Origin of the sequence: Acidovorax sp. LjRoot66 (genome assembly GCF_964253305.1) — a bacterium.
Lineage (GTDB): Bacteria > Pseudomonadota > Gammaproteobacteria > Burkholderiales > Burkholderiaceae_C > Acidovorax.
Genome location: NZ_CAXUQU020000001.1, coordinates 6,363,719 through 6,473,378, shown reverse-complemented (window position 1 = coordinate 6,473,378; position 109,660 = coordinate 6,363,719). Strand labels below are relative to the sequence as shown.

The 109,660-nt window shown below is 67.9% G+C and carries 106 protein-coding genes and 1 riboswitch (2 of these 107 cut by a window edge); of the genes, 57 read left to right on the top strand and 49 right to left on the bottom strand.

Annotated elements, in window-relative coordinates; all coding sequences use genetic code 11:
- Both ACSQ3Y_RS30295 and ACSQ3Y_RS30290 read right to left on the bottom strand, forming a co-directional pair.
- Positions 1-625, bottom strand: partial view of an ABC transporter substrate-binding protein gene (locus tag ACSQ3Y_RS30295; RefSeq protein ID WP_436180192.1) — the 5' portion only. Its footprint begins 443 nt before the window's first position; only the first 625 of its 1,068 coding nucleotides appear in the window; the start codon lies at positions 623-625; its stop codon lies off the left edge, out of view.
- Between the two features lie 161 nt (positions 626-786).
- Positions 787-1,905, bottom strand: coding sequence for an ABC transporter substrate-binding protein (locus tag ACSQ3Y_RS30290; RefSeq protein ID WP_436179856.1), 1,119 nt, complete (start codon positions 1,903-1,905; stop codon positions 787-789).
- A gap of 181 nt (positions 1,906-2,086) precedes the next feature.
- Between ACSQ3Y_RS30290 and uvrA the strand changes: the two genes are divergently transcribed.
- The 4 genes from uvrA (at position 2,087) to ACSQ3Y_RS30270 (ending at position 10,108) form a co-directional block, all read left to right on the top strand.
- The gene (uvrA, locus tag ACSQ3Y_RS30285; RefSeq protein ID WP_436179855.1) at positions 2,087-7,963 is read left to right on the top strand and encodes an excinuclease ABC subunit UvrA; all 5,877 of its coding nucleotides are present in this window, start codon (positions 2,087-2,089) and stop codon (positions 7,961-7,963) included.
- A 223-nt stretch (positions 7,964-8,186) separates the two neighbouring features.
- The gene (locus ACSQ3Y_RS30280) at positions 8,187-8,894 is read left to right on the top strand and encodes a hypothetical protein (protein ID WP_436179854.1); all 708 of its coding nucleotides are present in this window, start codon (positions 8,187-8,189) and stop codon (positions 8,892-8,894) included.
- Positions 8,895-9,110: 216 nt separating this feature from the next.
- On the top strand, positions 9,111-9,611 hold the full coding sequence (locus tag ACSQ3Y_RS30275) for a hypothetical protein (protein ID WP_436179853.1): 501 nt from the start codon (positions 9,111-9,113) through the stop codon (positions 9,609-9,611).
- Between the two features lie 149 nt (positions 9,612-9,760).
- The gene (locus ACSQ3Y_RS30270; RefSeq protein ID WP_436179852.1) at positions 9,761-10,108 is read left to right on the top strand and encodes a hypothetical protein; all 348 of its coding nucleotides are present in this window, start codon (positions 9,761-9,763) and stop codon (positions 10,106-10,108) included.
- A 16-nt stretch (positions 10,109-10,124) separates the two neighbouring features.
- Here ACSQ3Y_RS30270 and ACSQ3Y_RS30265 read toward each other — a convergent pair whose 3' ends face one another.
- Both ACSQ3Y_RS30265 and ctlX read right to left on the bottom strand, forming a co-directional pair.
- A complete protein-coding gene (locus ACSQ3Y_RS30265; RefSeq protein ID WP_436179851.1) occupies positions 10,125-11,018 on the bottom strand; it encodes an SMP-30/gluconolactonase/LRE family protein in 894 nt (297 codons plus the stop codon).
- 81 nt (positions 11,019-11,099) lie between these two features.
- Positions 11,100-12,026 carry a citrulline utilization hydrolase CtlX gene (ctlX, locus tag ACSQ3Y_RS30260; RefSeq protein WP_436179850.1) on the bottom strand — a complete coding sequence of 309 codons (927 nt, stop codon included), beginning with the start codon at positions 12,024-12,026 and terminating at the stop codon, positions 11,100-11,102.
- Positions 12,027-12,150: 124 nt separating this feature from the next.
- On the opposite strand from ctlX, the gene ACSQ3Y_RS30255 reads away from it, so the two are divergent.
- Positions 12,151-12,582, top strand: coding sequence for an Lrp/AsnC family transcriptional regulator (locus ACSQ3Y_RS30255; RefSeq protein ID WP_057201577.1), 432 nt, complete (start codon positions 12,151-12,153; stop codon positions 12,580-12,582).
- 110 nt (positions 12,583-12,692) lie between these two features.
- A complete protein-coding gene (locus ACSQ3Y_RS30250) occupies positions 12,693-13,661 on the top strand; it encodes a tripartite tricarboxylate transporter substrate binding protein (RefSeq protein WP_057202438.1) in 969 nt (322 codons plus the stop codon).
- Positions 13,662-13,710: 49 nt separating this feature from the next.
- Here the strand turns inward: ACSQ3Y_RS30250 and ACSQ3Y_RS30245 are convergent, their stop codons facing one another.
- Entirely contained in the window at positions 13,711-14,688 is a 978-nt protein-coding gene (locus tag ACSQ3Y_RS30245) for a magnesium and cobalt transport protein CorA (RefSeq protein ID WP_436179849.1), read from the bottom strand.
- Between the two features lie 184 nt (positions 14,689-14,872).
- Between ACSQ3Y_RS30245 and ACSQ3Y_RS30240 the strand changes: the two genes are divergently transcribed.
- Positions 14,873-15,580 (top strand): TorF family putative porin, encoded by a 708-nt coding sequence (locus tag ACSQ3Y_RS30240; protein WP_436179848.1) that lies wholly within the window; start codon positions 14,873-14,875, stop codon positions 15,578-15,580.
- A gap of 5 nt (positions 15,581-15,585) precedes the next feature.
- Here ACSQ3Y_RS30240 and ACSQ3Y_RS30235 read toward each other — a convergent pair whose 3' ends face one another.
- The 6 genes from ACSQ3Y_RS30235 to ACSQ3Y_RS30210 form a co-directional block, all read right to left on the bottom strand.
- Positions 15,586-16,068, bottom strand: coding sequence for a DUF1566 domain-containing protein (locus ACSQ3Y_RS30235; RefSeq protein ID WP_436179847.1), 483 nt, complete (start codon positions 16,066-16,068; stop codon positions 15,586-15,588).
- 20 nt (positions 16,069-16,088) lie between these two features.
- On the bottom strand, positions 16,089-16,898 hold the full coding sequence (locus tag ACSQ3Y_RS30230) for an HAD-IIB family hydrolase (RefSeq protein WP_436179846.1): 810 nt from the start codon (positions 16,896-16,898) through the stop codon (positions 16,089-16,091).
- A 37-nt stretch (positions 16,899-16,935) separates the two neighbouring features.
- Entirely contained in the window at positions 16,936-18,303 is a 1,368-nt protein-coding gene (locus ACSQ3Y_RS30225; protein WP_436179845.1) for a hypothetical protein, read from the bottom strand.
- A gap of 114 nt (positions 18,304-18,417) precedes the next feature.
- On the bottom strand, positions 18,418-20,046 hold the full coding sequence (locus ACSQ3Y_RS30220; protein ID WP_436179844.1) for a peptide chain release factor 3: 1,629 nt from the start codon (positions 20,044-20,046) through the stop codon (positions 18,418-18,420).
- A gap of 121 nt (positions 20,047-20,167) precedes the next feature.
- Positions 20,168-20,944 (bottom strand): SDR family oxidoreductase, encoded by a 777-nt coding sequence (locus ACSQ3Y_RS30215; protein ID WP_436179843.1) that lies wholly within the window; start codon positions 20,942-20,944, stop codon positions 20,168-20,170.
- Positions 20,945-21,018: 74 nt separating this feature from the next.
- A complete protein-coding gene (locus tag ACSQ3Y_RS30210; protein WP_436179842.1) occupies positions 21,019-21,669 on the bottom strand; it encodes a TetR/AcrR family transcriptional regulator in 651 nt (216 codons plus the stop codon).
- Between the two features lie 78 nt (positions 21,670-21,747).
- On the opposite strand from ACSQ3Y_RS30210, the gene ACSQ3Y_RS30205 reads away from it, so the two are divergent.
- The 6 genes from ACSQ3Y_RS30205 to ACSQ3Y_RS30180 all read left to right on the top strand — a co-directional run bounded on the left by ACSQ3Y_RS30205 (position 21,748) and on the right by ACSQ3Y_RS30180 (position 27,751).
- Complete coding sequence (locus tag ACSQ3Y_RS30205; protein ID WP_436179841.1) at positions 21,748-22,839, top strand: DUF2855 family protein; 1,092 nt, start codon at positions 21,748-21,750, stop codon at positions 22,837-22,839.
- Positions 22,840-22,876: 37 nt separating this feature from the next.
- Positions 22,877-22,954, top strand: a riboswitch (S-adenosyl-L-homocysteine riboswitch).
- Between the two features lie 73 nt (positions 22,955-23,027).
- Complete coding sequence (ahcY, locus tag ACSQ3Y_RS30200) at positions 23,028-24,461, top strand: adenosylhomocysteinase (RefSeq protein ID WP_179683358.1); 1,434 nt, start codon at positions 23,028-23,030, stop codon at positions 24,459-24,461.
- A gap of 112 nt (positions 24,462-24,573) precedes the next feature.
- The gene (locus ACSQ3Y_RS30195; RefSeq protein ID WP_436179840.1) at positions 24,574-25,563 is read left to right on the top strand and encodes a TlyA family RNA methyltransferase; all 990 of its coding nucleotides are present in this window, start codon (positions 24,574-24,576) and stop codon (positions 25,561-25,563) included.
- Positions 25,560-26,411, top strand: a complete 852-nt coding sequence (gene metF, locus ACSQ3Y_RS30190; RefSeq protein WP_436179839.1) for a methylenetetrahydrofolate reductase [NAD(P)H] — start codon at positions 25,560-25,562, stop codon at positions 26,409-26,411. Before ACSQ3Y_RS30195 ends, metF begins: the two co-directional genes overlap by 4 nt.
- Positions 26,412-26,463: 52 nt before the next feature.
- A complete protein-coding gene (locus ACSQ3Y_RS30185) occupies positions 26,464-27,075 on the top strand; it encodes a hypothetical protein (RefSeq protein ID WP_179683361.1) in 612 nt (203 codons plus the stop codon).
- A 199-nt stretch (positions 27,076-27,274) separates the two neighbouring features.
- Positions 27,275-27,751: a septal ring lytic transglycosylase RlpA family protein gene (locus tag ACSQ3Y_RS30180; RefSeq protein ID WP_436179838.1), complete on the top strand. Its 477-nt coding sequence runs from the start codon at positions 27,275-27,277 to the stop codon at positions 27,749-27,751.
- Positions 27,752-27,790: 39 nt separating this feature from the next.
- Here ACSQ3Y_RS30180 and ACSQ3Y_RS30175 read toward each other — a convergent pair whose 3' ends face one another.
- Positions 27,791-28,678, bottom strand: coding sequence for a 23S rRNA (adenine(2030)-N(6))-methyltransferase RlmJ (locus ACSQ3Y_RS30175; RefSeq protein WP_436179837.1), 888 nt, complete (start codon positions 28,676-28,678; stop codon positions 27,791-27,793).
- A gap of 294 nt (positions 28,679-28,972) precedes the next feature.
- Here ACSQ3Y_RS30175 and ACSQ3Y_RS30170 point away from each other — a divergent pair, with 294 nt between their 5' ends.
- The 7 genes from ACSQ3Y_RS30170 (at position 28,973) to mdtD (ending at position 35,190) form a co-directional block, all read left to right on the top strand.
- Positions 28,973-30,862, top strand: coding sequence for a serine/threonine protein kinase (locus ACSQ3Y_RS30170; protein WP_436179836.1), 1,890 nt, complete (start codon positions 28,973-28,975; stop codon positions 30,860-30,862).
- Positions 30,863-31,067: 205 nt separating this feature from the next.
- Positions 31,068-31,499, top strand: a complete 432-nt coding sequence (rplM, locus tag ACSQ3Y_RS30165) for a 50S ribosomal protein L13 (protein ID WP_056414298.1) — start codon at positions 31,068-31,070, stop codon at positions 31,497-31,499.
- Positions 31,500-31,510: 11 nt separating this feature from the next.
- Entirely contained in the window at positions 31,511-31,903 is a 393-nt protein-coding gene (gene rpsI, locus ACSQ3Y_RS30160; RefSeq protein WP_007856955.1) for a 30S ribosomal protein S9, read from the top strand.
- A gap of 89 nt (positions 31,904-31,992) precedes the next feature.
- Entirely contained in the window at positions 31,993-32,706 is a 714-nt protein-coding gene (locus tag ACSQ3Y_RS30155) for a DUF6776 family protein (protein WP_436179835.1), read from the top strand.
- Between the two features lie 138 nt (positions 32,707-32,844).
- Positions 32,845-33,270: a bactofilin family protein gene (locus ACSQ3Y_RS30150; protein WP_179683366.1), complete on the top strand. Its 426-nt coding sequence runs from the start codon at positions 32,845-32,847 to the stop codon at positions 33,268-33,270.
- Positions 33,271-33,304: 34 nt separating this feature from the next.
- On the top strand, positions 33,305-33,670 hold the full coding sequence (gene erpA, locus ACSQ3Y_RS30145; RefSeq protein ID WP_305742368.1) for an iron-sulfur cluster insertion protein ErpA: 366 nt from the start codon (positions 33,305-33,307) through the stop codon (positions 33,668-33,670).
- A gap of 98 nt (positions 33,671-33,768) precedes the next feature.
- Positions 33,769-35,190: a multidrug transporter subunit MdtD gene (mdtD, locus tag ACSQ3Y_RS30140; RefSeq protein ID WP_436179834.1), complete on the top strand. Its 1,422-nt coding sequence runs from the start codon at positions 33,769-33,771 to the stop codon at positions 35,188-35,190.
- A gap of 11 nt (positions 35,191-35,201) precedes the next feature.
- Here mdtD and ACSQ3Y_RS30135 read toward each other — a convergent pair whose 3' ends face one another.
- Positions 35,202-36,311, bottom strand: coding sequence for an anhydro-N-acetylmuramic acid kinase (locus ACSQ3Y_RS30135; protein ID WP_436179833.1), 1,110 nt, complete (start codon positions 36,309-36,311; stop codon positions 35,202-35,204).
- A gap of 27 nt (positions 36,312-36,338) precedes the next feature.
- A complete protein-coding gene (locus ACSQ3Y_RS30130) occupies positions 36,339-37,697 on the bottom strand; it encodes a peptidoglycan DD-metalloendopeptidase family protein (RefSeq protein WP_436179832.1) in 1,359 nt (452 codons plus the stop codon).
- A gap of 201 nt (positions 37,698-37,898) precedes the next feature.
- Here ACSQ3Y_RS30130 and tyrS point away from each other — a divergent pair, with 201 nt between their 5' ends.
- Positions 37,899-39,131, top strand: a complete 1,233-nt coding sequence (tyrS, locus tag ACSQ3Y_RS30125; RefSeq protein ID WP_436179831.1) for a tyrosine--tRNA ligase — start codon at positions 37,899-37,901, stop codon at positions 39,129-39,131.
- Positions 39,132-39,188: 57 nt separating this feature from the next.
- On the opposite strand, the gene ACSQ3Y_RS30120 is transcribed toward tyrS, so the two are convergent.
- On the bottom strand, positions 39,189-40,085 hold the full coding sequence (locus tag ACSQ3Y_RS30120) for a LysR substrate-binding domain-containing protein (RefSeq protein WP_057269127.1): 897 nt from the start codon (positions 40,083-40,085) through the stop codon (positions 39,189-39,191).
- 254 nt (positions 40,086-40,339) lie between these two features.
- Between ACSQ3Y_RS30120 and ACSQ3Y_RS30115 the strand changes: the two genes are divergently transcribed.
- From ACSQ3Y_RS30115 to ACSQ3Y_RS30090, 6 genes are read left to right on the top strand one after another with little or no spacing between them, the layout of a single operon-like run.
- The gene (locus ACSQ3Y_RS30115) at positions 40,340-41,323 is read left to right on the top strand and encodes a porin (RefSeq protein WP_436179830.1); all 984 of its coding nucleotides are present in this window, start codon (positions 40,340-40,342) and stop codon (positions 41,321-41,323) included.
- A 22-nt stretch (positions 41,324-41,345) separates the two neighbouring features.
- Positions 41,346-42,320, top strand: coding sequence for a Bug family tripartite tricarboxylate transporter substrate binding protein (locus ACSQ3Y_RS30110; RefSeq protein ID WP_436179829.1), 975 nt, complete (start codon positions 41,346-41,348; stop codon positions 42,318-42,320).
- 22 nt (positions 42,321-42,342) lie between these two features.
- Complete coding sequence (locus tag ACSQ3Y_RS30105; protein WP_436179828.1) at positions 42,343-43,161, top strand: HpcH/HpaI aldolase family protein; 819 nt, start codon at positions 42,343-42,345, stop codon at positions 43,159-43,161.
- Positions 43,162-43,178: 17 nt separating this feature from the next.
- Positions 43,179-44,063, top strand: a complete 885-nt coding sequence (locus ACSQ3Y_RS30100) for an amidohydrolase family protein (protein WP_436179827.1) — start codon at positions 43,179-43,181, stop codon at positions 44,061-44,063.
- The gene (locus tag ACSQ3Y_RS30095) at positions 44,060-45,175 is read left to right on the top strand and encodes a hypothetical protein (RefSeq protein ID WP_436179826.1); all 1,116 of its coding nucleotides are present in this window, start codon (positions 44,060-44,062) and stop codon (positions 45,173-45,175) included. Before ACSQ3Y_RS30100 ends, ACSQ3Y_RS30095 begins: the two co-directional genes overlap by 4 nt.
- A gap of 39 nt (positions 45,176-45,214) precedes the next feature.
- Entirely contained in the window at positions 45,215-46,354 is a 1,140-nt protein-coding gene (locus tag ACSQ3Y_RS30090) for a DUF5624 domain-containing protein (RefSeq protein WP_436179825.1), read from the top strand.
- Positions 46,355-46,431: 77 nt separating this feature from the next.
- On the opposite strand, the gene ACSQ3Y_RS30085 is transcribed toward ACSQ3Y_RS30090, so the two are convergent.
- Positions 46,432-47,427, bottom strand: coding sequence for a LysR substrate-binding domain-containing protein (locus tag ACSQ3Y_RS30085; RefSeq protein ID WP_436180191.1), 996 nt, complete (start codon positions 47,425-47,427; stop codon positions 46,432-46,434).
- Positions 47,428-47,556: 129 nt separating this feature from the next.
- On the opposite strand from ACSQ3Y_RS30085, the gene ACSQ3Y_RS30080 reads away from it, so the two are divergent.
- From ACSQ3Y_RS30080 to ACSQ3Y_RS30070, 3 genes are all read left to right on the top strand, one after another.
- The gene (locus tag ACSQ3Y_RS30080) at positions 47,557-48,126 is read left to right on the top strand and encodes a DUF2917 domain-containing protein (RefSeq protein WP_436179824.1); all 570 of its coding nucleotides are present in this window, start codon (positions 47,557-47,559) and stop codon (positions 48,124-48,126) included.
- A gap of 374 nt (positions 48,127-48,500) precedes the next feature.
- Positions 48,501-48,890, top strand: coding sequence for a DUF2917 domain-containing protein (locus tag ACSQ3Y_RS30075; RefSeq protein WP_436179823.1), 390 nt, complete (start codon positions 48,501-48,503; stop codon positions 48,888-48,890).
- 204 nt (positions 48,891-49,094) lie between these two features.
- Positions 49,095-50,369: a glycosyltransferase gene (locus ACSQ3Y_RS30070; protein ID WP_436179822.1), complete on the top strand. Its 1,275-nt coding sequence runs from the start codon at positions 49,095-49,097 to the stop codon at positions 50,367-50,369.
- Between the two features lie 29 nt (positions 50,370-50,398).
- On the opposite strand, the gene ACSQ3Y_RS30065 is transcribed toward ACSQ3Y_RS30070, so the two are convergent.
- Positions 50,399-50,797 (bottom strand): BLUF domain-containing protein, encoded by a 399-nt coding sequence (locus ACSQ3Y_RS30065; RefSeq protein WP_057201606.1) that lies wholly within the window; start codon positions 50,795-50,797, stop codon positions 50,399-50,401.
- A gap of 170 nt (positions 50,798-50,967) precedes the next feature.
- On the opposite strand from ACSQ3Y_RS30065, the gene ACSQ3Y_RS30060 reads away from it, so the two are divergent.
- The 7 genes from ACSQ3Y_RS30060 to cobJ all read left to right on the top strand — a co-directional run bounded on the left by ACSQ3Y_RS30060 (position 50,968) and on the right by cobJ (position 57,774).
- Positions 50,968-51,726: a Crp/Fnr family transcriptional regulator gene (locus ACSQ3Y_RS30060; RefSeq protein WP_436179821.1), complete on the top strand. Its 759-nt coding sequence runs from the start codon at positions 50,968-50,970 to the stop codon at positions 51,724-51,726.
- Positions 51,727-51,980: 254 nt separating this feature from the next.
- Positions 51,981-53,405, top strand: a complete 1,425-nt coding sequence (gene glmU, locus ACSQ3Y_RS30055) for a bifunctional UDP-N-acetylglucosamine diphosphorylase/glucosamine-1-phosphate N-acetyltransferase GlmU (protein WP_436179820.1) — start codon at positions 51,981-51,983, stop codon at positions 53,403-53,405.
- A gap of 21 nt (positions 53,406-53,426) precedes the next feature.
- Complete coding sequence (locus ACSQ3Y_RS30050) at positions 53,427-54,209, top strand: sensor histidine kinase (protein WP_436179819.1); 783 nt, start codon at positions 53,427-53,429, stop codon at positions 54,207-54,209.
- Between the two features lie 11 nt (positions 54,210-54,220).
- Positions 54,221-55,564, top strand: coding sequence for a precorrin-3B synthase (gene cobG / locus ACSQ3Y_RS30045; RefSeq protein ID WP_436179818.1), 1,344 nt, complete (start codon positions 54,221-54,223; stop codon positions 55,562-55,564).
- Positions 55,564-56,193: a precorrin-8X methylmutase gene (locus ACSQ3Y_RS30040; protein ID WP_436179817.1), complete on the top strand. Its 630-nt coding sequence runs from the start codon at positions 55,564-55,566 to the stop codon at positions 56,191-56,193. The genes cobG and ACSQ3Y_RS30040 overlap by 1 nt, the downstream gene beginning before the upstream one ends.
- Positions 56,183-56,953, top strand: a complete 771-nt coding sequence (gene cobI, locus ACSQ3Y_RS30035) for a precorrin-2 C(20)-methyltransferase (RefSeq protein WP_436179816.1) — start codon at positions 56,183-56,185, stop codon at positions 56,951-56,953. The genes ACSQ3Y_RS30040 and cobI overlap by 11 nt, the downstream gene beginning before the upstream one ends.
- Positions 56,950-57,774 (top strand): precorrin-3B C(17)-methyltransferase, encoded by an 825-nt coding sequence (gene cobJ / locus ACSQ3Y_RS30030; RefSeq protein ID WP_057269114.1) that lies wholly within the window; start codon positions 56,950-56,952, stop codon positions 57,772-57,774. Before cobI ends, cobJ begins: the two co-directional genes overlap by 4 nt.
- Here the strand turns inward: cobJ and ACSQ3Y_RS30025 are convergent.
- Positions 57,726-58,502: a cobalt-precorrin-6A reductase gene (locus ACSQ3Y_RS30025; protein ID WP_057201613.1), complete on the bottom strand. Its 777-nt coding sequence runs from the start codon at positions 58,500-58,502 to the stop codon at positions 57,726-57,728. The genes cobJ and ACSQ3Y_RS30025 overlap by 49 nt on opposite strands.
- Here ACSQ3Y_RS30025 and ACSQ3Y_RS30020 point away from each other — a divergent pair.
- Genes ACSQ3Y_RS30020 through cobF form a run of 4 tightly spaced genes read left to right on the top strand, consistent with a single transcriptional unit; the run spans position 58,501 to position 61,892 of the window.
- Positions 58,501-59,694: a bifunctional cobalt-precorrin-7 (C(5))-methyltransferase/cobalt-precorrin-6B (C(15))-methyltransferase gene (locus ACSQ3Y_RS30020; protein ID WP_057201614.1), complete on the top strand. Its 1,194-nt coding sequence runs from the start codon at positions 58,501-58,503 to the stop codon at positions 59,692-59,694. The two genes, ACSQ3Y_RS30025 and ACSQ3Y_RS30020, sit on opposite strands and share 2 nt — an antisense overlap.
- Positions 59,676-60,182: a cobalamin biosynthesis protein gene (locus ACSQ3Y_RS30015; protein ID WP_436179815.1), complete on the top strand. Its 507-nt coding sequence runs from the start codon at positions 59,676-59,678 to the stop codon at positions 60,180-60,182. The genes ACSQ3Y_RS30020 and ACSQ3Y_RS30015 overlap by 19 nt, the downstream gene beginning before the upstream one ends.
- A 16-nt stretch (positions 60,183-60,198) precedes the next feature.
- Complete coding sequence (gene cobM / locus ACSQ3Y_RS30010; RefSeq protein ID WP_436179814.1) at positions 60,199-61,044, top strand: precorrin-4 C(11)-methyltransferase; 846 nt, start codon at positions 60,199-60,201, stop codon at positions 61,042-61,044.
- Entirely contained in the window at positions 61,041-61,892 is an 852-nt protein-coding gene (gene cobF / locus ACSQ3Y_RS30005) for a precorrin-6A synthase (deacetylating) (RefSeq protein WP_436179813.1), read from the top strand. Before cobM ends, cobF begins: the two co-directional genes overlap by 4 nt.
- Here the strand turns inward: cobF and ACSQ3Y_RS30000 are convergent.
- Together ACSQ3Y_RS30000 and ACSQ3Y_RS29995 are read right to left on the bottom strand one after the other, a co-directional pair.
- A complete protein-coding gene (locus ACSQ3Y_RS30000; protein WP_428003437.1) occupies positions 61,881-62,957 on the bottom strand; it encodes a diguanylate cyclase in 1,077 nt (358 codons plus the stop codon). The genes cobF and ACSQ3Y_RS30000 overlap by 12 nt on opposite strands.
- 154 nt (positions 62,958-63,111) lie before the next feature.
- Positions 63,112-63,609 (bottom strand): Lrp/AsnC family transcriptional regulator, encoded by a 498-nt coding sequence (locus tag ACSQ3Y_RS29995; RefSeq protein WP_436179812.1) that lies wholly within the window; start codon positions 63,607-63,609, stop codon positions 63,112-63,114.
- A gap of 128 nt (positions 63,610-63,737) precedes the next feature.
- Between ACSQ3Y_RS29995 and glmS the strand changes: the two genes are divergently transcribed.
- Positions 63,738-65,645, top strand: coding sequence for a glutamine--fructose-6-phosphate transaminase (isomerizing) (glmS, locus tag ACSQ3Y_RS29990; RefSeq protein ID WP_436179811.1), 1,908 nt, complete (start codon positions 63,738-63,740; stop codon positions 65,643-65,645).
- Between the two features lie 151 nt (positions 65,646-65,796).
- Here glmS and ACSQ3Y_RS29985 read toward each other — a convergent pair whose 3' ends face one another.
- Genes ACSQ3Y_RS29985 through ACSQ3Y_RS29970 form a run of 4 tightly spaced genes read right to left on the bottom strand, consistent with a single transcriptional unit; the run spans position 65,797 to position 71,124 of the window.
- Positions 65,797-67,542, bottom strand: coding sequence for a carboxylesterase/lipase family protein (locus ACSQ3Y_RS29985; RefSeq protein WP_436179810.1), 1,746 nt, complete (start codon positions 67,540-67,542; stop codon positions 65,797-65,799).
- Between the two features lie 4 nt (positions 67,543-67,546).
- Complete coding sequence (locus ACSQ3Y_RS29980; RefSeq protein ID WP_436179809.1) at positions 67,547-68,566, bottom strand: Bug family tripartite tricarboxylate transporter substrate binding protein; 1,020 nt, start codon at positions 68,564-68,566, stop codon at positions 67,547-67,549.
- Positions 68,567-68,605: 39 nt separating this feature from the next.
- Entirely contained in the window at positions 68,606-69,889 is a 1,284-nt protein-coding gene (locus ACSQ3Y_RS29975; protein ID WP_436179808.1) for a DUF1254 domain-containing protein, read from the bottom strand.
- Positions 69,886-71,124, bottom strand: coding sequence for a CaiB/BaiF CoA transferase family protein (locus tag ACSQ3Y_RS29970; protein ID WP_436179807.1), 1,239 nt, complete (start codon positions 71,122-71,124; stop codon positions 69,886-69,888). Before ACSQ3Y_RS29970 ends, ACSQ3Y_RS29975 begins: the two co-directional genes overlap by 4 nt.
- Before the next feature lie 80 nt (positions 71,125-71,204).
- Here ACSQ3Y_RS29970 and ACSQ3Y_RS29965 point away from each other — a divergent pair, with 80 nt between their 5' ends.
- From ACSQ3Y_RS29965 to ACSQ3Y_RS29950, 4 genes are all read left to right on the top strand, one after another.
- On the top strand, positions 71,205-72,194 hold the full coding sequence (locus ACSQ3Y_RS29965) for a LysR family transcriptional regulator (RefSeq protein ID WP_057269108.1): 990 nt from the start codon (positions 71,205-71,207) through the stop codon (positions 72,192-72,194).
- 608 nt (positions 72,195-72,802) lie between these two features.
- A complete protein-coding gene (locus ACSQ3Y_RS29960) occupies positions 72,803-74,536 on the top strand; it encodes a diguanylate cyclase (protein WP_436179806.1) in 1,734 nt (577 codons plus the stop codon).
- Positions 74,537-74,786: 250 nt separating this feature from the next.
- Complete coding sequence (locus tag ACSQ3Y_RS29955) at positions 74,787-75,770, top strand: Bug family tripartite tricarboxylate transporter substrate binding protein (RefSeq protein ID WP_436179805.1); 984 nt, start codon at positions 74,787-74,789, stop codon at positions 75,768-75,770.
- 8 nt (positions 75,771-75,778) lie between these two features.
- On the top strand, positions 75,779-76,774 hold the full coding sequence (locus ACSQ3Y_RS29950; RefSeq protein WP_057202450.1) for a Bug family tripartite tricarboxylate transporter substrate binding protein: 996 nt from the start codon (positions 75,779-75,781) through the stop codon (positions 76,772-76,774).
- 18 nt (positions 76,775-76,792) lie between these two features.
- Here the strand turns inward: ACSQ3Y_RS29950 and ACSQ3Y_RS29945 are convergent, their stop codons facing one another.
- Both ACSQ3Y_RS29945 and ACSQ3Y_RS29940 read right to left on the bottom strand, forming a co-directional pair.
- Complete coding sequence (locus tag ACSQ3Y_RS29945) at positions 76,793-77,899, bottom strand: NADH:flavin oxidoreductase (RefSeq protein WP_428003445.1); 1,107 nt, start codon at positions 77,897-77,899, stop codon at positions 76,793-76,795.
- Complete coding sequence (locus ACSQ3Y_RS29940) at positions 77,896-78,294, bottom strand: RidA family protein (protein ID WP_436179804.1); 399 nt, start codon at positions 78,292-78,294, stop codon at positions 77,896-77,898. Before ACSQ3Y_RS29940 ends, ACSQ3Y_RS29945 begins: the two co-directional genes overlap by 4 nt.
- A 138-nt stretch (positions 78,295-78,432) precedes the next feature.
- Here ACSQ3Y_RS29940 and ACSQ3Y_RS29935 point away from each other — a divergent pair, with 138 nt between their 5' ends.
- Positions 78,433-79,332, top strand: a complete 900-nt coding sequence (locus tag ACSQ3Y_RS29935; RefSeq protein WP_436179803.1) for a LysR substrate-binding domain-containing protein — start codon at positions 78,433-78,435, stop codon at positions 79,330-79,332.
- A gap of 7 nt (positions 79,333-79,339) precedes the next feature.
- On the opposite strand, the gene ACSQ3Y_RS29930 is transcribed toward ACSQ3Y_RS29935, so the two are convergent.
- Entirely contained in the window at positions 79,340-80,269 is a 930-nt protein-coding gene (locus ACSQ3Y_RS29930) for a LysR family transcriptional regulator (protein ID WP_436179802.1), read from the bottom strand.
- Between the two features lie 110 nt (positions 80,270-80,379).
- On the opposite strand from ACSQ3Y_RS29930, the gene ACSQ3Y_RS29925 reads away from it, so the two are divergent.
- The 4 genes from ACSQ3Y_RS29925 to ACSQ3Y_RS29910 are packed head-to-tail and all read left to right on the top strand — an operon-like array spanning position 80,380 to position 83,668.
- The gene (locus ACSQ3Y_RS29925) at positions 80,380-81,225 is read left to right on the top strand and encodes an intradiol ring-cleavage dioxygenase (protein ID WP_436179801.1); all 846 of its coding nucleotides are present in this window, start codon (positions 80,380-80,382) and stop codon (positions 81,223-81,225) included.
- A complete protein-coding gene (locus ACSQ3Y_RS29920; RefSeq protein ID WP_436179800.1) occupies positions 81,222-81,551 on the top strand; it encodes a Dabb family protein in 330 nt (109 codons plus the stop codon). The genes ACSQ3Y_RS29925 and ACSQ3Y_RS29920 overlap by 4 nt, the downstream gene beginning before the upstream one ends.
- A gap of 23 nt (positions 81,552-81,574) precedes the next feature.
- Positions 81,575-82,651 (top strand): maleylacetate reductase, encoded by a 1,077-nt coding sequence (locus ACSQ3Y_RS29915; protein ID WP_436180190.1) that lies wholly within the window; start codon positions 81,575-81,577, stop codon positions 82,649-82,651.
- A gap of 27 nt (positions 82,652-82,678) precedes the next feature.
- Positions 82,679-83,668, top strand: coding sequence for a Bug family tripartite tricarboxylate transporter substrate binding protein (locus ACSQ3Y_RS29910; RefSeq protein ID WP_436179799.1), 990 nt, complete (start codon positions 82,679-82,681; stop codon positions 83,666-83,668).
- 11 nt (positions 83,669-83,679) lie between these two features.
- Here ACSQ3Y_RS29910 and ACSQ3Y_RS29905 read toward each other — a convergent pair whose 3' ends face one another.
- The 7 genes from ACSQ3Y_RS29905 to gcl form a co-directional block, all read right to left on the bottom strand.
- Positions 83,680-84,168 carry an RrF2 family transcriptional regulator gene (locus ACSQ3Y_RS29905; protein ID WP_436179798.1) on the bottom strand — a complete coding sequence of 163 codons (489 nt, stop codon included), beginning with the start codon at positions 84,166-84,168 and terminating at the stop codon, positions 83,680-83,682.
- Positions 84,169-84,202: 34 nt separating this feature from the next.
- The gene (locus ACSQ3Y_RS29900) at positions 84,203-84,874 is read right to left on the bottom strand and encodes an alternative oxidase (protein ID WP_436179797.1); all 672 of its coding nucleotides are present in this window, start codon (positions 84,872-84,874) and stop codon (positions 84,203-84,205) included.
- A 165-nt stretch (positions 84,875-85,039) separates the two neighbouring features.
- Complete coding sequence (locus ACSQ3Y_RS29895) at positions 85,040-85,954, bottom strand: EamA family transporter (RefSeq protein ID WP_436179796.1); 915 nt, start codon at positions 85,952-85,954, stop codon at positions 85,040-85,042.
- Positions 85,955-86,114: 160 nt separating this feature from the next.
- On the bottom strand, positions 86,115-87,395 hold the full coding sequence (locus ACSQ3Y_RS29890) for a glycerate kinase type-2 family protein (protein WP_436179795.1): 1,281 nt from the start codon (positions 87,393-87,395) through the stop codon (positions 86,115-86,117).
- Positions 87,395-88,303: a 2-hydroxy-3-oxopropionate reductase gene (gene glxR, locus ACSQ3Y_RS29885; RefSeq protein ID WP_436179794.1), complete on the bottom strand. Its 909-nt coding sequence runs from the start codon at positions 88,301-88,303 to the stop codon at positions 87,395-87,397. The genes ACSQ3Y_RS29890 and glxR overlap by 1 nt, the downstream gene beginning before the upstream one ends.
- Positions 88,304-88,322: 19 nt before the next feature.
- Positions 88,323-89,105, bottom strand: coding sequence for a hydroxypyruvate isomerase (hyi, locus tag ACSQ3Y_RS29880; RefSeq protein ID WP_436179793.1), 783 nt, complete (start codon positions 89,103-89,105; stop codon positions 88,323-88,325).
- Positions 89,106-89,128: 23 nt separating this feature from the next.
- The gene (gene gcl / locus ACSQ3Y_RS29875) at positions 89,129-90,925 is read right to left on the bottom strand and encodes a glyoxylate carboligase (RefSeq protein WP_436179792.1); all 1,797 of its coding nucleotides are present in this window, start codon (positions 90,923-90,925) and stop codon (positions 89,129-89,131) included.
- Between the two features lie 143 nt (positions 90,926-91,068).
- Here gcl and ACSQ3Y_RS29870 point away from each other — a divergent pair, with 143 nt between their 5' ends.
- Positions 91,069-91,992, top strand: coding sequence for a LysR substrate-binding domain-containing protein (locus tag ACSQ3Y_RS29870; RefSeq protein ID WP_436179791.1), 924 nt, complete (start codon positions 91,069-91,071; stop codon positions 91,990-91,992).
- 72 nt (positions 91,993-92,064) lie between these two features.
- Positions 92,065-93,228 carry a pyridoxal phosphate-dependent aminotransferase gene (locus tag ACSQ3Y_RS29865; protein WP_436179790.1) on the top strand — a complete coding sequence of 388 codons (1,164 nt, stop codon included), beginning with the start codon at positions 92,065-92,067 and terminating at the stop codon, positions 93,226-93,228.
- An 8-nt stretch (positions 93,229-93,236) separates the two neighbouring features.
- On the opposite strand, the gene maiA is transcribed toward ACSQ3Y_RS29865, so the two are convergent.
- The 6 genes from maiA to ACSQ3Y_RS29835 are packed head-to-tail and all read right to left on the bottom strand — an operon-like array spanning position 93,237 to position 98,108.
- Complete coding sequence (gene maiA, locus ACSQ3Y_RS29860) at positions 93,237-93,887, bottom strand: maleylacetoacetate isomerase (RefSeq protein WP_436179789.1); 651 nt, start codon at positions 93,885-93,887, stop codon at positions 93,237-93,239.
- Positions 93,888-93,903: 16 nt separating this feature from the next.
- Positions 93,904-94,230, bottom strand: a complete 327-nt coding sequence (locus ACSQ3Y_RS29855; RefSeq protein ID WP_436179788.1) for a non-heme iron oxygenase ferredoxin subunit — start codon at positions 94,228-94,230, stop codon at positions 93,904-93,906.
- Between the two features lie 10 nt (positions 94,231-94,240).
- A complete protein-coding gene (locus ACSQ3Y_RS29850) occupies positions 94,241-94,711 on the bottom strand; it encodes an aromatic-ring-hydroxylating dioxygenase subunit beta (protein ID WP_436179787.1) in 471 nt (156 codons plus the stop codon).
- A 1-nt stretch (position 94,712) separates the two neighbouring features.
- Positions 94,713-96,002: an aromatic ring-hydroxylating dioxygenase subunit alpha gene (locus ACSQ3Y_RS29845; protein ID WP_436179786.1), complete on the bottom strand. Its 1,290-nt coding sequence runs from the start codon at positions 96,000-96,002 to the stop codon at positions 94,713-94,715.
- Positions 96,003-96,042: 40 nt separating this feature from the next.
- Positions 96,043-97,095 carry a gentisate 1,2-dioxygenase gene (gene gtdA / locus ACSQ3Y_RS29840; RefSeq protein WP_436179785.1) on the bottom strand — a complete coding sequence of 351 codons (1,053 nt, stop codon included), beginning with the start codon at positions 97,093-97,095 and terminating at the stop codon, positions 96,043-96,045.
- Positions 97,096-97,112: 17 nt separating this feature from the next.
- Positions 97,113-98,108, bottom strand: coding sequence for a 2Fe-2S iron-sulfur cluster-binding protein (locus ACSQ3Y_RS29835; RefSeq protein WP_436179784.1), 996 nt, complete (start codon positions 98,106-98,108; stop codon positions 97,113-97,115).
- Between the two features lie 145 nt (positions 98,109-98,253).
- On the opposite strand from ACSQ3Y_RS29835, the gene ACSQ3Y_RS29830 reads away from it, so the two are divergent.
- The gene (locus ACSQ3Y_RS29830) at positions 98,254-99,180 is read left to right on the top strand and encodes a LysR family transcriptional regulator (RefSeq protein ID WP_436179783.1); all 927 of its coding nucleotides are present in this window, start codon (positions 98,254-98,256) and stop codon (positions 99,178-99,180) included.
- A gap of 154 nt (positions 99,181-99,334) precedes the next feature.
- Here the strand turns inward: ACSQ3Y_RS29830 and ACSQ3Y_RS29825 are convergent, their stop codons facing one another.
- On the bottom strand, positions 99,335-100,153 hold the full coding sequence (locus ACSQ3Y_RS29825) for an IclR family transcriptional regulator (protein WP_057201648.1): 819 nt from the start codon (positions 100,151-100,153) through the stop codon (positions 99,335-99,337).
- A 178-nt stretch (positions 100,154-100,331) separates the two neighbouring features.
- Here ACSQ3Y_RS29825 and ACSQ3Y_RS29820 point away from each other — a divergent pair, with 178 nt between their 5' ends.
- Both ACSQ3Y_RS29820 and ACSQ3Y_RS29815 read left to right on the top strand, forming a co-directional pair.
- Positions 100,332-101,360, top strand: a complete 1,029-nt coding sequence (locus ACSQ3Y_RS29820; RefSeq protein WP_057201649.1) for a TRAP transporter substrate-binding protein — start codon at positions 100,332-100,334, stop codon at positions 101,358-101,360.
- A gap of 9 nt (positions 101,361-101,369) precedes the next feature.
- Positions 101,370-102,053 carry a hypothetical protein gene (locus ACSQ3Y_RS29815; RefSeq protein ID WP_436179782.1) on the top strand — a complete coding sequence of 228 codons (684 nt, stop codon included), beginning with the start codon at positions 101,370-101,372 and terminating at the stop codon, positions 102,051-102,053.
- Here the strand turns inward: ACSQ3Y_RS29815 and ACSQ3Y_RS29810 are convergent.
- Together ACSQ3Y_RS29810 and ACSQ3Y_RS29805 are read right to left on the bottom strand one after the other, a co-directional pair.
- On the bottom strand, positions 102,050-102,496 hold the full coding sequence (locus ACSQ3Y_RS29810) for a hypothetical protein (protein WP_428003467.1): 447 nt from the start codon (positions 102,494-102,496) through the stop codon (positions 102,050-102,052). The genes ACSQ3Y_RS29815 and ACSQ3Y_RS29810 overlap by 4 nt on opposite strands.
- A gap of 30 nt (positions 102,497-102,526) precedes the next feature.
- Positions 102,527-103,318 (bottom strand): fumarylacetoacetate hydrolase family protein, encoded by a 792-nt coding sequence (locus tag ACSQ3Y_RS29805; RefSeq protein ID WP_436179781.1) that lies wholly within the window; start codon positions 103,316-103,318, stop codon positions 102,527-102,529.
- Positions 103,319-103,556: 238 nt separating this feature from the next.
- On the opposite strand from ACSQ3Y_RS29805, the gene ACSQ3Y_RS29800 reads away from it, so the two are divergent.
- A complete protein-coding gene (locus tag ACSQ3Y_RS29800; RefSeq protein WP_436179780.1) occupies positions 103,557-104,477 on the top strand; it encodes an AraC family transcriptional regulator in 921 nt (306 codons plus the stop codon).
- Here the strand turns inward: ACSQ3Y_RS29800 and ACSQ3Y_RS29795 are convergent, their stop codons facing one another.
- From ACSQ3Y_RS29795 to ACSQ3Y_RS29770, 6 genes are all read right to left on the bottom strand, one after another.
- Positions 104,478-105,137 (bottom strand): Ldh family oxidoreductase, encoded by a 660-nt coding sequence (locus ACSQ3Y_RS29795; protein WP_436180189.1) that lies wholly within the window; start codon positions 105,135-105,137, stop codon positions 104,478-104,480.
- Complete coding sequence (locus ACSQ3Y_RS29790) at positions 105,047-105,532, bottom strand: Ldh family oxidoreductase (RefSeq protein WP_436179779.1); 486 nt, start codon at positions 105,530-105,532, stop codon at positions 105,047-105,049. Before ACSQ3Y_RS29790 ends, ACSQ3Y_RS29795 begins: the two co-directional genes overlap by 91 nt.
- Positions 105,516-106,811 (bottom strand): homogentisate 1,2-dioxygenase, encoded by a 1,296-nt coding sequence (gene hmgA / locus ACSQ3Y_RS29785; RefSeq protein WP_436179778.1) that lies wholly within the window; start codon positions 106,809-106,811, stop codon positions 105,516-105,518. Before hmgA ends, ACSQ3Y_RS29790 begins: the two co-directional genes overlap by 17 nt.
- Positions 106,812-106,962: 151 nt before the next feature.
- On the bottom strand, positions 106,963-107,955 hold the full coding sequence (locus ACSQ3Y_RS29780) for a tripartite tricarboxylate transporter substrate binding protein (RefSeq protein ID WP_057201656.1): 993 nt from the start codon (positions 107,953-107,955) through the stop codon (positions 106,963-106,965).
- A gap of 44 nt (positions 107,956-107,999) precedes the next feature.
- Positions 108,000-109,157, bottom strand: a complete 1,158-nt coding sequence (locus tag ACSQ3Y_RS29775) for a CaiB/BaiF CoA transferase family protein (protein ID WP_057201657.1) — start codon at positions 109,155-109,157, stop codon at positions 108,000-108,002.
- 25 nt (positions 109,158-109,182) lie between these two features.
- A protein-coding gene (locus ACSQ3Y_RS29770) for a hydroxymethylglutaryl-CoA lyase (protein ID WP_436179777.1) crosses the window boundary here: on the bottom strand, positions 109,183-109,660 show its 3' portion. 476 nt of this gene lie beyond the right edge of the window; 478 of the gene's 954 nt are visible here — the last part of the coding sequence; its start codon lies off the right edge, out of view — the gene reads right to left on this strand; its stop codon occupies positions 109,183-109,185.

Sequence of the window (109,660 nt, the reverse complement as noted above, 5' to 3'; positions counted from 1 at the left end):
CGGTGCCGACGAAGACCACGGCCTGGGGCTGCTTTTGCTCCACGCGCGGCGCGATGGCGGAGTAGTCGGGCTTGGCGCGGTCGAACTTCTCGATGAACAGGGCCTCGATGCCGTTGGCCTTGAAGCCGGCCTGGGCGCCTGCCAGCCCGTCGGCTCCGAAGGTGTCGTCCACGTGCACCACACCAATCTTCCGGATGCCCAGGGTGTTCAGGTGGGTGATGGCTTTTTCCACCTCGCGCTGGTAGGTGGCGCGCACGTTGAAAACGTACTTGAGCACCGGCTTGTGCAGCACCATGGCGCCGGTGGATGGGCCGATGAGCGGCACGCCGTGCTGCTCCAGCACCGGCACGATGCCCTGGGTGTGGGGCGTGCCGCGCGTCATGAAGAGGCCGATCACCCCCTTCTGCTCGATCAGCGTGCGGGTGTTCTCCAGCGTCAGCTTGGGGTCGAACTTGTCATCGAGCGTGATGACCTCGACCTTCTGCCCTGCCACACCACCGCGTGCGTTGATGTGGTCGATATAAAGTGCCGCGCCTTTCATGGACTCCTGCACGGTGGCCGCGGCCGAGCCGGTCACGCCCACCGTCTGGCCGATCAGGATCTGCGCATGCGCCGCGCCCCCCATGGCCAGCAGGGCAAAGACGGCGCTGGCCGTGAAGGGGTGGATGGCGGCGGCAACATTCTTCATGAGGACCCTGACGGAGGTGCGTGGCAGTGTAGGGTGAAGGTGTGACAAATGGTAGCCAAAATGGCCGGCGGGTGCCACCCCGTCCACAAGACCGGGGCTCAGCGGCGGAACTTGCCGTCCGTGCCGATGATGGACAGGTCGGCAAAGTCCAGACCCGTGTGGTCGTCGGGGCTGTAGCTCAGCTCCAGACCCCCGAGGTCGAACTTGCGGATGCCCTCCAGTGCTGCCTGGATCTTCTCGCGCGTGGGTTTGGGGCCGGCGCGCTTGAGGCCCTCGACCAGCACCTTGGCGGCGGCAAAGCCTTCGAGCATGGCCGGGCTGATGTCGCCCACCCCCTTGGCCTTGGCCAGTTCCTGCGCCTCCTTGACCATGCCGTAAGTGACGGCGCGCTCGTTGGGGTACACCTGGGTCACGATCACGCCGCGTGCATTGGGCCCCAGGCTCTTGATGAAGCCGCCCGAGGCGTTGTTGGACAGGGTCACGATCTGCGCACCCGAGCCCGCGGCGCGCAGCGCGGTGCCGGCATCCACCACGGCCGAACCCGAGGCAACCATCAGCACGGCCTGCGCCTGGGCCTTGGCGACCTTGGCGGCAATCGGGGCAAAGTCCGGCTTGGCGCGGTCGAATTTTTCCAGTACCACGGCGGTCAGCTTGCTGGCTGCCAGGCCTTTCTGGGCACCCGTCACGCCGTCGGCGCCAAAGCTGTCGTCGGCGTACATCACCGCGATGCGGGTGATCCCCATGGAGGCCAGGTGGGTCATGGCCTTTTCGGCCTCGCGCTGGTAGGTGGCACGCACATTGAAGATGTTCTTGCGCACCGGCTGGTGCAGCACCATGGCCCCCGTCGAGGGGCCGACCAGCACGACGCCGTGCTTGTCCAGCAGCGGAATCATGGCCTCGGTATGGGGCGTGCCGCGCGTGAGGAACATGGCCAGCACGTTCTTGTCCTCGATCAGCACGCGGGCGTTCTCGGCGGCCAGCTTGGGGTCGAACTTGTCGTCCATCGAGACCAGCTCGATCTTCTGCCCGTTGACGCCCCCCTTGGCGTTGACGGCATCAATGAACAGCTTCGCGCCGTCCGAGGTTTCTTTCACGCCCGCCGCCACCTGGCCCGAGTAGCCTGCCGTCTGCCCGATCAGGAGCTGGGCATGGCCCATGCCGCACAGCGCCGCAGCGAGGACGGTTGCGGTCCCCCATTGTTTCCATGTGGTGTTCATGGTTGTCTCCTTGAATTATCTGGTCACTCTAAACAGAAGCGCCCCGTTTGCGAACCGGCATAACCCGATGCTGTGACAGGACATGTCAGCAGATGCGCCATCAGGGGCTATTGCGCAGGCGCCGGACGAAGCCCGTGGCGGTGCCTAGAATGTCCCGCCTCACCCTCGAAAGACTGCCTCCATGACCCAGGGACTGATCCGTATCCGCGGCGCACGCCAGCACAACCTCAAGAACCTGGATCTGGACATCCGCACCGGGGAGCTCACGGTGGTCACGGGGCCCAGCGGCTCGGGCAAGTCCAGCCTGGTGTTCGACACCCTGTACGCCGAGGGTCAGCGGCGCTACGTGGAGACCTTCAGTGCCTATGCGCGCCAGTTCCTGGACCGCATGGACAAGCCGGCCGTGGACAAGGTCGAAGGCGTGCCGCCGGCCATCGCCATCGACCAGACCAACCCGGTGCGCAGCTCGCGCTCCACCGTGGGCACGATGACCGAGCTCAACGACCACCTGAAGCTGCTGTTCGCGCGCGCCGGCCAGCTGTTCGACCGCGAGACCGCCCAGCCCGTGCGCCACGACAGCCCCGAAACCATCTACGCCGAGCTGCAGCGCCGCTGCGCCGCAGGCGGTGATCCGCGTGTCGTGCTCACCTTCCCGGTCGAGCTGCCCGCCAACACCTCGGCCGACCAGGTCGAGCAGTGGCTGTCTGCCAGCGGCTTCACCAAGGTGCAGGCCGAGCGCGAGGTGGCCACGCCCACCGGCCCGCGCAAGCTGCTGGACGTGGTGGCCGACCGTTTTCGCCTGGGCAACGCCGAGAAGGCGCGCGTGATCGAGGCCATCGAGGTGGCCTTGAAGCGCGGCACCGGGCGCCTCAATGTCTACCGCCTGGCCGATGCGCCCGAGGCCGAGCCCGAGCTGTGGCGCTTTTCCACCGGGCTGCACTGCCCCGACAGCGACCTGCGCTACAGCGACCCGATCCCGTCGATGTTTTCTTTCAACTCCGCCGTGGGCGCCTGCGAGACCTGCCGCGGCTTCGGCCGCGTGATCGGGGTGGACTACGGCCTGGTGATCCCCAACGACAAGCTCACCTTGCGCGCTGGCGCCATCAAGACCATCCAGACCCCGGCATGGAAAGAGGCGCAGGACGACCTCATGCGCCACGCCGAGGCGGCAGGTGTGCCGCGCGACACGCCCTGGTACAAGCTGACCGAGGACCAGAAGAAGTGGGTCATCGGCGGCACGCCCGGCTACAAGGACGGGCAGTGGAGCAAGCAGTGGTACGGCATCAAGCGCTTCTTCGAATACCTGGAGAGCAAGGCCTACAAGATGCACATCCGGGTGCTGCTGTCCAAGTACCGCAGCTACACCCCATGCCCCACCTGTGCCGGGGCGCGCCTCAAGACCGAGAGCCTGCAGTGGCGCATCGGCAGCAAGGACGCGGCCGATGCGGTGCTCGAGCCCGGCCTGCGCTTCATGCCCGAGGGCGTGCAATGGAGCCGCGCCCAGCTTGAAGCCTTGCCGGGCCTGTGCCTGCACGACCTGATGCTGCTGCCCATCGACCGGCTGCGGCGCTTTTTCGACCGCATCGACTTCGTGGCCGCTGGCGGGCAAGGCAACGAAGGCGATGCCCAAGCGCTCAAGCTGTTGTTCGAGGAGATCACCACGCGCCTCAAATACCTGTGCGACGTGGGCATCGGCTACCTCACGCTCGACCGGCAAAGCCGCACCTTGAGCGGCGGCGAGGTGCAGCGCATCAACCTGACCACCGCGCTGGGTACTTCGCTGGTCAACACCCTGTTCGTGCTCGACGAGCCCAGCATCGGCCTGCACCCGCGCGACATGCACCGCATCACCGAGGCCATGCTGCGCCTGCGCGATGCGGGCAACACCCTGGTGGTGGTCGAGCACGACCCCGCCGTGATGCTCGCCGCCGACCGCATGATCGACATGGGCCCCGGCCCGGGCCGCCTGGGCGGGCAGATCGTGTTCGACGGCACCACGGCCGACCTGCGCCATGCCGACACCCTCACGGGTGCCTACCTGAGCGGGCGCAAGCACGTGGGCTTCGGCTTCAAGCGCATGGTGACCGAGGCCACGCCGCGCCTGGTGCTCGAAGGGGCGCGCGAGCACAACCTGAAGGATGTGTCGGTGGAGTTCCCGCTGCAGCGCCTGGTCACCGTCACCGGCGTCAGCGGCTCGGGCAAGTCGAGCCTGATCCAGGACGTGCTGGCCCCTGCGCTGCTGCGCCACTTCGGCAAGGCCACCGATTCGCCGGGCGCGCACGACCGCATGCTCGGCGCCGACCACCTGTCGGACGTGGTGTTCGTGGACCAGTCGCCCATCGGCAAGACTGCGCGCTCCAACCCCGTGAGCTACGTGGGCGCGTGGGACAGCGTCCGCGAGCTGTTCGCTGTGGCGCCCCTGGCCAGGCAGCGCAGCTACACCGCCGCCAAGTTCAGTTTCAACAGCGGCGATGGGCGCTGCCCGACCTGCGGCGGATCGGGCTTCGAGCATGTGGAGATGCAGTTCCTTTCCGACGTGTACCTGCGCTGCCCCGATTGCGATGGCAAGCGCTACCGCCCCGAGATCCTGGAGATCACCATCGAGCGCGGTGGCCGCGCGCTCAACGTGGCCGACGTGCTGGCCCTCACCGTGGCCGAAGCCGCCGACCTGTTCGCCAGCGACCGCGACGTGATCCGTGCGCTGCAGCCCATTGTCGACGTGGGGCTCGAGTACGTGGCCCTGGGCCAGCCCGTGCCCACGCTGTCGGGTGGCGAGGCACAGCGCCTGAAGCTCGCTGGCTTTCTGGCCGAGGCGGCGCGCACGGCGGCCAAGTCGCGCCAGGCCATTGCGCGCAAGGGCACGCTGTTCCTGTTCGACGAGCCCACCACGGGCCTTCACTTCGACGACATCGCCAAGCTCATGCGCGCCCTGCGCAAGCTCATCGACGCGGGCCACTCGCTGATCGTGATCGAGCACAACCTGGACGTGATCCGCGCCAGCGACTGGCTCATCGACCTGGGCCCCGAAGGCGGCGACGGCGGCGGCCTGGTGGTGGCCGAGGGCACACCCGAGGACGTGCGCCAGCATGCCACCTCGCACACCGGGCAGGCGCTGCGCGACTACGAACTGACCTTGGGCGCCGGCGGCCATTCGGTGCACGAGAAGGCGGCGGTGCTGCGCAACCAGCAGCGCCTGGCCCATACCGGCCAGGCCAACACCGCCAAAAACGCCATCGAGATCATCAACGCCAAGGAGCACAACCTCAAGAACCTGAGCGTGGACATCCCGCGTGGCCGCTTCAACGTGGTGACGGGGGTCAGCGGCTCGGGCAAGTCCACGCTGGCGTTCGACATCCTGTTCAACGAAGGCCAGCGCCGCTACCTCGAATCGCTCAACGCCTATGCGCGCAGCATCGTGCAGCCGGCGGGCCGGCCCGAGGTGGATGCCGTCTACGGCATCCCACCCACCGTGGCCATCGAGCAGCGCCTGTCGCGCGGCGGGCGCAAGTCCACCGTGGGCACCACCACCGAGGTCTGGCACTTTTTGCGCCTTTTGTATGTCAAGCTCGGCACGCAGCACTGCGTGAAGGACGGCGCGGCCGTGCAGCCGCAGACGCCCGAGAGCATTGCCGCGCAGCTGATGCGCACTTTCCGCGGCCAGCATATCGGTCTGCTGGCGCCGCTGGTGATGAACCGCAAGGGCGTGTACACCGAGCTGGCCGACTGGGCGCGCCCGCGTGGCTACACGCACCTGCGGGTGGATGGCAACTTTTTGCCAACCACGGGTTTCCCGCGCATCGACCGCTTCAAGGAGCACACCATCGAACTGCCCGTGGCCAGCATCGACGTGTCGGCCGAGGGCGAGGCGCTGCTGCGCGAATCGCTGGCCCAGGCGCTCACGCACGGCAAAGGCGTGGTGCATGTGCTCAGCAGCCTCGAAGGACTGCGCGAGGCCATGGTCGCCGGCACGCCCACGGCGGCCATCGGCACGTTGCAGGCTTTCTCGACCAAGCGCGCCTGCCCGGTGTGCGCCACCTCGTATGCCGAACTCGACCCGCGCCTGTTCAGCTACAACAGCAAGCACGGCTGGTGCCCCGACTGCGTAGGCACGGGCGTGAAGCTCACCAAGGACCAGCGCAAGGTCTTCGACGACTCGGTGCAGGACGACAAGGAAAAAGGCCGTGAGCAGACCTTTGCCGAGCCCGAGGTCGAAGACCTGGCCGACACCGCCTGCCCCGGCTGCCAGGGCACGCGCCTGAACCCCACAGCGCGCGCCGTGCGCTTTGCGGGCATCGGCATCACCGACATCGCGGCCCTGTCGGTCACCGACGTGCGCCGCTGGGTCGAGACGCTGCAGATCGAAGGCGGCATGAGCCGGCGCGAGGCAGACATTGCGCGCGACCTGGTGCCCGAGATCAAGAGCCGCCTCGAATTCCTCGAAGAGGTGGGCCTGGGCTACCTCACGCTGGACCGCGGCGCCCCCACGCTCTCGGGCGGCGAGGCGCAGCGCATCCGCCTGGCGGCGCAGCTGGGCAGCAACCTGCAGGGCGTGTGCTACGTGCTCGACGAGCCCACCATCGGCCTGCATGCGCGCGACAACCAGATTTTGCTCAACGCGCTGCACAAGCTCGGCGACAAGGGCAACACGCTGGTGGTGGTGGAGCATGACGAAGACACCATCCGCCGTGCCGACCACATCATCGACATCGGCCCGAGCGCGGGCAAGCGCGGCGGCCGCCTGGTGGCGCAGGGCAGCGTGGCCGACATCACGGCCGCCGAAGATTCGCAGACCGGCCGCTACCTGCTGCACGCCATGAAGCACCCGCTGCAGCTGCGCCGCAGCATGCTGCCGAGCGCGCTGAGCGCCGCCGATGCCGCCTTGGGCGATCCCGTGGATACGCCCAAGGGCCGGCAAAGCGCGGCGGTGAAGAAGCGCGCCGCGCAGGCCGCAGCGCTCACTGCACAGGCGCTGGACGATGCCAAGGCGCGTGCCGCCATCCGCTGGCTCACCGTGCATGGCGCGCACCTGCACAACCTGCAGAACGTCACGGCCACCGTGCCGCTGCACCGCCTGGTGGCAGTCACCGGCGTGAGCGGCTCGGGCAAGTCCACGCTGGCGCGCGACGTGCTGCTGACCAATGTGCAGGCCTGGGTGCAGCAGCGCTCGACCAAGGCCGGGCGCGACGCCATGGATGCGGGCAAGGCCCCGGCCCTGGTGGGTTGCACGGGCCTGGCGGGCTTCGAGTCGGTGGACCGGGTGCTGGAAGTGGACCAGACCCCCATCGGCAAGACGCCACGCTCCTGCCCCGCCACCTACATCGGCTTCTGGGACACCATCCGCAAGCTGTTTGCCGAGACGCTGGAGGCCAAGGCGCGCGGCTATGCCGCCGGGCGCTTCAGCTTCAACACCGGCGAGGGCCGCTGCCCGACCTGCGAAGGGCAGGGCATCCGCACCATCGCCATGAGCTTCCTGCCCGACGTGAAGGTGCCTTGCGAGGCCTGCCACGGCGCGCGTTTCAACCCCGAGACGCTGGCCGTGACTTGGCGCGGCAAGAGCATCGGCGACGTGCTGCAGATGGAGGTGGACGAAGCCGTGGACTTCTTCGCCGCCATGCCCAGCATTGCGCACCCGCTGCAACTGCTCAAGGACGTGGGCCTGGGATACCTCACGCTGGGCCAGCCTTCGCCCACGCTCTCGGGCGGCGAGGCGCAGCGCATCAAGCTCGTGACCGAGCTGACCAAGGTGCGCGACGAGGTGGGCCGCCGTGGGCAGAAGGCACCGCACACGCTCTATGTGCTCGACGAACCCACGGTGGGCCTGCACATGGCCGACGTGGACAAGCTCATCCGCGTGCTGCACCGCCTGGTTGATGGCGGGCACAGCGTGGTGGTGATCGAGCACGACCTGGACGTGATCGCCGAGGCCGACTGGATCATCGACCTGGGACCCGAAGGGGGCAAGGAGGGTGGCCGCATCGTGGCCGCCGCGGCGCCTGAAGCGGTGGTGCAAATGGGCACGCACACGGGGGTGGCGCTGGCGCCGGTGCTGGCGCGCTGAGGGGGTTGAGGGGACAGTGCGCGGGCCTCTGACGCAGGGGCTGGGATGGGGACAGGAGACAAGGGCAGGGCCCACGTTTGGGTTGGGTGACGTCCTACGGTAGGCGCGGAACTCGGCGCACGTGGCGAAGAAGGCGGAAAACCTACTCTTCGTTTCATGGGTAACGGCGGATAGGCGCCAAGCCCAAAAGCCCTGATCCACCCCTAACTACCCGCCTACTGCCATGACCTCAAACACCAAAACCCTGACTGCCCTGGCCCTCGTATCCGTACTGCTCACCGCCTGCGGCGGTGGTGGCGGTGGCGGCGGTAGCGGCAGTTTCAGCAGCACCAGCAGCAGCGAAGTCGCCCTCGCCGCCGACCCCGATCCCAGCACCGAGCCCGGCGTTCTGACGGTCACCGATGCAACCGTTCCCAGCCTCAACGGCGTTTACGGCAGCGGGCAACTCACGCTGACCGAGGTGTACTACCAGCAAGCGATGGGTGTGAAGCCTGCCGTGTGTGCCTACCAGTTCAAGGGAGCAGACAAGGTGGACGCTACCGCCACTGCCAGCGCCGCCACGGGGACGACCGGTACCGCGACGGTGGGCACGACCAGCACGCCTGTGTCCATCGTTGCTGCGTCCACCTCGCAGGCCGCTGTGGTGGGCAACATCACCGCACCCGTTTCGCTCACTGACGCGGCCCCAGCCGTTTCCACCGCCTTCGGCAAGATCACCTACCGCCCTTCGGCCACCGGTCTGTATTTCGCCTTCCTGACCTTCAACGGCAAGGAATACGCCAGCGGCGACTCCGTGGACACCCTGGTGGACCGCTCGGGCAACCTGGTGCGTTTCACCAGCAAGACCATGACGGCGACCGACGGATCCACCGATACCCTGAAGCTGACGGCCATCATTCCCCTGCACACCACCCGCAATGCCAATTGCTGACCTGGTGGCGCGGACATCGCCTGCCCGCACCGGGATTCCCGGTTGCCCCCTCTACCGGCTTGTTGGCCCGCCTCCCTATGGGAAGCGGGCTTTTTTGTTGCATGGGTGGCGTGCCTGTAGGCGCAGATCCTACGCAGGGCATGGGCATTGGCGCACGTCGCCGGTGGGAACTCGCTCCTACGATGGCGCTACCAACACTAGACAAAGCTGCCCGCCATGAACACCCTTCTCAAGACCTGTTCTGCGATTGCTGCCGCCAGCGCGCTGCTCGTCGCCTGCGGTGGGGGCAACAGCGACGATCCCACGCCCAGCAACGAACCTGGCGTGCTCACGGTGGGCAACGCCACTCTGCCTGGGCTCAATGGCGTGTATGGCAACGGCGCACTCAACCTGACCGAGGTCGACAAGAAAAACCCCGTGGGCTCAGTACCCGAGCTGTGCACCTTCCGCTTCGATGGTGCGAACAAGGTGGGCTCCAGCGAAACCGCCTTCGGTGACGTGCGCTACCGCCCTGATGCCACCGGCCTGCACCAGATCTTCGTGACATTTGCCGGCAAGGAATACAGCAATGGCGACCCGGTGGACACCGCGGTAGCGCGTGACGCCAACCAGGTGCGCCTGACCAGCAAAACGCTCACGGCCACCGACGCTTCGGGCAACACCCTGCAGGTCAGCGGCGTCATTCCCATGCGCCCCAACCGTCCTTTCGGCTGCTGACCCGCGCACCATCCTCCTCTAATTTGTTTCCCCCCTCGGCCGGCGAGTCCCCTCCCACCGGTCATTGGCCCCGTTTATCCTGGTGGTGGACGGGGTCTCTTTTTTTCGGCAACGCCGTCACAATGGAGTGGCATTCCCTTGTCACCCCCATGCTGCCCTCGCCTCCTTATTCGTCGCCCCAAGTGGTGTGGTTGCACCCCGAGGCGCCGCCCAAGCCGGCACAGGGTGCGCCCTGCAATGGCTGCGGCCTGTGCTGCCTGGCGGAGCCCTGCCCGCTGGGTGTGCTGGTGTCGCGCCGCCGTACCGGCGCGTGCGCAGCGTTGCGCTGGAGCGATGGCGAGGGCCGCTATCTGTGCGGCATGGTGGCCGATCCGGGCGGGGTGACCGGCTTTACCCATCCTTGGCTGGTGCGGGCCATGGCCGCGTGGGCCCGGCGCTCGATTGCCGCCGGGGTGGGCTGTGACGCGCAGCTGCACGCCGAGGCACCGCCGCGCTGAACAGGGCCTGGGCTTGCTACCAGCCTGCGCCGGGTACATCCACCTGGGTGGTCCAGATCGCGGCTTCGCGGGCGGCCTTGCGTGCATGCTCGGCAAAGTCGGGGGCGGTGCACAGGAACAGGGTCTTGCCGTCCGGCCCGCCCAGCGTGCAGGCGTAGACGCCCATGTCACCGGTGGAAATCTCGGCCAGCACCTTGCCGCCTTCAGCCACGCGCAGGACGCGGTGGCCCAGGGCGTCTGCGGCCCAGACGGCGCCTTCGGCGTCGAGCGTTGCGCCATCGGGCGCCACCTTGAGCTGGGCCATCACGGCCGAAAGCTCCTGGCCCTCGGGCGCGGGGGCAAACGTGGCCCAGTCGCGGCGCGGCCCCAGGCTGCCGTCGGCCGCTATGCTGAAGGCGGAGAGCCGGTTGCCCAGCGTCTCCGCCACGATCAGGGTGCCGCCGTCGGGCGTGATCATCGCGCCGTTGGGGAAGAACAGGCCGTCGGCCACCACGCTCACGGTGCCATCGGGCGCCACCCGCGCCAGGCGCGCAGTGCTCACCGTGGCGCCGCTCATCAGGTCGAAGCCGAAATTGCCCACATAGGCATTGCCATGCCGGTCCACCACCATGTCATTGGTGTTGGCCGTGGCAATGGTCGACAGGTCGGCGTGCTGTACCAGCGTGCCGTCGGTCTCCAGGCGCATCAGACGGCGGTCGCGCATGGAGACCACCAGCAACCGCCCATCTGGCAGCCAGCCCAGGCCCGAGGGCTGCCCTGGCACCTCGGTGATCTTTTCCACCTGGCCCGCCATGTCGGTGGCGATCACCTGGTGCGTGTAGAAGTCCGACAGCCAGAGGCGGCCGTCGCGCCAGCGCGGCGCCTCGAGAAAGCTGTAGCCCGATATCAGGGTGGAAAAGGCAGTGGCCATGGTGTCGTGTCTCCTGCGGTCGTTGTGGTTGGGTCGATCCTGCGGCGCCGTTCATCCTAGACCGCATGGAGCGCGAGGCTGTCACCTGCGCGCCAGGTGGATGCCTGCCAGCATGCAGCGCACCGAACCTCCAGCGAGTTCGATGGTGGGAACGGCCAGGGGGAGCAGGGCGGCGCTGCGCTTGATCACGGCTTTCTGCTCGGCGGTGAGGCTGGCCGCTGCGCGCGCCGACAGCGCCAGCACCCGCCCCTGCGCGCCCGAGAGCTCCAGTGCGTTGCCCGCGAAGTCGCCGATCTGCTGCGCGTTCAGCTCCACCAGCGCGCGGCCCGATTCGGCGAGGCGATCCCGTACGGCCTGGCGGCGCGCTGGGTCGCTGATCAGGTGGAAGCCACCCAGCGCAAAGTCGGTGCCGATGCACAGCATCACATTGGTGTGGTAGCAGGGCCGGCCCTGCGCATCGGCCGTGGCGAAGGCCATGGGCTCGTAGTTGAAGTGGGTGCAAAAGCGCTCCAGCGCCACCGGGTTGGCGCGGTTCGACTGCGCGGTGTAGGCCACGCGCGCGATGTGGTCGAGCACCATGGCACCGGTGCCTTCGAGGAACATGCCGTCCTGCTCCAGGCCCGAGTAGTCGATCACATCCTGCACACGGTATTCGGCCTTGAGCATCTCGATCACGTCTGCGCGCCGCTCGCGCCGGCGGCTCTCGGCGAACATGGGGTACAGGGCCACATGCCCGCCAGCGTGGGTGGAAAACCAGTTGTTGGGGAACACCGCGTCCGGCGCATCGCGCTCGCCGGTGTCGTCGAACAGGTGCACGCGCACACCGGCGGCTTGCAGTTGGGCCGAGGCGGCGGTCACCTCGGCGTGGGCGCTGCGGGCGATGGCGTCGCGCGTTTGGGCCGCGCGCGACTGGAAGGCGTTGTCCGCCGCCGTTTCGGGGTTGGGGTGAAAACGGCGCGGACGCACCATCACGGCGGCACACGGGGCTTGGGCGGAGGGATGGGGCATGGAAGTCAGGCGGGTGGATGCAGGGCGGTGCCGGAAATTCTCCAGGGAGCCCGCGCTACACAACAGTCATCAAACTGGTCAAAATGCGCTGAAAATTGGCGTAATGCCACTTCACTGAATCACTATGAGCAATCTCGACGACACCGACCGCGAAATCATCGGCATCCTGCGCACCGACGCCCGCACACCCGTGGCCGTGCTCGCGCAAAAGCTGCGCGTATCGCGCGGCACGGTGCAGAACCGCCTGCGCAAGATGGAGGACAGCGGCGTGATCACCGGTTACACCGTGCGCCTGCGCCCGGATTCGGAGCCCCAGCGCATACGCGCCTGGATGAGCATCGCCGTGGAGGGCAATGCCGCGCCCGAGGTCATCCGCGCGCTGCGCGGCGAGCCCACGGTAGGCACCTTGCACAGCACCAATGGCCGCTGGGACATCGTGGCCGAGGTGCGGGCCGAGAGCCTGGAGGCCTTCGACATGGCGCTGGGGCGCATTCGCCTCACGCCGGGCATCGGCAACACCGAGACCAGCATCCTGCTGTCGACCTACAAGGCCTGAGCCAGACAAGGTGTGCCTCATTGGCGACAGGAGCTAGGGAGTTTCCTGCATGCCCATGCAGGCGGGACTGCAGTCCAATGCAGGGATCTATGTCTTTCAAGGATCCCACCATGCAACGCCGCCGCCAGATCATCCAGTGGGGTGCCGCCGCAGTGGCCGCGCCCGCCTCTTTGCTGGCCCGTGCCCAGAGCTTTCCGAACAAGCCGATCAAGCTCGTGATCGCCTTCCCTGCGGGCGGGCCCACCGACATCACCATGCGCTCCTTGGCCGATAGCGCCGGCAAGATCCTGGGCCAGCCCGTGATCGTGGAAAACAAGCCCGGTGCCGGTGGCACGCTGCCCGCGCAGCAATTGCAAAGCGCGGCGCCCGATGGCTACACCGTGGCGCAGATTCCGCTCGGTGTGTTCCGCCTGCCCTACACCACCAAGATCAACTGGGACCCGGTCAAGGACATCGCCTACGTGCTCAACGTGACGGGTTACGCCTTCGGCCTGGTGGTGCCCGCCGACTCGCAGCTCAAGACCTGGACGCACTTCGTGGCCTGGGCCAAGGCCAATCCCGGCAAGCTCAGCTACGGCTCCACCGGCACCATGACCAGCCCGCACCTGACCATGGAGCTCATTGCCCAGCAACTGGGGCTGGAACTGCTGCATGTGCCCTACAAGGGCAGCGCCGACCTGATGCAGTCCATTCTGGGCGGGCAGATCATGGCCGCGGCCGACTCCACGGGCTTTGCGCCGCAGGTCGAGGCGGGCAAGCTGCGCGTGCTCAACACCTGGGGGGCCGAGCGCCTGGCCAAGTTCCCCGATGCGCCCACGCTCAAGGAGCTTGGACTCAACCTGGTGCAGAACTCGCCGTTCGGCATCGGCGCGCCCAAGGGCACGCCCGACGCCGTGGTCAAGCGCCTGCACGACGCCTTCAAGAAGGCCATGGAGCAGGAAAGCTACCGCACGGCCCTGGCCCGCTACGACATGGTGCCCATGTACATGAGCACCTCGGCCTACCAGAAGTTTGCGCAGGACACCTTCGCACGCGAGAAAGCGCTGGTCGAGAAGCTGGGGCTGGCCAAGCCGTCCTGACCCGAAGGCGGTGGCTCTGACCCTCTCTGCACCTTTGGCGCAGAGAGGGTCAGAGCCAGCCGGCCTTGCGGAACCGGTAGTACAGGAAACCGCACGCAGCGCCGATGGCGGCCAGGGCCGCCGCATAGCCATAGCGCCACTTGAGCTCGGGCATGTGCTCGAAGTTCATGCCCCAGATGCCGGCGAAGGCCGTGCACACCGCGAACAGGCTGGCCCAGGCGGCCAGGCGCTTGACGACCTCGCCGTCCTCGATGGTCACCATCGACAGGTTGACGTGAATGGCCGTGCCGATGGAGTCGCGGATGGAGTCGATGGAGGCGTTGATGCGGCCCAGGTGGTCCACCACGTCGCGAAAATACTCCTGCGAGGCGTTGCACAGTTGCGGTACGCGCCCGCCGTGCAGCCTGCCCGCGCTCTCCAGCAGCGGTGCCACCACATGCTTGAGCACCGTCAGCCGCTGCTTGAGCGCATACAGCCGCTGCACACTGCCGCGCGCCTCGCCCTGGGACGAGAAGATCTGCTGCTCGATGGTCTCCAGCTCGACTTCGAGCGCGTCGATGACGGGGAAATAGCGGTCCACCACCGCATCCATCAGCGCGTAGAGCACGAAGCCCGGCCCGGTGGCCAGCAGTTCGGGCTCGCGCTCGCAGCGCTGGCGCACGTCGGTGAAGCCCTGCTCGCTGCGGTTGCGCACCGAGATCACGTAGTTGCTGCCCACGAAGACATTGAGCTCGCCGATGCGGGCCGGCGTGGCGTTCAGGCCATCGATCTCCAGCAGGTGCAGCACCACGAAGAGCGAGTCGCCGTACTCCTCCACCTTGGGCCGTTGGTGGCCGTGCTGGGCATCCTCGATGGCCAGCGGGTGCAGGTGGAAGGCCTGCTGCAGTTCGGCCAGCTCCTGTTCGGTGGCATCGTGCAGGGCCACCCAGACGAAGCAATTGGGCAAGGCGATGTGCTCGCCGATCTCGCTGACGGGGATGTCGGCAAGCTTGGTTCCGTTTTCATAGACAACGCAGTTGATCAGCATGTCGGCTCCGGGCGCAGGGGGATGGCAACGATCTTGCCATTGCATCGCATGGCGGTGCGTACGCGCGGGTGGCTGGGCGGCATTTCTGGCAAAAGCTTTACGCCAGGTGCCGAAGTCTTTATGCGGTCTTTATGGGCGCCTGCCTACGCTCAAGCCCCTGTCCATCTGCGTTTGATTGCACTCCATGAAATTTCCCCGCACCCTTTTCGCTGTTGCCCTGCTGGCCGCGTTTCCCCTGCTGGCCAGCGCCCAGCTCACCGGCAGCGTAACCCTGACCTCGAACTACAAGTTCCGTGGCCAGGACCAGGATGTCTCCAAGGCCCGGGCCATCAAGCCCGCGATCCAGGGCGGCTTCGACTACGCCTTCGGCGAATCCGGTTTCTACGTCGGCAACTGGAACTCCAGCGTCGACTGGCTGCCCCGCAACTCCATCGAGTCCGACATCTACGGCGGCTACAAGTTCAAGGCCGGCTCCGTCGACCTGGACGTGGGTGCCCTGACCTACATCTACCCCGGCAACAGCAACGGCAACACCACCGAAGTCTATGGCGCCGCCACCTTCGGCCCCGTGACGGCCAAGTACTCGCACACCCTGTCCAAGGATTACTTTGCCTACGCCGGTCCTGGCTTCAAGGGCCGCAACACCGGCTACCTGAATCTGGCGTTCGCCCAGGAAGTGGCGCCCAAGATCACGCTCAAGGCCGCTGTGGGCTACACGCGCTTCGGCGGTGACATCGTGGCCCCCAACTACATCGACTACAGCGTCGGCGGTGCCTATGACTTCGGCTCGGGCCTGTCGCTGGGCGCTGCCGTGGTCGGCGCCAACAAAAAGGACTACTTCGGTCCCGTCAACCAATCGCGCGTGATCGTCACGCTGAGCAAAACCCTGTAAATCTTTCAGGGGCGCACGAGGCGTGCCGGCATGTGGTTCAGCTTAAGCGCCATGTTGGCCCGGCCTTCGCCGAAGTGCACCAGCCAGGCGTGGGTGATGCGGCTGTTGGCCTGGCTTGCGCTCCAGAACCATGTGGGGGGCGTGTCGGGAAACGCCTCGGTGTCGATGGCGGGGTGGCTGCGCGCCTCGTCCACCAGCGTGTGCAGTTCACGCACCGTGGGCAGGCGCCAGCCTGCCTGTTGAGCGGCGTGTTCCGCCGCTTCGATCTGGGTGAGGGCCAGGGGCTCGCCTGCGCAGCCTGCACCGGTCCATGGCATGCCCTCGGCGCAGCGGCGCCAGGTCAGGCCCGTGCTGCGGTCGTGCACCTCCTGGCCACCCGCGCGCACGGAAAAGCGGGCCGGCGTGTACTGCGTCGTGAGCAGGTAGACGCCCAAGGCGCCGACTCCCATGGCGAGCCAACCCAGAGCGAAGGTGTTGCGCCGGGACATGTGCGCAGCGGCCTGGCCCGTCAGGCGGTGGCCGCCATCCGCGTGAGGATGCGTTGCGCCACCTCGGCAAAGCCGGCACCACGCTCGCCCTCCGTCACGTAGCGCGGCAGGTGGGCCAACTGCGGCACGAAGCGCGCGATATTGGCCACGCCCACGCTGTGCGCAAAGTGCTGGAACATGAGCTGGTCATTGGTCGAATCGCCCACGTAGACCCAGCGGTCCATCTCGGCATCAAGGTCGCGGCCGAACAGTTCGCGCACGATCCAGCGGGCGCCTTCGAGCTTGTTGTGTGCGCCAAACCAGCCATTGATGTGGATGCTGCTTACCGTCGCGTTCATGCCGGCAGCGCGCATGCGCTGCACGGCGGCGTCGATGGCGCCCTGTGGCAGCTGGGTGAACTCGCTGTGGTCGATGGCGATGTCGGTCTCGCGGCCCGGGGAGTCGGTGGCACGGTTGGCCCCCGGCACCTCGCGCTCCACCTGTGCCAGTACCTCCTGCATGCGTGCGTAGTTGGCCTTGCGGGTGGGCCCGTCCTGCTGGTAGGTCTTGGCCAGGGTTTGGCCCGCAGGGCCGTCCACGCGGCGCAGGGCGACGGCACCGTTTTCGGCCACGATGGCATCGACGGGCCAGCTCAGCGCAAAGGGTTCGCTCCACCCCACGGGGCGCCCGGTGATAGGGATGACGTGCAGGCCTGCGGCGCGCAACGCGCGCAGCGCTTCAAGCGCATCGGGCGTGATGGCGCCGTCGGTGGTCAGCGTGTCGTCAATGTCGGTGAAGACACCCAGCAAAGGGGGTGTGGCTGCAATGTGCCAGTGGGTCAGGGGATGCATGAAGGCGGAGGCAAAAAATGGGACCGGCGTAGCCCGGTCAGAACAGCAGGTCCAGGATGCGGTTGATCAACGCGAAGGCGAGGACCGTGACCACCACGTAGCCGATCGACAGAAGGGTTCGGCGGCGCTCCTGGCGGTTGGTGGCGGTGCGGTAGATCCAGGCTGCAATGGGCGGCCCCACGAGGGGAACCAGGATGGCCAGGCCCATCATCGGGATCACGACAAAACCGCCCCAGTTGTCGGCCGTGTTCATGGTGCGCGCCGACTGGAAGACATGGTAGGCCGGGATGGCCAGCGCAATGAACAGGGCGACCGAGGCGGCCGCTACGCTGATGTAGCGGGCCATGGCGACATACACCGCAGCACCGGCGAGGAGGGCCCCCCACCATTTCAGGGCGGCCCAGCGATCGCGCTCGCGGGCCTGGCTTGCAGAGGCCGCCTTGGCCGCGCCCGCCCGGGTCTCGCGGGCTTGTGCGGCGCAGTTTCCGCGTTGCTCGCACGACGCATTGGCCGCCAGAAAGCTGCGCAGCGCGTCCTGCCGGGGCTGCGCGAGCGCGGTAACGAGCGCGTCGCGCTCGGATTCCCGGTCTAGCGCGTCGGACCGGATGCGCAGCCGCCCCTGCTGCTGGGCGGCGAAGAGCACCGCGCCCGCATCCTCTGCGGCAGCTTGCAGCGCCGGACCCCGGCACAGGTAGGGCAGGGCCTGGTCGGGCGCCAGGGGGGCTTTGGCCTGGTAGCGGGGAGTCTCGCAGGCCATCGACCAGGCGGGTGTGGCGGCTTGGGCCGCAGCCCGCTCCGGCAGCAGTTCGAGTTCGAACGGGCCCAGGGCCAGCGCCCTGCTGCCGGTGTTGCGCAGTTCCACCAGGGCGAAGACACCGGGTGCGGGCGGTACGCCCGGGGTCGGGCTGGCAGTGGGTGCCCTGGCGTTGTCGCGCAGTACCCAGACGCCGGGGCGCAGGCTCACCAGGCGTTCCCGCAGGCTGCCGATCTCGTCAGGCATGGGCACGCTGGCCTCGGGCAGTGCGATGCGCAGCTGTCGGGCCAGCAGGGCGTTCCACCAGGCCTTGGCATCACGGGCGCGGGCGGTGTTGTCTGGTGAACCGACGGACTCGATGGCCTGGCCCAGGGTTTCGGTCGTCGGAGCGAAGTTGCCGGTCGGCTGCAGGCTGGCCAGCCAGCGCAGCAGCAGTGCCTGGCGCAGGGCGGCGGCCTCGCGGGGACGGCCCAATGCCTCCAGCGCCTGCGGCCAGTGCATGGACTCGACGGGCGGGTCGCCGACCGGCATGTTCAGAATGTCCTGGACGAGCGGGATTTCCGCGCGTGGCCCGGCGGGCTGCCTGGCGCCGCTGCGGGGCGGGTCTGCCACGGCCATGGTGCAGCCCAGTCCCAGTGCGACCACCAGCATGAACCGCTGCAGCAGGCCGGCCGCCCTGCCACGGAGCGCAGGCCGTGCTATCGAGGACTGGGCGTGCCGCATGGAGGGAAGATGGCCGGGAGATGGCTGCTGGGAGGAAGAGGTTCAGCCCGCGCTGCCCAGGCTCAGCCCGGCGTGTTCGCGCAGCGGGTGGAAGTGGATCTTGGGAAAACGCTCCTGTGCCAGCCGCACGTCGTAGGGTGAGGTGCACAGGTAGGCCAATGCATTGGCAGCGTCGTGCGACAGGCGCATGGGGTAGGCGTCGGTGAAGGCGCGCAGATCGGCCGGGCTGTCAGCGGTAATCCAGCGGGCGCCGGTGTACTGGCAGCCTTCCAGGCGCACATCGGCGTCGTACTCGGCGCGCAGGCGGTGCTGCACCACTTCGAACTGCAGCTGGCCCACGGCGCCCAGCAGCATGGGGCCGCCGACGTCGGGCTTGAAGACTTGGATGGCACCTTCCTCACCCAACTGGGCCAGGCCCTGCTGGAGCTGCTTGGTGCGCAGCGGGTTCTTGAGGATCACGGTCATGAACAGCTCGGGCGCGAAGAACGGCAGGCCGGTGAACTGCAGGTTGGCGCCATCGGTGATGGTGTCCCCGAGCTGCACGCCGCCGTGCGTGGTGAAGCCGATGATGTCGCCCGCGTAGGCCTCTTCCACCGCCTCGCGGCGCTGGGACATGAAGGTCACGACCGAGGTCGGGCGCAGCTCCTTGGCGGTGCGCTGCACCTTGAGCTTCATGCCGGGGGTGTACCTGCCCGAGGCCACGCGCACGAAGGCGATGCGGTCGCGGTGGTTGGCGTCCATGTTGGCCTGCACCTTGAACACCACGCCGGCAAAACCCTCGTCCTCGGGCTGGATGGTCTTCACCACGGGCTGCTTGTTCACCTGCAGCGTGCTCACGCGCGGGCCGGGGGGCGGCGCCATGTCCACCAGGGCGTCGAGCACCTCCATCACCCCGAAGTTGTTCACCCCGGAGCCGAAGAACACGGGCGTCAGCTTGCCGGCCAGGAAGGCCTCGTGGTCCCACGCGGGCGAGGCGCCCACGGCCAGCTCCATGCTTTCGAGCGCGGCATCGAACTCGGCGCCGAAGCGCGCGCGCAGGTTCGCCTCGTCCGACAGCGGGATGGCCTCGAAGTCCTGCGGGCGGCGCTCGCTGCCGGACTCGAACACCGTCATGGTCTTGGTGCGCAGGTTGATGATGCCGCCGAAGGCCTTGCCCTGGCCCACGGGCCAGGTCATGGGGCAGCAGGGCATGCCAAGCTCGCGCTCCACTTCGTCCATGATGTCCAGCGGGTCGCGCACTTCGCGGTCCATCTTGTTCACGAAGGTGATGATGGGCGTGTCGCGTTGGCGGCAGACCTCGATCAGGCGGCGCGTCTGCGCTTCCACACCGTTGGCCGCGTCGATCACCATCAGCGCCGAGTCCACGGCGGTGAGCACGCGGTAGGTGTCTTCCGAGAAGTCCTTGTGGCCGGGGGTGTCTAGCAGGTTGATCACGTGCTCGCGGTACAGCATCTGCATGACCGAGGAGGCCACCGAGATGCCGCGCTGCTTTTCGATCTCCATCCAGTCGGAGGTGGCGTGGCGGCTGGCCTTGCGGCCCTTGACGGCGCCGGCGATCTGGATCGCGCCCGAGAACAGCAGCAGCTTTTCGGTCAGCGTGGTCTTGCCCGCGTCGGGGTGGGAAATGATGGCAAAGGTGCGGCGGCGCCGGGTTTCGGGGGCGTAGGACACAGGGGAATTCCAGGAGAGGGGTGGGCAGCGCGCACGCTGCGGCAGTCGGTGGGGCAGCCCATGGGGCGCCCGGATCCTCCGATTTTACCGGGCCGGCGCCCCCGCCTCCTGCGGCCGCCCCTCAGGTCGCCTGTGCCTGGGTGTGGCGCGCATACATCTTCTGCATGCCGCCCAGCCAGCGTTCGTAGTCCTGGCCCTTGTTGCGAAAGTACTGCGCCACCTCGGGGTGGGGCAGCACCAGGAAGCGCCCGTCTTGCATGGCGGCCAGCACGTCGCCTGCCACCTGCTCGGGCGGCAGGATGCCGTCGTGGGAGGCCGAGCCACCGTCACCCGTGACCATGGCGGTCTGCACCGACTGCGGGCACAGGCAGGCGACACCCACGCCCTTGCGGCCGTAGGCGATGCGCAGCCACTCGGCAAAGGCCACGGCCGCATGCTTGGTGACGGCGTAGGGCGCGGATTCAACGATGGTCAGCAGCCCGGCCGCCGAGGCCGTGACGAGGAAGAAGCCCTCGCCGCGCTCCACCATCTCGGGCACCACGGCGCGGGCCGCCCAGACATGGGCCATGCCGTGGATGTTCCACATGGCGTCCCACAGCGGGTCTTCGAGCTCGATGCCGCCCGGGCGGCCCAGGATGCCGGCGTTGGAGATATAGGCGTCCACACGGCCGTAGCGCTCGCGCGTGGTGGCCACCAGGGCCTGGATATCGGCTTCGCGCGCAACGTCGCAGCGAACGGCCAGCCCACCGATCTCGTCGGCCACGGCTTGGGCCGGTTCCAGGTGCAGGTCGGCCACGACCACAGCGCGGGCGCCTTCCTGTGCAAAACGCCGCGCGATGCTGCGGCCGATGCCACTGGCGCCGCCGGTGACGACGATGACCTTGTCCTTCGGGTCCATGGGGTGCTCCTTCTTCTGTGAGGGCGCCAGTGTGGAGTGCCGGGCAAAGCGCAGCAGCCGCGCAGGTGACAGGTTCAGGGTGGCGGATTGGCGGCCTGCCGGATGGCGGCGCAGCACAGCTGTTCCATGCCATCGGCCCATTGCCGCATGGCTGCAGGATCGAGCTGGAGCAACAGCACATAGCGCCGCCCGCCCCAGGCCGACAGGTGCAGGGTGTAGGCTATCTCCGGCCCCGGCGGGTGGGGCAGGTCTGTGCAGGCGGCGAACACATGGCCCCAGGCCGCAGCCAGCTCTTCGTGGGCGCGGCGGTGGTGGTGCGGCTCGGCCATGGCGCCTTCCAGCGCCAGCATGTCGGGGTGGAAGGTCGGCAGCTCGGGCGCATCCACGCCGCAGACCAGGCGCACCAGGTGGTGGATGCGCTCCTCCCAGCGCAGGCCGGCGGGCTGCACGGCCTCGCGGTCGATGGCGGCGAGCAGGGCTTCGATGCAATGGCGCACATAGCCCGAGAGCAGGGCCGTTTTGTTGGGGAAGTAGTCGTAGAGCGTGCCCACGGCGATACCGGTTTCCAGCGCCACGTTGCGTGTGGTGAGCTTGTCCCAGCCGTCGCGCTGCCAAATCCGAACAAAGGCGTCGTAGATGGCCTGCACGGTGAAGCGGGCGCGGGCCTGGCGCGGCCTTTTCAACGGCCTGGCAGCCGCAGCGGCGCTGGGTGGCCGGGCCTTCATCGGTTTCCGAACCCGCTGCAGGGCAGGGCGCCATACAGTGACCGCAGCGCATTTCCACCACCGTACCGGAGACACACCATGACCATGCAGACCCGCCTGTTGACCGACAAGAATGCATTGAATCACACCCGCGCCGTGCAATCGCCCCTGGCGCCACTGCAGCCCGGCGAGGCCCTGCTGCGCGTGGACCGCGTGGCCGTGACGACGAACAACATCACCTACGCCGCCTTCGGCGATGCCATGAAGTACTGGGACTTCTTTCCCACGGGTGAGGAGGGCTGGGGCCATATGCCCGTGTGGGGCTTTGCCGAGGTGGTGGCCTCCGACGTGGAGGGCGTGGCCGCGGGCGAGCGCTTCTACGGCTATTGGCCGATTGCCAGCCACCTGCGCATGCAGCCCGTGCGCGTGACGGCGCGGGGCTTCTACGATGGCGCGGAGCACCGCCAGGGCCTGACCTCGGCCTACAACCAGTACGCGCGCACCAGCGCCGATCCGGCCTACCGGGCCGCCGACGAGAACTGGCAGATGCTGGTGCGGCCGCTGTTCATCACCTCATTCATGCTGGCGGACTTCCTCGCGGACAACGCGTTCTTCGGTGCGCAGCGCCTGGTTTTCTCCAGCGCGTCGAGCAAGACGGCCTTCGGCACCGCGTTCTGCCTGCTGGGTCTGGAGGGCATCGAGCGGGTGGCGCTCACCTCGCCGCGCAACAGCGCCTTCGTGCAGGGCCTGGGGTGCTACGACCGCACCGTGGCCTATGGCGAACTGGAGGCGCTGGATACGGCCGTGCCCACACTGTATGTGGACTTTTCGGGCGACGAGGACCTGCGCGCGCGGGTGCACCACCACCTGGGCGATGCGCTGGTCTACGACTGCTATGCTGGCTCGGCCCAGAACACGCATTTCCTGCGCGATACCGCGCTGCCCGGGCCGGCCCCGGCGTTCTACTTCGCTCCGGTGCAGATCCGAAAGCGCAATGCCGACTGGGGCCCGGAGGTGGTGAACCAGAAGTTCAACGCCGCGCAGCGCGCCTTCATCGACCGCATCAGCGATGCCCGCCAGCCCTGGATGCAGGTGCAGGAGCACCAGGGCTTTGCGGCGGCGCAGGCGCTGGTGCAAGACCTGCATGCCGGACGCATTGATCCGCAGCGGGGCCACGTGGTCATTCTATGAATGGTCTGTGCCCGGGCCTTTTCCTTATAATGCGCGCATCCGAGGAGCGTTGCAGCGTCCCCAGCACTGGCGGGGCGTGAGGCTCGGAGTCATCTAGCAACGACGCTCATCCACTTCTCGTGTGGTGAGCCTTCTGTCTCTCCCCGCGCTGAACGTGGTCTTTCAAACATGCTTTGGAGCACACCATCATGAACGCACGCGTCAACGCCCCGGTCAACACCGACTGCATCATTGCCGACATCGGCCTGGCCGCCTGGGGCCGCAAAGAGATCCGCATCGCCGAAACGGAGATGCCTGGCCTGATGGCCATCCGCGAGGAATTCGCTGCCCAGCAGGCACTCAAGGGCGCCCGCATCACCGGCAGCCTGCACATGACGATCCAGACCGCCGTGCTGATCGAAACCCTGCAGGCCCTGGGCGCCGACGTGCGCTGGGCATCGTGCAACATCTTCTCCACGCAGGACCATGCCGCTGCCGCGATTGCCGCCAACGGCACGCCCGTGTTCGCCATCAAGGGCGAAACCCTGGCCGAATACTGGGACTACACCCACCGCATCTTCGACTTCGGGCCTGCCGGCAGCGAAGGCGAAGGCCCCAACCTGATCCTGGACGACGGTGGGGACGCCACGCTGCTGATGCACCTGGGCCAGCGCGCCGAGAAGGATGCCTCGCTGCTGGAGAACCCCACCAGCGAAGAAGAAACCTGCCTGTACGCCTCCATCAAGGCCAAGCTGGCCGTGGACCCGACCTGGTACACCCGCAAGAGCGCCCAGATCATCGGCGTGACCGAAGAGACCACCACGGGCGTGCACCGCCTCAAGGAAATGTCGGCCAAGGGCACGCTGCTGTTCCGCGCGATCAACGTCAACGACTCGGTGACCAAGAGCAAGTTCGACAACCTGTACGGTTGCCGTGAGTCGCTGGTGGACGGCATCAAGCGCGCCACCGACGTGATGATCGCTGGCAAGGTGGCCTGCGTGGCCGGCTACGGCGACGTGGGCAAGGGCAGTGCCCAGGCCCTGCGCGCGCTGTCGGCCCAGGTCTGGGTGACCGAGATCGACCCCATCAACGCCCTGCAGGCTGCGATGGAAGGCTACAAGGTCGTGACCATGGAGTACGCCGCCGACAAGGCCGACATCTTCGTCACCACCACCGGCAACAAGGACGTGATCACCCATGACCACATGAAGGCCATGAAGGACCAGGCCATCGTCTGCAACATCGGCCACTTCGACAACGAGATCCAGGTCGCGTCGCTCGAGCAGTACGAGTGGGAAGAGATCAAGCCCCAGGTGGACCACGTGATCTTCCCGGACGGCAAGCGCATCATCCTGCTGGCCAAGGGCCGCCTGGTGAACCTGGGCTGCGGCACGGGCCACCCGAGCTTCGTGATGTCCAGCTCGTTTGCCAACCAGACCATCGCCCAGATCGAGCTGTTCATGCACAAGGACCGCTACGAAAACGGCCAGGTCTACGTGCTGCCCAAGCACCTCGACGAAAAGGTTGCCCGCCTGCACCTGAAGAAGGTCGGCGCCATGCTGACCGAGCTGTCCGACGAGCAGGCCGCCTACATCGGCGTGTCCAAGCAAGGCCCTTACAAGCCCGACACCTACCGCTACTGATCGGCTGCTGCCGCCGGTGCCCTTGCCTTCTGGGTAAAGGCACCGGCGGCGGTGAACGCCTTCGTGCCCTCGAGGCCCTGAAATCCATTGCCCTCGGGTGAGAGAGTGACGCATGCGCGCAGATGTTTTTTTGGTGGAATCCGGCCATGCCACCACACGGTCGCAGGCACAGCGCCTGATCGCCGCAGGGGTGGAGTGGCGCCTGTCGCCACTGTCGCCCTGGCAGAAGGTGGGCAAGAACGGTGACGAGATTCCCTCGGTGGCCGAGTTGCGGCTGCTCGACGACGCGGAGGTGAAGTACATCTCGCGCGGCGGGCTCAAGCTCGAAGGCGCGCTCAAGGCGGTGGGCCTGTCCGTCACCGGGCTGCGCTGCCTGGACGTGGGCCAGAGCACCGGCGGCTTCACCGACTGCCTGCTGCAGCAGGGCGCGGTGCAGGTGATCGGCGTGGACGTGGGCCAGGCCCAGTTGCACGAGAGCCTGCGCAGCGACGTGCGCGTGGTCTGCGTGGAAGGGCTGAATGCGCGATCGGTGACCGCGCAGACGCTGAAGGAAGCCTGCGAGCAGGCGATCTCGGACCCGGTGGGCGGCGCGGTGGCAGACGACGTGCAGCCCGAAAACCCGTACCGCTGGATGTCGGGCGATGGCGAGGTCACTGACTACGACGACAGCGACGATGTGAGCGACGACGACATCGAGGCGGACGCTGCCAAGGGTGGCACGCCGGCAGACACGGAGCCCACGCCCCGATCCGGGCTGCGCCGCCGTGCGGGTTACGACAAGGTGGACACCACGCCAAGCTTCGAGCTCATCGTGGGCGACCTGTCGTTCATCTCGCTCACACTGGTGCTGCCGGCGCTGGTGCCGCTGCTGGCGCCCGAGGGCCAGCTGCTGATGCTGGTCAAGCCGCAGTTCGAATTGCAGCCCGGCCAGGTGGGCAAGGGCGGCATCGTGCGTGACGAATCCCTGTACGCGGTGGTCGAGCAGCGCATCCGCGACTGCTGTGCCGGTCTGGGCCTCACGGTGCAGGCCTGGCTGGACAGCCCCATCAGCGGTGGCGACGGCAACCGTGAATTCTTTGTTTTTGCCAGGAGGGCCGCATGAATGCAGCCAAGGCGCAGGCCACCGGCTTTCCGGTAAGCCTCGAGTTCTTTCCCACCAAGACGCCGGCAGGTGCTGACAAGCTGCGCGCCGAGCGCCAGCAGCTGTATGCGCTGAGCCCTGAGTTCTGCTCCGTCACCTATGGTGCGGGCGGCTCCACGCAGGAGGGCACCTTCGGCGCCGTGCGCGAGATCCTGGCCGAAGGCGTGCCTGCGGCCTCGCATTTCTCGTGCATCGGCGCCACGCGCGAATCGGTGCGCCAGGAGCTGGCGCAGCTCAAGGCCATGGGCGTCAAGCGCCTGGTGGCGCTGCGCGGCGACCTGCCCAGCGGCTATGGCGCGGGCGGCGAGTTCCAGTACGCCAGCGACCTCGTGGCCTTCATCCGGGCCGAGACGGGGCGCGACTTCCACATCGAAGTGGCCGCCTACCCCGAGGTGCACCCCCAGGCGCGCTCGCCGGAGGCCGACGTCAAGGCCTACCTGGCCAAGGTGCAGGCGGGTGCCGATGCGGCCATCACCCAGTATTTCTACAACGCGGATGCCTATTTTCGCTTCGTGGACGACGTGCAGCGCCTGGGTGCCAGCATTCCGGTGGTGCCCGGCATCATGCCGATCACCAGCTCCACCCAGCTCATGCGCTTCTCGGATGCCTGTGGCGCCGAGATCCCGCGCTGGATCCGCCTGCGCCTGCAGGCCTTCGGCGACGACACGGCCAGCATCAAGGCCTTTGGCCTCGACGTGGTGACCGATCTGTGTGACAAATTGCGCAGCGAGGGCGTGCCGGCTCTGCACTTCTACACCATGAACCAGAGTGCTGCCACGCTCGAAATTTGCCGCCGGCTGGTGCTGTAACCGGGCCGAAACGGTAATATCCATACCCTTTGTTTCATTTTTCTGGTGCGCCATGAAGGTTGTATTTGCGGTGATGCTGGCCCTTTTGGCTGGGCTTGGTGTGTCCAATGTGGGAGCGCAGACGCGCTACCACTGCCGGGATGGCAATGGGAATGACTACAGCCTGTCGCGCCCGTGCCCGAGTGGCAGCACCACCCGGACGGTGGAGGCGGGACCTGCCCCGTCTTCCTATTCGTACAGCCAGCCTTCCCGTCCCACGGTAGTGCGCACGGCGCCCGACGTGCCGGACCACTACAGCTACATGAGTGGGCGCTGCCGCTCGCTGGACGAAAACATCCGCAACGCCTACTCGCGCAAGATCGCGCCCGACGTGGTGCAGGGCATGCAGCGCGAGTACCGCCGCGACTGCAGCGAGGAGGAGCGCGATGCGTCGCGCCGCATGTACGACGAGCGGCGCTCCGGCGACCGCCAGCGCCGCGACGAGGAGCAGTCTGCCCAGGCGGCGGCCGACGCGGCGCGCCAGCAGGATGCCCGCCAGGTCCAGCAATGTGCGGAATCGCAGCGCATCCTGAACGCCAAGCGCGCCCGGACCGACCTCACCGAGGGCGAGCGGGGCGACCTGAAACGCTTTGAAGAGGCGTTTCTTGCGCGCTGCAAGCGCTGATTTTTTGCGAGGAATCGCCTGCGCGCTGGTGGCCTGCCTGCTGTGGTGGCCATCCGCATGGGGCGAGGAAGCGGGGTTGCGCCTGGATGGTGCAACAGGCAGCGGCCTCAAGGTGCCAGCCGACGCGGCAGAGGTATTGCCGCTTCGCAATGGGGCTGCCGTGCCTTCCTATCCCACCCTGCCGTCTGATACGGCGGAAATGAACGACGACGAAGACGACTCCCCCGATGTAGACGAGAGCCCCCTGGAAACGGGGCTGGCCTCCTGGTATGGCCAGCGTTTCCACCGGCGGCGCACGGCCAGTGGCGAGCTGTTCGACATGAACGCCATGACGGCGGCGCACCGCACGCTGGCATTCGGTACCCGCATCTGCGTTCGCAGCCGGGAGACGGGCAAGGGCGTGGTGGTGCGGGTCAACGACCGGGGCCCGCACGTGGCCAATCGCATCGTGGACCTGAGCCGTGGCGCGGCGATGGCACTGGGGGTGCAAAGCCTGGGGCTCAAGGCCGTGGACGTCTTCCCTTTGGGCGCAGATGCGGTCACATGCCCGCCCGCTCCCCTGGACAACCTCTTGCAGCGTTTGGCCTCCCCTGAGGCCGATGAAGCGGGCGCACCAGCTGCCAGCAACGGTCGCCGCACACGTGCCGTGCCGCCGCGCTTGCGGCGTTCTCCCTGAGCGGGCGCCGCTGCGCTAAGCGGGGCCGTTCTCTTCTCTCTACCCGCCGGATTCCAGCGTGTGGGTGGCGTTCTTGTCCTGCGCCAGCAGCTCGGTCATCTGGGGCAGGGCTTCCTTGAGCGCGGCCTTGAGCGTGAAGGGGGGGTTGATCAGGAACATGCCGCTGGCCGGCAGGCCGGGGCGCTTGACGTCACCGGCGGCATTTTCGGTGATCTTGCTGGACTTGACGGTCAGCGTGGCATGCAACCAGCTTTTGCCCGCCTTGGTGGCCAGGGTCTTCAAGCGGCGTGGCAGGTCATGGGCTTCCGGGCGCGGGATGATCGGGTACCAGAACGCATAGGTGCCGGTGGCAAAGCGCTTGAGCGAATCCGCCGCCATGTCGAGCACCTTGGCGTAGTCGTTCTTCATCTCGTAGCTGGGGTCGCACAGCACCAGCGCGCGCCGGGCCGGCGGGGGCAGGAATTTCTTGATACCCTCGAACCCGTCCTCGTGCAGCACGGCCACCTGGCGGCCGGCTTCGAGTTGGGCCACGTTGCCCGCCAGCGCGCGCAGGTCGGTCGGGTGCAGCTCGAACAGCTTGAGCTTGTCGCGCTCGCGCAGCAGGCGCTGGATGATGAAGGGCGAGCCGGGGTAGACCCGCGTGGCCGCCCCCTGGTTGAAGGCGCGCACCATGTCCAGATAGGCCTGCAGGGCCGGCTGTAGCGCGGGAACGCCCGGAGCGATCAGCCGGGCGATGCCGTCGGCCGACTCGGCGCTGGTGTTGGCATAGTCGCCGTCCAGCCGGTACAGGCCTGCGCCCGCATGGGTGTCCAGCACGGTCAGGGCCGCATCTTTCTCGACAAGGTGTTGCAGGGCAGCAATCAGCACCGTGTGCTTGAGCACATCGGCGTGGTTGCCTGCATGGAAGGCGTGGCGGTAACTGAACATGCCCCAATGGTAACGAGGTCAGCGCCTGGGCCGATATTTCCGAGGCTGCAACCTCATCAGCGCGCACAACATTCGTCAATCGGGGCTTTCAGCCGCCACCGGTGGCACGGACAATGCAGGACAGGCAGAATTGCGTGCGGGGAGGTTCCTGCGTGACGTTTTTGGCAGATCGGTGGCTTTTTGTTTCAATGCCCCGTCTGTGATGCATCATGATCGCTGGTGCCGCGTGGCGGCTCCTTGCAGCAGTTTCCTGACCGCCGTCCCGGCTGCCTTTCCGCCCAGCTTTTTCGCACAATGATCGAAACCTCTGCTCCTGCTCCTGTCAGTGCCGTCAGCCATGTCGATGCGCTGCCGCCTGGAACGCGGCTGGCCGAGTTCGAAATCCTGGCGCTGCTGGGGGTGGGCGGGTTCGGCATGGTCTACAAGGCGTTCGACCATTCCCTGCACCGCGCGGTGGCCATCAAGGAGTACATGCCGTCGGCACTGGCCGGGCGTGCCCAGGGGCAATCGCTGTGGGTGCGCTCGTCATCGGACCAGCAGACCTTTCACGCCGGCCTCGAATCGTTCGTGGGCGAGGCCCGCCTGCTGGCGCAGTTCGACCACCCCTCCCTGGTCAAGGTGTTCCGCTTCTGGGAGGCCAATAACACCGCCTACATGGTCATGCCGCTGTATTCGGGCATGACCTTCAAGCAGGCGCGCGCCCAGATGCGCACGCCGCCCCCCGAGGAGTGGCTGCGCAAGCTGCTGTGGTCTGTGCTGGGAGCGCTGCGCGTGCTGCACGACGGCAAGACCCTGCACCGCGACATCTCGCCCGACAACATCTTCCTGCAGGACAGCGGCCCGCCGGTGCTGCTGGACCTGGGCGCAGCGCGCCATGCGATCAACGACAAGGACCACAAGCACACAGCCGTGCTCAAGGTGAATTACGCGCCCATCGAGCAGTATTCCGAAGGCGACGAGGATCTGCGCCAGGGCCCCTGGAGCGACCTGTATTCGCTGGGTGCGGTGGTGCATGGCTGCCTGTGCAACGACACGCCCCTGCCGGCCACCCTGCGCTCCATCAAGGACCGCATGGTGCCGTTCTCGCGGGTGGCCAAGACCGTCAAGAAGCAACTGGGCGTCGAATATTCGCCTGCCTTCGTGGCGGCGGTCTCGCAGGCGCTGTCGCTCAAGCCGGAAGACCGGCCGCAGAGCATCGATGCCTTCCTGCAGCTCATGGAGATGACCGCACCCCCGGAAGGCGTTGACCATTTCGACTTTCGCGCCGACCTGGGCGACATCTGGGTGGAGCCCGCGGACCAGCCCGGCCCCGGCCTCCTCACCCCGACGGTGGATGTGACGGCAGCCCCCGCCATCGTGGCCAACATCGCAGCCCAGGCGAACAAGGCGATGGAGGCGGCGGGCGAAGACCCTGCTGCCGATGGCTACCCCGATACCGTCCAGCGCGGAGGGGCCGACACCGTCTTCATGGACCCTGCGGACACCCAGGTCCTGGTGACGGCCGACCACGACCGCAAGGCAACGCGCCATGGCCGGGGCGAGGCCAGTGGTGCCGCAGGCCGGGTGCGCGCGGCACTGACGGAGTCCGAGCGTGCCGCTGCAGCCCTGGCTGCGCGTGCCGACCACCGGCCGGGCCGGATGCCGGTGTGGCTGGTGCTCGGCGCAGCCGGGCTGGCCGTGGCCGCCGCCGGGGTCTGGTGGTCGCAAGGCCGCAGCCCGAAGGCCGCACCCGCAGACGACATCATCACCGAGATGGCCGAGCCGGCGCCCGCTGCGTCCGAGGCGGTGGCCGTTCTGTTGCCGGCCTCGGAACCCGCGTTCGTGGTGGCCAGCGCGCCTGCGGACGCTACGCCCGGCGTTACCGATGCCGCCTCGGCGGCGGTGGTGGCCAAGCCCGCGCCCAAGCCCAAGCGCGCCGTGGCCTCCGAGCCGGCACCTGCGCCCGTCGTGGTCCATGAGGAGCCGCCACCACCGCCACCACCACCGCCTCCGGTGGAGCGCCCCCGTCCAGCGCCGGTGCGCGTGCCATCGCCCCAGGAGGCGTGCGCCGACGCCAGCTTCCTGGCGCGGCCCATGTGCATCCACAACGAATGCCAGAAGCCCTCCCAGGCGAATTCCGCCATTTGTGTGGAGAACAAGCGCCGCTACGACGCCGAAGAGGCGCGCCGCCGCCAGTCGCCCTGAGCCGGCTTGGTGCGCAATCGCGAGCCTTGCGTTGTTTTCGCCAGGCATGGCTTGCGCCGCATGCCCGGTAATTCGTATAATCGAGGGCTTCGCAGCGCTTTTGTGGTCCCGCGGCGAGGAATTACATGCCACCTAAGAGGCTTCCTTCAGAGAAGCACCGACCGTGGAAAAGGACCCGCCAAACCCTCTTTTGAAGAGAAAACTCATGACTACTACTTTCAGCGCCAAGCCCGCTGAGGTCGTGCACGAGTGGTTTGTGATTGACGCGACCGACAAGGTCCTCGGACGAGTAGCCAGCGAAGTTGCTCTCCGTTTGCGCGGCAAACACAAGGCCATTTACACGCCTCACGTCGACACCGGTGACTTCATCGTCATCATCAACGCCGCCCAGCTCAAGGTCACCGGCACCAAGTCCCTGGACAAGGTGTACTACCGCCACTCGGGTTACCCCGGCGGTATCACGGCCACGAACTTCCGCGACATGCAAGCCAAGCACCCTGGCCGTGCGCTGGAAAAGGCTGTCAAGGGCATGCTGCCCAAGGGTCCCCTTGGCTACGCAATGATCAAGAAACTCAAGGTGTATGGCGGTGCAGAGCATCCCCACACCGCCCAGCAGCCCAAGGCTCTGGAAATCTAAGGAGCCTTGAGATGATTGGTGAATGGAACAATGGCACCGGCCGTCGCAAGTCCAGCGTCGCCCGCGTGTTTCTGAAAAAAGGCACTGGCAAGATCACGGTGAACGGCAAGGACATCCAGTCCTATTTCGGCCGCGAAACCTCGATCATGATCGCCAAGCAGCCGCTCGCACTGACCAACCATGTCGAAACCTTCGACATCCAGATCAATGTGCACGGTGGTGGTGAGTCCGGCCAGGCCGGCGCTGCCCGCCACGGCATCACCCGCGCCCTGATCGACTACGACGCGACGCTCAAGCCCGCACTGAGCCAGGCCGGCTTCGTGACGCGCGATGCCCGCGAAGTGGAACGCAAGAAGGTCGGTCTGCACTCCGCACGCCGCGCCAAGCAGTTCTCCAAGCGTTAAGCCTGGACTGCCCTGCAAAAAAACCGCCTTCGGGCGGTTTTTTCGTTTAAGGTGCGCTCTTCGTTTTCGAGCACCTGTTTCCGCCTCCCATGCGTTTTCGCCTTCTTCGCCGCCGGCTGACCATCAGCGCCCCTCGGGTGGCCATTCGCAGCGCCATGCCCTGGCCCGTGCGCTGGCTGTTGCTGGCAGTGGTCTTCGGGCTGTGCGCCGCTGTGGCGCTGTGGGCCTTCGAGTTCGGCAAGTCCATCGCCGGGCTCGAATCCGGCGCCCGAGAGGAATTGGTGCGGCTGCGCGGCGAGGTGGCGCGGCTGGTGGAAGAGACCCAGCGCCAGCATGCCGTCTCGCAGACGGCCGAGAGCATCCTTACGGCCGACCGGGCCACCTTGCAGACCCTGATGACGCAGGTGCGGCAACTCGAGGCCGAGAACCGCACGCTGCGCGAGGACCTGGGCTTTTTCGAGCGCCTCATTCCTGCTGGCGGCGCCGAAGGCGTGGCCATCCGCGGCCTGCATGCCGAAATCGTGGGCGGCATGCAGTTGCGCTGGCAGGTGCTGGTGATCCAGGCCGCCCGCAACGCCCCCGAGTTCAACGGCAAGCTGGAACTGGTGCTGGCCGGCACGCAGGATGGCAAGCCCTGGACCCAGACCTTCCCCCAGAGCGCGGCCCTGCAACTGCGCCAGTACCGGCGACTGGAGGGCATGTTGACGCTGCCGCCCGATGCCGTGGTAAAAACCGTGACCGCGCGGGTGCTGGATGGCAGCACTGTGCGCACCTCCCAGACCATGGCCCTGGCGGCCGAATAGCCGCCGCCAGCCGCCGCCGCGTTGTCGCTGCGTGGGCACAGGATGCCAGGGCCTTGCCTTTCTTTTTGATGCGGATGGACCGCCTGCCGGCGCCTTTGGCGCGTGCGGGTCGTCGTCCCTGACCCAGGAGTTTTGCCCATGTTTTCCCGAAAAAAGCAGCCCCCGATCAAGAGCCTGGTGGCCCACGGCACCCGCATCGACGGCAATGTGCTGTTCGGTGAGGGCATGCGCATCGATGGCGAGGTGGTGGGCGACATCCGCTCGGGCACCGAGCAGCCCAGCATTCTGGTGATTTCAGAGTCGGCCCGGGTCGAGGGCGCGGTGCATGCCGACCATGTGATCGTCAACGGCTCGGTGACCGGGCCGGTGCATGCTGCCGAGCTGCTGGAGCTGCAGCCCAAGGCACGCATCACCGGCAACGTGCACTACAAGGCGCTGGAGATGCACCAGGGCGCCATGATCACCGGCCAGATGTGCCCTCTGGCCGCGGTGGCCGATGAAAAGCCCCCACTGCAGTTGTCGTCAAAGCCGGCGACCCCTGAATCCCCGACTGCTTTGCAGTAGTATTGGTTCCAAACCTGAAAATCGGAGTTTCCCCATGAGCGCAGTTGCCGAAAACATCCAGACCGAAATGCCTACCCCCATCCTGTTCACCGACAGTGCAGCAGCAAAGGTGGCGGACCTGATCGCGGAAGAAGGCAATCCAGACCTCAAGCTGCGCGTCTTCGTGCAGGGTGGCGGCTGCTCGGGCTTCCAGTACGGCTTCACCTTCGACGAAATCACGAACGAAGACGACACCACCATGACCAAGAATGGCGTGTCGCTGCTGATCGACGCCATGAGCTACCAGTACCTGGTGGGTGCCGAGATCGACTACAAGGAAGACTTGCAGGGTGCCCAGTTCGTGATCAAGAACCCCAACGCCACGACCACCTGCGGCTGCGGCTCCAGCTTCTCTGCCTGAGGACGCGGGGCCGTGCCCACGGCACCGCACTTCGCAGCAAGCCGCCTTCGGGCGGCTTTTCATTTGGGGCTCCTGATTCCCTCTTAGTCTGGCACTGCATGCAGCAAGAACAATCCCGCAAAGTCCTCCTTTGGCTGGTGGCCATCGGCTTCTTCATGCAGACGCTGGACGCCACCATCGTCAACACCGCGTTGCCGGCCATGGCGCGCAGCCTGGGCGAAAGCCCGCTGCAGATGCAGTCGGTGGTGGTTGCCTACTCGCTGGCCATGGCCATGCTGATCCCGGCCTCGGGATGGCTGGCCGACCGCTTCGGTTCGCGCCGCGTCTTCCTCTCGGCCATCGTGCTGTTCGTGCTGGGCTCGGTGTGCTGCGCGCTGGCCCAGAGCCTCGCCCAACTGGTGGCGGCGCGCGTGGTGCAAGGCCTGGGCGGGGCGCTGCTGATGCCCGTGGGGCGGCTGGTGGTGCTGCGCACCTTCCCGCGCGAGCAGTTCCTGCAGGCCATGAGCTTCGTGGCTGTTCCGGGCCTGATCGGTCCGCTGATCGGCCCCACGCTGGGCGGCTGGCTGGTGGAGGCCGCGTCGTGGCACTGGATCTTCCTGATCAACGTACCCGTGGGGCTGGTGGGGTGCATCGCCACGCTGCGCTTCATGCCGGGCGAGCCCGTGACCTTCGTGCCCCGGTTCGACCTGGCGGGCTACCTGATGCTGGCTTTCGGCATGGTGTCGCTTTCCTTGGCGCTGGATGGCCTGGCCAGCATGGGCCTGCGCCAGGCCAGCGTGCTGGTGCTGATGGTCTTTGGCCTGGCCAGCCTGGTGGCCTACTGGCTGCATGCGGCGCGGCGGGCCGATCCCCTGTTCTCGCCGCAGCTGTTTTCGGTCGACACCCTGCGCATCGGCCTGCTGGGCAATCTGTTCTCTCGCCTGGGCAGTTCCTGCATGCCCTTCCTGATCCCGCTGCTGCTGCAGGTCACCATGGGCTACTCACCCATGCAGGCCGGCATGATGATGCTGCCGGTGGCGATTGCCGGCATGTCGATGAAGCGCTTCACCACGCCGCTGATCACCCGCTTTGGCTACCGGCAGGTGCTGGTGGGCAATACCCTGCTCGTGGGGGTGACCATGGCCAGCTTCGGGCTGGCCACGCCCACCCAGCCGCTGTGGGTGCACGTGCTGCAGCTGGCCGCGTTTGGTGCGGTGAACTCCCTGCAGTTCACGGCCATGAACACGGTGACCCTCAAGGACCTGGACCATGCCAATGCGAGCAGCGGCAACAGCCTGTTGTCCATGGTGCAGATGGTGGCCATGGGCATGGGCGTGGCAGCGGCGGGAGCGGTGCTGGCAGCCTTCACGGCCTTTTTCCAGCCCTCTGCTGCGGGCCACACGCTCTGGGCTTTTCAGGCGACGTTTGCCTGCATGGGGTTGATCACGGTGGCTTCGGCCGGCATCTTCTGGCAATTGTCGCCAGAGGATCGGGCCAGCAGCAAGGCTGCGACCACGGCCGACGCGGCAGACCATGGCTGACCCACCAGCGCTCAGGCCGGGTAGATGGCGCCCAGCACGCGGCCCCCTGCGGCGCCGGTGACGCTGGGCAGGTTGCCCGGCTGACCACTCACCGCCTGGCGCGCCAGCCAGGCAAAGGCAGCGGCTTCCACTTGCAGCGCGGGTAGGCCCAGCGCATCGGTGGCGACGACCTGCAGGGCAGGGCAGGCGGCCTGCAGCCGGGCCATCAGGTGGTCATTGAGCGCGCCGCCGCCACAGACCGCCAGGGTTGCGGCGGCCGCGCCATGGCGCCGGGCATCTTCGGCGCAGGCCAGCGCTGTGAACTCCGTGAGCGTGGCCTGCACGTCCTGCGGGGCGGCGCTGCGAAAGGCATCCAGGCGGTTGGCGAGCCAGTCGGGGTTGAAAAGGTCGCGCCCCGTGCTTTTGGGTGGCGCTTTGTGCAGGAAGGCTTCCTGCCGCAGCAGGGCCAGCAGATCGGGCAGCACCTGGCCGCTGGCGGCCCAGGCACCACCGGCGTCAAATGCCTGCCCGGTGTGCAACTGGCACCAGTAATCCATCAGCGCGTTGCCGGGGCCGCAGTCGAAGCCCAGCACCCGGCCATCCGCACCCAGCACGCTCAGGTTGGAGATGCCGCCGATGTTGAGCACCAGCATGGTCTCGCCCGGCCGGCCAAACACGCCCTGGTGAAAGGCTGGTACCAGTGGTGCGCCCTGGCCCCCGGCTGCCAGGTCGCGGCTGCGAAAGTCGGCCACCACGGCAATCCCCGTGCGCTCGGCGAGCAGGGAGGGGTTGTTCAACTGCAGGGTGTAGCCCGTGCCGTCGAACTCCTGCGGGCGGTGGCGCACGGTCTGGCCATGGGCTCCGATGGCGCGGATCGCGCCGGGTGACAGCCCGCTGCGCTCCAGCAGTGTCTTCACTACGCCCGCATAGGCGCGGGCCAGCCCGTTGCCCGCCAGGGCGGCACGGTGCAGCTCATCGCTGCCAGAGGTGTTGAGGGCGAGCAATTCGGCCCGCAGGCCGGGGTCGAAAGGCGCGCTGGCATGGTGGATGACCACCATGCGGGAGTCGGAGAAATCCGCCAGCACCCCGTCGATGCCGTCGAGCGAGGTGCCCGACATCAGGCCGATGTACAGCTCGGACATGGCCCGGTGGCTTGTCAGCGTCGCAGGTCAGTCCGCGCTGGCTTGTTCGATCAACGCGGCAGCCGACAGCTGGATGCGCATGTTGGAAGCCAGGCGCTCAAAGGCCGGACGGCCAGCGGCCGACACCGGTGCGGCGGCTTCGCTCGCTGCCACGATGGTCTGTGGATCCTGGTGCTGGCCGTTCACGCGGAATTCGAAGTGCAGGTGCGGGCCGGTGGCCCAGCCCGTGGAACCCACGGCGCCCAGGGTCTGGCCCTGCTCCACCGACTGGCCCTGGCGCACGTCGATGCGGCTCAGGTGGGCATAGACGGTGACATGCTGGTTGCGGTGCTTGACGAAGACCACGTTGCCGAAACCGTTCTGTACGCCGGAGAACTCCACCACGCCGTCACCCACGGTGCGCACGGGCGTGCCCGTGGGGGCTGCGAAATCAGTGCCCAGGTGGGCGCGCCAGGTTTTCAGGATGGGGTGCATGCGCATCTTGAAGCCGCTGGTCACGCGCGAGAACTCCACGGGGGAGGTCAGGTAGGCGCGGCGCATGCTTTCACCGTCCAGCGTGTAGTAGGCGCCTTTGGAGGCACCCGATTCCTGGAACCAGATGGCCTGGTGGGTCTTGCTGTTGTTGACGAACTCGGCGCTCAGCACGCGGCCGCTGCTCAGTGGCTCGCCGTCGGCTTCCAGGGTTTCATAGACCACCGAGAAGCGGTCGCCCTTGCGCAGCGAACGGCGAAAGTCGATGTTGCCCGAGAACAGCTCGGCCATCTGCACCGCTACGGCGTCGGGGATGTTGGAGGCGTCGGTCGCGGCGAACAGCGAGCTGTTGATCACGCCGCCGGCCAGGCGGCTGCTCGTCGTCAGCTTGGCGGTCTCGACACGCGAGCTGAATTTCTCGCCCGCGCGCTCCACGATCAGGCGGCGGAAGTTGCCGCTGTCGTCGGGCACCCAGCGGGCCGTCAGGCGCACCAGGCGGTGGTCGTCGGTGGTTTCGGCCGACACGACGCGGCCGGTGCGGCCCAGCATGTTCTGGCGCACCGTGTTGTCGCCGCGCAGGAAGGCGGCGGCGGCCGGGTCGGCGATGCCCAGGCGTTGCAGCAGCGATTCGGGGGTGTCGCTGCTGCGCACCTGTTCGGAGCGGAACAGCGAGAAGCCGGGCGCATCGAGCTCGCCCAGCACCAGGTTCTCGGCCAGCGATTCCACCGGGTAGCTCACCATGCGCACCGGCATGTCCGCAGGGTCGGGTGCGAACGATGCGACGGCAAATGCGCCACCGCCGCCCGTGAGCAGCAATGCTGCAACGGCGGCGGTGATGTGCTTGGGGTGTTGTTGGATGCTATGGGACAGTCGGTCTAGCAAAGCCGCGCTGGCGGTGGTCAAGCCGTGAATCAAAGGTCTATCCCCAGTGTGAGAGTGATCTCCTGGCACTTCCCCGGTGTGAATACGGGGCAAGGCAAGGCGCACAGACTGTCTGTTTGCAGCGATTCGACAGGGCACAAGGCGGGTCGAAACAGCGGGCCCATTAGAATCCGCCTCTGCAATGTGGGCTGGAGTATAGCGGTGCGCGCTGTATAGACATCCCAAAAAACCCTTATGAATCAATCTGCTGTTACAACGAACCCGGTTTCCGATGGTGTAGGACGGGCGCTTGAAATCTCGCTGCGCGGCGTGCAGGAACTGCTGCCGCAGGACGAATGGGTCAAGAAGCTGGTGCGCTCGGAGGCCACGAGGACACCCTTGCGCATCAAGCTGGGCCTGGATCCCACGGCGCCCGACATCCATATCGGCCACACGGTGGTGCTCAACAAGATGCGGCAATTGCAAGATCTGGGCCACCAGGTGATCTTCCTGATCGGAGATTTCACCAGCCTGATCGGCGACCCTTCGGGCCGCAACAGCACGCGCCCGCCGCTCACACCCGAGCAGATCAAGGCCAACGCCGAGACCTACTACCGCCAGGCCAGCCTGGTGCTGGACCCGGCACGCACCGAGATCCGCTACAACAGCGAGTGGAGCGAGCCCCTGGGCGCCAGCGGCATGATCCAGCTGGCCGCCAAGTACACGGTGGCACGCATGATGGAGCGCGACGACTTCCACAAGCGCTTCACTACCGGCCAGTCCATTTCGGTGCATGAGTTCCTGTACCCGCTGATGCAGGGCTACGACTCCGTGGCCTTGAAGAGCGACCTGGAGCTCGGTGGCACGGACCAGAAGTTCAACCTGCTCATGGGTCGCCATCTCCAGCAGGAATATGGCCAGGAGCCGCAGTGTGTGCTCACAATGCCGCTGCTGGTGGGCCTGGACGGCGTGGACAAGATGTCCAAGTCCAAAAACAACTACATCGGCATTGCCGAAGAGCCCAACACCATGTTCGCCAAGGTGCTGTCGATCTCCGACACGCTGATGTGGGACTGGTTCACCCTGTTGTCCTTCCAGTCGCTGGCGCAGATCGCCGCGCTCAAGGCCGAGGTGGCGGGCGGGCGCAACCCCAAGGACGCCAAGGTCATGCTGGCCAAGGAGATCACCACGCGCTTTCACAGTGCAGCGGCGGCCGAGGCGGCCGAGCAGGACTTCCACAACCGCAGCAAGGGCGGCGTGCCCGACGAAATTGCCGAACTCAGCCTGTCCGGCGCGCCCATGGGCATCGGCGCGCTGCTCAAGGCCGCCAATCTGGCCCCTTCCAGCAGCGAAGCGGGCCGCCTGATCGATGGTGGCGGCGTGCGCGTGGACGGCAGCGTGGTCAGCGACAAGGGCCTCAAGCTCGAAGCGGGCACCTACGTGGTGCAGGTCGGCAAGCGCAAGTTCGCACGGGTAACCCTGGGCTGATCCCCATCCTGGTCAGGTAAGGCCCCCTGCCGATCCGTCGGCAGGGGGCCTTTTCATTCATGGCGCGCTGGCCACGGTGCGCAAGGTGGCCAGCATGGCCAGCGTGTGCGGGTCGGTTTCTGCCGTGCGGTAGGCCAGGTAAAGGGTCGATGCCGCGTCCTGCTCTTTGATCGGCTTGTAGTCCACCCCTTCGAGGCCTATGCAGCGGGTGTCCTGCGGAACGATGGCGATGCCCAGGCCGGCGGCGACCAGGCCGATCATGAACGCCGGCTCGCGCGCCTCGCGCACCACGCGGGGGCGAAAGCCGGCCTGGGCGCACAGCTGCATCACCGGCCAGTACAGGCCGATGCCGGCGTCGCGCGGATAGGTGATCAAGGCCTCGTGGCGCAGGTCGGCCATGCCGACGGTGTCCTGCCGGGTGAGCGCGTGGCCTCGGGGAATGGCCGCCACCAGGGGCGCGCGGTACCACTGCTCCAGATGCACGCCGTCCGGTGGGCGCGCGTCGGGTTTGCGCAGGATGCCCACATCCAGTTCGCGCTCGTACAGCGCCGCCAACTGGGCTACGGAGGCCATCTCCTGCAGGTCGATCTCCACATGTCCGTGGCTCTGGCCAAAGCCGCGCAGCGCGCGCGGCAGGCGCTCGGTGAACATGGCCGAGGCCGTGACACCGAGCGCAATGCGCCCGAAGATGCCGGCCGAGGCGCTGCGCGCCGCCTCGGTAGCCTCCTGGGCGGCGGCCAGGATGGCGCGGGCCCGCACCAGCAGCTCCTTGCCAGCCTGGGTCAGGTACACGCGCCGCGTGTCGCGCACGAAGAGTTCGGCACCGATCTCCTCCTCCAGCGCGCGGATCTGGGTGCTCAGCGGGGGCTGGGCCATGTGCAAGCGCAGGGCGGCACGCGTGAAGTTCAACTCTTCGGCAACGGCCACGAAGTAGCGCAGATGGCGCATTTCCATGGGAGGCTCCTGCAGTGGGCAAAGGGAAATCCGGAATTTATACGAAATAGATATTGATTTCTATCTAAAAATAGTATTTCCGGATATTGATCGCCAAACTTAGCATTCCTCCTGCCGTAGCCGCCATGCGATGCGGACACCTATAACAGGAGACAAAGTTGACCCCCCCAAAGCCATCCCTCCGGAGGACGGGCCGTGTTCGTGCGGCCTCCACCACCCCAGCCTTCCTTTTTCTCTCCGGTATCGCGGCCTGCGTGCTGGCCACTGCAGCCCATGCCCAGAGCGGCGTGACCATCTTCGGAACGCTCGACCTCAATGTGACCCACGCCAAGGCCGGTGGCGCCTCGGTGACCTCCATGTCCTCGGGCGGCAACCTCATTCCCAGCCGCCTGGGCTTTCGCGGCACGGAAGACCTGGGCGGCGGCCTGGCCGCCAGTTTCTGGCTCGAAGCCCAGTTGCTGCCCGACTCGGGCGCGCTCGAGGGCTCGGCCCTGTTCCACCGCCGCTCCACCGTGAGCCTGTCCAGCACCGCCTGGGGTGAGGTGCGTCTGGGTCGCGACTATGCGCCCACGTTCTGGAATGTTTCCCAGTTCGCGCCCTTCGGCACGGTGGGCGTCGGCGGCTCTGCCAACATCATCGAGGGCTGGCCCTTCGGCACCGGCGGGGCCCGCACCTTCGTGCGCTCGGCCAACTCGCTCGGTTACCTGCTGCCGCGCAACCTGGGTGGCGTCTATGGCCAGGCCATGGTGGCGGCGGCCGAGGGAGCCGATGGCGCACGGTACACCGGTGCCCGGCTGGGCTATGCCTCCGGTCCGGTGGACGTGGCCGTGGCCTACGGCGAAACTCCGGCCAAGGGGCAGACCAACAAGGTGGCCAACATCGGCGGCTCGTACAACTTCGGCATGGTCAAGCTCATGGGCTACTGGCTGGACCAGCGCGCGCAGGGCACCAAGCACTCGAACTGGCTGCTGGGCGCTACGGTGCCAACGGGGGACGTGGGTACCGTGCGCCTGTCGGTGGCCGAGGCCAAGGCGCGCGGCGCTGCGGTGGCGGGCGACGGTGCGCGCCAGATCGCCGTGGGCTACGTGCATGCGCTGAGCAAGCGCACGGCGCTGTACACGGCGTATTCGCGCATCACCAACCGGGGCAGCGCAGTCTTCATGACCAGCGAGGCCCCCGAGGCGACGCCGGGCGGCAATGCCTCGGGCCTGCAGTTCGGCATCTCGCACAGCTTCTGACGTGGCACAGGAGCTTCACACCATGCACAAGCGCAACGCTCTTCTTGGCATCGCCGCCGCCGCCGCCCTGGCCTGCACGGGTCAGGCCCATGCCCAATCCACGCCGGACTGGCCCAATGGGCCGGTGCGCCTGGTCACCCCCACCCCGGTGGGGGTCGGGTCCGACGCCTTTGCGCGCCTGTATGCCGACCGCCTGTCCAAGCTGCTCTCGGCCGCCGTGGTGGTCGAGAACCGCCCGGGCGCTTCCAGCACGCTGGGCACCGATGCGGTGGCCAAGGCCGCGCCCAACGGGCAGACCTTCCTGTTTTCCACCAGCCTGCCCATCACCACGGTGCCGCACCTGATGGCCAAGCTGCCCTACCACCCCGAGAAGGACCTGGTGCCCGTGGCGGCGCTGTTCCGCGGGGGCTCCTTCGTGGTGGCCAGCCAGTCGTTCACCGGCAAGTCGCTGCGCGAGATGGTGTCCATTGCCAAGCAGAAGCCCGGTAGCCTCAACTACGCCACCTACGGGCCGGCGAGCACGGCCAACCTGGGGATGGAGCTGCTGCAGGATGCGGCAGGCATCGACATGGTGCAGATCGCCTACAAGCAAAGCGCCATGCCCGACCTCATGAGCGGCCAGCTCGACGTGGGCTGGGAGCCGGCCTCGTCGGCCCTACCCAACATCCGCTCGGGCAAGCTGCGCGCGCTGGCCTACACGGGCGACAAGCGCAGCGCCACCCAACCTGACGTGCCCACGCTGTCCGAGCTGTACCCGGGGCTGGAGCTGTTCACCTGGATCGGCATCTGGGCGCCGACAGGAACCTCCCCTGCGGTCATCGAGCGCATGCGCAAGGCGCTGGAGACTGCCTCCAAGGACCCGCAGATCGTCAGCGCCCTGCATGAGACCGGTAACGAGGTGCTGAACCTGACGCCTGCACAGATGCAGGCCAACATCGCGCGCGAGTCGCAGTCGATGGAGCGCCTGATCAAGGCCAAGAAGATCGTCATCAACTGAACGCCAGAGAGAACCCGCACCCATGTCCGCCCACCACCTTCCCCCCCTGACCCCTGTTGCGGGCGCTCCCTGGCTGATCGACCGGCTCACCATGGGCCACCCTGTGGCCGCCTTTGGCGTGCGCGGCGCGCGCACGCCCGAGATCGCCCGCCTGGCCAAGGCCAGTGGCCATGAAGTGATCTGGGTGGACCTGGAGCACAGCACCATGCCCGTCGATGTGGCCGGGCAGATCTGCGCCTGCGCGCTGGATATCGGCATCATGCCGCTGGTGCGCGTGCCCGAGCGCGAGTACGGCGTGATCGGGCGCCTGCTCGATGCCGGGGCCATGGGCATTATCGCGCCCCGGGTGGAAACCGCCGAGCAGGCGGCAGACATTGCGGCCGCCTGCCGCTTTGCGCCCCACGGCCATCGCTCTGCCATCGGCACGCTGCCGCTGGTGCAGTACCGCCGCATGCCTGCTGACGCGCTTTACCGCGCGGCCGACCAGGCCACGCTGGTCAAGGTGCTGGTCGAGAGCCCGCTGGGCATCCGCAACATCGCCGAGATCGCGGCCGTGCCCGGCGTGGGCATCGTGGGCATCGGCACCAATGACCTGAGTGCCGAGCTGGGCGTGCCCGGCGACTTCCGTGACCCGGCGGTGCGCGCAGCGCACGAATCGGCCCTGGCCGCCTGCCGCGCCGCCGGCAAGCCACTGGCCATCGGCGGCATCAGCGACGCGGCCTATAGCGCCGAGCTCGTGCGCCTGGGCGCGGCGCCGCTGCTCATGACGGCTATCGACACCGATCTTCTTCTTGCCGCCGCGCAGGCCCGCGCGGCGCAGGCTTTTGCAACCCTCTCCTGACTGACTGGTTTCGATTCATGGCTTCCGAGATCCTCGTTCCCACCCCCACCCGCGATGCGGACACCCTGTCGCGCCCCGCCTTTGCCATGCCGGCGGGCGCCTGCGACAGCCACGTGCACGTCTTCGGCCCGGTGCACCGCTACCCCCACGTGGCCCAGCCCCACTACACCCTGCCCGAGGGCCCGGCCCCCATGCTCGACCGCATGACACGCGGCCTGGGCCTTGCCCGTTTTGCCATCGTGCAGCCGAGCTTCTATGGCACAGACAACTCCTGCATGCTCGACGCCCTCGATGAGCTGGGCGGTCGTGCGCGCGGCGTGGCCATGGTCGAAGACTCGGTGGACGACGAGACCCTGCAGGCCATGCACAAGCGCGGCGTGCGTGCCCTGCGGCTCGATCTGTTCCAGCGTGCGCAGTGGCCCATCGCACGCATCGTCGACTACATCCAGCGCAGCGCCGAGCGCGTGCGCCCCTTTGGCTGGCACCTACAGTTCTACACGCCCGGCACCGTGGTGCGCGACCTGATCCCGGCGATGCCGGACATCGCCTCTGACTTCGTCATCGACCACATGGGCTACATGCTGGAGAGCGATGGCCTCACGCGCTCCGACTTCGACCGCCTGATCGCCGCCGTGGCGGGCGGCAGCGGCTGGATGAAGCTCTCCGGCCCCTACCGCATCGCCAAGTATGGCAATTACGCGCGCCTCTTGCCCTATGCCCAGGCCATCGTCGATGCGCTTCCCGAGCGCACCATCTGGGGCAGCGACTGGCCGCATATTCCCAACGGGCAGATGGACACCGGCGCCCTGCTCAACCTGCTGGGTGAGTGGGTGCCCGACGAATCCCGCCGCAACCGCATCCTGAGCGACAACCCTGCCCGCCTATACGATTTCCAGCCATGACGAATCCGTCCTCCGCCATCGCCCTGCGCGAAATCCAGCGCCTGCCCACCAGCGCCGCGCGCGCTGTCGAGCCTTTCTCCATCCATGGCGTGCAGTACCTGGCGGTCGCCCAGCTGTCCGTGGACGTTCCTGGCACCGCCCCCGGAATGGGCGCGGGCGACAGCGACGTTGATCTGTGGGTCTACCGCTGGGAGGCCACGGGTTTCACCGAGTTCCAGCGCCTGCCCGTGCCAGGCGGCGAGGACGCCGAATTCTTCACGCTGGACGGACGCCACTTCCTGGCCACGGCCAGCCTGCGCAGCGGCCATGGGCCCTACGACATGTCGCCGCCTTCGGTGATCTACGAATTCGTGAACGGCCGTTTCGAGCCCTTCCAGCAGATCGTGGGCACGGCGGCCAAGCAGTGGCACTTCTTTGGCGTGCAGGGGCGGCATTTCCTGGCGCTGGCGCAAGGGGCAGCGGGGCATGGAGCGCCCGCGGACGAGGCGGCGCAGTCCATCCTCTTCGAATGGGATGGCGAGCGCTTCGTGCCGTTCCAGACCGTGGAATCCGCCTGGGGCTACAACTGGCTGGCGTTCGAGGTGCAGGGCCGCACGCTGCTGGCCTATGCCGACCACATCGCGCCCTCGCGCCTGCTGGCCTGGAACGGCACGGCGTTCGAGACGCTGCAGGTGCTCGAAGGCACCAGTGGCCGGGCTTTCTGCCACTTCCATGCGTCGGGCGCCGACTGGCTGGTGTTTGCCAACCTGCTGGGCGAGACCTGGCTGCTGCGCTGGAACGGCGCGCAGTTTGCGCCCTACCAGCACCTGAGCGGGCCGGGCGGGCGCGAGTTCGCGTGGTTGCCTGCCCGGGCCGGTGCCGATGGCGGCCACCTGGTGCAGGTCAACTTCATCCACGGCAGCCGCGAGGCCCCGATCCCCGAGTTGCAGTCGGTCATCTACCGCTGGCAGGGCGATGGGCTGGCGCCCGTGCATTCGTTCGATACCTCGGGCGGAACCGATGCGGCGGCCTTCACGGTGGGCGGTGTTCCGTACCTGGCCGTGGCCAACAGCCTGAGCGGCTCGCTGCACTTTCGCACCGACAGCCGCATCTACCAAATTCTGCATACGTGACAGCAGGCTCACCAGTCCGTACCACCACGACAAGCCACCATGTACCAACCCCAATCCGACTTTGCGGGCCTGTTCCATGCCTTCACCGGTGGGCCCGATGCCATTGGCCCGCAACTCACCGCGATGATGCTGGAGCAGCGCGCCGACAGCCCGCTGCTCGTCTCCGCCGCGTCGGACATCGCCCTGTTTCCGGGGCGCGGCGCCGCGCCGCGCCTGGAGAGCTTTCGCAAGTCCACGCGCGGCTTCATCGAACTCACGGCGGTATCGCACCTGCCGCTGGCCATGGCCTACGTGGCGCGCCGCCGCGAGCTGGCGCCCGATGATCTGGCATGGCGCACACAGCTGCAAGGCCTGCTGCCGCACATCACCCGGGTGCGGGCGGCCAACACAGAGGGCATGTGGCGCCAGCATGTGAACCTGGACGCCTTCGCGGGCCAGGAGGCGAAGATCGTGGCCATGGTGAACTACACGCTTTCCGCGACCGAGTCCTACATCCAGCGCGCGCTGGCCGATGCCTCGCTGATGGACTTCGATGCGCTCGTGGCGCAGTATTTCGACCCGCCGGCTGAAGTGCTGCCGGTGTCGATGAACGCCATCATGTTCGCCACCTTCGGGTTGGCCTATGTGGACATTGCCTACCGCATCGGTGCCTGGCTGCGCGGCAGCGGCATTGACTGGGCGCGGGTGATGGTGCTGGTCAGCGGCCAGTCGGGCCGGCCCACGGCCGGGGTGACCTGGTCGTCCAACAGCATGTGCAACCTAGTCTGGCGCGTGAGCGACGGCCAGATGCTGGCCGACCGCCTCTACGTGGCGCCGCACGCGCCAGGGTTCTCGGTGGACCAGTTCAATGACGCGGCTGCGCTGGCCAGCCTGGAGGTGAGCTACCGCAAGCTCTGGATGCACACCCGCACCAGCGTGGAAGTGTCACGCCAGATGTTCGCCAACCATCCCGCTTATGTGTTCTCGCCCGCCACGGCGCAGGACATGCCGCCCATCCATGGCCTCGATGACCAGGCCGCCTGCGTGGCGCGCCTGCGCCGCATCATGGAAGACCCGCAGCAACTGCTGGTGAACTGCGTGGCCGACTATGTGATCGAAGCGCTGCAGCGCAATGGCAACCGGCCCGGCGAGGTGGCAATCCCCGGCTTCACCAACGTGGACTTCAGCGCACTGGCCTGATTTCCGGTGTGCCTTGCCCTGTTGGCAACCCTGCCTGGTGATGGTTGCCAGCGGGGCAGGGCCTGCCGGAAACTGGATCAGTCCAGGTCGTCCTGCGTGTCCGGGTCGGGCACTTCGCCCACGGCCTCGCGGGTGGCCTGCGCCTGTATCTCCAGCCAGGCGCAAAAGGCCTTGATCTCCGGGCGGTGCGCGCTGCGCGGCCCTACCAGCAGCCAGTAGGCCAGGGGCGAGTCCAGCCGGTGGTTGGGCAGCAGCTCCACCAGGTCGCCCGTGGCCAGGGCATCGGCAATCAGCGGCATGCGCGCCAGCGCCAGGCCCTGACCGCTCAGGGCCGCCTGCACGATCTGGTGGGCGTAGTTGAAGTACAGCCAGCGCTGGGGCTGCAGCTTGGGGTGGCCCTGGTTCTCGAACCAGCGCTGCCAGCTGAGCCATTCGAGGTGCTGGCTGCGGTGAGCGTCGCCCGCCTCGATCAGGGTGAAGCGGGCCACGTCGGCGGGTGTACGCACCGGCGGGTTGCTTTTGATGAGCCAGGGGCTGGCCACGATGGCCAGTTGCTCGCCGCACAGGCGCACCGCGCCGGGCGGCAGCGTTCCGGGCAGGCTGTAGCGCAGCGCCAGGTCCACGTCGGAGGTTTCCAGGTCCACAGGCACATCGGTGGCGTCGATGCGGATGTCGATGCCTGGGTTGTCGCGCTGGAACTCTTCCATGCGCGGAATCAGCCACATCGATGCGAAGCTGGCCCAGGTGCTGATGGCCACGCTCTTGCGCCCGGCCGTCTGGCGCACCAGGCGCACCGAGGCATCCATGCGCTCAAGCGCAGGCGCCACCGCGCGCTGCAACTGGGCGCCGGCGCTGGTCAGCTCCACCGCGCGCGTGTGGCGCAGGAACAGGGGCACGCCCACTTCGTCCTCCAGTGACTGGATCTGGCGGCTCACGGCCGATTGGGTCAGGGCGAGTTCATCGGCCGCGGCGCGGAAGTTCAGGTGCCGGGCCACGGCCAGAAAAGCCCGCCAGTGGCCGACAGCCACTGGGCGGGTGCGCGAAAGGGCGGGGGTGTTCTCGGCGTTCTGCATGCGTGGGGGTGAATGTTCATTCATGCGTTGGTGGCATCAATAGCGTACCGCGTTTTCATTGGACCGAAGACCGCTACAGGCGGATCATCCAGGCTCTACAACGTTTTTTCAAGCACCAAGGAGCTCACCATGTCGTCCCGCACCGTTCTGGAATCGCAACAATCCGCCATCGCCCCCACGGCCGGCCGCGTGTTGGCCGGAAGCTGGAAGCTGGACGCGGGCCGCGCCATCACATTGAACCCGCGTGAGCGCAGTGTGCTTGAAATTTCGCAGGGCCGGGTGTGGCTTGCGGTGGGCGCAAGGCCAGGCCAAGCGGATCAGGGAACACAGGACATGGTTCTGGTCCGGGGCCAGTCCCTGGTCATCGAACCTGGCCAGCAGGTGGTGATGGAGTCCTGGTACCTGCGGGGGGGCGCCCCCAGTGCCGTGGCCTTCTGCTGGGACAGCGTGCCAGCCACCCGCCCGGCTGCTGATCCGGCACTGGACTGGGAGCTTGGCGTGGCGCAACCGCTGCGTGACCTGGTCTGCGCGCTTGGCCAGGGCGGGAGAGCCGTGGGGTCTGCGGTGGCCGCCACCCTGGGCGCCAGCGGCAGGCTGGTTGCTGGCCTGGTGCGGCTTGCTCTGCATCGGGTAGGGCGTGTCATCAATCATTTCACCCTCGCGAAAACCTGCAGCGCGGTGCAGTGCAAGGCGCCCTGAGTGCCGTGTAGCACGGCTACACAAGCGAAGGGCAACGCCGCAATACGCCGCGCTGCAGGCTTTCCCTTCGGGCTGGCCCCGGCATGCGGCGTCTGCTTTGTCGCTCGGCTTGCCAATAACCCGGCTATTGGCTGCGCTGCGCTTCGCGCATCCATCCGCATGCCGGGGCCAGCGCGGGGGCGAAATGATTGATGACACGCCCTAGCACCCCAGCGCGTGCGCGTGCCTGCTTGAGAGGGATTTGGCCGTCACCGGTATCCGGCCGTTTTGTCGATTGATGCCGAAGTTGAATCAATCAGGGCCTTGCAATTCATTGGACGCACCACGAACACAGGTGCACCATAGAGGCCTATAGGGTTTACCAGGAGAAAACCATGACCGCATCGAATGTTCTGCAATTGCAAGCTTCCAGCGCCTCGGGCCGCGTTGCGGCCAAGGACGTCTGCACGCTCAAGCCTGGCGCCGCCATCAGCTTCACGCCCCGCACACCCCGGGCCCTGCGCATCACCGAAGGCCAGGCCTGGGTGACGCTGGACGACGGCCCGCACGGTGCCAGCCGCGAGGCGGCTGGAGACGTCTTTCTGCAGGCCGGCCAGACGCTGTGGGTGGCCGCCGGCCAGCACGCCGTGGTGGAGACGCTGGGCCGCCAGCGCCTGCAGTACCGCTGGACCGGCCTGGCCCCTCGCTCCGCACCCGCCTGGTGGCGCCGTGCACTGGGCGTGGCCAGCATGCCCTCGTCGGATGGCGCGCCCTGCTGCGCCTGATGCTCCTTGGGCACCATCACGCAGGTGGTGGTGAAAAGTAGAAGAAAGCTGCTGCGGCTTGGTCCACAGGCCTTGGTGCGCTTTTTTGTGGGCTTAACCTGCCGGGTTCCTGGGCCCCCGCTCTTCGCGAGAAGTGCGGGGGCCTTCTATTTCTGATCTACATTTCTCCAGGATGAAGCACTTGGCACTCGCCCATTCCCCCTGATGAAAATCCTCTTCATTCACCAGAGTTTTCCCGGGCAGTTCCAGTACTTGGCACCTGCCCTGGCATCGCAGGGGCACGAGGTGCTGGCCTTGACCATGACGCCGGCTGCCATAAGAGGGCAGGCGCCGTGGAATGGGGTGAGGATGGTTCTCTACATGCCGTCGCGCCAGTCGACACCCGGCATCCATCCCTGGCTGGTCGACACGGAGACGAAACTCGTGCGCGGCGAGGCGGCTTTTCGGGCCTGCCTGGAATTGCGGCGCCAGGGGTTTCACCCCGATGTGGTCATCGCCCATCCGGGTTGGGGCGAGAGCCTGTTCGTCAAGGAGGTCTGGCCCGATGCCAGGCTGGCGATCTATTGCGAATTTTTCTACCAGGCGCAGGGCGCAGATGTCGGGTTTGACCCGGAGTTTCCCGATGGGCCGTTTCCCCGTGCCCGCATGCGCGCAAAGAATTTCAACAACCTGCTGCACGTGGATCTGGCGGACGCCGGTATCTCGCCGACGCGGTGGCAAGCGGACGGGTTTCCCTCGCCCATGAGAGATCGCATTGCCGTCATTCACGATGGCATCGACACGGACCTGCTGGTGCCGAATCCGGCGGTCGCCCTGGCGTTCTCCACGCCCTCTGAAAAGGTGACCATCCGAAAGACCGATGAGGTCATCACATTCGTCAGCCGCGATCTGGAGCCATTGCGCGGCTACCACCGGTTCATGCGGGCCCTGCCGGAGATCCTGCAGCGCCGGCCGCACGCGCGTGTTCTTGTCGTCGGCGGTGATGGCGTCAGCTACGGTCCCAGGCCCGATCCTGCCCGGTTCGGGGCGCGCAGCTGGAAGCAGATTTTCCTGAACGAGGTCCGCGACGCCCTGGGGCCGCAGGGCATGGCGCGCGTCCATTTCCTGGGGCGCCTGTCCCATGCGGATTTCGTGTCGGTGCTCCAGATCAGCAGCGTGCATGTCTACCTCACCTACCCCTACGTGCTCAGCTGGAGCCTGCTGGAGGCGATGAGTGTGGGCTGTGCCATCGTTGCCAGTGATACCGCCCCGGTCCGGGAGGCGGTGGTGCACGACGAGACCGGGCGGCTCGTTGATTTCTTTGACCCTGGGCAATTGGCCCAGGAGGTGTGCGCGCTTTTGGACGACGCGGGCGCGCGAGCGCGTCTGGGCGGGAATGCCCGGTTGTTTGCCCAGAGTAACTTTGATCTGCGCAAGGTGTGCCTGCCCCAGCAACTGCACTGGCTTCACGGCATCGCGGGCAGCCCGCTGCGCAGCTGACCGCTGGCCAGAAGAAGCGGCCGGGTTGGCTACAGCTCCAGTTCGCTGCGCAGGGCTTCGAAGGCGGCCAGGGCCGCTTCGCCATCCATTCGTTCCAGCCGAGCCAGCGCCTCGGTATCGTCCACCGACGTGAAGGCCAGGCTGAACTGGTGAAACCGCCGCTCGGCCAGCAGCCCATGGTGCACAACCTCCACCCCGGTGTGGCGCGGATCGTTGCGGATGCGCTCGGTGAGCTTGAGCACTTCCTTCTGTGTGCCTTCCAGTTGCTGGCAAAAACGCATGCCGTCGAAGACCAGCAGGCCGGTGATGCCCAGGCGGGCATTCTTAGCGCGGGCATGGCCGGCAATCTCTGCGACCACGCTCAGGGGTTGATCGGGTGCCAGGGTACTCACGTACAGGGCTTCGTACAGGCTGTGGGCTGGTGTCATAGGTGCGGCGCAATGTAGGGCGCCGCCGACAGACGCGCAATGTCAAAAGACATAGCAAAATCCCCCACCCTGCAAGGGCTGCAGGGACCATGGTGCGGGTCCAACAGCCTCAAAAAATGCATGCCGGCAGGCGCCCCGGGTGGCGGCCGGCTACCTAAAATGGCGCCACGATGAATGCCACCCTGTCGCCCCAGGCATGCCCGCCCAGTTGCCATGAATGCCGCCTGCGCAAGACCGGCGCCTTCACGCCCGTGGAGCCGCAGGTGCTGGATTTCATCGAAAGCTTTCGCTCTGCCACGCTGTCGGTGCCGGCCGGCGGTGCCCTGGTGCACGAGGGACAGGTCAACGCCCGCCTGTTCACGCTCTACTCGGGCTGGGCATTTCGCTACAAGACGCTGAGCGATGGGCGCCGCCAGATCCTGAACTTTCTGCTGCCTGGAGATCTGGTGGGTCTGCAGCAGGAGTTCGGCGACCTGTCGGCGCATGGCGTCGAGGCGCTCACGGATTGCGCACTGTGCGTTTTCCAGAACGACAGCCTGTGGGCGGTGTTCGCCGAGCACCCGCGCCTGGGTTACGACGTCACCTGGCTGGCTGCCCACGAGGAGAGCCATATGGACGACAACCTTCTGACCAACGGCCGGCGCAATGCCACCGAGCGCGTGGCCATGCTGCTCATGCACCTGTACCGTCGGCTTGACCGTGTGGGCCTGGTCGATGCCGCAGGCACGGTGGCCTTCCCGCTCAACCAGCAGCACATTGCCGATGCACTGGGCCTGTCGCTGGTGCACACCAACAAGACCCTGCGCCGGCTCGCGCTGCTCGGTCTGCACGAGCTCAAGAATGGGCGGTTGCGCCTGCTCAATACCCGTGCGCTTGAACGCATCGCCGAGTATTACGACACGCCGCCGCGCCTGCTGCCTCTGCTGTAGGAGCCTGTCGGACTTGGAAATCGTCGGCTGCAATCGGCCGCAGCGGTCCATTTTTCACCGTCTTTTTGCCCCATAGCCTGGCTATGGGGCTGCAAATCCGGCAAAAACTGTCCTCGCTGAGGCCGATTTTCGCTTTCGACGCTCCAAGTCCGACAGGCTCCTGGGCCCGGCAAGGGGCGTAGCCACTGCGCAGCCGATAATCGCTGTTCCGTGTTCTGCGCCGCCCGGTGTGGGCACCCCCATTTCGCATTTCCATGACGCAACTCGACATTCTCATCATGGCGGCCGGCAAGGGCACGCGCATGAAAAGCCGCCTCCCCAAGGTGCTGCAGCGCCTGGGCGGGCGACCGCTGCTGCACCATGTGCTGGACCAGGCGGCCCACCTGCAGGCGCGCAGCGCCACCGTGATCACCGGCCACGGCGCTGCCGAGGTGGAGGCCGCCACCCACCAGGCCGCTGCAGGTGGCGCAAAGCTGGCATTCGTGCGGCAGGAGCCGCAGCTGGGCACCGGCCATGCCGTGCAGCAGGCCGTGCCGCATCTGCGTGAGGATGGCACGGTGGTGGTGCTCTCGGGCGACGTGCCGCTGACCCAGGCCGACACCTTGCGCGCGCTGGTGGCGGCCGGCGGCGGCGAAAAACTGGCACTGCTCACCGTCACCTTGCCCGACCCCACGGGCTATGGCCGCATCGTGCGCAACGGCTCCGGCGCCGTGCAGGGCATCGTCGAGCACAAGGACGCGAGCGAGGCACAGCGCGCCATCGCCGAGGTCTACAGCGGCATCATGGCCGTGCCCGCGCGGCGGCTGGCCCCGTGGCTGGCGCGCCTGACCAATGACAACGCCCAGGGCGAGTACTACCTGACCGACATCGTCGCCATGGCCGTGGCCGATGGCGTGCCCGTGGTGGCCCACCGCATCACCGATGCCCTGCAGGTGGCCGGCGTGAACAGCCCGCTGCAACTGGCCGAGCTTGAGCGCGCCCACCAGCAACGCCAGGCCCGGGCTCTGCTGGAGCAGGGCGTGCGCCTGGCCGACCCGGCCCGCTTCGACCTGCGCGACGACGTGCGCACCGGCGTGCGCGGCGAACTGGTGTGCGGGCAGGACGTGGAGATCGACGCCAACTGCCTCTTCACCGGCCGTGTGGAACTGGGCGAGGGCGTGCAGATCGGCGCCAACTGCTGCATTGCCAATGCGCGCATTGCCGCAGGCGCGGTGATCCACCCCTACACCCACATCGATGGCGAGAAACTCGGCGCCAGCGTGGGAGAGGGCGCACTCATCGGCCCCTTCGCGCGCCTGCGCCCAGGTGCGCAACTGGGCCGCGAGGTGCACATCGGCAACTTCGTGGAGGTGAAGAACTCCACCCTGGCCGATGGCGCCAAGGCCAACCACCTGGCCTACCTGGGCGATGCCATGGTGGGCGAGCGCGTGAACTACGGTGCTGGCGCCATCACCGCCAACTACGATGGCGCCAACAAGCACCGCACGGTGATCGAAGCCGACGTGCACATCGGTAGCAATTGCGTGCTGGTGGCGCCCGTCACCATCGGCGCAGGTGCCACGGTGGGTGGCGGCTCCACCATCACCAAGGACGTGCCGCCCGGTTCGCTGGGCGTGGCGCGTGGCAAGCAGGTGGCGATCGCCAACTGGCATCGCCCCACGAAGCAGCCCAAGGCATGAGCTGACCAGGAGGCCCGGGCCATGAGCGACGACGACACCCGCCAGACCGTGGAGGCCCTGCGCGCCGAGCTGGCCCGCAGCCAGCAGCAGGTGGCCGACATGTCCGCCGCGCAGGAGGAGTTTCTGCGCGCCGTCTCGCACGACCTGCGCGCGCCGCTGCGCCACGTGACCTCCTACGGTACCCTGGTGCGCGAGGTGCTGGGGGATCTGCCGGCCGACGTGGCGCAGGCGCCCGAGTTGCAGGAGGCCCTGGGCTTTCTGGCCACCATGGACCAGTCGGCCCGGCGCATGGGGCTCATGATCGACGGCCTGCTGGCCATCACGCGGGCCACGCGCGCGCCGCTGCACTGCGCCACCATTGCGCTGGCCGATGCCGTGGCCCAGGCACGCACGGATTTGGCCGTGGCTGAGGCCGGGCGCGACGTGCAGTGGCACCTTGCGCCCGATCTGCCCGCCCTCGATGCCGACGCCGGGCTGCTGCGGGAACTGCTGGTGCAGGTGCTGGGCAATGCGCTCAAATTCACGCGCGGCCGGGCGGTGGCGCACATCCACATCGGTGCCGAGCCGCTGGCGGGTGGCCGCGTGGCCGTGAGCGTGCGCGACAACGGCGTGGGTTTCGACCCTGCGCGCGCGGGATCGCTGTTTGGCGTGTTCCAGCGCCTGCACCGCGAGACGGAGTTCGAGGGCGTGGGCACGGGCCTGGCCCTGTGCCGCGTGATCGCGCAGCGCCACGGCGCGCAGATCACGGCCGCCGGTACGCCGGGCGAGGGCTGCCAGGTTCGCCTGGAATGGCCGCTGCCTTGACCGCCCCAGGCATGCCGAACCACGACCCCGGCGCCCGCAAGGCCCTGCACACCCCGCAAGTCCAGGGCTGGTGCCCCGGTGCCTGGCAACCCATGGTCTCAGGCGATGGGCTGGTGGTGCGTGTGCGCCCGCCCATGGGGCGGCTGACCCTGCACCAGGCGTGGCGGCTGGCCCGGCTGGCCCGCACGCACGGGGCGGGTATCCTGGAGCTTTCCAGCCGCGCCAATGTGCAGGTGCGTGGCGTGGACCCTGCGCGGCATGCGGCCGTGCTCCGGGCCTTGGCGGGCTGCGGTTTGCTGGACGCCGACATGCAGCGTGAGCGCTTGCGCAATGTGGTGGTGGATCCGCTGCATCAGCCTGGAGATGGCGTGCAGGCGCTGGCTACGGCGCTGCTGCTAGGGCTGGAAGAGGCGGACGACCTGGGTGCGCTGCCCGCCAAATTCGGCTGGGCCATCGATGGTGGCCATTCCCCCTGGCTGCAGACGGTGTCCGCCGACATCCGCATGCAAAGGGTGCCGGGTGCCCACCCCCCTGCCTGGCGGGTTCAGCCTGATGGCCTGCCCTGGGCCCTGGCCGCAGCGGGCCCCGTGGATGCCGCCGCTGCGGGGCTCGCGCTGGCGCGGTGGTTTGCCTCGCATTGCCTCGGGCAGCGCACAGCCGGGGAGCGGCCGGGGCGCCTGGCGGCACATGCCGGCGAACTGGAGCGCCTGCTGGCTGTCGCCACACCGGCAGCCCCCTGGCCACCGGGCCTGCCCCCAGGCGTGGGCTGGGTCCCGGCCACCGCCCGCCACCACGCAGACCCAAACCGGCCCGGCCCGGCGCCCTGCCTGCTGCCCGGTATCGGCGCCTTGGTGGGGGCCCCTTTGGGCCGGTTGCCGGCACCGGCACTGGCCCGGCTGGTGGGGGCCCTGCGTGGTCATGCGTCCGGGTTGCGGGTGACCCCCTGGCGCATGCTGTTGATCGAATCCGGCGCACAGGCCAAGGGGCTGCCGGGCTTCTGGCATGCCGCCGGCCTGGACACGGTCGCCGATTGGGTGACCGACCCCGAGGATGCGCGGTTGCGCGTTTCGGCGTGCACGGGCGCCCCTGGGTGCCCCCAGGCCCAGGCACCCACGCAGGCGCTGGCCTTGGCGCTTGCGCCGCAGGTGCCGCCGCAGGACCATCTGCATATTTCGGGCTGCGCCAAGGGCTGCGCGCGCCAGGCCCCGGCCACGGTGACGCTGCGCGCTGAGCCCACTCTGGGCGAACCGGTTTTCGCCGTGGTGCGGCAGGGGCGGGCCGCCGACGAGGCGCTCGACCGCGTGGGGCTGTCCGCACTGCAAGACAATCCAGGCTTGTTGTTTGAAAAGAATTAATGGTTCACCGCTACGAAACCGATGGCGCCGAGATCTATCGGCAGTCTTTTGCCACCATCCGCCGCGAGGCGTCCCTGGACCGCTTTACCCCCACCGAAGAGCGCATCGTGGTGCGCATGGTCCATGCCGCTGGCATGGTCGAACTGGCGCCGCATGTGGAATTTTCGCCCGGCATGGCCGAGGCGGCCGAGCAGGCGCTGCGCGATGGTGCCCCGGTGCTGTGCGATGTGCGCATGGTCAGCGAGGGCATCACCCGCAAGCGCCTGCCCGCGCACAACCGGGTGCTCTGCACGCTGCAGGATGAACGCGTGGCGGCGCTGGCCCAGGAAATGGGCACCACCCGCAGCGCGGCCGCAGTAGAGCTGTGGCGGCCCGACCTGGCGGGCGCAATCGTGGCCATCGGCAATGCTCCCACCGCACTGTTCCACCTGCTCAACATGCTGCAGCAACCCGGCTGCCCGCGCCCGGCGGCGATCATCGGTTGCCCGGTGGGCTTTGTCGGCGCCATGGAATCCAAGGAGGCGCTGATGCAGGACCTGCCCGTGCCCTGCATGGTCGTGCGCGGCCGCCTGGGGGGCTCGGCCATGACCGTGGCCGCCATCAACGCCCTGGCCAGCCATGCCGAGTGAGGCGATGGAGGCCGTGAAGGCCGCGCCCGGCGTCGTCTGCGTGGGCCTGGGCCCCGGTGATCCGGAACTGATGTCGGTCAAGGCCGACCGGCTGGTGCGCGGCGCACGCCACGTGGCCTTCTTCCGCAAGAAGGGGCGCCCCGGCAAGGCCCGCCAGGTGGTGGACGGCCTGCTGGCACCGGCGGCCACCGAATACCCCATGGAGTACCCCGTGACCACCGAGCTGCCCGTGGACAGCCCGCAGTACGTGGCCCAGCTCGCGGCGTTCTACGACGACTGGTGCACCCGCCTGGAAACGCTGGCCCGCACCGAGCAGGTGGTGGTGCTCTGCGAAGGCGATCCCTTCTTTTACGGCTCGTTCATGCACCTGTACACCCGGCTGCGTGAGCGCGCCGCCGTGCGCCTGGAGGTGGTGCCCGGCATTCCCGGCATGGTGGGCTGCTGGCACGCCACGGGCGAGCCCATCACCTGGGGCGACGATGTGCTCAGCGTGATGACCGGCACCCTGCCCGAGGACGAACTGGTGCGGCGCATGCAGACCGCTGACGCCTTGGTGGTGATGAAGGTGGGGCGCAATCTGCCGCGCATCCGCCGGGCCCTGCAACGCACAGGCCGGCTCGGTGCCGCCTGGCTGGTGCAGAACGGCACCACGGCCAGCCAGCAGGTGGCCAAATTGACCGAGGTGAGCGACGAGGCCTGCCCCTACTTCGCCATTGTGCTGGTGCATGGCCAGGGCCGCCGGCCGGAGGCCGCCTGGTGAGCCCGGGCCAGACCACCGGCCGCCTGACCGTGGCGGGCCTAGGGCCCGGGGCCCTCGCGCAGGTCACGCCCGAAGTGGCCGCCTCCCTGCAGGCCGCGACCGACGTGGTGGGCTACCTGCCGTATGTGGAGCGGGCCCGCGCCTTGTTGCAGGAGCGCGGTGGAACGGCCGCTGTGGTCTGGCATGCATCGGACAACCGGGTGGAGCTGGACCGGGCACGCCAGGCGCTGGCCTTGGCCGCGCAGGGGCGTCAGGTGGTGGTGGTGTCCTCCGGCGACCCGGGGGTGTTCGCCATGGCCGCAGCCGTGTTCGAGGCCATCGAGCAGGCGCCGCCCGCGCAGGCCGCCGCCTGGCAGGCGCTGGATGTGCAGGTGCTGCCCGGCATCACCGCCATGCTGGCCGCAGCGGCGCGCGCCGGTGCGCCGCTGGGCCATGACTTTTGCTGCATCAACCTCTCGGACAACCTCAAGCCCTGGCCAGTGATCGCCCGGCGCGTACAACTGGCGGCCGAGGCCGACTTCGCCATGGCGTTCTACAACCCGCGTTCGCGCAGCCGGCCCGAGGGCTTCGTGCGCCTGCTGGCCTTGCTGCGCGCGCACTGCGAGTCCACGCGGTTGATGGTCTTTGCGCGCGCCGTGTCCACCCCCGACGAGGCGCTGCACGTGTGCACGCTGGCCGACGCCGCGCCCGAGATGGCCGACATGCGCACCGTGGTGCTGGTGGGCAACAGCACCACGCGGCAGGTGGGGCGCTGGGTCTACACCCCGCGCTTCTATGGGCTGGAGGCCGCCGCGCCAGGCGCCCCGGGCAGCATGCCATGAGCGATCCAGTGCAGCACGGCGTCCACCTCCTCGGTGCGTGGGCGCGGCGGCAGCGGCGGGCGCTGCACCATCACCACCGGCAACCCCAGGGCGCGGGCGGCCAGCAGCTTGCCGCGCGTGGCCTCGCCCCCGGCGTTCTTGGCCACCAGCCAGGTGATGCCATGGGCCTGCAGCATTGCCTGGTCGTGCCCGGCGCTGAAGGGGCCGCGGCCCAGCACCACCGTGGTGTCGGCCAGCGGCAGGCTGCCCGGAGCAGGTGCGTCCACCAGGCGCAGCAGGTAATGGTGCCGGGCTTGGCCGGCAAAGGCATCCAACTGCTTGCGCCCTATGGCGAGAAAAACCCGGGCAGGCTCGTGGGGCAGCGCCTGTGCGGCCGCAGCCATGTCAGGCACGTCCACCCAGCGGTCTGTGGCCTCGGCCTGCCAGGGTGCGCGTTCCAGCGCCAGCAGCGGCGTTCCGGTGGCCTCGCAGGCAGCGCAGGCGTTGCGGCTCATCTGTGCGGCAAAGGGGTGGGTGGCATCCACCACGTGGGTGATGCCCTGGCCGCGAATGAACTGTGCGAGCCCCTGCACGCCGCCATACCCGCCGCAGCGCGTGGGCACGGGCTGCGCCACGGGGGCCTGCGTGGCCCCTGCATAGGAAAACACGGCAGGTATCCGCGCCTGTTGCAGGGCCTGCGCCAATTGGCTGGCGCCGCTGGTGCCGCCCAGCAGGAGAACATGCGTCATGGCTGATCCGTGGTTGACATTGGTGGGCCTGAACGAGGAGGGACTGGACGGGTTGGCACCGGCCGCGCGCCGGGCCATCGACCAGGCCCAGGTGATTGTCGGCGGCCCGCGCCACCTGGCGCTGGCGCAGGCCGGCGATCGCGGCCGCCCCTGGCCCGTGCCGTTCGACACCGCCCCCGTGCTTGCCCTGCGCGGGCAGCGCGTGGTGGTGCTCGCCTCGGGCGACCCGTTCTGGTTCGGTGCGGGCGGCAGCCTGGCGGTGCACCTGGCACCGCACGAATGGCGCTGCCACGCGCAGCCCTCGACATTCTCGCTGGTGGCGGCCCGCCTGGGCTGGCGCCTGGAGGCCACCGACTGCCTGGGCCTGCACGCCAGCCCGCTGCAGCAGTTGCTGCCGCGCCTGGCGCCGGGTGGGCAGTGCATCGTGCTGCTGCGCGATGGCTCCGCCGTGGCCGAGCTGGCGGGCTGGCTCACGCAAGAGGGCTGGGGCGCGAGCACGCTGTGGGTGATGGAGTCCGTGGGGGGGCCGCGCGAGCGCTGCCGCACACTGCGGGCGCACGAGGCCGAGGCCGTGCTGGCAGCCGACCCTGCCCAGGCCCCGGTGGCTGTCGCCCTGCGGGCCGCTGGCGGCCCCGCCTTGCCCCAGGTGCCCGGGCGTGCCGACGGCTGGTATGCGCACGACGGCCAGATCACCAAGGCCCCGGCCCGGGCGCTGACGCTGGCCGCCCTGGCGCCCCGGCGCGGCGAGCGGCTGTGGGACATCGGCGGGGGCTCGGGCTCCGTGGCGGTGGAGTGGTGCCTGGCTGGCGGCCTGGCCAGCAGCGTGGAGCAGCATGCGGCGCGAGTGGACAACATCCACAGCAATGCGGCGCGGTTCGGCCTGCAGCCGGCGCTGCAGGTGGTGCACGGCCTGGCGCCCGATGCGCTCCAGGGGCTGGCGCCACCCCAGGCGGTGTTTGTCGGCGGCGGCTTTGATGCCGCTCTGTTTGCCGCCTTGCGGGCCTTGATGCCCACCGGCTGCCGGCTGGTGGTCAATGCCGTGACCCTCGAGACCGAGGCCCTGCTGGTGCAGTTGCAGGCGGACCATGGTGGCCAGTTGCTGCGGCTGGAGCTGTCGAGCGCCGAACCGCTGGGGCGCATGCGCAGCTGGAAGGCCGCGCGCCCGCTGGTGCAATGGAGCTGGCAGCCGTGACGGCGCTGCTACCCCAAGCTGGTATTGCCGCCCCCGTGCATGCCTGCCTGGTGGTCGGAGTGGGCCTGCGGGCCCAGGCCACGCCTGCCGCCTTGCAGGCGCTGTGGCTGCGGGCGCAAGCCCTGTTGCCCGGACAAGCGGACTGCTTTTGCGCCGTGGCCGTGCTGCAGGGCAAGGCCACGCATCCGGCACTGGCAGACTGGCTGGGCCTTGCGTCCGCCCCGGTGCTTGCGGTACCGGTGGAGCCCATGCGCCACCAACCCGTGGCTACGCAGTCGCCGCGCCTGCAGGCCCGCTATGGCACGGGCAGCGTGGCGGAAGCCGCTGCGCTGGCCGCCGCTGGGCCACACGCGCAGTTGCTTGTGCCCCGCCTGGTGGCCGAGGATGGCAGCGCCACACTGGCTGTGGCACGGCTGTGGCACGGCGCCGCCCGGGCCCCCTCGATTGTTGTGTGGCAGCGGCAGGCTCTGGCCGTGCCGCTGCATTGACCCAAGGAGCTACGGCATGACCGTGCATTTCATCGGCGCCGGCCCTGGCGCCGCCGACCTCATCACCGTGCGGGGGCGCGACCTCATGGGCCGCTGCCCGGTCTGTCTGTACGCCGGCTCGCTGATCCCGCGCGAGCTGCTCGCGCACTGCCCGCCAGGCGCGCACATCGTCAACACTGCGGCCATGGACCTCGATGCCATCATGGCCGAGATATCCGCCGCCCACGCGCGCGGCCAGGACGTGGCCCGCCTGCACTCGGGCGACCTGTCGGTCTGGTCCGCCATGGGCGAGCAGCTGCGGCGCCTGCGCGCAGCGGGCATCGACTACACCGTCACGCCGGGCGTGCCCTCGTTCGCGGCCGCCGCTGCCGCGCTGGGCGCGGAGCTCACGCTGCCGGGCCTGTGCCAGTCGGTGGTGCTGACGCGCACCTCGGGCCGGGCCACCGCCATGCCCGAAGGCGAAAACCTGGCCGCCTTTGCCGCCACCGGGGCGGTGCTGGCCATCCATCTGTCCATCCACATGGCCGACAAGGTGCAGGCCGAGCTGCTGCCGCACTATGGCGCCGACGGCCCGGCCGCCATCGTCTGGCGCGCCAGCTGGCCCGACGAAACCGTCGTGCGCACCACCGTGGGCGGGCTGGCCCAGGCGGTGGCCGCCAGCATGGAGCGCACGGCACTGATCCTGGTGGGCCGCAGCCTGCAGGCCGAGGCATTCGCCGAAAGCAGGCTCTACGCCGCGGACTACGACCGCCGCTACCGTCCCCTGGGCGCGGCGCCGCGTTTTCCGGCTGCGGATATGCCTGCCGGCGCCGCGCTGGACACGGCCCGGGACCAGCCGCTGGACCAGGCCTCCAAGGCATGAGCACCAGTCCGTTCCAAGGTCTGCCGCCGGTGGCGCTGACGCTGATCGGCATCGGCACGGGCAACCCCGACCACCTCACCCGCCAGGCCACCACGGCCATGAACGCGGCCGATCTGATCCTGCTGCCGCACAAGGGCGAGGACAAGGCCGAACTCGCCGCACTGCGCCAGTCGCTGTGCGACGAGGTGCTGGTGGCGCCCGCACCGCGCATCGCCGGTTTCGACATGCCGCTGCGCCGCAGCCAGGGCGACGACTACCTGGCCCAGGTCGACGAATGGCATGCTGCCATCGCCCGCTGCTGGCATGCCGCCATCGCTCAGGCCCTGGGTGCGCCCGCTGCCGGCGACGCGCCTGCGCCCAAGGTCCTGCGCGTCGCCCTGCTGGTGTGGGGAGACCCGGCCTTGTACGACAGCACGCTGCGCATTGCGGCACGCATGCAGCCCGCCCCGGTGCGTGTGGACGTGGTGGCCGGCATCACCTCGATGCAGGCGCTGGCCGCCGCCCATGCGGTGCCGCTCAACGACATTGGCCAGCCCTTCGTGGTGACCACCGGCCGGCAACTGCGCGAGCAGGGCTGGCCTGCAGGCGTGGACACAGCCGTGGTGATGCTCGACGGGCAGTGCAGCTTCATGGGATTGCCCCCCGAAGGCCTGCACATCTGGTGGGGCGCCTACCTGGGCATGCCCCAGCAACTGCTGGACAGCGGCCCCCTGGCCGAGGCCGGCCCGCGCATCGAGCGCACCCGCGCTGCGGCGCGCGCCCAGCATGGCTGGCTCATGGATATCTACCTGTTGCGGCGCGCATCTGGGCTGCCTGCCACCGAAGGCCCGCCGGTATCAGCGGTCTGAGGTGGCCGGTTGCGGCGCCGCAGCGGAACCCGCATCGGTCGAGCTGTCCGTGACGCGGTTGCGCCCGGCGTTCTTGGCCACGTAGAGCGCGGCGTCGGCCGCATCCATCCAGGCACGCAGCGCACCGTGCCGGGTATGCGCGGCCGCCACGCCGATGCTGGCGGTCATGCGCAGCGCCGGCATGTCGCGCAAGCGAATGGCCTCGGTCTGCGCGCGGATGCGTTCGGCCACGGCCACCGCCTCTGCCGTTTCCATGCCGGCCAGGAGAATGGCGAACTCATCGCCACCATAGCGGCCCGCGCAGTCCGTTGCGCGCACATTGCCGCGCACCACATGGGCCACCGCGCGGATCACCTCGTCGCCCACGGTGTGGCCGTGCTGGTCGTTGATCTGCTTGAAATTGTCGATGTCCATCATCAGCATGCAGGCCGCGTCCAGGCCCGTGTGGTGGCGGCGCAGCGCGGCCTCGGCCTGCTCCTGCCAGTGGCCACGGCCGTACAGGCCCGTCAGCGTGTCCACGCGGCGCAGCTCGTCGAGCAGCAGGTTCTGCTGCGACACCTTGCGGATGAGTCGGTAGCTGACCATGCTGACCGAAAGGGTGTGCAATGCCATGACCGGCAGACAGGCCAGGATGATGGGCAGGGGGCTCTCGGGCGCCCAGTGCACGCCCGTGAGCGCCGCGCTGGCTGCTCCCCCTGCGAGCATGGCCGGAATCGACCGGGCCCACAGGCCGCGGATGCCGGTGGTGATCTTGTCCACCAGGGTCAGCGTGCACAGCAGCACGCTGGGCAGCAGGCTGAAGTGCATCAGCGGCACCAGGGCCGCTGCCAGGGCCGAGTCGGCGAGCAGGTTACGGATCTCGGCGCGGTACGGGTCAGCGCTGCGCCGTGACAGCTGGTAGGCCAGGTGGGGCCATACGAAGCACGGCAACACCATGCCCAGCCAGGCGAGGAGGGATGCTTGGCGCTGCCACAGCACCACCGCCACCACCACACCGCCCAGGCCCATGCCGAGCACGCGCAGGGGGTAAACGCGCCGGGGCATCTGTTGTTCGTAGGTGGCCATGGATGGAAATGCTGGCGCAGGCGGTTGGGCCGCTATATGAGGAGTGCACGGAGAGCTTACCTTTACCCGGCGGTAGAGGCCAGCGGGAAATGGCGTGCTTTTATGGCCCGGTTGGTGGCCCGGCTGGCCCCGTGCCCTGCGGCCGGTGCGGCCGCTACCGCGCCTGCACCGGGATGGCCGTGCTGAACTTGGCGCGTTTGGTGCTGAAGAAGGCCTTCACGTTGCGCACATTGGCGTCGCCCGTGAACAGCTGCTGCGACAGCGCCAGGTAGCCCGGCATGTCGCGCGTGTGCGCTACCAGGATGAAGTCCGGGCCGGGCGACACGCGCCAGCACTGCTGAACGGCCGGGTGCGCCACCGCGCGTGCCTCGAAGGCGTCCAGCGCCTGCGCGTCCTGCCGATCCAGCGACACTTCGACGATGCAGGCCAGGCCATGGCCCTGCACGGCGGCCAGGCGGTCCGGCTGCAGCAGGGCCACCTGCCGCTCGATCAGACCCACGTCGTGCAGCCGCTTGACCCGGCGAAGGCAGGTGGGCGGGGACACATGCACCTGCTCGGCCAGGGCCTGGTTGCTCTGGCTGGCATCAGCCTGCAGCAGGTTCAGCAGCTGCAGATCAGTGTGGTCCAGTGTGATAGGTTCCGAAATTTCCATTGTTTTGGAATTTTATTTCATTCAATGAAATTGATGAAATTTAAGTTCATTTTCATATAAATATCAATCACTAATTCCGATGGGCGCTGCCTACCATTGCGCCACTTATCCAACAGGAGCAGCAATCCATGTGCGGCATCGTCGGCGCGGTCTCCACGCGCAACATCGTTCCCATCCTTGTACAGGGCCTGCAGCGGCTCGAATACCGCGGCTATGACTCGTGTGGCGTGGCCGTGCATGCCTCCAGCCTGGACGCCACGCGCCCGGCCGGTTTGCAGCGCGCTCGCAGCACGGCCCGCGTGGCCGAACTGCTGGAGCAGGTGCAGACCGACCATGTCGATGGTGCCACCGGCATCGCCCACACCCGCTGGGCCACGCACGGCGCGCCTGCGGTGCACAACGCCCACCCCCATTTCAGCCACGGCACGGGCGATGCAGCCGGCACGCCGGGTCGCGTGGCGCTGGTGCACAACGGCATCATCGAGAACCACGAGGAACTGCGCGCCGCCCTGCAGGCCCGCGGCTATGTGTTCGCCAGCCAGACCGATACCGAAGTCATCGCCCACCTGGTGGACAGCCACTACAGCGGCGACCTGTGCGAGGCCGTGCAGGCTGCGGTGGTCCAGCTGCATGGCGCCTACGCCATCGCCGTCATGCACAAGGACGAGCCGCACCGCGTGGTGGGCGCGCGGGCAGGCTCGCCGCTGATCCTGGGCGTGGGTTCGGGCACCGGCAGCTCGGTGGCGGGCGAGCACTTTCTGGCCAGCGACGCCATGGCCCTGGCCGGCGTGACCGACCAGATCGTGTACCTGGAAGAAGGCGACCTGGTGGACCTGCAACTGGGCCGCTACTGGATCATGGGCAAGGGCCGCGAGGCGCTCACCCCTGCGCAGCGCCCGGTGCGCACCGTGCAGGCGCACAGCGGCGCGGCCGAGCTCGGCCCCTACCGCCACTACATGCAAAAGGAAATCTTCGAGCAGCCGCGCGCCATTGCCGACACGCTCGAGGGCCTGGAAGGCATCGTGCCCGAGTTGTTCGACGGGGCCGACGGCACTGCCGCCTGGCGCGTGTTCAAGGAGATCGACAGCGTCCTCATCCTGGCCTGCGGCACCAGCTACTACAGCGGCTGCGCCGCCAAGTACTGGCTCGAAGAGATCGCCGGCATCCCCACCCAGGTGGAAGTGGCCAGCGAGTACCGCTACCGCACCAGCGTGCCCAACCCGCGCAGCCTGGTGGTCACCATCACCCAGTCCGGCGAAACGGCCGACACCCTGGCCGCGCTGCGCCATGCGCAGAGCCTGGGCATGCAGCACACGCTGACCATCTGCAACGTGGCCACCAGCGCCATGGTGCGCGAATGCAAGCTGGCCTACATCACCCGCGCAGGCGTGGAGATCGGCGTGGCCAGCACCAAGGCCTTCACCACGCAGCTGGCCGGGCTGTTTTTGCTCACGCTGGCGCTGGCGCAGTCCAAGGGCCGCCTCACGGCCGAGCAGGAGGCCGCCCACCTCAAGGCCATGCGCCACCTGCCCGTGGCGCTGCAGGCCGTGCTCGCGCTCGAACCCCAGGTCATCAGCTGGTCCGAGGACTTCGCGCGCATGGAGAACGCGCTGTTCCTGGGCCGGGGCCTGCACTACCCCATCGCCCTCGAAGGTGCACTCAAGCTCAAGGAGATCAGCTACATCCACGCTGAGGCCTACCCCGCCGGGGAGCTCAAGCACGGCCCCCTGGCCCTGGTCACCAGCGCCATGCCCGTGGTCACCGTGGCGCCCAACGATGCGCTGCTGGAAAAGCTCAAAAGCAACATGCAGGAAGTGCGCGCCCGCGCCGGCGTGCTCTACGTGCTGGCCGATGCCGACACCCGCATCGAGAGCAGCGAAGGCATTCACGTGATCCGCATGCCCGAGCACTACGGCCCGCTGAGCCCGCTGCTGCACGTGGTGCCGCTGCAGCTCCTGGCCTACCACACGGCCTGTGCGCGCGGCACCGACGTGGACAAGCCACGCAACCTGGCCAAGAGTGTGACAGTGGAGTAACGGCGCGCCTGTCGCGGCCGCCCCCCTGACTACAACAAATAATGTCCGTCGGATGAAAGGACGGTCCGTCCGGCATTTCCTGCATTGTGAAAATCAGCGGAGCTCCTTGTCTCCGAGCGAGGCCATGAAGTCCGTTCGAGAACACCCAGTCTCATTCCACCCCCAACGGGGCCGCTTCGAGGCTTGAATCAAAAACCAGTGAACGGGGCCACGCAGGCCAGGCGGAGCCCAGACTTGGGCTGTTGGGGTCCCCGTCCTGCGCAAAGCTGCCGATACTCTGAATCATCTTTGCCGACAAGTCGAGCCGGCCCGCCTTGTTCGCTCGATTGAACGAGATGTTCGAGTAGAGCGATGGCCCGAAATTGCCGAAGATGAACGGCAGGTCAAAACTGTGTGCCGCGCCATAGACCTTGTCAAAAGGCGGCGGCAGTTCATCCCAGTCAAAGCGGTAGTGCCAAACATCGGGTTGGCGAGATTTGAGCGCATTGAGCACGTCGTCCCGAAATGCAAAGAACCAGTTGCGGTCGAGCTCTGCGATGCGTGCGTTCAGCCCTGTCGTCGGCGCGTCCACCGGCAGGTATTGCGCAGGCACCCAATCCTCGATACGGCTGGCGGGTGGGGCGTCAGGCTGGTAGCCATGCACCCGCTTGAACACCGCGGCGTCGTCGAGCAGGCGGCCGCTGGTGCCGCCAAAGGCTGGCCGAGTTGCCAGCAATGCAGGAAATAGTTTGCTTTCGTCGCGCGTATTCCCCGCCAATACCGGCACCTTGACGTAACGGCCGGCGCGGATTGCAGCGATGGGATCCGCAGGCACGACGTATCCGTCGGGGATCGGGTTGGCAGCCGAAAGTCCCAGCGGTGCAAGCCGCCTGAGCACGGTGGTCAAGATGGCGTCGGGTGATAGCCCGCGTAGGTAGGCAGCCAGCTGCTGGGGCGTGCGCGAAGCAATGTGTGCCTCTGTTGCAGGCCGATCAGCGGCTACACCGTCGGCCAAGAGGGAATGAGTCAGTAAGGCGTTTCCTCGCGTCGCCCACACGCTGCGGGGAAGGATGGTTGCAAAGGAGCCCGGCGGCAGCGTGGCTGCCGATGAAATACCCCCGCTGAGCGCCACCAACCGGTGAAACAAGGGCGTGGGCCTGGAGACCACCATGGGCGAGGTGAGTAGCGCGTACACGTTGACCGCCCCGGCGGACTCACCCATCAACGCGACCCGGCCAGGGTCGCCGCCAAAGCCGCCGATATTGCGCTGGACGAATTCCAGCGACTTCACGATGTCGAGCAGCGCGAAGTTGCCTGAGTCGGTGGCGGCCTCACCCGTCTTCAACGGTGCAAGGTCCAGGAACCCGAAGACGCCAAGCCGGTAGGCGACCGACACCACGACCGAGCCGGTAGCACGTGCCAGCGTGGCACCGTCGTACACCGGGTCCGCGGTGTAGCCGGTGATATTGCTGCCGCCGTGGACCCAAACGATGACGGGCCTCGGGGTCGACGCGGAAGCGGTGGGCGCCCAGATGTTGAGGTAGAGGCAGTCCTCCGAGCCCAATGTCTGGCCCAGCGTGTTGCCGATGGTGGCGTCGTATCGATTGTTCAAGCCCGGCCCATACAGTCGGCCTGTCTGCACGCATGCGTTCGCAAACGACGTCGCCGCACGTGGCTGCGTCCATGCGGGCGGATCCTCAGGTGCTCGCCAGCGGCGCTGCCCCACTGGCGCTGCCGCATAGGGAATACCTTTCCAGCTGTGGACGCCACCGACCGATGCATCTTGGGCGCCGACCACCGGACCAAAGGCAGTGGGTCGCTGTAGGCCCGTGTTCACGGCGGGCGTGTGGGTGCAGGCGTTGAGCGTCAACAGTGCGCCAATGGCGAGAGCCCAGCAAGTCGAGGAGGATTTCATCATGCGCTCAATCAATCTTGATGTTGGCATCACGGATCACACCGGTCCACTTGCGTGTCTGGTCGTCGATGTACGTCGCGAACTTGGCTCCGGGCGCGCCGCTGGCCTCCAGGCCCATGTCGAGCAGCTTCTGTGTAATGGTGGAGTCGTCCAGTGCCCGCAAGATGGCAGCTTGCAGCTTCGCCACCACATCCCCTGGCGTGGCGGCTGGCACCATGAAGCCGTACCACCCGGACGCGACCACCCCCGGAAAGCCCTGTTCGCGAATCGTAGGGGCTGCCGGATATAGCGCACTGCGTTTTTCGGAGGCCACGCCCAGCACCCGCAACTTGCCGGCCGCGATGTGGGGCAGCGCCGTACTGATCGCCGTCAGGGTGGCATCGAGGCGCCCCCCCAATAACTCCGAGTAGGCGACGGAATCCCCTTTCATGTGGACGTTGATGCCCTCAATGCCGGCTTCACGCAAAAGCAGTTCGCCAGCCAGGTGGGGCTGCGACCCCGCGCCAGGCGTGCCAATGTTGATGCCTCCCGGGCGGGTCTTGGCGAACGCGACCAGATCGCGCACGCTCTTTATCTGAGTCTGCGCATTCACGATCAGGAACAAGGGCGCGTGCATGGCCATCGCGATGGGGCGCAGTTGCTCGCGCTGGTAGCTCAGGCCCTTCCCGTAAAGCGCCTCGGCCGTTGCATAGGGCGCCGCCACATAGAGCACGGTGTAGCCATCGGCGGGCGCGCGCGCCACGAACTCGGTCCCCAGCCGAGTGCCCGCCCCAGGCTTGTTTTCGACGACAAACTGCTGGCCCAGGACCTTGGCCAGGTATTCGCCCAGCACTCGGGCCGAGAGGTCACTGGCCCCGCCCGCTGCGTAAGGCGAGATCAACTTGACCGGCCGCGTGGGCCAGTCCGCCTGCGCATGCGCTAGCAGGCCGGTGCCCGACGCCAAGCCGGCGGCCATCGTGGCGAGCACGGTGCGGCGCTGGAGCCGCGTTGATGCAAGGGTGTTCAAAGCCCGATGGTGCAAGGTCATGTCTGTCTCCTGTTGTGGTTGTGTCGAAGGGCGGCCGTGCTACAGACGGCGCAAGGGCGGGTATGGAAACCGGAACTCTCGGTGTCGAAGTCTGGGCTGATAGAGACGAAGGACCAGGAAGAACTCCTCTCCGGGTGGGGCGGGCAACCAGTTGTGCGCCGGGCCCGGGTCCACGGCCTGAATTCGGATGGAAAGGCTTGCGTCCGCACCCCTCAGCAGACCAGGCAGGCGATCGCCAACCGAATAGCGGTGCGCTGGGTTGGCCACCAGCAGGCAGTCGCTTCGCCGGTACAGCGTGAGCGACCAGAAGGCGTCCACCTCCGGCACTGCGCCTGGCTCGAAGTGCAGCTCATAGGCGTGCGACCCGTTGAGCAGCGCGCCATCGGCGTCCACCTCCGCCGTTGGGTACATGGCCTCCTCGATGCCCAGTGCACCGATGAAGTTGCGCGCGACGCGCGCGCGCATCGCCACGTCTGCGCCCCAGTGCGTTCGCACCGCGACGGGCAGCGCCCAGCCACCCCCGAGAGCGTGCGGCTGGGCCTTCTGGCGAAGCTCCTCGTACACCAGTGGCAGTGCGTCCGCAAGAGCTCCCTCATCCACTGGACAACACAGGCTCTCCCCCGTCGGCACCGGGTTGCGGGCCAGGGCCTCGTCGATCGTGGCGCGGTAGAGCGCGGCATCCGGCGCATGCCCCGCGCGGCCATCGAGACCCGTGTCCACCCGAAAGGCGGCCTCCCCGCCGTCCAGCCGGTGCGTGGAGATCCCGCGTTGCAGCGCGGCAGCCTGTTCCAGGTCATCGGGACGATCGTCCACCAGGAGGCGTCCGATCACCCAGACATCCTCGCCCGGCGCGGCGATCACGTTGTCCACGCCGTCGGGCACCGGGCCATGCCAGGCAGGGCCATGCACCAGCGTGCGCTGGCGCCGGTTCCCGGTGGTGCGGCGCCCTACGTAAGCAAACGGGTTGGTCCATGCGTCGAGCAAGCCCAATGTCCAGTAACGCTCACCCATGTCTGGCGTGTCAATGAGCACGGGCCCTCGGGACAGATCCAGCCACGCATTGCTGAAGACGGTGTCGTTGTTGGGACTGACCACTTCGCGGTCTTCCGGCCCGATTCGGCGGTGGGTGTGGGTGAAATGGTTCATCCAGCGCATGTGCGAAGCACGGTTGTCGCTCGCGAAACCCTGAACGGGATGGCGGCGCGCCGTGGTTGCAGCGCGCATGCGCATCATCTCGAACAGCGGCAAAGTCTGCTGCACCGCAGCACGTGCGTTGCCATGCGATGGCGTCTCGGTAGTGGAGAAGGCAGGAGTCATGTTCATGCCACCACCCCGGATTCACGGAATGTGGCAATGTCGTGCGCCGAGTAACCTAACTCGGCGAGCAGTTCCGCACTGTCCGCCCCGCAATCTGGCGCCGCGGCGGGTGTGGGCCGTGGACCGCTGCCCATGCGATACGGCCGTCCCAAGGCCCGATACCCTTCGCCGTCGCTCGACGCGGAGTCCACGAAGATACCGGTAGCCATCACGTCCGCGTTGGTCAGTACATCGCGGTAAGGCCGCACTGCCCCAGCAACAATCTGGTGCTGGCTGAGCATCTGGACGGCCGCGTCGCTGGTGTAGGCCGAGAGGCATTCATCGAGCACGTGACGCAATTCGGCGCGGTGGGCAACGCGTTGCTCGTTGCTGGAGAAGCGCGGGTCTTGGACCAGTTCTTCCCGGTCCAAGGCCCGGCAAAAGCGCTTCCAATGATCCTCAACGTAGGCGGAAAGCACGATGTGGCCATCTCGCGTGGCCACGACCTCGGCTGCGGGCGCGTTGTTGGGCTGACCATGTCCGATGCGGGTGGGCTCTGGCCCGCCACCCAGGTATTCGCACCAGGTGGCCGCCTGAAGATGGAGGGCAGTCTCCAGCAGCGACACCTCCAGCGTCTCGCCCACGCCGCTGCGTTCGCGTCCATAGAGGGCCGCCAGGACGGCCTGGGCCCCCAGGTCCGCTGCAGCAGCATCGATGATCGGCACACCCACCTTTTGCGGCGGGCGATCGGCCTCACCCGTGACGGACATAAGGCCGCTCTCCGCCTGCGCCGCAATGTCGTAACCGGGGCGTTCGCTCGACGGCCCCTCGCTGCCAAAACCCGAGATCGACAGGTAGATAACCCGAGGATAACGAGCATGCACCTGCGTAGGGCCCAGGCCGAGCTTCTCGACTGCGCCCGGGCGCAGGTTTTGCACGACCACGTCGCATTGGGCGATGAGACGCCAAGCAACTTCCCGGCCCGACTCGCTCTTGAGGTCCAGCGCGATGGACCGTTTGCCCCGGTTGTAAGCCCTCACCATGGCCTCGCCATATCTCCCCACATGGCGTGCCTGATCGCCCGTCATCGGCTCGACCTTGATCACCGTGGCCCCCAAATCCGCCAGCGCCATCGCGGCACCGGGGCCTGCAATGTATTGGCCCAGATCAATGACGGAGACCCCGGCCAAGGGCGCTGCGGGTGACGTCGAAGTGTTTTCTCGGGAATAAGTCATGGCCACAACCATAGTCGTGGTCGACATTCCTGAAAAATCCATAATCCTGATTGCGTGATCACTTTGGGTGATCACTATCCATTGGCAGCCATTCGCGGGGGCGCTTCATGTCTTTACCATCCGACTACCTGGTGCGGCGTCTGCGCATGCGCCATCTGGAACTGCTGGTGGCCCTTGTCGATGCGGGCTCAATGCGCGCCGCCGCAACCCATTTGAACTTGAGCCAGCCAGCGCTAAGCAAGATGCTGGGCGAGATCGAAGCGGGATTCGATGCCCGTCTTTTCGAGCGCACAGCGCATGGACTGGTAGCCAACGCTGCGGGAAACGCAGCGATCTACCGTGCCCGGGTCATCCTGGGCGAGCTTTCGCGCAGCAAGGACGAAGTGGATGCGGTGCGAGACGGCGCAGAGGGTTTGCTGCGATTGGGCACCCTCTCCGTGACCGCCACCGTGCCTCAAGCGGTGATCGAACTACGCAGGCGACTACCGCTTGCCAAAGTACAAGTGCACGAAGGCAGGGTCCGCGAGCTGATCCAGCGACTCTTGAACAGCGAGCTCGACTGCGTGTTCGGCGCCGTCACCCCCGAGCTGCTCACCAGCGCACAACTCTCGCTGCTCAAGCCGGAGTTGCTGGTGGCTGACGAACTGTGCGTGCTGTGCGCGCAAGGACACTCTCTGTCGCGCAAGCGCCGATTGACCTGGCGCGATGTTCACTTCCAGCCGTGGGTCGCCCCCCCAAAGGACACGCTGGTTCGACAGGCATTGATGACCGCGTTTCTCAACGCAGGCCTGAAGCCGCCAGAGCCCGCGATTGAAGTGCTCTCGTCTGTCACCCTCGGCAGCGTTTTGCGCCTTGATGAGAACATGCTCGGCGCAGTGCGCTTTGAACAGGCACGAGATGAACTGGCGCGCGGTGGCATCGTTCGTCTGCCCATCACACCGCCGGTGCTGCTTCCGTCGCTAGGTCTTTACACGCGGCAAGCTGCAGAAGGACCTCCCGCGGTCGTGCAGGCTTTTGCAGATGCAATTCGCTCGGTGAGCACCCGTGTCAACATACAGAAACCACCAGGCACGGCCAATAAAAGAAAGTCTGGATGATCCATCGCAGGTATTGCGCGGTCAGCCGTCGCACTTTGGTAACACCGTTCACGGCGGGGTGAAGGCAATCTACACCGCCGCACCGTCCTGGCAGGCTGAAGAAATACCTCCCAGCCAGCCCAGCAGCCCAACCCCGGTAAGCTCACTGGTCCCTCCTAGATAGCTTGACCCTGACCCCCATGCGCGGCGCCAACACCTTCACCGAGAGCCTGTTTCTGTCCGCATGCTCCAAGCTTGGGGCGATTGTCAATTTCCTACACTGCGCGAGTACAGATTCGGCACAACATTTAGGTACACCAGCTGCCGCGGGTACATATAAACATAGGTGATGTCGCAGGCCCACGATTGGTGCTGCCTGTCGCCGCTTGGACTCACAGACAGCGAGCGGTATCACCTTGAGCGGACCGCCGACTATCAACGGGCCCGAATGCACAAGATGCGCCGTTGACACATTTTGTTTTTCGGCGTTACCCGGCCAGTCTTGCGACAAGGCGTTTTGACACATTGTCAAAAGTTCGGCCTGTCTATAGAGATTCCGACATCTTCTATTTATAGGATTCCCAGTACCCCCATCAGCGGCGAGCTGGCCCCGCCGGTGGCAGCCTTCCATGCGGCTTTTTGCAACGCGAATGGCCGGGGCCCGGTCTCTGTGCGATATTCACGGGACCCCGTTCTGGAAACAGCCAACCCCGCAGCACCTGGCGCCACAGACCATGGAACGCACAGACCAACTCCTGGCCGACCTGAAGGAATGCGAAGCCGCAAGTCTCGTGGGTGCCCACGACGTGGGGGTCGAGATGGCGGTGCGTGCCTTGCGAGCCGCCAGGGAGTGCGGGCTGCAGCCCGAAGCCGCATTGGCGGCAGCCTGGCTGGCCGAGCACCAACTGCGCCGGGGCGAGAGCGAAAAGGCGGCCGAGAGCGCCTTTGCCGCCCTGGCGGATGCCGACGCGCTCGGGCTGCATGGGGTCGGGATCAAGCTGCGCAACACCTTGACCCGAGCCTGGTGCCAACTCGGTCGGGCTGATGAAGCGCTGCCCGAGGCAATGCAAGCGCTGGGGCGGGCGCGCACGCTGGGTGCGCCCGGGCAGGTATCGCGCAGCCTCTCCAGCCTGGCTGGCGTGGTGGAGCTGCTGGGCGACCATCCGCATGCGATCACCCTGCTGCACAAGGCGGATGAAGAGGCCCAGCGCGACGGTGACAAGGTGGCGCAATTCGCCGCCGTCGTGAATCTCGCGGGCGCACTGTGCCGGTCCGGGCGCAAGCTCGCCCATCTGCCGGGCCCGCTGGCGCCGACCCCGGCGCAGGCCGAGGATCTGCGCGAGGCCCTGGCCGTGGTGCAGCGGGCGACGGCGCTCGCGCGGGGGCATGTCCGTTGGGAAATGGTCTGCGCCGAGATCGAATGCCTTGCCCTTGAGGCCCTGGGGCGGCTGCAGGAGATGCGCGCCGCAGTCGATCGGCACCGGGCATTCGCCATAGAGGCGAAGGCCCCGGATGCCCGAGCAGAAAACGAACTCCTCAACGCGGACTGGCTATTGGCCAGCGGGCGTGCGGTCGAGGCCTGCGAAGCGCTGGACCACCGGGTGGATGCGGCCGCGGCCCAGAGAAACGAAGGATGCCGCCGGTGGTGGTGGAGATCCAGGTACCGTGCCTTCAAGGCCGCTGGCTCCGATGCGCAGGCACTGGCGGCACTGGAGTCCATGGTGGTCCAGGTGCGCCGCGACCGTGAACTCAGCCTGAACGCCCAGGCGCGCGTGCTGTTGGGCGAGGTGAGGATGGAAATCGCCCAGCAGGAACTCGCGCAATTGCGGCTCGAAGCCGAAGAACTGCGCGAGCGTGCCGATGTGGCGACGCAGAAATCCCTGCTCGACCCGCTCACCGGACTGGCCAACCGGCGGGCACTGGACGCCCGCCTGATGGCCGTTCTGCCGATGCGGCATGGGCAGGCGGAGGGCTTTTCGCTGGCCATCATCGACATTGACCACTTCAAGCAGATCAACGATGGCTGGGGCCACGACGTCGGAGACGCTGTGCTGCGCGAGATCGCCAAGTTGCTGACCAGCGGTGTGAGGGGTGGCGACTTCGTGGCGCGCATTGGCGGCGAGGAGTTCGTCATTCTGCTGTGGGGGCAGGCATTGGCGGATGCCTCCCTGGTGTGCGAACGGCTTAGGCAGCAGGTTCAGGCGCATGACTGGTCCCGGTTCGTGCCGGGGCGGGATGTGACTGTCAGCATGGGGCTGACCTGTGCCCAGCCCCTGGACGATGCGGCCCAACTTCTGCGGCGTGCCGACCAATGGATGTACACGGCCAAGCGCGAAGGGCGCAACCGATTGCAGGGGGAATGAGGTGGGTGGATCCACGCGATCCGCATGCCCAGGCAAGACAGCCCGCGGAGCCCGCTGTTGAACGCTGCAACAGCTGGCCTGCCACACGGCCTGCGCGCGTGCAATCGCAGGGGCGTGCCGGTATTGAAGACAGGCCTATCTGCTAGGCAGCATCTGGCGTAGCGGGCGGGGCATCCGCCGTTCAAAATGGAGACGGAGCCCTTGGGGCCGCCCGCGACACGACAGAACAACGACAACACCAGGAGACCAAATGCGCCTTGCCTTCCCCCTCGCACGCCGATCGGCGCTGGCCCTGCTCACCGTGCTGGCACTGCCCGGCGCCTGGGCCCAGGCGCCGGCCTATCCCGACAGGCCCATCAAGCTGGTGGTGGGCTACCCGGCCGGCGGCGCGGTGGACATCGTCGCGCGCACGGTGGGCCAGGCCATGTCCGTCAGCATGGGCCAGCCCATCGTCATCGAGAACAAGCCCGGCGCCGGCACCAACATCGCGGTGAAGTCCGTGGTCAGCGCGGCGCCTGACGGCTACACGCTGATGCTCGCGGCCAACGCACTGGCGGCCAACATGGCGCTGTACCAGCCGGCGCCGTTCGATGCCGAAAAGGACCTGGTGCTGATCTCGCAGGTGGGCCGGGTGCCTGTGGTCATTGCCGCGAACCCAACGGTGCCGTACAACACCGTGGCACAGCTTATCGCGGCGGCCAAGGCCAAGCCCGATGGCATCGCCTTCGCCAGCCCGGGCAACGGCGCCACGCCGCACATGGCGGTGGAGCTGTTCGCCAAGGCGGCCGGCATTGAACTGCAGCACGTGCCCTACCGCGGCGGCGGACCGGCCATCACCGACACAATCGGCGGCCAGGTGCCGCTGGTCGCAGTCAATGCGCTGGAGGCCCTGCCGCACGTGAAGAGCGGCAAACTCAAGGTGCTGGCCGCGCTGAGCGCCAACCGCACCAGCATCTTCCCGGACGTGCCGACCATTGCCGAGTCCGGCTACCCCGGCTTCGAAGCCTCGGTCTGGTACGGCCTGGTCGCGCCTGCAGGCACACCCAAGGCCATCACCGACAGACTGCATGCCGAAGTGCAGAAGGCACTCGGGCAGCCTGAGGTCAAGGCGCGCATGACCGGCGTGGGCGGCGAGGTCACGCCCGGCAGCAGCGCGCAGTTTGCCGCGCTGGTGCGCTCCGAACGCCAGCGCTACGAAAAGCTGGTCAAGGAAACCGGCATCAAGCCGGATTGAACAAGCCCATGGCTGACTTCCTGCCCCGGCGCCGATTCCTGCCCCTGCTGGGTCTGCCCTTGCTCGCCATGGCGCGGCGTGCGCATGCGGCGGCCGACTTTCCCTCGCGGCCCGTGCGCATCATCGTGCCCTTCACGCCCGGGGGCTCCAGCGACATCCTGGCACGGGCCGTGGGGCTGGAACTGGGTCAGTCGCTGGGTCAGCCTGTCATCGTGGAGAACGTTCCGGGCGCGGGTGGAACCTTGGGCTCCGAGCGTGCCCTGCGCTCGCCGCCCGACGGCCACACCCTCTTCATGGGCCACACCGGCACGCTGGCGGTCAACCCCTGGCTGTACCCGCAGCTCGGCTTCGATCCGCTCAAGGCGTTCGCGCCCGTGGCGCTGGTGGCCCGGGTGCCCAACGTGCTGGTGCTCCACCCCTCGGTGCCGGCCGGCAGCCTGGCCGAGCTGGTGGCTTACTCGCAGTCGCACCCCGACCGGCTGGCCTATGGGTCGGGTGGCAATGGCAGTGCGGCCCACCTGGCGATGGAGCTGCTCAAGCTGCAGACCGGGCTGAAGGCCCTGCACGTGCCCTACAAGGGCACGGCACCCTCGGTGAACGACCTGCTCGCGGGCCAGGTGCAGATGCTGTTCACCGGCGTGCCGGCGTTGCTGCCCCATATCAAGGCCGGCAAGATCCGGCCCGTGGCCGTGTCGGGTCGCCAGCGCCTGTCCCAACTGCCCGAGGTCCCCACGGTCGGGCAGTCCGGTGTGCCGGGCACACAGGGCTTCGAGGCCGACCAGTGGTACGGACTGGTCGCCCCTGCGCGCACGCCGGTCGAGGTGGTGCAGCGGCTCAACGCACGCACCAATGACGCTCTGGGTGCGTCGGCCGTGGCCCAGCGCCTGGGCAGCGAAGGGGCCGAGCCGACACCGGCCACGGCCCCGGCGTTCGGCGCCCTGATCGCCAGGGAAAAGGCCCGCTGGGAAGCCGTGGTCAAGGCCGCCGGGGTGAAGGCCGAGTAGGGCCGCGCAGCCTTTCGATCACCCGGTTGTGTCTGCGGTCTCGCATTCCGCCGCCTTGAGGTCGCCCAGCGGTGACAGCAGTGCCGGATCGAACGCGCGCGGTGCCAGGCCATCGCGCAGGCGCTGCGGCCAGTCGGGGTTGGACAGCGCGCCGCGCCCCAGGGCCACGAGGTTGGCGCCATCGTCCATCGCGCTCGCGGCCCGCGCGGGATCGTGCAGACCGCCGTTGGCGATGAGGGTGACACCCGGCGCATGGCGGCGCGCCAGGTGCACCAGGCTGGCGCCCGCATCGGCGAACGCCGGCCGCCAGGCCTCGAACTCGGTGACGTGCAGGTAGTCCGCGCCCGACTGCGCGAGGGCGCTGAACACGGTGGCCGCACCGGCCTCGGCCTCGGGCCAACGGTGGCTGAAGTCATTGACCTTGCCCTGCGAGATGCGCACCCCGACCGGCGAGGTGGTGCCCAGCTCTTGCTTCACGCCCTGCACCACCTCGCAGGCCAGCCGCACGCGTTGGCCGATGGCGCCGCCCCAGCCATCGCTGCGGGTGTTGGTATGGCCTGTGAGGAACTGGTCGAGCAGGTAGCCATTGGCGCCGTGGACCTCCACGCCGTCGAAGCCGGCCACCTCCACGGCAAGCCGTGCCGCCTGGCGAAAGCCGGCAATGGCCTGGGCGATGTCGGCCCCGGTCATCGCCACCGGCACCGGGTAGGGGCCTTCGCCCCGGTACAGCGCCATCTGCTGCCCCAGCGGGCGCACGGCCGAAGGCCCTGCCGTGTGGCTGCGGAACCGATTGAACTGCGACAGCGCGCCCGCATGCATGAGCTGTGCGAACACGCGCCCGCCCGCCGCGTGGATGGCCTGCACCACGGGGCGCCAGGCCAGGGCCTGCGCGCGGTCGCTCAGCCCCGGCTGGTGGGCATAGCCCTGGGCAAAGGCCTGGTCGGTGTAGATGCCTTCGGTGACCACCAGGCCGAAGCCACCCTCTGCAAAGCGCGCGTAGTAGCGCGCCATGCGCTCCGTGGCCTCGCCCGTTGGTGTTGCGCTGACGCGCGTCATGGGCGCGACCACCAGGCGGTTGGGCAGTTCCAGGCTGCCGATGCGGACGGGCGACAGCACCCGCGTCATGCCTGCGCTCCAGGGAGGGTGGCGATGGCCTCGATCTCGATCATCGCCTCGGGCGAGTACAGGCCCGAGACCTCGACGATGGTGTCGGCCGGGTAGGGCGCGCTGAACCATTGGCGGCGCAGCTCCACGATCTTCGGAAAGTGCGCCATGGAGGTCAGGAAGATCGTGACCTTGGCCACATGGCGCAGGTCCGTGCCGGCGGCCTTGAGAACGCGGTCGAGGTTTTGGAAGGCCTGTTCGGCCTGGGCATCGAAGTCGCCCTTGCCGACGATGGCGCCGTCGTCGCCGATGGCCGCCTGGCCCGAGACGAAGACCAGGTTGCCCAGGGCAATGGCCTGCGACAGCAGGAAGGGGGCATAGGGGTCGGGCTGGGTGTGGACTTGCGTGAGTGGCATGGTGGTTTCCTTGATGGATGAACGGTGTTGTGCCATGTGTCCGGGAGGGCGATGGCATGCTGCCAGTTTCTTCAAGGCAAGGTTGCTTGACAAAGGTTGATTCCTCAGGCGACGGATGAGTGGAACTAAACTGTCACCATGCGCAGACTTCCTCCCTTGGGTGCCATGCGGGTGTTCGAGGCCGCAGCGCGGCGGCTGAGCTTCAAGGACGCGGCCGACGAGCTGCACGTCACCCCCACGGCCGTAAGCCACCAGATCAGGCTGCTGGAGGAGCACCTGGCCGTGCGCCTGTTCGAGCGCGGCACGCGCCAGGTGTCGCTGACGGCTGCGGGGCACCAGCTGTTTCCCGTGCTGCGCGATGGGCTGGACAACTTCGAGCGCGCGGTCGAGCGCGTGCGCCGCACCGAGGGCCAGGCACAGACGGCCACGCTGTCATCGACAGTGGCCTTCATGGCCAAGGTGCTGGCGCCGCGCGTCGGCTCGTTCAGCGCACAGCACCCGGGCTGGGCCTTGCGCCTGGACGCCAGCCACCGGGTGGTGGACCTCGACACCGAGGCCGACGCCGCCATCCGCTACGGCAGCGGGCGCTACGCCGACATGGTGGTGGAGCCCTTGTTCCAGGACCGCTTTGCCCCCGTGTGCACCCCCGCCCTGGCGGCAGTGGCGCTGCGCGACCTGGGTGCCGTGCCGCTGATTCATTTCGAGTGGGGCCAGACGCCGCGCGACGAATCCCTCGCGCCGGTCTGGCGCACCTGGCTGCAGCGGGCAGGGCTGGTCGGCGACGCGCCATCGGATGCGGGGCTGTCGTTCACCGAAGAGATGCATGCCGTGCAGGCCACCGTGGCGGGCCAGGGCGTGGGCCTGCTCAGCCTGGCGCTGGTGGACGATGAGCTGCGCTCGGGCGTGCTGGTCCAGCCCTTCGATCTCGCGGTGGACAGCTACCGCTACGACCTGGTCTACAGCCCGCGCGCGGCCGACCGGCGGGCCACGCAGGTGCTGCGCGAGTGGGTCCATTCCCAGTTCGGCCACCTGTCTTGACAGGTTTTCAGCGCAGCCCCATGTAGCTGGTCCACTTGCGTTCGTAGCCGTTCTTCTCGAACTCGTCGGCCATGAAGTCGATGAAGGAGCGCACCTTGGCCGAGAGGTGCTTGCGGCTCGGGTAGGCGATGTTGATCTGAATGCGCGGCAGGTCCCAGTCGTTGAGCACGGGCACCAGCCGCCCGGCCACGATGTCGTCGTAGACGATGTAGCTCGGCTGCACCAGAATGCCCAGGCCGCTCAGCGCGGCGGCGCGCAGCACCTGGCCATCGTTCGATTCGAGCAGGCCCTGGATGGCCACGACGCAGCTGTCCGCATCGCGGGTCAGGCGCAGCTCGTGCGCGTGGTTGGCGTACACATAGATCAGGAAGTCGTGCGCAGAGAGTTCGTCCGGCGACTGGGGCATGCCGTGCGACGCCAGGTAGGCCGGCGAGGCGCACAGCACCCGCCGGGTGGAGGCCAGCTTGCGGATGGTGATGCTGCTGTCGGGCTCGAACTCGCGGTTGCGGATCGCCACGTCGATGCCGTTCTCGATCATGTCCAGGTAGCGGTTGGCCGCCTCGATGTGCACGCGCACCTGCGGGTACAGCCGGTGGTACTGCGCCAGGCGCGGGGCGATCAGTTGCATCGAAAACGACAGCGATGCGCTGACGCGCAGCACCCCCGAGGGCTTGAGCGTGCTGGAGTTGAGGGCCGTCTCCGCGTCCTGCAGCTCGGCGAGCACGGCGCGTGCGCGCTCGTAGAACTCCTGGCCCTCGCTCGTCAGGTACAGCCGCCGGGTGTTGCGCTCCACCAGCCGCGCCTTGAGCCGGCCTTCAAGCGATGCCAGGTGGCGGCTGGCTGCGGGGTTGGACAGCCCCAGCGCCTCGGCCGCGCCGCCCATGCTGCCCACTTCGGCGACCTTGATGAACAACTCCAGCTCGGTAAGGCGGTCCATATTTTCATTTATTGGAAATCTTCATTCCATTTTGACCTGTTTATATTGTTTTGTGGAAATCATAAAGTCCGGTCTCACAGCCAGCGAACACCACGGCGGAGACAGGAACCATGCGCAATCTCGACCAGGACAACATCACCCAGGCGGTCATCGCCAGCTTTGCGGGCACCGCCGACCCGCGCCTGAAGCAAATTCTCATCAGCCTGGTGCAGCACCTGCATGCCTTTGCCCGCGAGGTGGAACTGACCGAGGACGAGTGGTTCAAGGGCGTTGAATTCCTCACCCGCTGCGGCCACATCACCGACGACAAGCGGCAGGAGTTCATTCTGCTGTCGGACGTGCTGGGCCTGTCCATGCTCACCGTGGCCATGAACAACCACAAGCCCGAGGGCTGCACCGAGGCCACGGTGTTCGGCCCCTTCTACGTGAAGGACGCGCCGCAGTACGAACTGGGCGCTGACATCGCCAACGGCGCCAAGGGCACGCCCTGCCAGGTGCGCGGCACGGTGCGTGGCACGCGGGGCGAGGCCATTGCCGGCGCCACGCTCGATGTCTGGCAGTCCGACGACGACGGCCTGTACGACGTGCAGCACGAGGCGCTGGAGCAGGCGCAGGCGCGCGGGCAGCTGCGTGCCGACGGCGAGGGCCGCTACCACTTTCGCTCCATCGTCGCCGTGCCCTACGCCATTCCGCACGACGGGCCCGTGGGCGCCATGCTGCAGGCCACCGGCCGCCACCCCTGGCGCCCGGCGCACCTGCACTTCATGGTGAAGGCGCCGGGCTACGAGACGCTGATCACCCACGTCTTCCGGCAGGACAGCGACTACCTCGATTCCGACGCGGTGTTCGGTGTGCGCCAGTCCCTGGTCTGCGACTGGGCCGTGCAGCCCGATGGCAGCTACCTGCTCGCGTACGACTTCGTGCTCAACCCTGCCAAGGCGGGGGGCCCTGCATGAGCCACACCACCCCCAGCGCCATCCGCCACATCGTGATGTGGAATGTGCAGGGCGACACACCCGCCGAGCGGCAGCACAACATCGAGCGCCTGTGCGCCAGCTTCGGCAGTCTCAAGGGGCGCATCCCTGGGCTGCGGCACCTGGAGATCGGCGTGGACGTGAGCCGCACCGGCTACGCCTGCGACGTGGTGCTCTACAGCGAGTTCGATTCGCCCGAGGCCCTGGCCGCCTACGCCGAGCACCCCGAGCACCTGCGCGTGCGGGCCGAACTGGGCGCCATGCGCACCGCGCGCTACCAGGTGGACTACCCAGTGGCTGCGGCATGAGTGCCCCGCCGGAGAACCACCCCATGCACGACTTCGTCTACCGCCACCAGTCGCCGCGCACCGTGTTCGGCGCCGGGGCGCTGGCCCACCTCGAACGCGAGATCGATCTGCTGGGCGCGCGGCGCGCCCTCGTGCTGTGCACGCCCGGGCAGGTGGCGCAGGCCCGGCAGGTGGCAGACCGCCTGGGTGCGCGCGCGGCCGGCGTCTTTGCCCGGGCCGAGATGCACGTGCCCATAGAGGCCGCACGTGCGGCGCGTGACGAGGCGCGCCGGCTGGGGGCAGACTGCGCCGTCGCCATCGGCGGCGGCTCCACCATCGGCCTGGGCAAGGCGATTGCGCTCGAATCGGGCCTGCCCATCCTGGCCATACCGACCACCTACGCGGGCAGTGAGATGACGCCGATCTACGGCATCACCGAAGCCGGCCTCAAGACCACGGGCCGCGATGCCCTGGTCATGCCGCGCACGGTGATCTACGACCCCGAGCTCACGCTGTCGCTGCCCGTGCCGCTGAGCATCACCAGCGGCATCAACGCCATCGCCCATGCGGTGGAGGGGCTGTATGCGCAGGACGGCAACCCCGTCATGGACCTGATGGCCGAGGAGGGCATCCGCGCCCTGGCCCAGGCACTGCCGGCCCTGCACCGTGACGGCAGCGACTTGCAGGCGCGCAGCGATGCCCTGTATGGCGCCTGGCTGTGCGCCAGCGTGCTGGGCAACGTCAGCGTGGCCCTGCACCACAAGCTGTGCCACACCCTGGGCGGCAGCTTCAACCTGCCGCACGCCGAGACCCACACCGTGGTGCTGCCCCATGCGCTGGCCTTCAACCTGGGCCATGTGCCGGCTGCGGCCAAGCGCATCGCACGCGCCCTGGGTTGGGTGGCGCCTGGCGACGTGGCCGGCGCGTTGTTCGACCTGGCGCTGACCACGGGCGCGCCCGTGGCCCTGCGCGAACTCGGCCTGCGCGAAGCCGACCTCGACACCGCATGCGACCTGGCCCTGACCCAGCAGTACCCCAACCCCCGGCCGCTGGAGAAGGGCGCTGTGCGCCATCTGCTGCAGATGGCCTACGAGGGGCGAAGACCCGCGCCATCGCCGTAACGAACAACCATTCCACAGGAGACAAGCATGACAACGAAAGCAACTCAACCATCCCCCCGCCGCCACCTCATGGGGCTGGCGCTGCTCGCGCTGGCGCCGTGCCTGGCCACCCCGGCCCTGGCGCAAGACAAGTACCCGAGCCGCCCGATCAAGGTGATCGTGCCCTTCCCGGCCGGCACCGCTCCCGACGTGATGGCGCGCTTCTGGGCCGAGCGGTTGTCCAAGGCCGTGGGCCAGGGCGTCATCGTCGACAATCGGCCGGGCGCCAGCACCATCGTCGGCACGCAGCAGTTCGTGGCTGCACCGGCCGACGGCTACACCTTTCTGTACACCGCCAGCGGCACGATCTCGATCAACCCTTACGTCTACAAGAAGCTGCCCTACCAGGTCGGCGACCTGGTACCGGTGATCCAGACCCTGTCAATCCCGCTGGTGATCACCGTGGCCAGCAGCTCGCCCTTCAAGACCCTGCCCGACCTCATCAAGGAGGCCAGGGACAAGCCGGGCAAGGTGAGCTATGCCTCTTACGGCGTGGCGACGGCGCCGCATGTGTCCATGGCGCATTTCGCCAACAGCGCCAACGTTGCGATGAACCATGTGCCCTACAAGGACGGCGGGCTCAATGACATCGTGGGCGGCACGGTGGACACGGCCTTCAGCCCCATTGCCGACGTGCTGCAGTTCATCCGCACGGGCCGGGTGCGGGCGCTGGCCGTGTCGAGCCGCCAGCGCCTCGAATCCCTGCCCCAGGTGCCCACCGTGGCCGAGACCTTCCCCGGCTTCGAGGGCGACTCCTGGCATGGCATCTTTGCCCTGAAGGGCACGCCGCAGGCCGCCATCGACATGGTGGCCGCCGCATCGCAGAAGATCGTGGCGTCCGACGAGTACAAAAAGTACCTGGGCAGCATGGGCCTGGTGCCCATCGGCGGCACGCCCGAGGCCTTTGCCAGTGTGTTGCAGGTGGACGGCAAGCGCTGGGTCAACGTCATCAAGGGCAACAACATCACCCTGGACTGAGGGGGGCTTGCTCAGGCGTGGCTGCGGTCCGCTGCGGCCGGACGCTGCGCCAGCCCCTTCCAGGTGACTGGCTGCCACAGCGCCAGCTGCGCCAGCGCCGGGCTGGTGTTGACCAGGTCGGCGATGGAATAGCGGTCCAGCTCGCGCAGGAAGACCTCGGTGGCCAGCTTCAGGGCCACCTCCAGGCCGCAGCCGCCGGTCAGCACGCAGTGGTTGTCCTCGCCCATGCATTCGACCAGCGCGAAGTCGGCCTCCAGCCGGCGCACCACCTCGCCGAGCGAGAGCCTGCGCGGGTCCACCGCCAGCCGCATGCCGCCGTTGCGGCCGCGCACCGTGTCCACCCAGCCGGTCTTGCCCAGCGCATGGGTGACCTTCATCAGGTGGGCCTGCGAGATGCCGAAGGCCTCGGTGATGTCGGCAATGGTGACCAGGGCCTCGGTGCGCGAGGCCAGTACCAGCAGCACGCGCAGGGAGTAGTCGGTGAACAGGGTCAGGCGCATGGGGTTGGGCAGGGTGGCATTGCGCCGGATTGTGTCAGTTGGCGTGCTGCACGGCTGCGGTGCCGTCCAGCGCATCGGCAAACCCGTGGTTCACGTCGCGGTGGCCCGCCTCGTCGGCGCGCACGGCCAGCACCACGTCGCGCAGGCAGGCGTCGGCGGGCAGCTTCCAGTAGCCGATGGCGATGGCGGGTGCCGGCCCGTTCTCGACCCGGCCTGCGTCGATCTCTGCCAGGTACAGCGTGTAGCTGACCACGGCCTGCTCTTCGAAGTAGCCCACCAGGCGGTGTGCCGTGCGCGAAGAGACCAGGTACAGCGCGAAGAAGCACACGAAGAAAACGGCCTGGGTGAACAGGATCACCGCACGCTCGAACCAGTTGGGCCGGGCGATCTCGATGAAGGTCATGAGGTGCATGCGCTCGTTCTCGGCTTCGTCGAGCAGGGTGCGGATCCATCCTTCGTCGTCCACCATCCAGCGCAGGCAGCGCAGGTGCACGAGCATGCCGCCCACCATGCCGGGGACGGCCGCCACCGTCTCGAGGACGATGGCGCGGTTGCCATAGCGCTTGGCAAAGAAGGTATCGGCGAAAAAGCGCAGCGCGAGGGTGATGGACAGGGCCACGCGGTCGGAGAAGCCGGCGGCGGGGTGGTGCGCATCGAGGCTGTGGTCGGTGTGGGGGGCTTGGGTGCCGTGGGTGTCGGTGGTCATGGGTGCATTCCAGTAAAGGCGCTGGGATCGGATGGCCGGGGTCCTGGATGGCTTGCTGTCTACCGCGCCACGTAAACATTGATTTAATGTATATCTTTAAGCGCCAGGCGTCAAGGGCATCGCCCCCTCACGGAGACGGCGCCCCGCGTTACGGGCGTGCCGGGATCAGGCTTTCCACTGCAGCCGCAGACGTGCCAGCAGCGGGGCCCCGAAGAGATTCACGAACAGGCCGACCATGAGCAAGGCCCCGCCGATGAAGTGCACCGGCTGCAGTGTCTCGCCAAAGGCCAGCGAGCCGGTGGTCAGACCCACCAGCGGCACCAGCAGCGTGAAGGGCGCCACGCGGTTGATGGGATAGCGCGAGAGCAGGAAGGTCCACACCCCATAGCCGAACAGCGTGGCCGCCCAGGCGAGGTAGGCGACCGAGGCGAAGGACGCCAGGCTGAAGCCCTGCAGTGCGGTCGAGATGGCGGCAGGCCCTTCGATCAGGACCGAGAGCGCCAACAGCGGCAGCGGTGGCACCAGGCTGGCCCAGACCACGAAGGCCAGCTGGTTCATGGGCCCGTGCCGGCCCACGGCCCGGCTCACGATATTGCCGCAGGCCCACATGGCCGCGGCGGCCACCGTGAGCAGAAACCCCAGCAGCGGCATCGAGGCGCCATGCGCGCTGCCGATCAGCACCAGCCCCCCGGCCGCCAGCAGCAGGCCGGCCAGCTGGTTGCCCTGCCAGCGCTCGCGCAGCCAAAGGGCCGTGAGCACCAGCGTGAAGAACGATTGCGACTGCAGCACCAGCGAGGCCAGGCCCGAGGGCATGCCCACGTGGATGGCGCTGAACAAAAAGGCGAACTGCCCCACCGACATCGTCAGCCCGAAGGCCAGGTACAGCCGCAGCGGCACCTTGGGCGCCTTGAAGAACAACAGCGCGGGGAAGGCCGCGAGCATGAAACGCAGCGCCCCCAGCAGCAGCGGCGGCACGCCGACCAGGCCGACCTTGATGACGGCGAAGTTGACACCCCAGACAAGGATCACGAGCAGCGCAAGCACCAGGTCGCGCGGGCGCAGAGCGGCGGGCGCGCTCATGCGGCGGACCTTGGACAGGCTGAACAGAGGGGGCGGGGCAGGGGAGTGATTCGGTGGGGCATCACCGAATCTTAGGCCTTGCGCGTGTCCAGCTCCATGCACGCGGGGGACAACCGGGCATCAGAATCGGACATTCCCGAACCGCTTGGTGCCCGCGCTTTCAGGGCGCGTCGATCACGATGGCCCGGAAGTCGTTCACATTGGTCAGCGTAGGCCCGGTCACCACCGCGTCGCCGAGCGCGCCGAAGAATCCATGGCCGTCGTTGCGCGCCAGGGCGTCGGCGGGCCGGATGCCCAGGGCCTGTGCGCGCTGCAGCATGGTGGGCGTGAGCTGGGCACCAGCGATCTCTTCCTGCCCGTCCACGCCATCGGTGTCTGCGGCCAGCGCATGGATGCGTGGGTGGCCCTGCAATGCCAGGGCCATGGACAGCAGGCATTCCACATTGCGTCCGCCGCGCCCGTCACCACGCACCGTCACGGTGGTCTCGCCGCCAGAGAGCAGCACACAGGGCGCCGCAAACGGCTGCCGGCGCTGCGCCACCTGCAGCGCAATGCCGCCCAGCACCCGGCCCACGTCGCGCGCCTCGCCCTCCAGCGCGTCGCCCAGGATGTACGGGGTGTAGCCTGCCTGGCGCGCCACCTCGGCAGCAGCCTCCAGCGCCATCTGCGGGGTGGCGACCATGCGCACCTCGCTGCGGGTCAGGTGCGGGTGGCCCGGCTTGGGCGATTCGCCTTGGCCCGATTCCAGCACCTCGCGCACGGCGGGCGGCAGCACGATGCCGTGGCGGCGCACGATGTCCAGCGCATCGGCGCAGGTCGTGACGTCGCCCACGGTGGGGCCGGAGGCGATGTCGGTGGGCGCATCGCCGGGCACGTCTGACAGCAGGAGGGTCAGCACGCGCGCCGGGTGGCAGGCCAGCGCCAGCCGCCCGCCCTTGATGGCCGAGAGGTGGCGGCGCAGGCAGTTCATCTCGCTGATGGTGGCGCCCGACTGCAGCAGCGCGCGGTTCACCTCCTGCTTCATGGCCAGGGTGATGCCCGGCAGCGGCAGGGGCAGTAGCGCCGAGCCGCCGCCCGAGATGAGGCACACCACCAAATCGTCTGCGCGCAGGCCGGCCACGCAGTCGAGCATGCGCTGCGCGGCCGCCATGCCGGCCGCGTCGGGCACGGGGTGGGCGGCCTCCACGATCTCGATGTGGCGGCAGGAAGCGGCGTACCCATAGCGCGTGACGACCAAGCCCGAAAGCGGTCCATCCCAGTGGTCCTCCACCGCCCGCGCCATTGCGGCCGATGCCTTGCCGGCGCCGATAACGACGAGGCGGCCCGTGCCCAGCGACGCAGGGGAGGGCAGGTGCGGCGGCACGCACAGGGCCGGCTGGGCGCTGGCGATGGCCGCGTCGAACATGCGGCGCAGCAACTGCTGCTGGGGTGCGGTCGCCATCAGCGGGCCGGCGCCTGGCCGATCTCGAAATTCGCCATGGCTTCGAGCGCGCGCACCAGGGCCGAGTGGTCCCATCCCGCGCCGCCATGCGCCACGCAGGTGTTGAACAGCTCTTGCGCGGTGGCGGTGTTGGGCAGGGCCACGCCCAGGGCACGCGCACTGGCCAGGGCCAGATTCAGGTCCTTCTGGTGCAGCTCGATGCGAAAGCCGGGGTCGAAGGTGCGGCGCAGCATGCGCTCGCCATGCACTTCGAGGATCTTGGACGAGGCGAAGCCGCCCATCAGCGCCTGGCGCACGCGCGCCGGGTCGGCACCGGCCTTGGCGGCGAACAGCAGGGCCTCGGCCACTGCCTCGATGTTCAGCGCCACGATGATCTGGTTGGCCACCTTGGCGGTCTGCCCGTCGCCATTGCCGCCCACCAGGGTGATGTTCTTGCCCATCAACTCGAACAGCGGCTTTACGCGCTCGAACGCCGCGTCCGGCCCGCCGACCATGATGGACAGCGTGGCGTTCTTCGCCCCCACCTCGCCGCCCGAGACCGGCGCATCGAGGTAGTCGCAGCACAGGGCGTTGATGCGCTGTGCGAAGTCCTTGGTGGCGATGGGCGAGATGGAGCTCATGTCCACCACGGTCTTGCCCTTGCTGAGACCGGCCGCCACGCCGGTCTCCCCGAACAGCGCTGCCTCCACGTGCGGCGTGTCTGGCACCATGGTGAAGATGACGTCTGCACGTTCGGCCACGCCACGCGCGGTGACGCACTGCGTGGCCCGGCTTTCGGCAATGGCGGGCGGCACGCGCCCGCGGGTGTGCACGAACAGCTGGTGGCCGGACTGGATCAGGTGCTGCGCCATGGGCGCGCCCATGGTGCCCAGGCCGATGAAACCGATCTTGAGGGAAGTGGTGGTCATTGGGAGATGTCCTTGCAAGTCAGGGTTGGGTAAGGGCTTCGCGCCAGCCCAGGCCAGCCTCGGTGGTGGTGGCGGGCTTGTATTCGCAGCCGATCCAGCCCGTGTAGCCGATGGCGTCGATGTGCTGGAACAGCCAGGGGTAATTGATCTCCCCGGTGCCCGGCTCGTTGCGGCCCGGGTTGTCGGCCAACTGGATGTGGCCTATGCGCGCCAGGTGCTTGGCTAACGTGGCGGCCAGCTCGCCCTCCATGCGCTGGGCGTGGTAGATGTCGTACTGCACGAAGGCATTGCTGGCATCCACCTCGTCGAGCAGGCTGAGCGCCTGCGCCGTGGTGTTCACGAAGAAGCCCGGGATGTCATGGGTGTTGATGGGCTCGACCAGCAGGCGCAGCCCGGCCTGGCGCAGTTCCTGCGCTGCAAAGCGCAGGTTCTCCACCAGCGTGCGGTGCAGCAGCTCTGGCAGCACGCCCTCGGGCGCCTTGCCGGCCAGGCAGTTGAGCTGGCCCACCCCCAGGGCCTGGGCATAGGCAATGGCCTGGGCCACGCCAGCACGGAACTCGGCCTCGCGCGCGGGCAGGCAGGCGATGCCGCGCTCGCCCGCGCCCCAGTCGCCCGCAGGCAGGTTGTGCAGCACCAGCTGCAAGCCATGGGCGTCGAGCTGGGCACGGATCTCCTCGGCCGGCCAGGCGTAGGGGAAGAGGAACTCGACAGCCGTGAAGCCGGCGCGCGCGGCGGCACCAAAGCGTTCGATGAAAGGCAGCTCGGTGAAGAGCATGGTCAGGTTGGCGGCAAAGCGGGGCATGCGGGTGTCTCCTTGAATGTTGTTCAGTCGAGCAGGCCGGCGAGTTCCAGGCCGGCGCGGCCACCGGGGTGGCGGCAGTCGATGGCCTCGAACTCGTTGACCTTGTCGATCTCGGTGCCCATGGCGATGTTGGTGACCTTCTCCAGGATCACCTCCACGACCACCGGCACGCGGTGCTCGCGCGCCAGGGCCAGGGCCTCGGTGAGGGCGCCAGCGATCTTCTCGGGGTCGGTCACGCGCAGCGAGCGGCAGCCCAGGCCCTGCACCACGGCCTGGTGGTCCACGCCGTAGCTGCGCAGGTCGCCTTCGCCCGGCGCCACGTTCTGGTTCTCGAAGGCCAGCTGCACGCAGTAGTCCATGTCGAAGCCGCGCTGCGCCTGGCGTATCAGGCCCAGGTAGCTGTTGTTGACCAGCACCTGCACATAGGGCAGGTTGAACTGCGCCCCCACGGCCAGTTCTTCCATCAGGAACTGGAAGTCGTAGTCGCCCGAGAGGCCGACCACCGTGCGCGTGGGGTCAGACGCCACCACACCCAGCGCAGCCGGAATGGTCCAGCCCAGCGGGCCGGCCTGGCCGCAGTTGATCCACTGGCGCGGGCCGTAGACCTTGAGGAACTGCGCGCCCGCGATCTGGCTCAGGCCGATGGTGCTCACGTAGATGGTGTCGCGCGGCAGCACGGCGTTCATCTCCTCGTACACGCGCATGGGCTTGATCGGGGTCTCGGTGAAGTGCGACTTGCGGTGCATCAGCGACTTGCGCTCGGCGCAGCGGCCGGCCCAGTCGCTGCGGTCGGGCAGGCCCCGGGCCTCCTTGCGCTCACGCGCCACCTGCACCAGCAGTTGCAGCGCGGCGCGCGCATCGCTGACGATGCCGAAGTCGGGGTTGAAGACCCGGCCGATCTGGGTGGGCTCGATGTCGATGTGTACGAACGTGCGCCCCTTGCAGTACACCTCGGGCGAGCCGGTGTGCCGGTTGGCCCAGCGGTTGCCGATGCCCATCACGAAGTCGCTGGCCAGCAAGGTGGCGTTGCCGTAGCGGTGGCTGGTCTGCAGGCCGCACATGCCGGCCATCAGCGGGTGGTCGTCGGGCAGGGTGCCCCAGCCCATCAGCGTGGGGATCACGGGCACGCCGGTCAGCTCGGCAAACTCCACCAGCAGGTCCGAGGCATCAGCGTTGATGATGCCGCCGCCGGCCACGATGAGCGGGCGCTCGGCGGCTTCGAGCATGTCCAGCGCCTTTTCCACCTGCCTGCGCGTGGCGGCGGGCTTGTAGACCGGCAGCGGCTCGTAGGTGTCGATGTCGAACTCGATCTCGGCCATCTGCACGTCGAAGGGCAGGTCGATCAGCACCGGCCCGGGCCGGCCCGAGCGCATCAGGTGGAAGGCCTGCTGGAAGGCGCGCGGCACCAGGGCCGGCTCGCGCACCGTCACGCTCCACTTGGTCACCGGCCTAGAGATGGACTCGATGTCCACCGCCTGGAAGTCCTCCTTGTACAGCCGGGCACGCGGCGCCTGGCCGGTGATGCACAGGATGGGAATGCTGTCGGCGATGGCCGAGTACAGGCCGGTGATCATGTCGGTGCCGGCCGGCCCGCTGGTGCCCACGCACACGCCGATGTTGCCTGCCCGGGCGCGGGTATAGCCCTCCGCCATGTGCGAGGCGGCCTCCACGTGGCGGGCCAGGATGTGGGTGAGCGACTGGCGCTCGCGCACCGCCGCATAGAACGGGTTGATCGCAGCGCCGGGCACGCCGAACAGCTGCGTGATGCCCTCTTTCTCCATCACCAACACGGCGGCCATGGCGGCCTTCATTGTTGCCATCGGGGTCTCCTGTCAAGGGGTTTGAAAACTGATGGACTGGATGCTCCCCGCATTGGCCAAAGCCCGGAACCCGCATCCAGGGCATTAGCGTTATTCCCTTTTGGAATGCAATCGGCCGCCAGGCGCTGCCGATAATCGTTTCCATGGATCGCCTTCTCGGAGTCAAACTGTTCGTGCGTGTGGTGGACCTGGGCTCGTTCAGCAAGGCCGCCGCCGAGATGGGCGTGGGCCAGCCCTCGGCCACCAAGCTCGTGGCCCAGCTCGAAAAGCAGCTCGGTTCGCGCCTGCTGCACCGCAGCACGCGCGGCGTGTCGCCCACCGAGATCGGCCGCCTGTACTACGCCAAGTGCAAGCTCATCACCCACCATGTCGAAGAAGCCGAGACCGTGGCCGCGCTGCTGCAGTCGCAGGTGCAGGGCGGGCTGCGCATCAGCACCTCGGTGGCCTTCGGGCGGCGCGTGCTGGTGCCGCTGGTGATGCGCTTCATGCGCGAGAACCCGCGCCTGCAGATCGAGCTGGTCTTCGAGGACCGCTATGTGAACCTGGTCGAGCAGGGCATCGACGTCGCCATTCGCATGGGGCGCCTGGCCGATTCGACACTGGGCGCGCGCTACCTGGGGCTCAACCCCTGGGTGCTGGTGGCCTCGCCCGGGTACCTGGCGCAGCGCGGCACGCCCGCCGAGCCGGCCGATCTGGCACGGCACGACGCGCTCATCTACAGCACCGCACAGGGCGATGCGCGCTGGCACCTGGGCAACGGCTCGGGCGCGGCGCTCACGGTGCCGGTGGCCGGGCCGCTGCGCTCCAACAACCTCTCGGCCCTGCTGGCCGCCGCGCGCGGCGGCATGGGCATTGCGGCGCTGCCGACCTACGTGGCGCATGGATCGCTCGAGGGCGGCGCCGTCGTGCCGGTGCTGCCCGGCTGGACGCTGCCGCCGCAGGAGATCCATGCCGTCTACCCCTCGCCGCGCATGGTGCCTGCCAAGGTGGTCAGCTTCATCGAGTGGCTGCAGCAGCAGATGGGGGAGCGCTGGTGGGCTGTGCAGGGCGGCGATCAATCGCCCTGAAGGGCCCTGGAAAAAGCGCTACGCTTGCAGTCCCTTCACCGATTTGCTGCGGGCCACCGCCGTTTTCCGACCATGCGCGAGACCATCCAGACCCTCGAACCCTCCATGATCCGCGAGGTCGCCAACGCCGGCCTGGGGCGCGACGACGTGCTGGCCTTCTGGTTCGGCGAGAGCGACGAGGTGACCCCCGAGGTGGTGCGCAACGCCGCCATCGAATCGCTGCAGCGCGGCGAGACCTTCTACAGCCACAACCTGGGCCTGCCCGCGCTGCGCGAGGCCGTGGCCCGCTACACCAGCGCCCTGCATCCGGCGGTGGATGCAGGCCGCATCGCCATCACGTCCGGCGGGGTCAGCGCGCTGATGCTGGCCGTGCAGACCCTGGTGGATGCGGGCGACGAGGTGGTGGTGGTCACGCCCGTGTGGCCCAACCTGGTGGCGCAGCCGGTGATATTGGGTGCGCGCGTGCGCACCTTGCCGCTCACGGCGGCGGACGGGCAATGGACCCTCGACATCGAGGCCCTGTGCCGCGCCGTGACCGTGGACACCCGCCTGCTCATCGTCAACGCGCCCAACAACCCCACGGGCTGGACGCTCACGCGCGCAGAGCAGCAGCGCATCCTGGACCATTGCCGCAGCACGGGCACCTGGATTTTGGCCGACGAGGTCTACGAGCGCCTCTACTACGAGCCCACCGAGAACCGCTGCGCACCGAGCTTTCTGGACATTGCCGGCACCGATGACCGGCTGGTGGTGGCGCACAGCTTTTCCAAGAGCTTCCTCATGACCGGCTGGCGCCTGGGCTGGCTGGTGCTGCCGCCCGCGCTGGTGGACGGTATTGCCAAGGTCATCGAGTTCAACACCTCGTGCGCCAGCGTGTTCACGCAGCGCGCGGCTCTGGCGGCGCTGGAGCACAGCGAGGAGATCACGCCGCGGGTGGTGGCGCACCTGAAGGTCTGCCGCGACACGCTGGTGCCCTTGCTGTCCCAGGTGCCCGGCGTGAAAGTGACGGCGGCGCGTGGCGGCATGTACGCCTTCTTCCAGATCGAAGGCTTCAACGACTCACTCACCCTGGCCAAGCGCCTGGTGACCGAGGCCGGCCTGGGCCTGGCACCGGGCAATGCCTTTGGCGCCGAAGCCCAGGGCTGGTTGCGCTGGTGCTTTGCGTCCAAGGACCCGGCGCGCCTGGTCGAAGGCGTGCGGCGGCTGCGGGCCTGGCTGGAGGCCAACCCGCGCTGAGAGAATTCTTACTGGGCGTCGGCCTGGGCCGAGGGGTGCGCCTGCTGGAAGGCCGGCAGCGCAGCGCAGCGCTCGTCGATGGCCACCAGCGCCGGGTAGGCCGACAGGTCCACCTCAAAGCGCCGCGCGTTGAAGACCTGCGGCACCAGGCAGCAGTCGGCCAGGGTGGGCGCTTCGCCAAAGCAGAAGCCACCGCTGTGGCCTGCGGCCTGGATCTCGGCCTCCAGCGCCTCGAAGCCCTGGGCGATCCAGTGCTTGATCCAGTCGCTCTTGGCCGCATCGGCCACGCCCAGCGTGCTGCTCAGGTACTTGAGTACGCGCAGGTTGTTGAGCGGGTGGATCTCGCAGGCGATCACCAGCGCCAGCTGCCGCACGTAGGCGCGGTCGGCCAGGGCGCTGGGCAGCAGCGGCGTGGTGGGGTATTTTTCTTCCAGGTATTCGAGGATGGCCAGTGACTGGCTCACGCGCATGCCGTCTTCGCCGAACACGGGGACCAGGCCCTGGGGGTTGATGGCCTTGTACTCGGGTTTCAGGTGCTCGCCGCCATCGCGCACCAGGTGCACGGGGATGTGGCTGGCTTCGAGGCCCTTGAGGTTGAGCGCGATGCGCACCCGGTAGGCGGCCGAGCTGCGAAAGTAGGTGTAGAGAATGCGGTCCATGGCGCAATGATAGGTGCTAGCCCAGTGCGATATAGACCCGCCCGCCATCGATGCGCACCGGGTAGCTGCGCACTGCATCGGTCACGGGCTGGCAGGTGGGCGCGCCGTTGCGCACGTCGAACCTGCCCTGGTGCAGCGGGCACTCGATCTCGTGCCCCTCCAGAAAGCCGTCGCACAGCCGGGCGTGGCCGTGGGTGCACAGGTTGTCGGTGGCGTAGACCGCGCCCTCCACGCCATAGAGCGCGATGTCGCGGCCTGCCACGGCCAGGCCGATCACGTCGTCCTGCGGTACGTCGTCGAGCGCGGCCGCATCGGTCCATTGCAGGGTGGTGGTTTCGCTCATGGCATGGTTCCTAGATGGGGTAGATGATCGAGTTGGGGATCATTTCGCTGTCGTAGACGACGAGCTTCTTCGCGAACTTGAGGCCATCGGGCGTGCGCACCACCTCGTCGATGTAGCGGCCCGCGTTGAACACCGTTGACATCTGCGACAGCTTGGTGCGCAGCACGGCGTAGTTGGCCTCGCAGTGGATGCGCTCGCCGTCGAGCTGGCGCACCACCGGCGCGCCGATGATGTGGCGCTGGTAGTAGGGGTCGTGGAACAGCGTTTCCTTGATGCCGTAGACCCTGTCCCGCAGCATGCCCTTGCTCTCGAACGACAGCGTGGCCAGCGGAAACCCGCGTTCGTGGTTTTCGCGCGGCTGCAGGCGGTAGCTGCAGTCGTCGGTGAAGAAGTCGGGCCACAGGTCCCAGTCGCCTGAATCGACGGCGCTGGCGTAGTCGGCGTAAAGCTGGGTCAGGGCGTAGTAGGTCGCGAAGTCCATTTCATCCCTCCCCTTCTGGCGGCGCGGCATCGTCTTCCATCACTTCGCGCCAGTATTGGTACATGCCACGGATCAGCGTCTCGGTCACCATGTGGTCGGTGTTGCCCACCTCGCGCCCGCCCAGTTCGGCCAGCGCGCGGTGAAAGGGCTTTTGCTCGAAGCCCTGCTGCGAAAACTCGATCACCTCGCCATCGTCGGCCGAGACGAAACCCGCGGGGCCGAACAGGTTGGCCTGGCGCAGCCGGCGCTGGGTCATCTCCTCGGTATCGTCCGCGAAGCCGAAGTGCGTCCAGACGAAGTCGAAGGCGCCATGGCCCGCCGGCTGGATGTGGCGCGTGGAAACGCTGTTGACCTGCTGCTGCAGGATCACGCTCGGGAACAAGGTCATCATCACTGCCGTGGGCCCGCCCCACCAGGGCTCGGGCACGATGTCCAGAAAGCGCGGGTCTTCGAGCTGCATGCTCTCCTTGAAGCTCGACACCTGCGTGACCTGGCCGGCCTTGCCCGCCTGGCCGCGTGTGGACACCATGGCCGCGTGGCGGTGGCGCGCGTCCATCTTGAGCTCGCTCTTGTTGTCTGCGCGCCAGAGCCCGAAGGTCACGAACCAGGTGTGCAGCAGGCCCGGGTGATAGGGGTCCTTGATGTTCTCCTGCATCAGCTTCCAGTTGCCCGGGATGCGCTGGCGGTTGTAACCCAGGATGGTGAGTTTGCGGCCATCGAACAGCCGGTCGAAGTAGGCCAGAATCTCGGGCCCGAGGAAGTCTTCCAGCGGTTCCACCCCATGGTCGAACGAGGCGAACACCACGCCGCCGCGCGTGGCGACCTTCAGCTTGTTGAGGCTGTGCTCGGCCGGGTCGAAGTCCGCCGGCATGCCGCCGTGGACCTTGCCATCCTGCTTCACGCCGCGGCGAAACGGCACGCCCTGCAGGTCGCCCTTCAGGGTGTAGTTCCACTGGTGGTAGGGGCAGACCAGCTCCTTGCGGTTGCCCGAGCGCTCGCGGCAGAACTGCATGCCGCGGTGCGCGCAGACGTTCTCGATCACGTTGATGGCGCCCTCGGCATCGCGCACCATGACCACCGAGCGCTCGCCGATCGCCGTGCGTTTGAAGTCGCCCGCGTTCGGGATCTCGGCCTCCAGGCCCACATAGCACCAGTGCTTCTGGTAGAAAAAGCGTTCGAGCTCCTTGCGGTGCAGCGCTTCGTCGGTGTAGACCTTGAAGGGCACGCGGCTCGTGCCCGGGCCCTCCCACCGGGCCTGCGCCGGGAAGATGGTGTGGGGTTCGCTGCTCATGGCTGTCTCCTTGTTTCTTGTGGTGGGCGGTGCCGCGGCATCACAGCCGCTCCTCGCGCCACAGGCCCAGGGCCTTCTGCATCGGGCGGTCCGAGTACGAAAAGAGGATGGTGTCGGCCCGGGCGCGCAGGGCCAGCGTGTGCCAGGACGGCACGACGAACACGTCGCGTTCCTCGAAGGCACAGGTCTGGCCTTCGATCTCCGCCTCGCCGCCGCCCTCCAGGCAGACATACACCGTGCCGTCAGTGCAGCGGTGCGGGCGGGTGGAAAAGCCGGCTGGCAGGCGCTGGGCGAAGGTGCCCAGGGTGGGCATGGGCGACGCCCCGGTGGCCGGGTTCACGAAGCGCTGCTTGAAGCCCAGGTGCGGATCGGGCGCGCCCTGGGACAGGGCGAGCAGCGCGGCCCGCGTTTGCGCGTAGGGGTAGACGAACAAGCGGGTGGGATCGCCTGGCTGCGGTGGTGGCTCGTCCACGGGCAGCATGTTGGCGCCGTAGCGCGCTAGGGCGTCGCCCTCCGGTCGCTCCACGCCCTGCGACCGCTCCAGGGACTTTTCGGCAAAACCGGCGTCCAGAAAGCGCACCAACGGAATGTCGAGACCATCGAGCCAGACCACGGGCTCGCTGCCCAGGTTGCCATGGTCGTGCCAGGTCCAGGCCGGAGTGATGATGAAGTCGCCCCGGCGCATGGTCACGCGCTCGCCGTTCACCGATGTGTAGGCCCCCTCGCCATCGAGCACCAGTCGCAGGGCGGACTGCGTGTGGCGGTGCGCGGGCGCCACCTCGCCCGGCAGGATGAGCTGCAGCCCCGCATACAGCGACTGCGTGATGCACGACTGCCCGCGCAGGCCGGGGTTCTCGAGGATGAGCACGCGGCGCTCGGCTTCCTCTGCGCTGATCAGCCGGCCCGCCTCCATCACCTGGTCGCGCACCGCCGCGTAGGACCAGCGGTGCGGCACGGCGGGCGAGCGTGGCCGGGGTGGCACCAGCGCGCCCAGCACCTCCCACAGCGGGGTCATGCTGTCGCTGCCGATGCGCTCGTAGTAGGCCCTGCGCGCGGCCTGGGTCTCTTCGGAATGGTTGCGGGGCTGTTCCATGGGGCTTCCTTGTGCGGTCAAGTGCCACTCGCGTAAAAGGCATCGGCATACACGTGCTCGGGCAGCACGCCCATGCGGCGCACCAGCAGCGAGGTGGCCTCCACCATCGGCGGTGCGCCGCAAAGGTAGGCGCGAAACCCGGCCAGGCTCGGCCAGTCCTGCGCAATGGCATCGGTGACCAGGCCCGTGCGGCAACCCGCCGCCCGGCCCGAGGCCAGCACCGTGTGCACGCTGAGGGCGGGGTGCTCGCATTGCAGCGCGGCCAACCATTCCAGACCATAGACGTCGCGCTCTGAGCGCACGCCGAAGTACAGGTGCATCGGGTTGCACATGCCGGCCGCGAGCGCGCCGCGCACGATGGACAGGATGGGCGCGAGGCCCGTGCCACCGGCCACGCAGAGCATCGGGCCGTCGTGCTGGCGCCGCAGGTAGGCCGAGCCCAGCGGTCCGCTCACGCGCACCGCATCGCCCACCTTCAGCTCCTGGGCGATGTATCCCGTCACGCGCCCCTCGGGCACCAGCCGCACATGGAACTCCAGCTCGCCATCACCGGCCACGCCTGCCATCGAATAAGGGCGCGCGTGCGAGGGCGTGAACTGCAGCTGCGCATACTGCCCAGGCGAAAAGTCGAGCGGCTTGGCCGGCTGCAGGCGCAGGCGCCTGATGTCATGGGTCGCATCCTCGATGGCGACCACCGTGGCCTTGAGGGTGCGCGCGGTATGCACCACCACCTCGTCGGGCTCGGCGATCTCCACCGTGCAGGGCTCGGTCACGAAGGTCTGGCAGGCCAGCACATAGCCGGCATCGCCATCGGTGGCAGCGCCCAGGGGGCGTTGGGCCTCGGGGCCCGATTCGAGTACGTCGCCCGCCACCACCTTGCAGCGGCAGGTGCCGCAGCGCCCGGCCATGCAGCTGTACGACACAGGCACGTCGTTGGCGCGCAGGGCATCGAGCAGGTTCACACCGGCAGCGACGTGCAGGGTGCGCCGCAGTGAGCGGACATGGATTTCCATCGTGCGTTGTCTCTTTGTCTTTCTTCGGGCTCGCAGCGCTCCCTGGGGGAGTCATGGCGGCGATGATCCGGCCCACCTGAAAATCAGTCAACGCGATGGGATCAATGTTGAATATCATTGAAATCAATATTTATCGGGGCAGGCCATGGAGCTCAAGGACATCGATCTCAATTTGCTGGTGGTCTTCAACCAGTTGCTCACCGAGCGCAAGGTCTCCAAGGTGGCCGAGAACCTGGGCCTGGGCCAGCCGGCCGTGAGCAATGCCCTGGCGCGCCTGCGCCGGCAGTTCGACGACCCCCTGTTCCTGCGCACCGCCAGCGGCATGCAGCCCACGCCGTTCGCCGAGCAACTGGCCGAGTCGGTGGGCTATGCGCTGGGCATGATCCACGGCGCGGTGAATGCGCGCAATGCCTTCGACCCTGCCGGCAGCAGGCGCAGCTTTACGGTGGGCATGACCGACATCGGGGAGATCTACTTCCTGCCGCAGCTCATGCAGCGCATCGGCGAGCTGGCACCGGGTGTGGCCATCAGCACCGTGCGCAACACGGCCGTGAACCTCAAGGACGCGATGGAGGCCGGCCAGGTGGACCTGGCCATCGGCCTGCTGCCGCAGCTCAAGGCGGGTTTCTTCCAGCGCCGGCTGTTCGCGCAGGACTATGTGGTGCTGCTGCGCCAGGGCCACCGGCTCGCGCAGCGCAGGCAGTTGCGCGCAGCGGACTTCTTCGCGGCCGAACATGTGGCCGTGGTCTCGGCCGGCACCGGCCATGGCCAGGTCGACGAAATCCTGGACAGGCACTCACCCGAGCGGCGCGTGAAGCTCAAGGTTCCGCACTTCGTGGCCATCGGCCACATCCTGCAGTCCACCGACCTGATCGCCACCGTGCCCGAGCGGCTGGCTGGGCGCATGGTGGAGCCCTTCGGTCTGGTGGCGCGTCCGCACCCGGTCAAGCTGCCGCGCATCGCCATCAACCTCTTCTGGCACGCCAAGTACCACAAGGACCCCGCCAGCCAGTGGCTGCGCACGCTGGTCTTCGATCTGCACTCGGATTTTGCGGGGCAGGCGCCTGCCTGAGCTCCGTTACTCGCAACGCCAAGAGCCGCCCGCATCCCATGAAACCGGCGCGGCCGAAGCCAGTGCCCCCGCGCAAGGGCCGCCCCGCCGCGCTGGGGGCGTCCCCCTCCCGACTCGCGTAGCGAGGAGACAGAGGGGGAAGGCGCGAAGCGACTCAGGGGGTGTGGTCAATACGGTTGCCCCAGGTGCCCACGTTGGCGGACCTGAGAAGCGGCGATGCCTGGCCCGCCATGGCCAGCTCGTCCGCCGCCGCCATGAGCTCGGGGCCGAAGCGGGCCATGCTCTTGGCCGTGAGCCGGGCCGAGGGGCCAGCGATGACCACCACGCCTGTGGTGGGTTCGCCCTTGCGGCGCACAGGGGCCGCCATGGAACTCATGCCGGGCGCATAGCCGTCCTGGATCAGGCTGTAGCCGCGCTTGGCATGCGTGCGCAGGGCGGTCTGCAGTGCCTTGAGCGAGGTGGGCGCGTTGGGGCCGAACTGGCGCGGGCTGCCCAGGCCCTGCCTGGAGACGCGTGCGGCGGCCTCGTCTTCGGGCAGGGTCATGAGCCAGGCATGGCCCGCGGCGCTGCATGACAGGCGCAGGTCGATGCCCATGTCCGGGTCGTACAGCAGGCCGGACTTGGCGCCCTGGGCCTTGGCCACCAGGGTCAGCCGCTCGCCGTCGACGATGGCCAGGCGCACCAGTTCCTCGGTGGTGCGCGCGAGCCGGTCGATCACCGGCTGGGCGATGTCCACCACGCCCGAGCGGCTCAGGAAGCTCAGCCCCATCGATGCCATCTTGGTGGTGAGCGCGTAGTCGCCCTTGTGCGGCATCTGGCGCACGTAGCCATAGCCGATCAACTCGTGCAGCGTGCGGTGGCAGCCGCTGCGCAGCATGTTGAGGTCGGTGGAGATGCGCGCCAGCGCCACGCCATCGGGGTGCGCTACCAGGTACTCCAGGATGGCCAGGGATTTCTCGAGCGCTCCGCTCATGGGGACTCCTTCGGGTGGATAGTCGCGATCATACGCAGCCTTTCAGAATTTGAATGAGTTGTAAATGTTGAATGGTGTTCAGAAAATGCGAATAACATGCGCCGTCGCACCGCGAAGCACGCACCGCTGAAGGCGTGCCGCAGCGATCACCTCCCAAGAAAGAAAGGAAGAGACAAGCATGACCACATCCACCTTGCGCCGCGCGGCACTGGCGGCCATCGGTGCCGTTGCCTTCGCTTCGGCCATTCCCTCGGTGCTGGCCCAGGAAATCAAGGAGCGCAACCTCAAGTTCGCCTTCAGCCTGGCCAAGGACCATCCCCTCGGGCAGGGCGCGCAGAAGTTCGCCGACCTGGTCGGGCAAAAGAGCGGCGGCAAGATCAAGGTGACGCTGTTCGCCAATGCCGTGCTCGGCAGCGACACGCAGAACCTGTCGGCCGTGCGCGGCGGCACGCTCGATTTCGCGTCCATGGCCACGGGTCTGCTGGCAGGCATCGACAAGCAGTTCATGGTGTTCGACTTCCCCTTCCTGTTCGACAGCCCGCAGGAGGCCTATGGCCTGGCCGACGGCCCGGTGGGAACGAGGCTGCAGGCGGGCCTGGCGGCGCACGGCATTGTCGGCCTGGGCATCTGGGACCTGGGCTTTCGCAACATGACCAACAGCAAGCGCCCCATCGCCCGGCATGAGGACCTGCAGGGCCTCAAGCTGCGGGTGATCGCCTCGCCGATCTACCTGGACATGTTCAACACCCTGGGTGCCAACCCCGTGCCCATGACCTTCGGCGAGGTCTACGGCGCGCTGGAGTCCAAGGCCATCGACGGCCAGGACAACCCGGTGGGCGTGATCGAGTCGGCCAAGTTCGCCGAGGTGCAGAAATACCTTTCGCTCACGCGCCACGTCTACACCGGCATGCCGGTGCTCATGAGCAAGAAGACCTGGGACGGCATGTCCGAGGCCGAGCGCAAGCTCATCACCGATGCGGCCAACGAGGCGAAACAGGAAGAGCGCCGCATCGCCCAGGCCAAGGAGGCCGAATCCATCACCAACCTGCGCAAGACCATGCAGGTCAACGACGTGGCGCCGGCCGAGCTCGCGCGCCTGCGCCAGAAGGTGCAGCCCGTGGTCGACAAGTTCGCCAAGGAAGTCGGCGAGCCGCTGATGACCCAGGTCAACGCCGAGCTCGCGCGCCTGCGCGGCGGCAGCAAGTGAGGGGCGGCCATGGCCTTGTTGGGAAAGGCTGCCCTTGCAATGTGGTGGGACATCGCGCCCGCCCACCGCGCCGAGTTCGAGGACTGGCATACGCACGAGCATTTTCCGGAGCGAATGGGCATTCCAGGCTTTCACCGCGGCGCGCGCTGGTCCGCGGTGGACGGTGGCGAAGGCTTCTTCGTGCTGTACGAACTGGCGGCCTACGAGACCCTGGTCTCCGATGCCTACCTGGCCCGTCTGAACGCGCCCTCACCCTGGTCCACGCAGATGATGCCGCACCACCGCCACATGGTGCGCAGCCAGTGCCGCGTGCTGGAAAGCCGGGGAGGGGCGCTGTCCCGGCATGCGCTCACGGTGCGCTTCTCTCCAGCCGATGGCGCCGCGCAACGACTGCGTGCCCACCTGGGCGCACTGGCGGGTTCACTGTCATCGCGCCCTGGTACCACGGCGGGCCACCTGCTGCAGAACCAGACCCCCACGATCGCCACCACCACCGAGCAGAAGATCCGTGGCGGGCCCGATCCGGCAGCCGACTGGGTCTTCATCGCCTGCGGGTACGACCGCTCGGCGCTGGACGTGGTGGCAGGCACCGAACTGTCGGATGCTGCGCTGGTGGCCGCCGGCGCGCAGGCCGGTGCGTTGAGGGGCCTCTACGGGCTGTCGCACTCCAACACGGCGCATGACGTGGGTTAGCCGCCGTCGGCCAGGGCTTCAGGGTTGGTGGCCGGGTCGCGCACCCGCCCCAGCCGCCGCAAAACACCGCATGCCAGCCGGGCCAGGCCCACATAGGCATAGCCCAGCACCAGGCACCAGATGGCCAAAGGCAGCAGCATCCACAGGGCACCGTAGATGGCACCTGGCTCGCCCTGCACGGCGAAGAACAACAGCCAGCCAATGGCCTGCACCGGCAGGAACAGCAGGGGCGTACGCCAGAGCGCGCGCTCGATGGCTGCGGGTGCCTGCAGCCGGCCCAGCCATGCCCCAAGGGCCAGCGCGAACAGCAGGTACTGCCCGCCGCCGAACACCACGGACATGAGCAGCACGCCGCCCAGCGCGCTGCGGTCCAGCGGGAAGGTCAGCAAGGGCACGGCCAGGGGGAGGCCCAGGGCAATGCGGTAGAAGGTCAGGGTCTTCACCGCGCCAGCATAGCCCCTCCCGGGGAGGGCTCAGACGATGCGCAGCTTCAGGTTCGGGAAGCGGTCGATATGGATCTCGATCTCGTCGCCCCTGACCACCGGGCCCACGTTCTCGGGCGTGCCCGAGTAGATGATGTCGCCGGGCCTGAGCTCGAAGGCGCGCGACAGGCGGCTGATCTGCTCGGCCACCGACCAGATCATGTGCTGCAGCGTGGCACTCTGCTTGACGGTGCCGTTGACCTTGAGCCAGATGTCGCCGTCCTTGATGTGGCCCACCTGGCTCACCGGGTACAGAGGGCCCACCGGGGCGGACTGGTCGAAGGCCTTGCCGATCTCCCAGGGCTTCTTCTGGTCGCCCATTTCACGCTGCAGGTCGCGGCGCGTCATGTCCAGGCCCAGCGAGTAGCCGAACACGTGGTCGAGCGCGCTTTCCACTGGGATGTCGCGGCCGCCCTTGGCCAGGGCCACGACCAGTTCCACTTCGTAGTGGTAGTTCTTGGTCAGCGTGGGGTAGGCATGGTCGGCCACCACGCCGGGCTTCACGAACTGGATCGCGTCGGCCGGCTTCTGGAAGAAGAAGGGCGGTTCGCGCGTGGGGTCTGAGCCCATCTCACGCGCGTGTGCCGCGTAATTGCGGCCGATGCAGTAGACGCGGCGCACGGGGAACACTTGGTCGCTGCCCACAATGGGGATCGTGGTCTGCGGCAGGTCGAAGGGGGTGGGGGCCGTTTTGCTGGCGCCTGCGGGCAGGGCGCAGCCGGCGACGGCGCCGGTGGCGAGGAGGGCGGAGTGGGTCAAGATGTTGCGTCGAGGTTGGTCCATAGTGCTTTGTCTCCTGTTGGCGCGGCTAACAAAACTCTTCTGGCGTCGTTGCTGCGTCTTGTCGTACTGCTCGTACTGCCTGCGACGCAGCGCCTAGCCAGAACCGCTTCGCTGAGTTTTGTTAGCCGCTCTTGTTGTGGTCGATAGCGATTGTTGGAGCAGCCATCACAGGCAACTTGTACGCATCTACGCCCAAACCGGACAGGGCCACCACTGCGCGAGCGGATACCATTTGCGCATGCCCGCCCCGTCCCGACCGAACGCCCATGCCCGCCTGTACGGCATGCAGGAGCGCGCTGAGCACCTGGATTTCGACATCCGCTTCCAGGGGGCGCGCGACGTGCTCAGCCGCCCGCACCGGCACGAGTATTTCCAGATCCAGGTGAGCCTCGAAGGGGGCGATCGGCAGGTGGTGGGCACGGCCACGCGGCCCTTTGGCGCGGGCACGCTGAGCTTTGTGCTGCCCTACCGCATGCACGTGGTGCCTCACCCTGCAGGCGCGCGCTACGCCATCATCAACTTCGACCAGCGCTTCCTCTGGCCCGAGCTCGACGTGCCCGCCCTGGACCTGGAGGACGTGGGCATGGCGCAGCACCCGGAGCTGGCACCCTTCCTGTTCCAGGAGTCCCTGGACTTCGCCTTCGGGCCCGAGGATTTCGCGCAGATTCGCCATTGGCTCGATGCCCTGGTGGCGTACAACCAGCCGCGTACGCTGGGCTCGGCGGCCAGCATCCGCGGCATCCTGCTGCAGTTGCTGGGCCTGGCCTGCGCGCGCTTTTCCAGCGAGCTGCATGCGCAGGCCGCGCGCCACCACCGCCAAGGCGGCGTGCAGCACGACGCCCTGCAGCGCGCGCTGCGCCACCTGCGCGCGCATTCGCACGAGGACATTGCGCTCACCGACACGGCCACGGCCGTGGCGCTGTCACCCAACTACCTGGCGCACCTGCTCAAGAAGCAGACCGGGCGCACCTTCACCGAGCTGCTCACCGAGCGGCGCCTGGAACATGCGCGCGAGCTGCTGGCCGGCTCCGATACGCTGATCCGCGAGATCGCGCACCAGAGCGGCTTCCACGACGAAGCGTATTTCAGCCGCCGCTTCCGGCAGGAGGCCGGGCTCACGCCGCGCCAATTCCGCCAGCAGGCCCGCCTGCAGGGGTAATCATCCGGCGGGAAACGCGCAGCCTGTGCGCTCACCCAGCGCGCGCAACTCGGCCAGCAGGCCGGCGGGCAATGGCACCCCGTGGCGGCGGCGCTGCTGTTCGCATTCCGCCTGGCGCTGGCCCGGGTAGCGGGCGCCGGGGCCGCCGGCCTGCAGGCAGGTCTGCATCCAGGCGGACACGCTGGCATCGAAGGCCTCGCGCCCGGTGGTCAGCGCGGGGTTGATCACCAGCGCAAAGGCGCTGGCGTTGGCGGCGGATCCGGCCGTGCCGACGGCAGTGTCCGGCGCCGATACGATGCCGCCCATGCTCGCTGCCAGGCACTCGACCAGCATCGCCAGCCCCAGGCCCTTGTGGCCGGCAATGGGCTGCATGGCGCCTTGCAGCGCCAGCACCGGATCGGTGGTGGGCTGCCCGTCGGGGCCGAGCGCCCATTCGGGCGGGATAGTGTCCTGGCCCTCGCGCACGGCCTGGGCCACGTTGCCGCGCGCCACCACACTGTTGGCCATGTCGAACACCAGGGGCGCGCAGCCCGCCAGCGGCAGGGCAAAGGCCAGGGGGTTGTTGCCGATCACCGGGCCGCTGGCGCCCGGCAGGGCCATGACCGGCGGCGTGCGCTGGCACAGAAAGGCGAAGAACCCCTGCTCCGCCGCAGCCGCCACATACACCGCCAGCGCTGCCAGGTGGCCTGTGGCCCAGATGTGGCAGGCCACCACAGGGGCTGGTGGCGCGCCAGGGCCATGGCCTGCTCCAGCGCGAAGCTGGCCACCACCTGGCCCAGGCCGCCGTCGCCATCGCAGCGCAGCCAACTGGTGGCATCGGCATCGATGCGGGGCACGGCGCGGGCATTCACCTCGCCGCTTGCGAGCTTGTCCACATAGCCCGGCAGGCGCGCAATGCCATGGGTATCGATGCCGCGCAGGCTGGTGCGCAGCAGCAGACCGGCGGTGAGGGCGGCAGGCTCCTCGGCCACCCCGAAGCCCATAAGCACCCGCGTGGACCAGGCCTGCAGCGTGCCGCTGTCCAGGGTGTTGGCGGCGTCAGGGCTTGCTGGCATCGAAATGCTTGCGCAGGCCCTGCCAGCAGCGGTAGTAGTCGTCCTGCAGCTGCGCCGACTGCAGCGCCTGCGCGGTCGGGCGTTGCACGCAGCGGGTCTCGAACATGAAGGCCATGGTGTCCTTGATGGCGTGCGGCACCGAAAGATCGGCGTTGCTGGCCTTCTCGAAGGTCTCCGCATCCGGCCCGTGGCCCGTCATGCTGTTGTGCAGGCTGGCGCCGCCGGGCAGAAAGCCCTCGGCCTTGGCGTCGTAGACGCCGTGCACCAGGCCCATGAACTCGCTGGCGATGTTGCGGTGGAACCAGGGCGGACGGAAGGTGTCCTGCATCACCAGCGTGCGCGGCGGGAAGACCACGAAGTCGATGTTGCTCACGCCAGGCGTGTCCGAGGCGCTGTGCAGCACCAGGAAGATCGACGGGTCCGGGTGGTCGTAGCTGATCGATCCGATGGCGTTGAAGCGCCGGAGGTCGTACTTGTACGGCGCGTAGTTGCCATGCCAGGCCACCACGTCGATGGGCGAATGCTCCATCTTCGCCGACCACAGGTGGCCCATGAACTTGGCCACCAGTTCGTGCGGCGCGTCGATGTCCTCGTAGGCCGCATGCGGCGTGAGGAAGTCGCGCGGGTTGGCCAGGCCGTTGGATCCGATGGGGCCCAGGTCGGGCAGGCGAAAGTTGGCGCCATAGTTCTCGCAGATGTAGCCGCGCGCATCGCCGTCCGGCAGTTCCACGCGAAAGCGCACGCCGCGCGGTATCACCACGATCTCCTGCGGCTCGGCGTCGATCACGCCCAGCTCCGTCACGAAGCGCTGGCGGCCTTGCTGCGGCACGATGAGCATTTCGCCATCGGCGTTGTAGAACACACGCCGCTGCATCGACCGGTTGGCCGCGTACAGGTGCATGGCCGCGCCGTTCTGGGCGTGCGGGTCGCCGTTGCCGGCCATGGTGACGATGCCCTGCACGAAGTCGGTGGGCTCCGTGGGCATGGGCAGCGGGCTCCAGCGCAGCTGGTTGGGGGGCGTGGGCACTGCATCGAACGCGCTCACGATGCGGCCGTCATCGATGCGCTCGAACGGCGTGTGCATGGCCGACGGGCGGATGCGGTAGAGCCAGGAGCGGCGGTTGTCCGCACGCAGCGCCGTGAAGGCAGTGCCGCTCAACTGCTCGGCATACAGGCCGTAGGGGCAGCGCTGGGGCGAGTTGCGGCCCACGGGCAGGGCGCCTGCAAGCGCCTCGGTGGCGAATTCATTTCCAAAGCCGGACTGGTAGGGGGTGCTCATGGTGTGTGGCGTGCAGGGTGGGCAAGGTGGGGCTGCGCCATCCCCGATGGAGGCGCCTCGCAGGCCATTGTGGAGCGGGTCGCGCGCAGGTTTCCTGCGTGCCCGGCATACCGGCCCTGGCGGGCGGGTCAATGCCCGGCGCTCGGCGAACTCACTCGACCGTCACGCCCGCCTTTTTCACCAGCCGGGCATAGCGCTCCTGCTCGGTCTTGAAGAACTGCAGCGAGGCTTCGGGTGTCATGGGGTTGATGATGTTCTCCTGCTTGGCCATGGCTTCTTTGGTTTCCGGCATGGCGAAGGCCGCCACCACGGCGGCATGCAGGCGCTTGACCTCGGCAGGCGGCAGCTTGGCCGGGCCGACCACGGCGAACCAGCCGGCCACGTCCACGTCCGGGAAGCCCTGCTCGGCAATGGTCGGCAGGTCGGGCAACGAGGCCACGCGCTGCGTGCCCATGATGCCGATGGCGCGCAGGGCGCCGCTCTTGAGCTGGCCCTGCACGGCGGGCAGCGCCACCACGCCGATCTCGACCTGGCCGCTCACCATGTCCGTGACCATGGGGCCCACGCCCTTGTAGGGGATGTGGCGCACGTCTACGCCCGCTGCCTCCATGAACATGGCGCCCGCCAGGTGGATGATGGTGCCGTTGCCCGAGGAGGCGTAGTTGTAGCCATCGGGCTTGGCCTTGAGCAGGGCCTGCAGCTCCTTGGCGTTCTTCGCCGGAATCTTGGGGTTGACCACCAGCACGAAGGGCGTGGCACCCACCACCGTGATCGGCGTGATGTCGCCGATGGCATCGAACGGCATCTTCTTGAACACGCTGGGGTTGACCACATGGTTGTTCGACACCACGCCCAGCGTGAGCCCGTCGGCCGGCGCACGCACGATGACCGAGGCGCCGGTGATGCCGCCTGCGCCGGGCAGGTTCTCGATCACCACGCTCTGGCCGCCCAGCGCCTTGATCAACTGCGGGGCGGCCGCGCGCATGATGGTGTCCACCCCAGAGCCGGCGCCCACGGGCAGCACCATGCGGATGGGCTTGTCGTTGGCGCGCACGGTGGTGGCGGCGGCGCCGCACAGGGCCAGGCCGGCCAGCCAGAGGGCGGCGCGGCGGTGGGGCTGGAAGGAAATGGCGGTGGCTTGCATGGTGCTTGTCTCCTTTGGTTCTTGTCGGTTTGCGAAAAAGGGGGTCAGGCCGGCACGCGGCTGGGCAGGCCGGCGAGGATTTCCTCGGTGTGCTCGCCCACCTTGGGCAGCGGGCGGCGCACGCCAGGGCGGCGCCCGTCCATGCGCAGGGGCAGCAGCACCACGTCGGTGGTGCCGCCGTCGTCGGTCTGCATGGGCACCAGGCCGCCGCTGGCCTTGAGGTGCGGGTCGTCCATCAACTGGTCGGGCCGCACGATGGGTGCATAGGGTATGCCGGCCGCCTCCAGCCGGGGTGCGAGGTCCTGCACGCGGTGGTGCTGCAGGATGGCGCCGAGCTTCTCCAGCAGGGCCGGGCGCACGCCCACGCGCAGGGTGTTGGTGGCCAGGGCTGGGTCGGCCGCGAGTTCGGGCGCCTCGATCACGCGGCACAGCGTGAGGAACTGCTTGTCGCTGACAGCGCCGATGAAGAGCTGCTCGCCATCGGCCAGCGTGAACACGTCGTACACGCTCCAGGCCGACACGCGCGAGGGCATGGGCGGCGGCGCCTCGCCGGTCATGGCGAACTGCTGCATGTGCTGGGACGACAGGAACACGCAGTTCTCGAACAGTGCGCTCTGGATCTCCTGGCCCCGGCCGGTGAACTCACGCTCGCGCAGCGCGGCCAGCACGCCGATGGCGCCGAACATGCCGCCCATGATGTCGTTGACCGAGGTACCCGCGCGCAGCGGCCGGCCCACGGGGCCGGTCATGTACGACAGCCCGCCCATCATCTGCACCACCTCGTCCAGCGCCAGCCGGTTTTCGTAGGGGCCGGGCATGAAGCCCTTGTGCGTCACGTAGATCAGGCGCGGAAAGCGCTGGGACAGCGTCTCGTAGTCCAGCCCGAAGCCGGCCATCAGCCCGGGGCGGAAATTCTCCAGCACCACGTCGCACTCGCCCGCCAGCTCGGCTGCAGTGGCACGGCCGTCTTCGGTGCCGATGTCGATCACCACACTCTTCTTGTTGCGGTTGAACGAGCGGAAAAAGCCGATCCCCAGGCCCGGCAGCTCGCGCGTCTTGTCGCCACCGGGCGGCTCGACCTTGATGACCTCGGCGCCCAGGTCGGCCAGCACCATGCCGCAGGTGGGGCCCATGACCATGTGGGTGAATTCGAGGACGCGGATGCCCGTGAGGGGCAGGCGCGGTTCTGGGGTGGGGCTCATGGCGGGTTCCTTGGGGCGGTGCAATTCAGGCGGCAATGGCCGCCTGGTGGGGAAAGGTCTTGGGCAAGCCCGCGCGCCACAGGGTGCCGTGCAGCGTCTCGCCGGCCAGCCATTGCGCCACCCGGCGGCGCAGCGCCAACAGCGCGGCAATATCGATGCCGGTGGCAATGCCCATGCTGCCGAGCATGTAGGCCAGGTCTTCGGTAGCAACGTTGCCGCTGGCACCAGGCGCGTGCGGGCATCCGCCGATGCCGGCCAGGCAGGCGTCGAAGCGGGCCACGCCCACATCCAGCGCTGCGGCCACATTGGCCAGGCCCAGGCCGCGCGTGTCGTGGAAGTGCCCGCACCAGAATCGGTCGCCCGCCAGGCGCACGGCGTCTTCGAACAGGTCGCGCACCATGGCCGGGTCGGCATAGCCCACGGTGTCGGCCAGGCTCACGCGGTCCGCACCGGCGTCGAGCAGGGCCTGCATCAGGCGCAGCACCTCGCTCTTGGCGACATGG

Coding starts and splice junctions, on each gene's coding strand:
- ACSQ3Y_RS30290 (WP_436179856.1), bottom strand. CDS start 1,905: ATGAACACCACATGGAAACAATGGGGGACCGCAACCGTCCTCGCTGCG.
- uvrA (WP_436179855.1), top strand. CDS start 2,087: ATGACCCAGGGACTGATCCGTATCCGCGGCGCACGCCAGCACAACCTC.
- ACSQ3Y_RS30280 (WP_436179854.1), top strand. CDS start 8,187: ATGACCTCAAACACCAAAACCCTGACTGCCCTGGCCCTCGTATCCGTA.
- ACSQ3Y_RS30275 (WP_436179853.1), top strand. CDS start 9,111: ATGAACACCCTTCTCAAGACCTGTTCTGCGATTGCTGCCGCCAGCGCG.
- ACSQ3Y_RS30270 (WP_436179852.1), top strand. CDS start 9,761: ATGCTGCCCTCGCCTCCTTATTCGTCGCCCCAAGTGGTGTGGTTGCAC.
- ACSQ3Y_RS30265 (WP_436179851.1), bottom strand. CDS start 11,018: ATGGCCACTGCCTTTTCCACCCTGATATCGGGCTACAGCTTTCTCGAG.
- ctlX (WP_436179850.1), bottom strand. CDS start 12,026: ATGCCCCATCCCTCCGCCCAAGCCCCGTGTGCCGCCGTGATGGTGCGT.
- ACSQ3Y_RS30255 (WP_057201577.1), top strand. CDS start 12,151: ATGAGCAATCTCGACGACACCGACCGCGAAATCATCGGCATCCTGCGC.
- ACSQ3Y_RS30250 (WP_057202438.1), top strand. CDS start 12,693: ATGCAACGCCGCCGCCAGATCATCCAGTGGGGTGCCGCCGCAGTGGCC.
- ACSQ3Y_RS30245 (WP_436179849.1), bottom strand. CDS start 14,688: ATGCTGATCAACTGCGTTGTCTATGAAAACGGAACCAAGCTTGCCGAC.
- ACSQ3Y_RS30240 (WP_436179848.1), top strand. CDS start 14,873: ATGAAATTTCCCCGCACCCTTTTCGCTGTTGCCCTGCTGGCCGCGTTT.
- ACSQ3Y_RS30235 (WP_436179847.1), bottom strand. CDS start 16,068: ATGTCCCGGCGCAACACCTTCGCTCTGGGTTGGCTCGCCATGGGAGTC.
- ACSQ3Y_RS30230 (WP_436179846.1), bottom strand. CDS start 16,898: ATGCATCCCCTGACCCACTGGCACATTGCAGCCACACCCCCTTTGCTG.
- ACSQ3Y_RS30225 (WP_436179845.1), bottom strand. CDS start 18,303: ATGCTGGTGGTCGCACTGGGACTGGGCTGCACCATGGCCGTGGCAGAC.
- ACSQ3Y_RS30215 (WP_436179843.1), bottom strand. CDS start 20,944: ATGGACCCGAAGGACAAGGTCATCGTCGTCACCGGCGGCGCCAGTGGC.
- ACSQ3Y_RS30210 (WP_436179842.1), bottom strand. CDS start 21,669: ATGAAGGCCCGGCCACCCAGCGCCGCTGCGGCTGCCAGGCCGTTGAAA.
- ACSQ3Y_RS30205 (WP_436179841.1), top strand. CDS start 21,748: ATGACCATGCAGACCCGCCTGTTGACCGACAAGAATGCATTGAATCAC.
- ahcY (WP_179683358.1), top strand. CDS start 23,028: ATGAACGCACGCGTCAACGCCCCGGTCAACACCGACTGCATCATTGCC.
- ACSQ3Y_RS30195 (WP_436179840.1), top strand. CDS start 24,574: ATGCGCGCAGATGTTTTTTTGGTGGAATCCGGCCATGCCACCACACGG.
- metF (WP_436179839.1), top strand. CDS start 25,560: ATGAATGCAGCCAAGGCGCAGGCCACCGGCTTTCCGGTAAGCCTCGAG.
- ACSQ3Y_RS30185 (WP_179683361.1), top strand. CDS start 26,464: ATGAAGGTTGTATTTGCGGTGATGCTGGCCCTTTTGGCTGGGCTTGGT.
- ACSQ3Y_RS30180 (WP_436179838.1), top strand. CDS start 27,275: ATGAACGACGACGAAGACGACTCCCCCGATGTAGACGAGAGCCCCCTG.
- ACSQ3Y_RS30175 (WP_436179837.1), bottom strand. CDS start 28,678: ATGTTCAGTTACCGCCACGCCTTCCATGCAGGCAACCACGCCGATGTG.
- ACSQ3Y_RS30170 (WP_436179836.1), top strand. CDS start 28,973: ATGATCGAAACCTCTGCTCCTGCTCCTGTCAGTGCCGTCAGCCATGTC.
- rplM (WP_056414298.1), top strand. CDS start 31,068: ATGACTACTACTTTCAGCGCCAAGCCCGCTGAGGTCGTGCACGAGTGG.
- rpsI (WP_007856955.1), top strand. CDS start 31,511: ATGATTGGTGAATGGAACAATGGCACCGGCCGTCGCAAGTCCAGCGTC.
- ACSQ3Y_RS30155 (WP_436179835.1), top strand. CDS start 31,993: ATGCGTTTTCGCCTTCTTCGCCGCCGGCTGACCATCAGCGCCCCTCGG.
- ACSQ3Y_RS30150 (WP_179683366.1), top strand. CDS start 32,845: ATGTTTTCCCGAAAAAAGCAGCCCCCGATCAAGAGCCTGGTGGCCCAC.
- erpA (WP_305742368.1), top strand. CDS start 33,305: ATGAGCGCAGTTGCCGAAAACATCCAGACCGAAATGCCTACCCCCATC.
- mdtD (WP_436179834.1), top strand. CDS start 33,769: ATGCAGCAAGAACAATCCCGCAAAGTCCTCCTTTGGCTGGTGGCCATC.
- ACSQ3Y_RS30135 (WP_436179833.1), bottom strand. CDS start 36,311: ATGTCCGAGCTGTACATCGGCCTGATGTCGGGCACCTCGCTCGACGGC.
- tyrS (WP_436179831.1), top strand. CDS start 37,899: ATGAATCAATCTGCTGTTACAACGAACCCGGTTTCCGATGGTGTAGGA.
- ACSQ3Y_RS30120 (WP_057269127.1), bottom strand. CDS start 40,085: ATGGAAATGCGCCATCTGCGCTACTTCGTGGCCGTTGCCGAAGAGTTG.
- ACSQ3Y_RS30110 (WP_436179829.1), top strand. CDS start 41,346: ATGCACAAGCGCAACGCTCTTCTTGGCATCGCCGCCGCCGCCGCCCTG.
- ACSQ3Y_RS30105 (WP_436179828.1), top strand. CDS start 42,343: ATGTCCGCCCACCACCTTCCCCCCCTGACCCCTGTTGCGGGCGCTCCC.
- ACSQ3Y_RS30100 (WP_436179827.1), top strand. CDS start 43,179: ATGGCTTCCGAGATCCTCGTTCCCACCCCCACCCGCGATGCGGACACC.
- ACSQ3Y_RS30095 (WP_436179826.1), top strand. CDS start 44,060: ATGACGAATCCGTCCTCCGCCATCGCCCTGCGCGAAATCCAGCGCCTG.
- ACSQ3Y_RS30090 (WP_436179825.1), top strand. CDS start 45,215: ATGTACCAACCCCAATCCGACTTTGCGGGCCTGTTCCATGCCTTCACC.
- ACSQ3Y_RS30085 (WP_436180191.1), bottom strand. CDS start 47,427: ATGCAGAACGCCGAGAACACCCCCGCCCTTTCGCGCACCCGCCCAGTG.
- ACSQ3Y_RS30080 (WP_436179824.1), top strand. CDS start 47,557: ATGTCGTCCCGCACCGTTCTGGAATCGCAACAATCCGCCATCGCCCCC.
- ACSQ3Y_RS30075 (WP_436179823.1), top strand. CDS start 48,501: ATGACCGCATCGAATGTTCTGCAATTGCAAGCTTCCAGCGCCTCGGGC.
- ACSQ3Y_RS30070 (WP_436179822.1), top strand. CDS start 49,095: ATGAAAATCCTCTTCATTCACCAGAGTTTTCCCGGGCAGTTCCAGTAC.
- ACSQ3Y_RS30065 (WP_057201606.1), bottom strand. CDS start 50,797: ATGACACCAGCCCACAGCCTGTACGAAGCCCTGTACGTGAGTACCCTG.
- ACSQ3Y_RS30060 (WP_436179821.1), top strand. CDS start 50,968: ATGAATGCCACCCTGTCGCCCCAGGCATGCCCGCCCAGTTGCCATGAA.
- glmU (WP_436179820.1), top strand. CDS start 51,981: ATGACGCAACTCGACATTCTCATCATGGCGGCCGGCAAGGGCACGCGC.
- ACSQ3Y_RS30050 (WP_436179819.1), top strand. CDS start 53,427: ATGAGCGACGACGACACCCGCCAGACCGTGGAGGCCCTGCGCGCCGAG.
- cobG (WP_436179818.1), top strand. CDS start 54,221: ATGCCGAACCACGACCCCGGCGCCCGCAAGGCCCTGCACACCCCGCAA.
- ACSQ3Y_RS30040 (WP_436179817.1), top strand. CDS start 55,564: ATGGTTCACCGCTACGAAACCGATGGCGCCGAGATCTATCGGCAGTCT.
- cobI (WP_436179816.1), top strand. CDS start 56,183: ATGCCGAGTGAGGCGATGGAGGCCGTGAAGGCCGCGCCCGGCGTCGTC.
- ACSQ3Y_RS30020 (WP_057201614.1), top strand. CDS start 58,501: ATGGCTGATCCGTGGTTGACATTGGTGGGCCTGAACGAGGAGGGACTG.
- ACSQ3Y_RS30025 (WP_057201613.1), bottom strand. CDS start 58,502: ATGACGCATGTTCTCCTGCTGGGCGGCACCAGCGGCGCCAGCCAATTG.
- ACSQ3Y_RS30015 (WP_436179815.1), top strand. CDS start 59,676: ATGGAGCTGGCAGCCGTGACGGCGCTGCTACCCCAAGCTGGTATTGCC.
- cobM (WP_436179814.1), top strand. CDS start 60,199: ATGACCGTGCATTTCATCGGCGCCGGCCCTGGCGCCGCCGACCTCATC.
- cobF (WP_436179813.1), top strand. CDS start 61,041: ATGAGCACCAGTCCGTTCCAAGGTCTGCCGCCGGTGGCGCTGACGCTG.
- ACSQ3Y_RS30000 (WP_428003437.1), bottom strand. CDS start 62,957: ATGGCCACCTACGAACAACAGATGCCCCGGCGCGTTTACCCCCTGCGC.
- ACSQ3Y_RS29995 (WP_436179812.1), bottom strand. CDS start 63,609: ATGGAAATTTCGGAACCTATCACACTGGACCACACTGATCTGCAGCTG.
- glmS (WP_436179811.1), top strand. CDS start 63,738: ATGTGCGGCATCGTCGGCGCGGTCTCCACGCGCAACATCGTTCCCATC.
- ACSQ3Y_RS29985 (WP_436179810.1), bottom strand. CDS start 67,542: ATGATGAAATCCTCCTCGACTTGCTGGGCTCTCGCCATTGGCGCACTG.
- ACSQ3Y_RS29980 (WP_436179809.1), bottom strand. CDS start 68,566: ATGACCTTGCACCATCGGGCTTTGAACACCCTTGCATCAACGCGGCTC.
- ACSQ3Y_RS29975 (WP_436179808.1), bottom strand. CDS start 69,889: ATGAACATGACTCCTGCCTTCTCCACTACCGAGACGCCATCGCATGGC.
- ACSQ3Y_RS29970 (WP_436179807.1), bottom strand. CDS start 71,124: ATGTCGACCACGACTATGGTTGTGGCCATGACTTATTCCCGAGAAAAC.
- ACSQ3Y_RS29965 (WP_057269108.1), top strand. CDS start 71,205: ATGTCTTTACCATCCGACTACCTGGTGCGGCGTCTGCGCATGCGCCAT.
- ACSQ3Y_RS29960 (WP_436179806.1), top strand. CDS start 72,803: ATGCGGCTTTTTGCAACGCGAATGGCCGGGGCCCGGTCTCTGTGCGAT.
- ACSQ3Y_RS29955 (WP_436179805.1), top strand. CDS start 74,787: ATGCGCCTTGCCTTCCCCCTCGCACGCCGATCGGCGCTGGCCCTGCTC.
- ACSQ3Y_RS29950 (WP_057202450.1), top strand. CDS start 75,779: ATGGCTGACTTCCTGCCCCGGCGCCGATTCCTGCCCCTGCTGGGTCTG.
- ACSQ3Y_RS29945 (WP_428003445.1), bottom strand. CDS start 77,899: ATGACGCGGGTGCTGTCGCCCGTCCGCATCGGCAGCCTGGAACTGCCC.
- ACSQ3Y_RS29940 (WP_436179804.1), bottom strand. CDS start 78,294: ATGCCACTCACGCAAGTCCACACCCAGCCCGACCCCTATGCCCCCTTC.
- ACSQ3Y_RS29935 (WP_436179803.1), top strand. CDS start 78,433: ATGCGCAGACTTCCTCCCTTGGGTGCCATGCGGGTGTTCGAGGCCGCA.
- ACSQ3Y_RS29930 (WP_436179802.1), bottom strand. CDS start 80,269: ATGGACCGCCTTACCGAGCTGGAGTTGTTCATCAAGGTCGCCGAAGTG.
- ACSQ3Y_RS29925 (WP_436179801.1), top strand. CDS start 80,380: ATGCGCAATCTCGACCAGGACAACATCACCCAGGCGGTCATCGCCAGC.
- ACSQ3Y_RS29920 (WP_436179800.1), top strand. CDS start 81,222: ATGAGCCACACCACCCCCAGCGCCATCCGCCACATCGTGATGTGGAAT.
- ACSQ3Y_RS29915 (WP_436180190.1), top strand. CDS start 81,575: ATGCACGACTTCGTCTACCGCCACCAGTCGCCGCGCACCGTGTTCGGC.
- ACSQ3Y_RS29910 (WP_436179799.1), top strand. CDS start 82,679: ATGACAACGAAAGCAACTCAACCATCCCCCCGCCGCCACCTCATGGGG.
- ACSQ3Y_RS29905 (WP_436179798.1), bottom strand. CDS start 84,168: ATGCGCCTGACCCTGTTCACCGACTACTCCCTGCGCGTGCTGCTGGTA.
- ACSQ3Y_RS29900 (WP_436179797.1), bottom strand. CDS start 84,874: ATGACCACCGACACCCACGGCACCCAAGCCCCCCACACCGACCACAGC.
- ACSQ3Y_RS29895 (WP_436179796.1), bottom strand. CDS start 85,954: ATGAGCGCGCCCGCCGCTCTGCGCCCGCGCGACCTGGTGCTTGCGCTG.
- ACSQ3Y_RS29890 (WP_436179795.1), bottom strand. CDS start 87,395: ATGGCGACCGCACCCCAGCAGCAGTTGCTGCGCCGCATGTTCGACGCG.
- glxR (WP_436179794.1), bottom strand. CDS start 88,303: ATGACCACCACTTCCCTCAAGATCGGTTTCATCGGCCTGGGCACCATG.
- hyi (WP_436179793.1), bottom strand. CDS start 89,105: ATGCCCCGCTTTGCCGCCAACCTGACCATGCTCTTCACCGAGCTGCCT.
- gcl (WP_436179792.1), bottom strand. CDS start 90,925: ATGGCAACAATGAAGGCCGCCATGGCCGCCGTGTTGGTGATGGAGAAA.
- ACSQ3Y_RS29870 (WP_436179791.1), top strand. CDS start 91,069: ATGGATCGCCTTCTCGGAGTCAAACTGTTCGTGCGTGTGGTGGACCTG.
- ACSQ3Y_RS29865 (WP_436179790.1), top strand. CDS start 92,065: ATGCGCGAGACCATCCAGACCCTCGAACCCTCCATGATCCGCGAGGTC.
- maiA (WP_436179789.1), bottom strand. CDS start 93,887: ATGGACCGCATTCTCTACACCTACTTTCGCAGCTCGGCCGCCTACCGG.
- ACSQ3Y_RS29855 (WP_436179788.1), bottom strand. CDS start 94,230: ATGAGCGAAACCACCACCCTGCAATGGACCGATGCGGCCGCGCTCGAC.
- ACSQ3Y_RS29850 (WP_436179787.1), bottom strand. CDS start 94,711: ATGGACTTCGCGACCTACTACGCCCTGACCCAGCTTTACGCCGACTAC.
- ACSQ3Y_RS29845 (WP_436179786.1), bottom strand. CDS start 96,002: ATGAGCAGCGAACCCCACACCATCTTCCCGGCGCAGGCCCGGTGGGAG.
- gtdA (WP_436179785.1), bottom strand. CDS start 97,095: ATGGAACAGCCCCGCAACCATTCCGAAGAGACCCAGGCCGCGCGCAGG.
- ACSQ3Y_RS29835 (WP_436179784.1), bottom strand. CDS start 98,108: ATGGAAATCCATGTCCGCTCACTGCGGCGCACCCTGCACGTCGCTGCC.
- ACSQ3Y_RS29830 (WP_436179783.1), top strand. CDS start 98,254: ATGGAGCTCAAGGACATCGATCTCAATTTGCTGGTGGTCTTCAACCAG.
- ACSQ3Y_RS29825 (WP_057201648.1), bottom strand. CDS start 100,153: ATGAGCGGAGCGCTCGAGAAATCCCTGGCCATCCTGGAGTACCTGGTA.
- ACSQ3Y_RS29820 (WP_057201649.1), top strand. CDS start 100,332: ATGACCACATCCACCTTGCGCCGCGCGGCACTGGCGGCCATCGGTGCC.
- ACSQ3Y_RS29815 (WP_436179782.1), top strand. CDS start 101,370: ATGGCCTTGTTGGGAAAGGCTGCCCTTGCAATGTGGTGGGACATCGCG.
- ACSQ3Y_RS29805 (WP_436179781.1), bottom strand. CDS start 103,318: ATGGACCAACCTCGACGCAACATCTTGACCCACTCCGCCCTCCTCGCC.
- ACSQ3Y_RS29800 (WP_436179780.1), top strand. CDS start 103,557: ATGCCCGCCCCGTCCCGACCGAACGCCCATGCCCGCCTGTACGGCATG.
- ACSQ3Y_RS29790 (WP_436179779.1), bottom strand. CDS start 105,532: ATGCCAGCAAGCCCTGACGCCGCCAACACCCTGGACAGCGGCACGCTG.
- hmgA (WP_436179778.1), bottom strand. CDS start 106,811: ATGAGCACCCCCTACCAGTCCGGCTTTGGAAATGAATTCGCCACCGAG.
- ACSQ3Y_RS29780 (WP_057201656.1), bottom strand. CDS start 107,955: ATGCAAGCCACCGCCATTTCCTTCCAGCCCCACCGCCGCGCCGCCCTC.
- ACSQ3Y_RS29775 (WP_057201657.1), bottom strand. CDS start 109,157: ATGAGCCCCACCCCAGAACCGCGCCTGCCCCTCACGGGCATCCGCGTC.